105 protein-coding genes (2 of these 105 cut by a window edge) are annotated in these 110,611 nt (G+C 68.5%); 58 read left to right on the forward strand and 47 right to left on the reverse strand.

What is annotated here, in order from left to right:
• The 3 genes from ABL843_RS10870 to ABL843_RS10880 all read left to right on the forward strand — a co-directional run.
• Positions 1–1,600, forward strand: partial view of a molybdopterin cofactor-binding domain-containing protein gene (locus ABL843_RS10870; RefSeq protein WP_418119864.1) — the 3' portion only. It extends 668 nt beyond the left edge of the window; the window shows 1,600 of its 2,268 coding nt (coding positions 669–2,268); its start codon lies beyond the left edge, outside the window; it ends in the stop codon at positions 1,598–1,600.
• A gap of 37 nt (positions 1,601–1,637) precedes the next feature.
• Positions 1,638–2,099, forward strand: coding sequence for a (2Fe-2S)-binding protein (locus ABL843_RS10875; protein ID WP_418119865.1), 462 nt, complete (start codon positions 1,638–1,640; stop codon positions 2,097–2,099).
• Between the two features lie 252 nt (positions 2,100–2,351).
• Positions 2,352–3,047, forward strand: coding sequence for a GntR family transcriptional regulator (locus ABL843_RS10880; RefSeq protein ID WP_165909686.1), 696 nt, complete (start codon positions 2,352–2,354; stop codon positions 3,045–3,047).
• Between the two features lie 7 nt (positions 3,048–3,054).
• Here the strand turns inward: ABL843_RS10880 and ABL843_RS10885 are convergent, their stop codons facing one another.
• Positions 3,055–3,933 (reverse strand): MurR/RpiR family transcriptional regulator, encoded by an 879-nt coding sequence (locus tag ABL843_RS10885; RefSeq protein ID WP_418119866.1) that lies wholly within the window; start codon positions 3,931–3,933, stop codon positions 3,055–3,057.
• Between the two features lie 121 nt (positions 3,934–4,054).
• On the opposite strand from ABL843_RS10885, the gene ABL843_RS10890 reads away from it, so the two are divergent.
• The 3 genes from ABL843_RS10890 to ABL843_RS10900 are packed head-to-tail and all read left to right on the forward strand — an operon-like array spanning position 4,055 to position 7,040.
• Positions 4,055–5,401, forward strand: a complete 1,347-nt coding sequence (locus tag ABL843_RS10890; RefSeq protein WP_418119867.1) for an aspartate aminotransferase family protein — start codon at positions 4,055–4,057, stop codon at positions 5,399–5,401.
• Positions 5,402–5,459: 58 nt separating this feature from the next.
• Complete coding sequence (locus ABL843_RS10895; RefSeq protein ID WP_126024232.1) at positions 5,460–6,362, forward strand: amino acid ABC transporter substrate-binding protein; 903 nt, start codon at positions 5,460–5,462, stop codon at positions 6,360–6,362.
• Positions 6,363–6,380: 18 nt separating this feature from the next.
• Positions 6,381–7,040, forward strand: coding sequence for an aspartate/glutamate racemase family protein (locus ABL843_RS10900; RefSeq protein WP_418119868.1), 660 nt, complete (start codon positions 6,381–6,383; stop codon positions 7,038–7,040).
• Here the strand turns inward: ABL843_RS10900 and ABL843_RS10905 are convergent.
• A complete protein-coding gene (locus ABL843_RS10905; protein ID WP_418119869.1) occupies positions 7,032–7,913 on the reverse strand; it encodes a hypothetical protein in 882 nt (293 codons plus the stop codon). The genes ABL843_RS10900 and ABL843_RS10905 overlap by 9 nt on opposite strands.
• A 147-nt stretch (positions 7,914–8,060) precedes the next feature.
• On the opposite strand from ABL843_RS10905, the gene ABL843_RS10910 reads away from it, so the two are divergent.
• A complete protein-coding gene (locus tag ABL843_RS10910) occupies positions 8,061–8,888 on the forward strand; it encodes an undecaprenyl-diphosphate phosphatase (RefSeq protein ID WP_126024235.1) in 828 nt (275 codons plus the stop codon).
• 15 nt (positions 8,889–8,903) lie between these two features.
• Here ABL843_RS10910 and ABL843_RS10915 read toward each other — a convergent pair whose 3' ends face one another.
• On the reverse strand, positions 8,904–9,722 hold the full coding sequence (locus ABL843_RS10915) for an IclR family transcriptional regulator (RefSeq protein WP_126024236.1): 819 nt from the start codon (positions 9,720–9,722) through the stop codon (positions 8,904–8,906).
• A 114-nt stretch (positions 9,723–9,836) separates the two neighbouring features.
• Here ABL843_RS10915 and ABL843_RS10920 point away from each other — a divergent pair, with 114 nt between their 5' ends.
• Positions 9,837–10,811 (forward strand): Bug family tripartite tricarboxylate transporter substrate binding protein, encoded by a 975-nt coding sequence (locus ABL843_RS10920; protein WP_418119870.1) that lies wholly within the window; start codon positions 9,837–9,839, stop codon positions 10,809–10,811.
• Positions 10,812–10,822: 11 nt separating this feature from the next.
• Complete coding sequence (locus ABL843_RS10925) at positions 10,823–13,171, forward strand: cytochrome P450/oxidoreductase (protein ID WP_418119871.1); 2,349 nt, start codon at positions 10,823–10,825, stop codon at positions 13,169–13,171.
• A gap of 4 nt (positions 13,172–13,175) precedes the next feature.
• Here the strand turns inward: ABL843_RS10925 and ABL843_RS10930 are convergent, their stop codons facing one another.
• From ABL843_RS10930 to ABL843_RS10955, 6 genes are all read right to left on the reverse strand, one after another.
• A complete protein-coding gene (locus ABL843_RS10930) occupies positions 13,176–15,080 on the reverse strand; it encodes an ATP-binding protein (protein ID WP_418119872.1) in 1,905 nt (634 codons plus the stop codon).
• Complete coding sequence (locus ABL843_RS10935; RefSeq protein WP_418119873.1) at positions 14,990–15,697, reverse strand: response regulator; 708 nt, start codon at positions 15,695–15,697, stop codon at positions 14,990–14,992. Before ABL843_RS10935 ends, ABL843_RS10930 begins: the two co-directional genes overlap by 91 nt.
• A gap of 70 nt (positions 15,698–15,767) precedes the next feature.
• Entirely contained in the window at positions 15,768–16,364 is a 597-nt protein-coding gene (locus ABL843_RS10940) for a GNAT family N-acetyltransferase (protein WP_126024241.1), read from the reverse strand.
• 73 nt (positions 16,365–16,437) lie between these two features.
• Positions 16,438–17,241, reverse strand: a complete 804-nt coding sequence (locus ABL843_RS10945) for an SDR family NAD(P)-dependent oxidoreductase (RefSeq protein ID WP_418119874.1) — start codon at positions 17,239–17,241, stop codon at positions 16,438–16,440.
• A 98-nt stretch (positions 17,242–17,339) separates the two neighbouring features.
• Positions 17,340–17,720 (reverse strand): YciI family protein, encoded by a 381-nt coding sequence (locus tag ABL843_RS10950; protein WP_126024243.1) that lies wholly within the window; start codon positions 17,718–17,720, stop codon positions 17,340–17,342.
• Between the two features lie 53 nt (positions 17,721–17,773).
• Positions 17,774–19,027 carry an RNA polymerase sigma factor gene (locus ABL843_RS10955; protein ID WP_418119875.1) on the reverse strand — a complete coding sequence of 418 codons (1,254 nt, stop codon included), beginning with the start codon at positions 19,025–19,027 and terminating at the stop codon, positions 17,774–17,776.
• 120 nt (positions 19,028–19,147) lie between these two features.
• Here ABL843_RS10955 and ABL843_RS10960 point away from each other — a divergent pair, with 120 nt between their 5' ends.
• On the forward strand, positions 19,148–20,620 hold the full coding sequence (locus tag ABL843_RS10960) for an amidase (RefSeq protein ID WP_418119876.1): 1,473 nt from the start codon (positions 19,148–19,150) through the stop codon (positions 20,618–20,620).
• Positions 20,621–20,640: 20 nt separating this feature from the next.
• Here ABL843_RS10960 and ABL843_RS10965 read toward each other — a convergent pair whose 3' ends face one another.
• The 4 genes from ABL843_RS10965 to ABL843_RS10980 all read right to left on the reverse strand — a co-directional run bounded on the left by ABL843_RS10965 (position 20,641) and on the right by ABL843_RS10980 (position 25,353).
• Positions 20,641–21,441 carry an alpha/beta fold hydrolase gene (locus ABL843_RS10965; protein WP_418119877.1) on the reverse strand — a complete coding sequence of 267 codons (801 nt, stop codon included), beginning with the start codon at positions 21,439–21,441 and terminating at the stop codon, positions 20,641–20,643.
• 90 nt (positions 21,442–21,531) lie between these two features.
• The gene (locus ABL843_RS10970; RefSeq protein ID WP_126024247.1) at positions 21,532–22,371 is read right to left on the reverse strand and encodes a proteasome-type protease; all 840 of its coding nucleotides are present in this window, start codon (positions 22,369–22,371) and stop codon (positions 21,532–21,534) included.
• A gap of 34 nt (positions 22,372–22,405) precedes the next feature.
• On the reverse strand, positions 22,406–25,036 hold the full coding sequence (gene mutS / locus ABL843_RS10975; RefSeq protein ID WP_418119878.1) for a DNA mismatch repair protein MutS: 2,631 nt from the start codon (positions 25,034–25,036) through the stop codon (positions 22,406–22,408).
• A 65-nt stretch (positions 25,037–25,101) separates the two neighbouring features.
• Positions 25,102–25,353, reverse strand: coding sequence for an XRE family transcriptional regulator (locus ABL843_RS10980; protein ID WP_369658721.1), 252 nt, complete (start codon positions 25,351–25,353; stop codon positions 25,102–25,104).
• Positions 25,354–25,541: 188 nt separating this feature from the next.
• Here ABL843_RS10980 and ABL843_RS10985 point away from each other — a divergent pair, with 188 nt between their 5' ends.
• The 3 genes from ABL843_RS10985 to ABL843_RS10995 are packed head-to-tail and all read left to right on the forward strand — an operon-like array spanning position 25,542 to position 27,645.
• Positions 25,542–26,591, forward strand: a complete 1,050-nt coding sequence (locus ABL843_RS10985) for an SAM-dependent methyltransferase (protein WP_418119879.1) — start codon at positions 25,542–25,544, stop codon at positions 26,589–26,591.
• Positions 26,591–27,217 (forward strand): DUF6134 family protein, encoded by a 627-nt coding sequence (locus ABL843_RS10990; RefSeq protein ID WP_418119880.1) that lies wholly within the window; start codon positions 26,591–26,593, stop codon positions 27,215–27,217. The genes ABL843_RS10985 and ABL843_RS10990 overlap by 1 nt, the downstream gene beginning before the upstream one ends.
• On the forward strand, positions 27,214–27,645 hold the full coding sequence (locus ABL843_RS10995) for a DUF2177 family protein (RefSeq protein WP_418119881.1): 432 nt from the start codon (positions 27,214–27,216) through the stop codon (positions 27,643–27,645). Before ABL843_RS10990 ends, ABL843_RS10995 begins: the two co-directional genes overlap by 4 nt.
• Here ABL843_RS10995 and ABL843_RS11000 read toward each other — a convergent pair.
• Both ABL843_RS11000 and ABL843_RS11005 read right to left on the reverse strand, forming a co-directional pair.
• Entirely contained in the window at positions 27,608–28,267 is a 660-nt protein-coding gene (locus ABL843_RS11000; RefSeq protein ID WP_369658717.1) for a ChrR family anti-sigma-E factor, read from the reverse strand. The genes ABL843_RS10995 and ABL843_RS11000 overlap by 38 nt on opposite strands.
• Positions 28,267–28,839, reverse strand: a complete 573-nt coding sequence (locus tag ABL843_RS11005) for a sigma-70 family RNA polymerase sigma factor (RefSeq protein WP_240650761.1) — start codon at positions 28,837–28,839, stop codon at positions 28,267–28,269. The genes ABL843_RS11000 and ABL843_RS11005 overlap by 1 nt, the downstream gene beginning before the upstream one ends.
• 187 nt (positions 28,840–29,026) lie before the next feature.
• Between ABL843_RS11005 and ABL843_RS11010 the strand changes: the two genes are divergently transcribed.
• From ABL843_RS11010 to ABL843_RS11020, 3 genes are read left to right on the forward strand one after another with little or no spacing between them, the layout of a single operon-like run.
• Positions 29,027–30,439: an NAD(P)/FAD-dependent oxidoreductase gene (locus ABL843_RS11010; protein ID WP_418119882.1), complete on the forward strand. Its 1,413-nt coding sequence runs from the start codon at positions 29,027–29,029 to the stop codon at positions 30,437–30,439.
• Positions 30,436–31,224, forward strand: a complete 789-nt coding sequence (locus ABL843_RS11015; protein ID WP_418119883.1) for a DUF1365 domain-containing protein — start codon at positions 30,436–30,438, stop codon at positions 31,222–31,224. Before ABL843_RS11010 ends, ABL843_RS11015 begins: the two co-directional genes overlap by 4 nt.
• Positions 31,221–32,438: a class I SAM-dependent methyltransferase gene (locus tag ABL843_RS11020; RefSeq protein WP_418119884.1), complete on the forward strand. Its 1,218-nt coding sequence runs from the start codon at positions 31,221–31,223 to the stop codon at positions 32,436–32,438. Before ABL843_RS11015 ends, ABL843_RS11020 begins: the two co-directional genes overlap by 4 nt.
• 33 nt (positions 32,439–32,471) lie before the next feature.
• Here the strand turns inward: ABL843_RS11020 and ABL843_RS11025 are convergent, their stop codons facing one another.
• On the reverse strand, positions 32,472–34,058 hold the full coding sequence (locus ABL843_RS11025; protein WP_369658713.1) for a cryptochrome/photolyase family protein: 1,587 nt from the start codon (positions 34,056–34,058) through the stop codon (positions 32,472–32,474).
• Positions 34,059–34,219: 161 nt separating this feature from the next.
• Here ABL843_RS11025 and ABL843_RS11030 point away from each other — a divergent pair, with 161 nt between their 5' ends.
• Positions 34,220–34,774 (forward strand): DUF2878 domain-containing protein, encoded by a 555-nt coding sequence (locus tag ABL843_RS11030; RefSeq protein WP_369658712.1) that lies wholly within the window; start codon positions 34,220–34,222, stop codon positions 34,772–34,774.
• A 37-nt stretch (positions 34,775–34,811) separates the two neighbouring features.
• On the opposite strand, the gene ABL843_RS11035 is transcribed toward ABL843_RS11030, so the two are convergent.
• Positions 34,812–36,329 carry a sensor domain-containing diguanylate cyclase gene (locus ABL843_RS11035; protein WP_311736990.1) on the reverse strand — a complete coding sequence of 506 codons (1,518 nt, stop codon included), beginning with the start codon at positions 36,327–36,329 and terminating at the stop codon, positions 34,812–34,814.
• 232 nt (positions 36,330–36,561) lie between these two features.
• On the opposite strand from ABL843_RS11035, the gene ABL843_RS11040 reads away from it, so the two are divergent.
• From ABL843_RS11040 to ABL843_RS11050, 3 genes are all read left to right on the forward strand, one after another.
• The gene (locus tag ABL843_RS11040) at positions 36,562–37,539 is read left to right on the forward strand and encodes a magnesium and cobalt transport protein CorA (RefSeq protein ID WP_418119885.1); all 978 of its coding nucleotides are present in this window, start codon (positions 36,562–36,564) and stop codon (positions 37,537–37,539) included.
• Positions 37,540–37,611: 72 nt separating this feature from the next.
• Positions 37,612–38,085, forward strand: coding sequence for a MarR family winged helix-turn-helix transcriptional regulator (locus tag ABL843_RS11045; protein WP_369658709.1), 474 nt, complete (start codon positions 37,612–37,614; stop codon positions 38,083–38,085).
• Positions 38,082–39,614, forward strand: coding sequence for a DHA2 family efflux MFS transporter permease subunit (locus tag ABL843_RS11050; protein ID WP_184636389.1), 1,533 nt, complete (start codon positions 38,082–38,084; stop codon positions 39,612–39,614). Before ABL843_RS11045 ends, ABL843_RS11050 begins: the two co-directional genes overlap by 4 nt.
• Before the next feature lie 46 nt (positions 39,615–39,660).
• Here ABL843_RS11050 and ABL843_RS11055 read toward each other — a convergent pair whose 3' ends face one another.
• Positions 39,661–40,506 carry a siderophore-interacting protein gene (locus ABL843_RS11055; RefSeq protein WP_418119886.1) on the reverse strand — a complete coding sequence of 282 codons (846 nt, stop codon included), beginning with the start codon at positions 40,504–40,506 and terminating at the stop codon, positions 39,661–39,663.
• A 56-nt stretch (positions 40,507–40,562) separates the two neighbouring features.
• Complete coding sequence (locus ABL843_RS11060) at positions 40,563–41,144, reverse strand: PadR family transcriptional regulator (RefSeq protein WP_418119887.1); 582 nt, start codon at positions 41,142–41,144, stop codon at positions 40,563–40,565.
• A gap of 277 nt (positions 41,145–41,421) precedes the next feature.
• On the opposite strand from ABL843_RS11060, the gene ABL843_RS11065 reads away from it, so the two are divergent.
• On the forward strand, positions 41,422–42,222 hold the full coding sequence (locus ABL843_RS11065) for a DUF1266 domain-containing protein (protein WP_418119888.1): 801 nt from the start codon (positions 41,422–41,424) through the stop codon (positions 42,220–42,222).
• Here the strand turns inward: ABL843_RS11065 and ABL843_RS11070 are convergent.
• From ABL843_RS11070 to ABL843_RS11080, 3 genes are all read right to left on the reverse strand, one after another.
• Complete coding sequence (locus tag ABL843_RS11070; RefSeq protein ID WP_418119889.1) at positions 42,195–44,096, reverse strand: hypothetical protein; 1,902 nt, start codon at positions 44,094–44,096, stop codon at positions 42,195–42,197. The genes ABL843_RS11065 and ABL843_RS11070 overlap by 28 nt on opposite strands.
• Before the next feature lie 95 nt (positions 44,097–44,191).
• Positions 44,192–45,427, reverse strand: a complete 1,236-nt coding sequence (locus ABL843_RS11075; protein ID WP_418119890.1) for a PrsW family intramembrane metalloprotease — start codon at positions 45,425–45,427, stop codon at positions 44,192–44,194.
• Entirely contained in the window at positions 45,424–45,984 is a 561-nt protein-coding gene (locus ABL843_RS11080; protein WP_369658703.1) for a hypothetical protein, read from the reverse strand. The genes ABL843_RS11075 and ABL843_RS11080 overlap by 4 nt, the downstream gene beginning before the upstream one ends.
• A gap of 95 nt (positions 45,985–46,079) precedes the next feature.
• Between ABL843_RS11080 and ABL843_RS11085 the strand changes: the two genes are divergently transcribed.
• From ABL843_RS11085 to ABL843_RS11125, 9 genes are all read left to right on the forward strand, one after another.
• Positions 46,080–46,994: a hypothetical protein gene (locus ABL843_RS11085; protein WP_418119891.1), complete on the forward strand. Its 915-nt coding sequence runs from the start codon at positions 46,080–46,082 to the stop codon at positions 46,992–46,994.
• Between the two features lie 145 nt (positions 46,995–47,139).
• A complete protein-coding gene (locus ABL843_RS11090; protein WP_418119892.1) occupies positions 47,140–48,444 on the forward strand; it encodes a glycosyltransferase in 1,305 nt (434 codons plus the stop codon).
• 20 nt (positions 48,445–48,464) lie between these two features.
• On the forward strand, positions 48,465–49,418 hold the full coding sequence (locus ABL843_RS11095) for a hypothetical protein (RefSeq protein ID WP_418119893.1): 954 nt from the start codon (positions 48,465–48,467) through the stop codon (positions 49,416–49,418).
• A 397-nt stretch (positions 49,419–49,815) separates the two neighbouring features.
• Entirely contained in the window at positions 49,816–50,118 is a 303-nt protein-coding gene (locus ABL843_RS11100) for a hypothetical protein (RefSeq protein ID WP_418119894.1), read from the forward strand.
• Positions 50,119–50,407: 289 nt separating this feature from the next.
• A complete protein-coding gene (locus ABL843_RS11105) occupies positions 50,408–51,319 on the forward strand; it encodes a nucleotide pyrophosphohydrolase (protein WP_418119895.1) in 912 nt (303 codons plus the stop codon).
• Positions 51,316–52,023 (forward strand): hypothetical protein, encoded by a 708-nt coding sequence (locus ABL843_RS11110; protein ID WP_418119896.1) that lies wholly within the window; start codon positions 51,316–51,318, stop codon positions 52,021–52,023. Before ABL843_RS11105 ends, ABL843_RS11110 begins: the two co-directional genes overlap by 4 nt.
• A 3-nt stretch (positions 52,024–52,026) precedes the next feature.
• Entirely contained in the window at positions 52,027–53,133 is a 1,107-nt protein-coding gene (locus tag ABL843_RS11115) for a uracil-DNA glycosylase family protein (protein ID WP_418119897.1), read from the forward strand.
• Positions 53,134–53,647: 514 nt separating this feature from the next.
• A complete protein-coding gene (locus tag ABL843_RS11120) occupies positions 53,648–54,244 on the forward strand; it encodes a 2'-5' RNA ligase family protein (protein ID WP_418119898.1) in 597 nt (198 codons plus the stop codon).
• 139 nt (positions 54,245–54,383) lie between these two features.
• Positions 54,384–54,875, forward strand: coding sequence for a hypothetical protein (locus tag ABL843_RS11125; RefSeq protein ID WP_418119899.1), 492 nt, complete (start codon positions 54,384–54,386; stop codon positions 54,873–54,875).
• 73 nt (positions 54,876–54,948) lie between these two features.
• On the opposite strand, the gene ABL843_RS11130 is transcribed toward ABL843_RS11125, so the two are convergent.
• From ABL843_RS11130 to ABL843_RS11140, 3 genes are all read right to left on the reverse strand, one after another.
• Complete coding sequence (locus tag ABL843_RS11130) at positions 54,949–56,280, reverse strand: sulfatase (protein WP_418119900.1); 1,332 nt, start codon at positions 56,278–56,280, stop codon at positions 54,949–54,951.
• 55 nt (positions 56,281–56,335) lie between these two features.
• Complete coding sequence (locus ABL843_RS11135) at positions 56,336–57,331, reverse strand: Bug family tripartite tricarboxylate transporter substrate binding protein (protein WP_418119901.1); 996 nt, start codon at positions 57,329–57,331, stop codon at positions 56,336–56,338.
• 166 nt (positions 57,332–57,497) lie between these two features.
• Positions 57,498–58,514 (reverse strand): Bug family tripartite tricarboxylate transporter substrate binding protein, encoded by a 1,017-nt coding sequence (locus tag ABL843_RS11140; RefSeq protein WP_418119902.1) that lies wholly within the window; start codon positions 58,512–58,514, stop codon positions 57,498–57,500.
• 132 nt (positions 58,515–58,646) lie between these two features.
• Here ABL843_RS11140 and pcaQ point away from each other — a divergent pair, with 132 nt between their 5' ends.
• From pcaQ to ABL843_RS11155, 3 genes are read left to right on the forward strand one after another with little or no spacing between them, the layout of a single operon-like run.
• Positions 58,647–59,588: a pca operon transcription factor PcaQ gene (gene pcaQ / locus ABL843_RS11145; protein WP_184636757.1), complete on the forward strand. Its 942-nt coding sequence runs from the start codon at positions 58,647–58,649 to the stop codon at positions 59,586–59,588.
• The gene (locus ABL843_RS11150; protein ID WP_418119903.1) at positions 59,585–60,781 is read left to right on the forward strand and encodes a DUF418 domain-containing protein; all 1,197 of its coding nucleotides are present in this window, start codon (positions 59,585–59,587) and stop codon (positions 60,779–60,781) included. The genes pcaQ and ABL843_RS11150 overlap by 4 nt, the downstream gene beginning before the upstream one ends.
• On the forward strand, positions 60,778–61,551 hold the full coding sequence (locus ABL843_RS11155; protein WP_418119904.1) for a hypothetical protein: 774 nt from the start codon (positions 60,778–60,780) through the stop codon (positions 61,549–61,551). The genes ABL843_RS11150 and ABL843_RS11155 overlap by 4 nt, the downstream gene beginning before the upstream one ends.
• A 42-nt stretch (positions 61,552–61,593) precedes the next feature.
• On the opposite strand, the gene ABL843_RS11160 is transcribed toward ABL843_RS11155, so the two are convergent.
• Positions 61,594–62,226, reverse strand: coding sequence for a LysE/ArgO family amino acid transporter (locus tag ABL843_RS11160; RefSeq protein ID WP_418119905.1), 633 nt, complete (start codon positions 62,224–62,226; stop codon positions 61,594–61,596).
• 107 nt (positions 62,227–62,333) lie between these two features.
• On the opposite strand from ABL843_RS11160, the gene ABL843_RS11165 reads away from it, so the two are divergent.
• Positions 62,334–62,798 carry an Lrp/AsnC family transcriptional regulator gene (locus ABL843_RS11165; RefSeq protein WP_418119906.1) on the forward strand — a complete coding sequence of 155 codons (465 nt, stop codon included), beginning with the start codon at positions 62,334–62,336 and terminating at the stop codon, positions 62,796–62,798.
• 13 nt (positions 62,799–62,811) lie between these two features.
• On the opposite strand, the gene ABL843_RS11170 is transcribed toward ABL843_RS11165, so the two are convergent.
• From ABL843_RS11170 to ABL843_RS11185, 4 genes are read right to left on the reverse strand one after another with little or no spacing between them, the layout of a single operon-like run.
• Positions 62,812–63,222 (reverse strand): YbaN family protein, encoded by a 411-nt coding sequence (locus ABL843_RS11170; RefSeq protein WP_418119907.1) that lies wholly within the window; start codon positions 63,220–63,222, stop codon positions 62,812–62,814.
• 7 nt (positions 63,223–63,229) lie between these two features.
• On the reverse strand, positions 63,230–64,321 hold the full coding sequence (locus ABL843_RS11175; protein WP_418119908.1) for a mechanosensitive ion channel family protein: 1,092 nt from the start codon (positions 64,319–64,321) through the stop codon (positions 63,230–63,232).
• A complete protein-coding gene (locus ABL843_RS11180; RefSeq protein WP_418119909.1) occupies positions 64,321–66,573 on the reverse strand; it encodes an FUSC family membrane protein in 2,253 nt (750 codons plus the stop codon). The genes ABL843_RS11175 and ABL843_RS11180 overlap by 1 nt, the downstream gene beginning before the upstream one ends.
• A 2-nt stretch (positions 66,574–66,575) precedes the next feature.
• On the reverse strand, positions 66,576–67,640 hold the full coding sequence (locus tag ABL843_RS11185; RefSeq protein ID WP_126018166.1) for an inositol monophosphatase family protein: 1,065 nt from the start codon (positions 67,638–67,640) through the stop codon (positions 66,576–66,578).
• A gap of 110 nt (positions 67,641–67,750) precedes the next feature.
• Between ABL843_RS11185 and ABL843_RS11190 the strand changes: the two genes are divergently transcribed.
• Positions 67,751–68,518, forward strand: a complete 768-nt coding sequence (locus ABL843_RS11190) for an RNA methyltransferase (protein ID WP_184636435.1) — start codon at positions 67,751–67,753, stop codon at positions 68,516–68,518.
• Positions 68,519–68,608: 90 nt separating this feature from the next.
• Positions 68,609–69,379, forward strand: coding sequence for a serine O-acetyltransferase (gene cysE / locus ABL843_RS11195; RefSeq protein WP_126018171.1), 771 nt, complete (start codon positions 68,609–68,611; stop codon positions 69,377–69,379).
• Between the two features lie 39 nt (positions 69,380–69,418).
• Here cysE and ABL843_RS11200 read toward each other — a convergent pair whose 3' ends face one another.
• The 6 genes from ABL843_RS11200 to cadR all read right to left on the reverse strand — a co-directional run bounded on the left by ABL843_RS11200 (position 69,419) and on the right by cadR (position 76,732).
• Positions 69,419–69,784: a copper-binding protein gene (locus ABL843_RS11200; protein ID WP_184636438.1), complete on the reverse strand. Its 366-nt coding sequence runs from the start codon at positions 69,782–69,784 to the stop codon at positions 69,419–69,421.
• The gene (locus ABL843_RS11205) at positions 69,781–72,966 is read right to left on the reverse strand and encodes an efflux RND transporter permease subunit (protein ID WP_418119910.1); all 3,186 of its coding nucleotides are present in this window, start codon (positions 72,964–72,966) and stop codon (positions 69,781–69,783) included. The genes ABL843_RS11200 and ABL843_RS11205 overlap by 4 nt, the downstream gene beginning before the upstream one ends.
• On the reverse strand, positions 72,963–74,471 hold the full coding sequence (locus ABL843_RS11210) for an efflux RND transporter periplasmic adaptor subunit (RefSeq protein WP_418119911.1): 1,509 nt from the start codon (positions 74,469–74,471) through the stop codon (positions 72,963–72,965). The genes ABL843_RS11205 and ABL843_RS11210 overlap by 4 nt, the downstream gene beginning before the upstream one ends.
• Positions 74,468–75,709 (reverse strand): TolC family protein, encoded by a 1,242-nt coding sequence (locus ABL843_RS11215; protein WP_418119912.1) that lies wholly within the window; start codon positions 75,707–75,709, stop codon positions 74,468–74,470. Before ABL843_RS11215 ends, ABL843_RS11210 begins: the two co-directional genes overlap by 4 nt.
• A 76-nt stretch (positions 75,710–75,785) precedes the next feature.
• Positions 75,786–76,181 (reverse strand): hypothetical protein, encoded by a 396-nt coding sequence (locus ABL843_RS11220; RefSeq protein ID WP_369658681.1) that lies wholly within the window; start codon positions 76,179–76,181, stop codon positions 75,786–75,788.
• A gap of 80 nt (positions 76,182–76,261) precedes the next feature.
• Positions 76,262–76,732, reverse strand: a complete 471-nt coding sequence (cadR, locus tag ABL843_RS11225) for a Cd(II)/Pb(II)-responsive transcriptional regulator (protein ID WP_418119913.1) — start codon at positions 76,730–76,732, stop codon at positions 76,262–76,264.
• A gap of 70 nt (positions 76,733–76,802) precedes the next feature.
• Here cadR and ABL843_RS11230 point away from each other — a divergent pair, with 70 nt between their 5' ends.
• Positions 76,803–79,124: a heavy metal translocating P-type ATPase gene (locus tag ABL843_RS11230; protein WP_418119914.1), complete on the forward strand. Its 2,322-nt coding sequence runs from the start codon at positions 76,803–76,805 to the stop codon at positions 79,122–79,124.
• 36 nt (positions 79,125–79,160) lie between these two features.
• Here ABL843_RS11230 and ABL843_RS11235 read toward each other — a convergent pair whose 3' ends face one another.
• The 3 genes from ABL843_RS11235 to ABL843_RS11245 all read right to left on the reverse strand — a co-directional run bounded on the left by ABL843_RS11235 (position 79,161) and on the right by ABL843_RS11245 (position 80,757).
• A complete protein-coding gene (locus tag ABL843_RS11235) occupies positions 79,161–79,721 on the reverse strand; it encodes an exonuclease domain-containing protein (protein WP_418119915.1) in 561 nt (186 codons plus the stop codon).
• Positions 79,722–79,829: 108 nt separating this feature from the next.
• A complete protein-coding gene (locus ABL843_RS11240; protein WP_418119916.1) occupies positions 79,830–80,129 on the reverse strand; it encodes a DUF1330 domain-containing protein in 300 nt (99 codons plus the stop codon).
• 55 nt (positions 80,130–80,184) lie between these two features.
• Positions 80,185–80,757, reverse strand: a complete 573-nt coding sequence (locus ABL843_RS11245) for a carboxymuconolactone decarboxylase family protein (RefSeq protein WP_418119917.1) — start codon at positions 80,755–80,757, stop codon at positions 80,185–80,187.
• A gap of 129 nt (positions 80,758–80,886) precedes the next feature.
• Here ABL843_RS11245 and ABL843_RS11250 point away from each other — a divergent pair, with 129 nt between their 5' ends.
• Both ABL843_RS11250 and ABL843_RS11255 read left to right on the forward strand, forming a co-directional pair.
• On the forward strand, positions 80,887–81,204 hold the full coding sequence (locus ABL843_RS11250; protein ID WP_126018181.1) for a winged helix-turn-helix transcriptional regulator: 318 nt from the start codon (positions 80,887–80,889) through the stop codon (positions 81,202–81,204).
• Positions 81,205–81,235: 31 nt separating this feature from the next.
• The gene (locus ABL843_RS11255) at positions 81,236–82,489 is read left to right on the forward strand and encodes a cation:proton antiporter (RefSeq protein WP_184636454.1); all 1,254 of its coding nucleotides are present in this window, start codon (positions 81,236–81,238) and stop codon (positions 82,487–82,489) included.
• Between the two features lie 6 nt (positions 82,490–82,495).
• On the opposite strand, the gene ABL843_RS11260 is transcribed toward ABL843_RS11255, so the two are convergent.
• On the reverse strand, positions 82,496–83,818 hold the full coding sequence (locus ABL843_RS11260) for a heavy metal sensor histidine kinase (RefSeq protein ID WP_418119918.1): 1,323 nt from the start codon (positions 83,816–83,818) through the stop codon (positions 82,496–82,498).
• Entirely contained in the window at positions 83,815–84,492 is a 678-nt protein-coding gene (locus ABL843_RS11265; protein ID WP_126018189.1) for a heavy metal response regulator transcription factor, read from the reverse strand. The genes ABL843_RS11260 and ABL843_RS11265 overlap by 4 nt, the downstream gene beginning before the upstream one ends.
• Before the next feature lie 176 nt (positions 84,493–84,668).
• Here ABL843_RS11265 and czcI point away from each other — a divergent pair, with 176 nt between their 5' ends.
• The 7 genes from czcI (at position 84,669) to ABL843_RS11300 (ending at position 93,413) form a co-directional block, all read left to right on the forward strand.
• Positions 84,669–85,043 (forward strand): cation efflux protein, CzcI family, encoded by a 375-nt coding sequence (czcI, locus tag ABL843_RS11270; protein WP_126018192.1) that lies wholly within the window; start codon positions 84,669–84,671, stop codon positions 85,041–85,043.
• A 99-nt stretch (positions 85,044–85,142) separates the two neighbouring features.
• Positions 85,143–86,492, forward strand: a complete 1,350-nt coding sequence (locus tag ABL843_RS11275; protein WP_418119919.1) for a TolC family protein — start codon at positions 85,143–85,145, stop codon at positions 86,490–86,492.
• A 26-nt stretch (positions 86,493–86,518) separates the two neighbouring features.
• On the forward strand, positions 86,519–87,913 hold the full coding sequence (locus tag ABL843_RS11280; RefSeq protein WP_418119920.1) for an efflux RND transporter periplasmic adaptor subunit: 1,395 nt from the start codon (positions 86,519–86,521) through the stop codon (positions 87,911–87,913).
• A 10-nt stretch (positions 87,914–87,923) separates the two neighbouring features.
• Positions 87,924–91,136: a CusA/CzcA family heavy metal efflux RND transporter gene (locus ABL843_RS11285; protein WP_418119921.1), complete on the forward strand. Its 3,213-nt coding sequence runs from the start codon at positions 87,924–87,926 to the stop codon at positions 91,134–91,136.
• Positions 91,126–92,040 carry a cation diffusion facilitator family transporter gene (locus tag ABL843_RS11290; protein WP_418119922.1) on the forward strand — a complete coding sequence of 305 codons (915 nt, stop codon included), beginning with the start codon at positions 91,126–91,128 and terminating at the stop codon, positions 92,038–92,040. The genes ABL843_RS11285 and ABL843_RS11290 overlap by 11 nt, the downstream gene beginning before the upstream one ends.
• A gap of 150 nt (positions 92,041–92,190) precedes the next feature.
• Positions 92,191–92,943 carry an SDR family oxidoreductase gene (locus ABL843_RS11295; RefSeq protein ID WP_418119923.1) on the forward strand — a complete coding sequence of 251 codons (753 nt, stop codon included), beginning with the start codon at positions 92,191–92,193 and terminating at the stop codon, positions 92,941–92,943.
• Between the two features lie 92 nt (positions 92,944–93,035).
• Complete coding sequence (locus ABL843_RS11300; RefSeq protein ID WP_184636467.1) at positions 93,036–93,413, forward strand: hypothetical protein; 378 nt, start codon at positions 93,036–93,038, stop codon at positions 93,411–93,413.
• Positions 93,414–93,422: 9 nt separating this feature from the next.
• On the opposite strand, the gene mog is transcribed toward ABL843_RS11300, so the two are convergent.
• Both mog and yjgA read right to left on the reverse strand, forming a co-directional pair.
• Positions 93,423–93,992, reverse strand: coding sequence for a molybdopterin adenylyltransferase (gene mog / locus ABL843_RS11305; RefSeq protein ID WP_418120458.1), 570 nt, complete (start codon positions 93,990–93,992; stop codon positions 93,423–93,425).
• A gap of 20 nt (positions 93,993–94,012) precedes the next feature.
• The gene (gene yjgA, locus ABL843_RS11310; protein WP_418119924.1) at positions 94,013–94,669 is read right to left on the reverse strand and encodes a ribosome biogenesis factor YjgA; all 657 of its coding nucleotides are present in this window, start codon (positions 94,667–94,669) and stop codon (positions 94,013–94,015) included.
• A 104-nt stretch (positions 94,670–94,773) separates the two neighbouring features.
• Here yjgA and pmbA point away from each other — a divergent pair, with 104 nt between their 5' ends.
• Entirely contained in the window at positions 94,774–96,144 is a 1,371-nt protein-coding gene (gene pmbA, locus ABL843_RS11315; RefSeq protein WP_418119925.1) for a metalloprotease PmbA, read from the forward strand.
• A 40-nt stretch (positions 96,145–96,184) separates the two neighbouring features.
• Positions 96,185–97,132, forward strand: a complete 948-nt coding sequence (locus ABL843_RS11320; protein ID WP_418119926.1) for a helix-turn-helix domain-containing protein — start codon at positions 96,185–96,187, stop codon at positions 97,130–97,132.
• Positions 97,133–97,134: 2 nt separating this feature from the next.
• On the opposite strand, the gene ABL843_RS11325 is transcribed toward ABL843_RS11320, so the two are convergent.
• Positions 97,135–98,364 carry an MFS transporter gene (locus tag ABL843_RS11325; protein ID WP_184636474.1) on the reverse strand — a complete coding sequence of 410 codons (1,230 nt, stop codon included), beginning with the start codon at positions 98,362–98,364 and terminating at the stop codon, positions 97,135–97,137.
• A gap of 241 nt (positions 98,365–98,605) precedes the next feature.
• Here ABL843_RS11325 and ABL843_RS11330 point away from each other — a divergent pair, with 241 nt between their 5' ends.
• The 9 genes from ABL843_RS11330 (at position 98,606) to ABL843_RS11370 (ending at position 108,077) form a co-directional block, all read left to right on the forward strand.
• Positions 98,606–99,892 carry an ABC transporter substrate-binding protein gene (locus ABL843_RS11330; protein WP_418119927.1) on the forward strand — a complete coding sequence of 429 codons (1,287 nt, stop codon included), beginning with the start codon at positions 98,606–98,608 and terminating at the stop codon, positions 99,890–99,892.
• Complete coding sequence (locus tag ABL843_RS11335) at positions 99,892–100,785, forward strand: carbohydrate ABC transporter permease (protein WP_418119928.1); 894 nt, start codon at positions 99,892–99,894, stop codon at positions 100,783–100,785. Before ABL843_RS11330 ends, ABL843_RS11335 begins: the two co-directional genes overlap by 1 nt.
• Positions 100,782–101,633, forward strand: a complete 852-nt coding sequence (locus ABL843_RS11340) for a carbohydrate ABC transporter permease (protein WP_418119929.1) — start codon at positions 100,782–100,784, stop codon at positions 101,631–101,633. The genes ABL843_RS11335 and ABL843_RS11340 overlap by 4 nt, the downstream gene beginning before the upstream one ends.
• 47 nt (positions 101,634–101,680) lie before the next feature.
• Entirely contained in the window at positions 101,681–102,793 is a 1,113-nt protein-coding gene (locus ABL843_RS11345) for an ABC transporter ATP-binding protein (protein WP_418119930.1), read from the forward strand.
• A gap of 39 nt (positions 102,794–102,832) precedes the next feature.
• Positions 102,833–103,882 (forward strand): NAD(P)-dependent alcohol dehydrogenase, encoded by a 1,050-nt coding sequence (locus ABL843_RS11350; RefSeq protein ID WP_418119931.1) that lies wholly within the window; start codon positions 102,833–102,835, stop codon positions 103,880–103,882.
• A 114-nt stretch (positions 103,883–103,996) separates the two neighbouring features.
• Positions 103,997–104,818: an SDR family oxidoreductase gene (locus ABL843_RS11355; protein WP_418119932.1), complete on the forward strand. Its 822-nt coding sequence runs from the start codon at positions 103,997–103,999 to the stop codon at positions 104,816–104,818.
• Positions 104,815–106,152 (forward strand): flavin-containing monooxygenase, encoded by a 1,338-nt coding sequence (locus ABL843_RS11360; protein ID WP_418119933.1) that lies wholly within the window; start codon positions 104,815–104,817, stop codon positions 106,150–106,152. The genes ABL843_RS11355 and ABL843_RS11360 overlap by 4 nt, the downstream gene beginning before the upstream one ends.
• Positions 106,153–106,176: 24 nt before the next feature.
• Entirely contained in the window at positions 106,177–107,079 is a 903-nt protein-coding gene (locus ABL843_RS11365; protein WP_418119934.1) for a bile acid:sodium symporter family protein, read from the forward strand.
• Positions 107,076–108,077, forward strand: a complete 1,002-nt coding sequence (locus tag ABL843_RS11370; RefSeq protein WP_418119935.1) for an SDR family oxidoreductase — start codon at positions 107,076–107,078, stop codon at positions 108,075–108,077. Before ABL843_RS11365 ends, ABL843_RS11370 begins: the two co-directional genes overlap by 4 nt.
• Here the strand turns inward: ABL843_RS11370 and ABL843_RS11375 are convergent.
• Positions 108,061–108,972 carry a LysR family transcriptional regulator gene (locus ABL843_RS11375; protein ID WP_418119936.1) on the reverse strand — a complete coding sequence of 304 codons (912 nt, stop codon included), beginning with the start codon at positions 108,970–108,972 and terminating at the stop codon, positions 108,061–108,063. The two genes, ABL843_RS11370 and ABL843_RS11375, sit on opposite strands and share 17 nt — an antisense overlap.
• Positions 108,973–109,074: 102 nt before the next feature.
• Here ABL843_RS11375 and ABL843_RS11380 point away from each other — a divergent pair, with 102 nt between their 5' ends.
• Positions 109,075–109,830: a sulfite exporter TauE/SafE family protein gene (locus ABL843_RS11380; protein WP_418119937.1), complete on the forward strand. Its 756-nt coding sequence runs from the start codon at positions 109,075–109,077 to the stop codon at positions 109,828–109,830.
• A 17-nt stretch (positions 109,831–109,847) separates the two neighbouring features.
• Here the strand turns inward: ABL843_RS11380 and ABL843_RS11385 are convergent, their stop codons facing one another.
• Both ABL843_RS11385 and ABL843_RS11390 read right to left on the reverse strand, forming a co-directional pair.
• Entirely contained in the window at positions 109,848–110,318 is a 471-nt protein-coding gene (locus ABL843_RS11385) for an NUDIX domain-containing protein (protein WP_126018236.1), read from the reverse strand.
• 2 nt (positions 110,319–110,320) lie between these two features.
• Positions 110,321–110,611, reverse strand: the 3' portion of a protein-coding gene (locus tag ABL843_RS11390) for a GatB/YqeY domain-containing protein (protein WP_184636494.1). It continues 159 nt past the right edge of the window; 291 of the gene's 450 nt are visible here — the last part of the coding sequence; its start codon lies off the right edge, out of view; it ends in the stop codon at positions 110,321–110,323.

Raw genomic sequence — 110,611 nt, forward strand, 5'->3', positions numbered from 1 at the left:
TTTCAAGCTCATCGGCCAGCCCGCGCGGCGCGTGGACGGCGCGGCCAAGCTCGACGGCTCCGCCACCTTCGGCCTCGACGTGCTCCCGCCGGGCCTGCTGTACGCGAGCATCGCGATGTGCCCGACCACCGGCGGCCGCGTCGCGAGCTTCGACGCCACGGCGGCGCAGAAGCTGCCGGGCGTGCGCAAGGTGATGGCGCTGGAGCCGGTCGGTGCCACGCTCATCGGCACCGGCGCCACGCCGGGGGGCGTGGCCGTGATCGCCGACACGCCCTACCACGCGATGCGCGCCGTGAAGGCGCTCGCCATCGAATGGGACCACGGCCCGGCCGCCAGCCTTTCGAGCGCCGAGATGATCGAGCGGCTCTCGCAGACGCTGCGCACCAGGCCCGGCAACGCGCAATTGAACGACGGCGACGTGGCCGCCGCGTTCCGGTCATCCGCCAAGACCATCGAAGCCGAGTACCGCGTGCCCTTCCTGGCCCACGCGACCATGGAGCCGATGAACTGCACCGTGCAGTTCAAGGACGGCAAGGCGACCGTCTGGGCGCCGACGCAGGCGCCGGGCTTCACGCGCAACGCCGCGGCCAAGGCACTCGGCATCGACGCCGCCAAGGTCGAGCTGCACGTGACCTACCTCGGCGGCGGCTTCGGCCGGCGCTACAGCACCGACTTCGTCACCCAGGCCGCCACGCTGGCGCGCGAGACCGGCGGCGCGCCGGTGCAGCTCTTCTGGTCGCGCGAGGAGGACATGGCGCACGACTTCTACCGGCCGGCCTACGTCGCGCGATGCAAGGCGGGCTTCGATGCGGCTGGCGCGCTGGTTGCCTGGCAGACCACGACGGCCGGCTCGAGCATGGGCGCGCCTTCGTTCATGGACACCACCACCGATGGCGCGTGGAATACGGCCTACGCATTTCCCAATGCGCGTGTCGCCCACGAGCCGGTGGAATCGGCCATGCCCACGGGCGTGTGGCGCTCGGTCGCGCATTCGCAGAACGCCTTCTTCGTCGAGAGCTTCATCGACGAATGCGCCGCCGCAGCGGGCAAGGACCCGGTGGCGTTCCGCGCCGCGCTGCTCGCCAAGGACGAGCGCCACCTGCGCGTGCTCAGGCGCGTGGCCGAGCTGTCGAACTGGGGCCAGCCACCGGAGCCGGGGCCCGACGGCGCGAAGCGCGCGCGCGGGCTGGCGATCCACCGTTCCTTCGGCAGCATCGTCGCGCAGGTGGCGGAGGTGTCGGTCTCGGCGGACCGGCAGGTGCGGGTGCACCGTGTTGTCTGCGTCATCGACTGCGGCGTGGCCGTCAACCCGAACCTGATCCGCCAGCAGATGGAAGGCGCCATCGTCTACGGCCTCTCCGCCGCGCTGCGCGGCGAGATCACGGTCGAGAAGGGGCAGGTGCAGCAGAGCAACTTCCACGACTACATGCCGCTGCGCATGAACGAGTGCCCGGCCATCGAGGTCGAGATCGCCGCCAGCGGCGAGGCGCCCGGTGGCGTTGGCGAGCCCGGCACGCCGCCCATTGCGCCGGCGGTGGCGAATGCCGTGTTCGCGCTCACCGGGCAGCGGCTGCGCAGCCTGCCGCTGAAGCTCGCCTGAGCGGCAGGACACCGGACAAACAAGCAAGGAAAACGCGATGACCACCACGCTCACCGTCAACGGCAAGGCCGTCACCGTCAATGCCGAACCCGATACCCCCCTGCTGTGGGTGCTGCGCGGCGAGATGCGGCTCGTCGGCACCAAGTTCGGCTGCGGCAAGGCGCTTTGCGGCGCCTGCACCGTGCACCTCGACGGCGAGGCGGTGCGCTCCTGCGTCACCCCGCTGGAGGCAGTGGGCAGCCGGGAAGTGACCACCATCGAGGGACTGAATGGCAAGGAGGCCGACGCCCTGCGGCAGGCCTGGGCCGAAGTCGACGTGGTGCAGTGCGGCTACTGCCAGAGCGGTCAGCTGATGTCGGCCTGCGCGCTGCTGAAAAAGACGCCAAAGCCTGGCGATGACGACATTTCTTCCGCAATGAGCGGAAACATTTGTCGCTGCGGTACCTATCCACGCATCCGCGCCGCCATTCACATCGCCGCGCAGAAAGCCTCGCGCTGAGAAGAACTGGCCGGGTTTCGGGCGGCGCAACCGGGCGGGGGGCGGGTTAACGCTCGTGGTCAGAAAGCTGTTTACAAAAATTAAGAATTTTTCCGTAATCATCGAAAAAGCCCAGAAATGAAATTTTTACGGAAACAGGGGATATGAAGCTTTTGTACGCCGCCGTACCATCCGCGCGGCCCGCTTCCGGCCGCCCCCAGTTCCCGACTTTCGATGACCCCCCCAGATCCTTCACGGACGCGAGCGTTGTCCGTGGCCGAAACCCTGCGTGACCGCATCTTCGATGGCGAGATCGCGCCCGGTTCCCATTTGATGGAAATTACGCTGGCCAACGAGCTCGGCGTGTCGCGCACGCCTGTTCGCGGCGCCATGGCACGGCTGGCGGACGAGGGGCTGCTGGTCTATCTGCCCAACAAGGGCTTCCAGGTGCGCCGCTTCAACGCCAAGGACGTGCACGACGCCTTCAGCGTGCGCGCCACGCTGGAAGGCATGTGCTGCCGGCTGATCGGCGAGGTCGGGCTCGACGGCGCGGCCCTGTCGAAGCTGACCGCCATGCTCGACGAGCAGCACGAGCTGCTGCATCACACCGGCGAATGGTCCGAAGGCCGCGCCGCCCGCTGGCAGGACCTGGACCTGGCCTTCCACCAGAAACTGCTGGCGCTGGCGGACAACCGCTGGCTCGCCGAGGCGGTGCAGCGCGCCAGCCAGCTGCCGATCATCTTCGACAGCAAGCTGCGTCCCCACAACCGCGACGCCTCGATGCTGCTGCACAGGCACGAGCAGGCCCTGCAGGCGTTCGCGGACCACTGCCGCATCGTCGAGGCGCTGGGCCGGCAGGAAGCCGCCGCCGCCGAGGCCGCCATGCGCGAGCACATCAACTCCAACCGCGATCTGCTAGTGCTCTACCTGAGCCAGAAGAACCCGACCCGCACCCGGTCCCTGGTCTGAACCAGACTCAGGCCGGCCCCTGGCCGCCGCGCATGGCCGGCGCCGTGAGGTAGGCCCCCGACTCGAAGAGCTGCGCCTCGGCCTGGTCGATGCGCCGGATCACCGGTTTGCCGGCACGGCTGGCCAGCAGCTCGACCAGCGCCTCCGTCACCGCCACCCCGGCCGCGACCGAGGGGAAGAAGGAAGGACTGTTGATCGTGAAGAGCAGCGTCTCCTCCGCCAGCAGCGACAGCGGCGAGGCCACGCTGTCGGTGATGGCGACGATGCGGCAGCCCGCCGCCTTGGCCGCCCGCGTCACCTGCAGCGCCTCGCGCGAATAGGGCGCGAAGCTCGCCACCACCAGCGCGTCGCCCTTGGCGAAGGCGCGCTGCTGCATCTCCAGCGAGCCGCCCTGGCCGTCGACCAGGTGCACGCTGGCGCGGAAGAGCCGGTACACGTACACGAACGAAAAGGCGATCGGAAAGCAGGCCCTGAAGCCGGCGGCGTGCACGGCGGGTGCCTTCTCGATCAGCGCGCAGGCCTTCTGCAGCGCGTAGCCGCTTTGCTGGTGGGTGGCTTCGAGGTTGCGGCGCTGCACTTCGAACATCTCGCCGGTCAGCGTCTGGTCGCTGGCGCGGCCGACGAGCTGCTTGGCGCGGCCGCCGTAGGTCTCGGAGCCCAGGCCCATCCCGGCGGCGAAGGCTTCCTTGAGCTGTGGCCAGCCTCCGTAGCCCATGTGTTGCGCGAAACGCACGAGCGTCGCGGGCGTGCTCTGCGAGCGCATGCCGACGCTGCGCATCGAGCTGGTGACCACCGCGTTCGGGTGGTCGAGTACGTAGCGCGCCACCTGTTGCAGCGCGGGGCTCAGTTCGTTGAAACGCTGGCGTATCTGCTCTTTGGCGTCCATGACGGTGTGTCTCCTTGGCTGAGTTGGAACAAATGTACCGGAGCAGGGAAAACACGGCAGTTGACGGAACAAATGTTCCAAACAATAATTCGCCGGAAACGTTAGTTCCAAACACCGAGCCATGACGCACGTCTTCCACCGCCACCTCCGCCAGACCCCGCCCGTTGCCGTGGGCTCCCACGGCATGTTCATTCGCGACGCCGAGGGCCGCGAGTACCTCGACGCCTCCGGCGGCGCCGCCGTGTCCTCGCTGGGCCACGCGCATCCCGAGGTCATGGCCGCGATGCACGCGCAGATCGACAAGCTGGCCTACGCCCACACCAGCTTCTTCACGAGCGAGGTGGCCGAGCAGCTGGCGGACGAGCTGATCGGCTCCGCCCCCGAGGGCATGAGCCACGTCTACCTGGTGAGCGGCGGTTCAGAGGCGGTGGAGTCGGCACTGAAGATGGCGCGGCAGTACTTCGTGGAAATCGGCCAGCCGCAGCGCACGCACTTCATCGCGCGCCGACAGAGCTACCACGGCAACACGCTGGGCGCGCTCGCCGTGGGCGGCAACGCATGGCGCCGCGAACCCTTCGCGCCCATCCTGGTGCCGGCCACGCATGTCTCGCCCTGCTATCCGTATCGCGAGCAGCACGCGGACGAGAGCGCCGAGCAGTACGGCCTGCGCCTGGCGGCCGAGCTGGAAGCGGCCATCCTTGCGCAGGGCGCCGACCGCGTGATCGCCTTCGTCGCCGAAACGGTCGGCGGCGCCACGGCCGGCGTGCTCACGCCGGTGCCGGGCTACTTCAAGGCGGCGCGCGCGGTGTGCGACAGGTACGGCGTGCTGCTGATCCTCGACGAGGTGATGTGCGGCATGGGCCGCACCGGCTCGCTGCACGCCTGCGAGCAGGAGGGCGTGGTGCCGGACCTGATGACTGTCGCCAAGGGCCTGGGTGGCGGCTACCAGCCGGTGGGCGCCGTGCTGGCGCAGCGGCGCATCGTCGAGGCGATGTCGAAAGGCAGCGGCTTCTTCCAGCACGGCCACACCTACCTCGGCCACCCGATGGCCTGCGCCGCCGCTCTCGCGGTGCAGCGGGTGATCCGCCGCGACGGCCTGGTCGCCAAGGTGCGCGAGGACGGCGTCGCCTTCGGCCGCATGCTGGCCGACGCGCTGGGCGCGCATCCGCACGTCGGCGACATCCGCGGCCGCGGCTTCTTCTGGGGCATCGAGCTGGTGGCCGACCGCGCGAGCAAGGCGCCGTTCGATCCGGCGCTGAAGGTCAACGCCACCGTCAAGAAGGACGCCATGTCGCGCGGCCTGCTGTGCTACCCCTTCGGTGGCACGGTCGATGGCCGCCAGGGCGACCACGTGCTGCTCGCGCCGCCCTTCATCGCCACCCGGCAGGACCTGCAGGAGATCGCCGCGCGGCTCGCGGCCTCCATCGACGCGGTCACGCGCGCTGCGGCAGCGGCTGCGGCGCGCTGAGCGCCACCACTTTCCCGTCCGTTCGTCTTCCCCCCACCATCGCCTCGAGGAGCGTTCCATGCCCAAGCTTCGTCCGCTGTTTTCCTTCGCCGCCGTGCTTGCGGCCGCGCTGATGCCTTTCGCCGCCGCGCAGGCGCAGGAGAACGACACGCTCGCCAAGATCAAGGCCAGCGGCGCCATCACCTTCGGCTACCGGGAGTCGTCCTTCGGCTTCTCTTACCTCGACGGCAACCTCAGGCCGGTGGGCTACAGCCTCGACATCTGCAACCGCATCGTCGAGGCGGTAAAGAGCGAGCTGAAGATGCCGGCCGTCGAGGTCAGGTACCAGGCCGTCACTTCGGCCAACCGCATTCCGCTGGTGCAGAACGGCACGGTCGACATCGAATGCGGCTCCACCACCAACCTCGTCGAGCGGCAGAAGCTGGTGGCCTTCTCGCCGGACATCTTCCGCTACAACGTGCGCATGCTGGTGAAGGCCGATTCGGGTATCAAGGGCATCGCCGACCTGCAGGGCAAGACCGTGGCCACCACCAGCGGCACCACCTCGTTCCGCCTGCTGCGCGAGGCCGACCGGGGCCGCAACCTGGAGGTGACCAATCTCGCGGGCAAGGACCACAGCGACTCCTTCCTGCTGGTGGAAACCGGCCGCGCCCAGGCCTTCGTGCTCGACGACATCCTGCTGGCCGGCCAGATCGCGAACGCGCGCAACCCCAAGGACTTCCTCATCACCGGCGAGAGCCTGCGCACCGAGAACCAGTCGCTGATGTTCCGCAAGGACGACCCGGCCTTCAAGGCGCTGGTCGATCGCGTGGTCTCGGGCATGATGAAGTCGGGCGAGATGGAAAAGCTCTATGCGAAGTGGTTCATGTCGCCGATCCCGCCCAAGGGCATCAACATCAACTATCCGCTGAATGCCGAGACGAAGGACGCCTTCGCCAATCCTTCCTCCAAGGGCATCTGAGCGCCGTCGCCTGAACTCATGACCCGCATCGCCCTGATCCACGCGCTCTCGCACTCCGTCGCGCCCATCAACGAAGCCTTCGCGCGCGACTGGCCCGATGCCGTGCGCATGAACCTGCTCGACGACAGCCTCTCGGCCGACCTGGCGCGCGAGGGCAAGGGGCTCGACGCCGCCATGCACGAGCGCTTCCAGCGCCTCGCGCAGTACGCGGTCGATACCGGCGCGCAGGGCATTCTCTTCACCTGCTCGGCCTTCGGGCCGTGCATCGAGGCGGTGGCGCGGCGGCACGCGGGCATTCCGGTGCTCAAGCCCAACGAGGCCATGATCGACGAGGCAGTGCGAGGGCTGCAGGGCCGGCTCGGCCTGATCGCCACCTTCGCCCCCACGCTGGCGTCGATGCCGCCGGAGTTTCCTTCGGAGGTCGCGCTCGAAACCGCGCTGGCTGAAGGCGCGCTCGATGCATTGAACGCTGGCGATACGCAGCGCCACGACGCGCTCATCGCCGCCCAGGCCGCCGCACTGCGCGAACGGGGCTGCACGCGCATCGCGCTGGCGCAGTTCAGCATGGCACGGGCACGTTCTGCCTGCGAGGCGGCCAGCGGGCTGCCGGTGCTCACCACGGTCGACAGCGCGGTGCGCGCGCTGCGCCGGCGCACCGGTGGCGGCGCTTCAGCGTAGGCGAGAGAACTCGATCACCGAGAACAGCGCGGTCATCGCGATCTGCGCCGCGTCGCTGCGCCCGAGGTTGCGGGCGAGGCCGGTCTCCCGGTCGGTGGCTTCAAGCCCCTGCGACAGGCGGCGGTAGATGTCCGCCGAGGGCATGCTCGCCGAGGTGCCCAGCGCGTCGCAGTAGGTGTCGGCGAGCACGGCCGCGAGCTGCTCGCTCTGCTCGTTCGACAGCTTCATCGGGTCGCCGGTGAAAACCGACGCGATGCAGTGCATCAGGTAGGCCTGTGTTTCGAGCGAGAACGACTGTTGCCGCACGTAGCATTCGACCGCTGCCCAGAAGAGCGGCTCGGAGGTGCGGCGCCAGCTTTCGAGCACCTTGCGCGCCTTGGCGACCAGGTCGGCGTGCGTGTCGCCGGGCTCCGTGGGGCGCAGCGCCAGTCCCTGCAGGGTGAGCGCGGCTTCCGGGCCGGCCGCGCCGAGGATGAAGCTCCAGAACTTCCAGCGCGCATACCACTTCTTGTCGTGCGCGGGGTCCAGCGGTTCGAGCAGCCAGAAATCGATGCTCTGCACCGCGTCGCCGCGCTGTTCGGCCACGTTGCCGTCGCCCAGGTCGAGCGCGGCCATGCCCGACTGCATGCGGTCGGCCTCGATGTGGCCCTGCGCGACGATGCCCGCGCTGGAGCCCGAGAGGTCGATGTCGCGCAGCCGCTGCATGAGCTGCCGCAGTTCGTGGGCCGACGCGCCCGTGGCCTCGGTCACGCGGCGCATCGAGGCGCGCTGCTCGCGTTCCAGGTCGAGGGCGTTCTTGCGGCGGTCTTCGCCGTGATCGTCGAAAGTCGAGGCGTGCTCTTCGAGTCTGTCGCCGGGCGTGAACGTTCGCATTACCAATGGCTCCTTAGGCATCCCATGCCTTCGCACACCCTCGACTGTGTGTCAACGCGCCGTGCCTGAACATCACCGGAACAGGGGAGTCTGAGCCCTGGCTGACCAGCCCCCTCGCGATAATGGCCGCACTTGAAAGGAGTACGCGTGGATATTGTTTTGCTGGCCAAGGCCGCCATCATGGGCATCGTCGAGGGGCTCACCGAATTTCTTCCGATCTCTTCGACGGGCCACCTGATCCTTGCGGGCTCGCTGCTCGGCGGCTTCGGCGACAACCGGGGCAAGGTCTTCGAGATCGCCATCCAGACCGGCGCGATCTTCGCGGTGATCCTGGTGTACTGGCAGAAGATCCGCTCGACCGTCGTCGCGCTGCCGCGACAACCCAAGGCCCAGCGCCTGGCGCTGAACATCTTCATCGGCTTCCTGCCCGCAGTGGTGCTGGGCCTGCTGTTCGGCAAGGTCATCAAGGAGCACCTGTTCATCCCGACCGTGGTGGCGAGCACCTTCATCATCGGCGGCTTCATCATCCTGTGGGCCGAGAAGCGGCCGCCCGGATCGGTGCGCGTCGAGCATGTCGACGACATGACGCCGTGGGACGCGCTCAAGGTCGGCCTGGTGCAGTGCTTCGCGATGATCCCGGGCACCAGCCGCAGCGGCTCGACCATCATCGGCGGCATGCTGCTGGGCCTCTCGCGCCAGGCGGCGACCGACTTCTCGTTCTTCCTGGCCATTCCCACGCTGATCGGCGCGGGCCTCTACAGCATCTACAAGGAGCGCGCGGCGCTGTCGATGGCCGACGTGCCGCTCTTCGCGGTGGGGCTGGTGTTCTCGTTCATCAGCGCATGGCTTTGCGTGCGCTGGCTGCTGAAGTACATCAGCAGCCACAGCTTCATTCCCTTCGCCTGGTACCGCATCGCCTTCGGCATCCTGGTGCTGGCCACGGCGTGGACCGGCACGGTGGTCTGGGCCGACTGATCCTGGTTTGATTCTTCAGCCCGCGGCGCCCAGCAGGGCGCTCGCGGCCCTTGCTTCCTGCCGCACCGCCGCGGCGATGGGCCCGTCGATCGACGGGTCGAAGCCGCCCGTGGCGCCCAGCGCGGTGATCACGGCGCAGACCCGCCCCGCATAGTCGTACACCGGCGCCGCCACGGCGCTGATGCCACGCAGGTAGGTGTCCTTCACACTGGCGCAGCGCGCCTGGCGCACCTCGCGGCGCAGCTCGCCGATTGGGTCCTTGGCGTCGAGTTGCGAGCGCATCTCCGGCGTAGCCTCGCCCAGTTCCTGCTCGGCCAGAGCCAACACGCGCGACTCATCCAGCAGTCCCAGGAAGGCGCGGCCCGTGGCCGACCACAGCATCGACATCACCGAGCCGGCGCGCACGTTCACCGTGACCGGCAGGCCCGGCTCCTCGAAGCGCACGATGGTCGGGCCCTTGTTGCCCATCACCGCCACGAAGCAGGTCACCTCCAGCGATTCGCGCAGGCGGATCAGGCAGGGCTCGGCAGCGCGGATCGGGTCGGCCTGGCGCATGGCGGCCAGGCCGATCTGGATGGCTTCGGTACCCAGGTAGTAGTGCTGCGAGGCGGCGTCCTGCAGCACCAGGCCCGCTTCCATCAGGCTCGCGAGGTAGCGGTGCACCTTGGCAGGGCTCTCGGCGACGTGCGCCGACAGCGCGGTCAGGCTGCTGCGCCCGCCCAGGTGCGCCAGCCCCTTGAGCACGGACATGCCGGTCTCGGCGGACTGCACCCGCTGGCGGCGTTCGCGCGCTGGGGAGGAGAGAGAGGGATCGGATTCCGGAGGCTGCTTCATGACGGCTGGATGTTAGGTGCTCGACCGGCAGAGCCGGGTAAACCCGCGATCCGTGAATTACGCATTGCGTATGATAATTACGCAATACACAAAATTCCTCACGGAGACTCTCTCATGAAGAAGCACTTCGCCCGCTGCCTCGCGGTTCTTTCGCTGGCTGCCGTCGCCGCCGGTGCCGGCGCACAGCAGGCCTTTCCCGCCAAGCCGATCCGCTGGATCGTTCCCTACGCAGCCGGCGGCGGCTCCGACTTCCTGGCGCGCACGGTCGCGCAGACGCTCTCGACCCAGGTCGGGCAGCCGGTGCTGGTGGACAACAAGCCCGGCGGCAACACCGCGCTGGCCGCTTCCGAAACCGTGCGCGCCGCGGCGGACGGCTACACCGTGCTCTCGGCCGACAACGGCACGCTGGTGTTCAACCCCGCGCTCTACAAGTCGCTGAGCTACAACCCCACCAAGGACCTGGCGCCCGTCACGCTGATGGGCAAGTTCCCGATGATCCTGGTCGTCGGCGCCAACTCGGGCTTCAGCTCCGCCAAGGACTTCATCGCCCAGGCCCGCGCCAAGCCGGGCGGCATCAACTACGCCTCGGCCGGCGCGGGCAGCCCGCACCACCTCGCGATGGAGCTGCTGAAGGTGGAAGCCAAGCTCTTCATGGTGCACGTGCCGTACCGCGGCGCGGCGCCCGCGCTGTCCGACGTGGTCGGTGGGCAGCTGCCGGCCATGATGGTCGACCTGGCAGCGGGCTCCGGCTTCATCAAGGGCGGCAAGGTCAAGGCCCTGGCCGTGGCCAACCCCACGCGCCTGCCGCAGTTGCCCGACGTGCCCACCTTCGCCGAGCTCGGCTACAAGAACGTCGAGGCCGCCGCGTTGGTCGGCGTGGTGGTGCCCTCGGCCACGCCCGCCGATGTGGTGACCACGCTCAACCGTCAGCTCGTCGCCGCCATCAACGAGCCCTCGGTGCGTACGCGCATGGTCGACTTCGGCGTGGAGCCGGTCGGCAACACGCCCGCGCAGTACGCCGCGCTGCTCAGGAGCGAGACCGAGCGCTGGCACAAGCTGATCCGCGACCTGAAGATCACCCTCGACTGAAGCTGTCCGCCATGCCAGATACCGCCACGTCCTCGCGCACTTCCGGTTGCCCCGTCGCGCACGGCCCGCTGTCTTCCGAGCGAACGCCCACCGGCTGCCCGGTGAGCCAGCGCGCCGCCGGCTTCGACCCCTTCGAGGACGGCTACCAGCAGGATCCGCCCGAGTACGTGCGCTGGGCGCGCGAGCAGGAGCCCATCTTCTACAGCCCCAAGCTGGGCTACTGGGTGCTCACGCGCTACGAGGACATCAAGGCGGTGTTCCGCGACAACATCACCTTCAGTCCCTCCATCGCGCTCGAGAAGATCACGCCCACGGGCGAGGAAGCCAACGCGGTGCTCGCCTCCTACGGCTTCGCGCTCAACCGCACGCTGGTCAACGAGGACGAGCCCGCCCACATGCCGCGCCGCCGCGCGCTGATGGACCCCTTCACGCCCGAGGCGCTGAAGCACCACGAGCCCATGGTGCGCGAGCTGGCGCGCGAGTACGTCGACCGCTTCATCGACGACGGCCGCGCCGACCTGGTCGACCAGATGCTGTGGGAGATCCCGCTCACCGTGGCGCTGCACTTCCTCGGCGTGCCCGAGGAAGACATGGACACGCTGCGCAAGTACTCCATCGCGCACACCGTCAACACCTGGGGCCGTCCGAAGCCCGAGGAGCAGGTGGCGGTGGCGCATGCGGTGGGCAACTTCTGGCAGTACGCCGGCAAGGTGCTGGCCAAGATGCGGCAGGACCCGGACGCGCCCGGCTGGATGCAGTACGGCATCCGCAAGCAGATGCTGCACCCCGAGGTGGTGACCGACTCGTACCTGCACTCGATGATGATGGCCGGCATCGTCGCCGCGCACGAGACCACGGCCAACGCCACCGCCAACGCGGTGAAGCTGCTGCTGCAGCATCCGCAGGTGTGGCGCGAGCTGTGCGAGGACCCGGGGCTCATTCCCAACGCGGTGGAGGAGTGCCTGCGCCACAACGGCTCGGTGGCCGCATGGCGCCGCATGGTCACCAAAGACACGCAGGTCGGCGGCGTCGACCTGCCGGCGGGCTCGCGCCTGCTCATCGTCACCTCGTCGGCCAACCACGACGAGGGGCATTTCTCGGATGCCGACCTGTTCGACATCCGCCGCGACAACGCCAGCGACCATCTCACCTTCGGCTACGGCTCGCACCAGTGCATGGGCAAGAACCTGGCGCGCATGGAGATGCAGATCTTCCTGGAGGAGTTCACGCGCCGGCTGCCGCACATGCGGCTTTCCGAGCAGCGCTTCACCTACGTGCCGAACACCTCGTTCCGAGGGCCCGAGCACCTGTGGGTGGAATGGGACCCGGCCGCCAACCCCGAGCGCGCGAACCCCGGCCTGCGCGACGTGCGCGTGCCGGTGCGCATCGGCGAGCCCTCGGCGCATTCCATTGCGCGGCCCGTGGTGGTGCAGGGCGTGACGCCGGTGGCCGAGGGCGTCGTCAGGCTGCGCCTGGTGTCGCCCGATGGCAAGCCGCTGCCGCGCTGGACGGCCGGCGCGCACATCGACGTCGAATGCGGCACGCCTGAACTCTCGCGCCAGTATTCGCTGTGCGGTGACCCCGACGACGCGGGCGCCTTCGAGATCGCCGTGCTGCACGAGCCCGACGGCCGCGGCGGCTCCGCCTGGGTGCATGCGAACGTGAAGCCTGGCGACCGGCTGCGCATCCGCGGCCCGCGCAACCACTTCAGGCTCGACGAATCGCTGGAGAAGGCGATCTTCATCGCCGGCGGCATCGGCATCACGCCGGTGAGTGCGATGGCGCGGCGCGCCAAGGCGCTGGGCATGGACTACGAGCTGCACTACAGCGGCCGCAGCCGCCGCAGCATGGCCTTCGTCGATGAGCTGGCTGCGCTGCATGGCGACCGGCTGCATCTGCACGTTGCCGACGAAGGCCGGCGCAACGACCTGCAGGCGCTGCTCGCGCAGCCGGTGCAAGGCGCGCAGGTGTACGCCTGCGGCCCGCTGCGCATGCTGCAGGCGCTGGAGGCGTGCTGCGCCGCATGGCCCGAGGGCGCGCTGCGCGTGGAGCATTTCGAATCCACGCTGGCCACGCTCGACCCGTCGAAGGAACGGGCCTTCGAGGTCGAGCTGAAGGATTCGGGCCTCGTCCTCACCGTGCCGCCCGACCAGACCCTGCTGACCGCGCTGCGCGCCGCCAACGTCGACGTGCAGAGCGATTGCGAGGAGGGCCTGTGCGGCTCCTGCGAGGTGCGCGTGCTCTCCGGCAAGGTCGATCACCGCGACGTGGTGCTCACGCGGGTGGAGCGCGACGCCAACACGAAGATGATGGCCTGCTGCTCGCGCGCCTGCGAGGGGCGGCTGGTGCTCGAACTCTGAGCGCTCAGCCGGCGAGCGGCATCCGCAGCGCCACACGGGTCTCGCCGGGGCGCGACTGCAGGTGCAGCTCGGCGCCAAGGCGGCGGGCCCGCGTGCGCAGGCTGCGCAGCCCCGCGCCGGCCGTCCGGTCATCGACCGCGAAGCCGCGCCCGTCGTCGCGCACGCTGAGCTGAAGCTCGGCGCCCGCGCGCGCCACCGTCACGTCCACGCGGCGGCTCGCGCTGTGCTTGAGCACGTTGGTCAGCGCCTCCTGCAGGAAGCGCATCAGGTCCAGGCTCTGCGACGGCGGCAATTCCAGCGTTTCGATGCCCGACACCTGCCAGCGGCAGTCGATGCCATTGGCGTCGAGCAGCTCCGTGCTGCGGTGGCGCATCGGCACCAGCAGCTCGCCGAGCGCGCGCGCCCCGTCGTCGCGGCCGGTGGCGTCGATGATCAGCCGCAGGTCGTCGCGCAGGCGCTTGAGCATGGCGAGCAGCTCCGGCGCGCTGAGGTTCTCGGGCTTGCGCTCCAGCGTCGCGATGCTGCCCACCAGCATGCCGCCGAGCCCGTCGTGCAGGTCGCTCACCAGGTTCACGCGCTCGCCGATGCGTGCGTGCGCCAGTTCCAGCGCGTGCTGCTGGGCCAGCGTGGCGGCGAGCTCGGCCTTGGCTGCGTTCACCTCCTCGATCAGCTCGGTGTTGAAGTTCTCGATGCGCCGCAGGCTCTGCGCGAAGCGCGCGGCCTGCGTCAGCGCCATGCCCAGCAGCAGCACGTACGACGACATGTTGGTGTAGTAGACGTTGCTGTCGATCACCTGCGTGAACACCAGCAGGTCGTGCGCGCCCGTCACGGCCGAGATCGCCATGAAGGGCGCGATGGAGCGCACCGGGCTGCCGCGATGGCGCCAGCCGTACACCAGGGCGCAGCTGTTCACCACGATGACCGTGAGGCCCCCCACCAGCGTCCAGATGGCCCTGTGCGCCGCCAGCGACGGCTCGGGTGCCAGCCACAGGTCGAGCACGCCGGCCGCCGCCACCAGCGCGGCCGCGCCTTCGAGCCGTGGCAGGCGGCGCCCGCAGTAGCGCAGCACGAACAACAGATAGGAGACGCTGAACACCAGCAGCAGCGAGGTGTTGAGCGCCTGCCAGTGATGGTTGGAGCCGAAAGGCCAGGGGCTGGTCGCGATCTGGTTGTAGGCGAACAGCAGCCACAGCACCGACATCGCCGCGAACCAGCCATAGGCCGTCTCGCGCCGGCGCAGCCACCACCAGGCGGCGAAGAAGGCCGAGACCGCCGCGCTGACCGCGAGGCCCAGCACCTGCAGGTCGTGCCGCACCAGCCGTTCGCGCTCGAAGCGCGACTGCATCGCCGCCGGTTCGCCGATCTCGACCGGCCCCAGTCCCGCCTGGTAGGGCGCCAGCCCCGAGACGCGCACCAGCAGGGTGTTGGTGCCTGGCTTCAGCAGCGGCGGCGCCAGCAGCCAGTAGCGCGGCGTGTTCCAGGCGCGCGTGAGCGGCTCGACCAGGCTTTGGTCGCGCGAGATCGTCGTGCCGTTGAGCGAGACCTCGCCGGCCATGTTCAGGTAGTGCAGCAGCAGGCCGGCTTCACGCGCCTGCTCGGGCTGCTCCCACGTCAGGCGGTACCAGACGACGCCGTCGAAGCCGGGCCAGCGGTTGGCCCAGCTGTCGGGCAGGGCGACGGGCGTCCAGCCTTCGGCGGGCGGGGCGGTGTCGTTCCAGCCGGTGCCGCGCACGGCCTCCACGCGCAGCGCGGGAGCGGCGGTTTCTCCGGCAGCGAAGGCCGGGCAGGCCGCGAGAAGAAGCAGGACGAACGCGCCGCTCAGCGCAGCAAGCCATGCCGTCGCGCTTCGAAGACGGCTTCGGTGCGCGAACTGACGGCCAGCTTGCGGTAGATGTTCTTGGTGTGGCATTCCACGGTCAGTCTGGAGATCGAGAGCGATTCGGCCATGTCGCGGTTGCTCAGGCCCTGCGAGACGAGCTCGAGTATCTTGAGCTCCCGGCGCGTGAGCGCCGCCGGTGCCTCTGCGCAGGCCTGCGCCTGCGCGGGCGCGTCGGCCGGTGGCTGGTGCGATGCGAGCCAGGCGAGGATGTGGCGCGCGATGCTCGGGTCGATGGGCGCGCCGCCCTGTTCGATGCTGCGCAGCGCGATGCCCAGCTCGACGTCGTCGCGCTCTTTCAGCAGGTAGCCGATGGCGCCCGCGCGCAGGGCCGCGAAGATGATTTCCTCGGTGCGCCAGGCCGAGATCACCACCGCCGGTACGCCCGGGTGTTGCGCCTGCAGCCAGCCGATGAGCTCCACCCCGCTGCCGTCGGGCAGGCCGATGTCCACCAGCACCACGCCGTAGCCTTGTTCGCCCAGCAGCTGCCGGGCGCCTGCGACGCTGTCGGTCACCGAGATGCGGCTCTCGTCGCAGCCGAGGGAAGACAGCACATGGCGCAGGCGCTCCTGCGTGGCCGGATCGTCCTCGACGATCAGCGTGGGGCTCAGCGAGACGGGTTCGGCGGCTTCAGCGGGAAGAGAGGACATGCGGCGGAATCTTCGGCCGGCCTGGCGCGGCGGGTGGAACGTATCTGCCTATTTTCCCGTTTGCTGCCGACTACTGCCGAGCCGGCCTGCACATGATCAGGTACGCCGAGTTCGTGACCGGCTCCAGGTGCTCGGCCTCGCCGCGGAAGCCCAGCCGCTCGTAGAAGGCCACGCTGCGCGGCGTGAAGGTTTCCAGGAAGCAGGGCACACCCGCCGCGTCGGCCTCGGCCAGGGTCGGCGCCAGCAGTTGCGCGCCCAGCCCGCGTCCCTGCGCCGAGGGCGAGATGCCGAGGATCGACAGGTACCAGGCATGCGCCGGCACCACGGCCGGCGAGCGCGCGGCCATGAAATCGACGATGCGGCGGTAGTTGCCGTGGCCGCGCGGGCCCAGCGTGGCGGCGAGGTATTCGCCCTTTGCCGCCGACTCGGCCGCGTCGAGCGCATCGGCGCGCGGCAGCAGCCAGGCCGCTGCGCCGAGCCGGGCATCTTCGGCGGCGAGGTAGCGGCCGGTGCGCGCGGCCTCGCCCAGCGAATAGGCGAAGTAGTCGGCGAGCACCGCCTTGCGCGCCGGCATGTCGTCCTCGAAATCGACGGAGATCGCCAGGTAGAACGGATCGACGATCAGGGCGTCGGCCAGCGCGGGCGCTGGCGGGAAGTCGGGCTGCATGCGGAATCGGCTCGGTTCGGGAATGACCCGGGCGATTCTAGGGAGCCCGGTCGGGCCCGGCCTCAGTCCAGCCTCAGTCCAGCGTGATGCCCCCGCTCAGGTTGAGCACCGCGCCGGTCATCGCGCCGGCGCCTTCCGAGGCCGCGAACAGCGCGGTGGCGGCCATCTGGTCGAGCGAGGGCAGCCGCTCCACCAGCAGCCCGGGCGGCTTGGCCGCGAGCATCTGCTCGACCGTGAGCCCCATGCTTTCCGCCGCCGGGCGGAACACCTCGCGGGCGTGCGAGCCGGCGGTCACCGCCTCGGGAATGGCATGCGAGCGGATGCACACGGTACGGATGTTGAAGGCCGCCATCTCGCCCGCCATGTGGCGCGACAGCGCCTCCACGCCCGCGCAGGCCACCGCATGGCCCAGGTAGCCCGGCCCCGGCATGCGCGAGGCCGGCGTCGACACCGACAGGATCACGCCGCCGCCGCGCTTGGCCATGTGCGGCGCCACGGCCTTCGCCGTGAGGAAGCAGCTCCGGATGTAGGCCTGCACGGGCAGGAAGAAGTCTTCCAGCGGCAGCTCCGCCAACGGCGTGCCCTGCACGTGCACGATGCCGATGGCATTGAGCGCGATGTCGATGCCGCCGGCGCGCCCGGCCACTTCGGCGGCGTGGCGGGGCATGGCCTGTTCGTCGAGCGCGTCGACCACGGCAGCCTCGGCATGTCCGCCGCCGGCCTCGATGGAGCGCACCGCCGCGTCGAGCCTGGCGCGGTCGCGCCCCGTGATGAACACCCTGGCGCCTTCACGCGCGAAGGCACGGGCCACTGCCGCACCGATGGCTCCGCTGCCACCGTGAACCACCACGCATTTGTCCTCGAATGTCTGCGACATCGTCTTTTCCTTGGTTTGCCGCCCGCGAAATGCGTGCGTTCCAGCCAAGGACGGGCGGCGGTGGCCCGATCCGACAACGCCGGCAGATTTTTTTAGCCTCAGACCTGCGGAATGCGCGCAGCAATCACACCTGGGTCGTACCAGGTGATCGGCCTGATCTCGAACACGCCGCCCTCGAAGGCCAGCCGGTGCGCTGCGTGGGTGGCTTCCTCGACCGACTCGCACTCCACGATGTAGATGCCCATGAGCTGCTCCTTCGTCTCGGCGAAGGGGCCGTCGGTGACCAGCGGATGCATGTCGCCCGCGCGGCGCACCGTGGTCGCCACATTGGGCATCAGCCGCAGCACGGTGCCGAGCCGGCCCTGGCCTTGGAGGTCCTCGCGCAGGTCGGTGTGGCGTTCGAGCATTTCCTCTTCGACACCGGGCTCCCAGGCGGCCACCGCGGATTCGGAGCCGTAGATGAGGATGGAATAGAGCATGGTCTTCCTTTTCTTTTCCGTGTTTCGTGGGTGGCGGGCGGGGTGGAATCGGGTCAGCCGGGCCTGCCCAGGCGGTCGAGCATCGCCCGGATGTGCGCGGCCTCCGCGGCGGTGCGGGCCATGCCCAGGGCGCGAGCGAAGGCGGCGCGGGCCTCGTCGGGGCGCTGCAACTCCATCAGCAGTGCGCCCCGCAGGCCGTGGAAGTGAAAGTAGCCGTCCAGAGCGCCGGCCAGCGGTTCGGTCAGGGCCAGCGCGACCTGCGGCCCGCGCAGCTTGTGCACTGCCACCGCGCGATTCAGCGTGACGACGGGAGAGGGCTGCAGTGTTTCGAGCGCTGCGTAGAGGCGGTCGATCTCGGCCCAGTCGGTGTCCCGGGCGCGCGGCGCCTGCGCGTGGGTGGCGGCGATGGCGGCCTGCAACTGGTAAGGGCCGGGCCTGCGCTGCCGCAGTGCGCCTTCGACCAGCGCCAGCCCTTCGTCGATGAGCGCGCGGTTCCAGCGTGCGCGGTCCTGGTCCTCGAGCAGTACGACCATGCCGCCCGCATCGAGCCGCGCATCGGTGCGCGCGTGCTGCAGCAGGAGCAGGGCGAGCAGGCCCATCAGCTCGGGTTCGCCGGGGAACAGGCCGAGCAGCAGCCGCGCAAGGCGTATCGCTTCCTCGCACAGTGCGGTGCGCACATGCTCCTCGCCGCCGCTGGCCGAATAGCCTTCGTTGAAGAGCAGGTAGACGGTGGTGCACACGGCCGCCAGCCGCTCGTCGCGCTCGCGCCGGCCCGGCGTGTCGAAGGGAATGCCGGCCGAGGCCACGCGCTTCTTGGCGCGGGTGATGCGCTGCTCCATCGCGGCCTCGCCGACCAGGAAGGCGCGCGCGATCTCGCGCACCGACAGGCCCGAGACGACGCGCAGCGCCAGAGCGATCTGCTGCGTCAGCGGCAGCTCGGGGTGGCAGCAGACGAAGAGCAGGCGCAGCACGTCGTCGCGGTAGTGCGCCTGGTCGAGCTGTTCGACGAGGGCGGCCTCGGTGTCGTCCAGGTCTGAAACGAGCGCGTCGTCCTCCGGCAGCGGCTCGTGCTGGCCGCGCCGGCGCACTTCGTCGAGCGCCGCGTTGCGCCCGACGAAGACCAGCCAGGCCAGCGGGTCGCGCGGCGGGCCGCTTTCGGGCCAGTGGCGCAGGGCGCGCAGGCTGGCTTCCTGGAAGGCTTCCTCGGCCATGTCGAGCTCGCGGAAGTAGCGCAGCAGCGCGGCCACCGCGCGCGGGCGCGAGGCGGTCAGCGTGGTGGCGATCCAGGCGGTGTCGGCGTCGGTCATGCGGTCGCTTGTTTGTCCTTCGTTCCTGCTCATCCAAGGACGCGCCAGTATGCGTCGCGCCGACACGCTCGGCAAAATCGGACGCACTTTCCTCGACGAACAAGAAATGGAGCAATGCGAATGACGCTGGCAATGAGCTGGAGCGAATGGGCCGACCACGACGGAGTCGGCCTGGCCGAACGGGTCCGCAAGGGTGACGTGACGGCGGCGGAACTGGCCGCGCAGGCGGCCGCGGGCATCGCGAGGCTCGATCCTCAGCTCGACGCGGTCGTCGAAGTCTTCGACGACGTGGTGGCCGATCCGCTGAAGGACGGCATGAACCCCGAGGGCGTCTTCGCGGGCCTGCCCTATCTGATGAAGGACCTCGGCCCCACGCTGAAGGGTCGCCTGCAGGAGTTCGGCTCGATGATGATGCAGGGCCACCGCCCGGCGGCCGACAGCTTCCTCACGCTGCAGTTGCGCAAGGCGGGCCTCAACATCATGGGCCGCAGCACCACGCCGGAGTTCGGCGTGTGCAGCTCGGCGGAGAACGCCTTCCACGTCACGCGCAACCCCTGGGACCTCGAATACACCACCTGCGGCTCGTCGGCCGGCACGGCGGCGATCGTGGCTGCCGGCGTGCTGCCGCTGTCGCACGCCACCGACGGCGGCGGCTCCATCCGCATTCCGGCGGGCGTGAACGGCAACATCGGCCTGAAGGTGTCGCGCGGCGTGTTCTCGCTGGCGCCGGGGCTGTCGGATCTTTCGGGGCTGGTGTCGATCCAGGGCTGCCACAGCCGCACCGTGCGCGACACGGCCGCCTTCGTCGATTATTGCCGTGGCGGCGCACCCGGCGAGTTCATGCCCTTCTGGTCGCCGGCCGAGCCGTACAGCGAGCTCATCCAGCGCGATCCGGGGCGGCTGCGCATCGCGCTGTCGCACGAGTGGGGCGACTTCCGCGCCACGCCGCATTTCGTGGCCGAGCTGGAGCGGGTGGGCAAGTTCCTCGAGGGGCTGGGCCATCACGTCGAATGGGTGCTGCCCGAGATCGACTTCAAGGCCGCCTTCGACGCCCAGACCACCTGCTACATCAGCAACTTCGCGCAGGTCATCGACGGCCACCTGCACCGGCTGGGCCTGGAGCGTCCGCCGGCCGAGCTGCTGGAGCCGATCAACATCAAGATCTGGGAAGCCGGGCTGCACACCTCTTACACCGAGCGCGCGAAGATGCAGGCGGTGTTCAACACCACCTCGCGCGCCTTCGGCGAATTCTTCCAGCGCTGGGACATCATCCTCACGCCCATCACCGCACTGCCCACGCCCAAGGTGGGCACCAGCGAGTACCTCACGACCAGCACGAACCCCTCGGTATACGACTGGTTCGCCAACCTCTGGCAGAACTTCGCGTACACGCCGCTGGCCAACCTGTGCGGCATGCCGGGCATCTCGCTGCCGATGGCGGCGCAGGAAAACGGCCTGCCGCTGGGCATCCAGGCACAGGCGGCGCAGGCCAACGACGGGCTGCTGCTGCAGCTGGCCGCGCAGATCGAGCGGGCGCTGGGCGGCAAGTGGAATGCGGGGCGCCGGCCGGGAGTGCACGTCACGCAGGCGTGACGGGGCCGCCGGCTGCCGGCTCAGAGCAGGTTGCGCAGCGCGGCCTCGATGGCCGCCGCGGTGGCCAGCGGCTTTTCCATCGGGAACAGGTGCGTGCCGTCCAGCATGGCGATGCGGCCGCGGGTGACCTTCTGCGTCATCGCCATGCCCACGCGCTTCATCTCGGCCGACTGGCGCCCGCCGATGAAGGCTGCCTTGCACTTGAGCGGGTGCGCCCGCAGCAGCGCGCCGAGGTTGTGGGGCAGGGTGTTGTAGATGGCGGTCTCGACGTCGCGGTCGAAGCTCAGCGCGCGTGCGTCATCCGCATCGAAGGTGCCGTGGTCGATGTAGTCGTGCAGCACCTGCTCGTCCCACTTCGCGAAGGCCTTCTTGCTGCGGAAGTGCTCGAACACCGCCTCGCGGTGCTCCCAGCTGTTCTTGCGCTTGCGGCTGATGGCGCCGGGCGACACGCTCTTCATGAGCGGCGTGCGCTTGACCACGTTGAGCGTGTTCGCGCGCCAGCCGCCGAGGATGGGCGAGTCGATCAGCAGCACGCCGCGCGCCAGCTCGGGGTGCTGGGCGGCGCACATCAGGCTCAGGAAGCCGCCGAGCGAATGGCCGATAAGGAACACCGGCGCGCCCGCGCGGTCGGCGCGCGCCTTGGCGAAGTCGGCCAGCTGCTGCACCAGGTGCGGCCAGTTGTCGGTGACGGGGTACTTCGGGTCGTGCCCGAATTTCTCGATGGCGTCGACCTCGAAGCCGCGGTTGCGCAGGCTGTCGAGGACGACGCGGTAGGTGCTCGCGGGAAAGCTGTTGCCGTGCGAGAAGACGACGGGGGGCATCACGGCCGTCGCTGGGCCGCCCCAAGGCGGCCGAGCCTCCCCCTCGGGGGGTGGAGAAGCACACGAAGTGGCAAGCCGGGGGGCATCATTTCAGATGAGCTTTTCGTCGGGGGTCGAGATCTTGCGCAGCGGGCTGTGGCGCGTCGCGGGCATCTTCAGCGGGTGCTCGGTATGGCTGTCGTCCCACACCGGGTCCTCGATGCTGTCGAACACCTCGCGCAGCTTCTGGCCCCAGCTGTTGTGCACCATGCGGTAGTAGGGGTTGTCGGCGTCGATGCAGATCACGCGGTCGGTCTCGAGCTTGTTGGCCTCGTAGACCACCATGTCCAGCGGCAGGCCGACCGACAGGTTCGACTTCATGGTCGAATCCATCGACACCAGCGCGCACTTGGCCGCCTCGTCCAGCGGGGTCTCGGGCGTGAGGACGCGGTCGAGCACCGGCTTGCCGTATTTCGACTCGCCGACCTGGAAGTAGGGCGTCTCGGTGGTGGCCTCGATGAAGTTGCCGGCCGCGTAGACCAGGAAGAGGCGCATGCCCTCGCCCTTGACCTGCCCGCCGAAGATGAAGGACACGTTGAAGTCCAGCCCCGCGTGCTTCAGCGCCTCGGCGTCGCGGTCGTACACATGGCGCACCGCCGAGCCCAGCACGCGTGCGGCATCGAACATGCTCCTGGCGTTCCAGATGGTGATGGGGGCGCCCTGGCTGCCGTCCTCGCGGGTTTCGCGCAGTTCCTCGATCTGGAGGATCTCGCGCACCGACTGAGAGATGCTCAGGTTGCCCGACGACAGCAGCACCATGACGCGGTCGCCCGGCTGCTCGTAGACGATCATCTTGCGGAATGTGCTGATGTGGTCCACGCCCGCGTTGGTGCGGGAGTCGGAGAGAAACACCAGGCCGGCGTTGAGTTTGATGCCTACGCAGTAAGTCATGGGTTCAGGTTCATCTGGCATGAACTGTGCCGGGTCATGCGGCGCCGAGTTCACGTTTGTTCAGTTTCTGAAGGGCATACAAGGCATCGAGGGCCTCGCGCGGGCTCATCGTGTCGGGGTCGAGCGCGGCCAGCGCGGATTCTACGGCGCTGGCCATGGGTGTTTCGGTCACCGGAGGCGGAGCGAACAGGTCGACCTGTGCACGAGTTTGCGCATGCTGCGATTCAAGTGCCTCCAGCGCCTGCCGCGCGTGGTTGACCACCGCCGCGGGCATGCCCGCCAGCCGCGCCACCTGGATGCCGTAGCTCTTGCTGGCCGGGCCGGGCTGCATTTCGTGCAGGAAGACGATGTCGCGGCCCGCCTCGGTGGCGCTCACGTGCATGTTCACCGCGCCGTGGTGCGTGGCCGGGAACTCGGTCAGCTCGAAATAGTGCGTGGCGAACAGCGTGAAGGCCTTGCTGCGGTCGTGCAGCTGGGCCGCGATGCCGGCGGCCAGCGCCAGCCCGTCGAAAGTGCTGGTGCCGCGGCCGATCTCGTCCATGAGCACCAGCGACTGGGCGGTGGCGCTGTGCAATATCTGCGCGGCCTCGGTCATCTCCAGCATGAAGGTCGACTGCGCGTTGGCCAGGTCGTCCGCCGCGCCGATGCGGGTGTGGATCGCGTCGATCGGCCCGAGCCGGCAGGCTGCCGCCGGCACGTGCGAGCCGATGGAGGCCAGCAGCACGATGATCGCCACCTGCCGCATGTACGTCGACTTACCGCCCATGTTGGGGCCGGTGATGACCTGCATGCGCTGCTGCGGCCCCAGCTGCGTGTCGTTGGCGATGAAGCCGCCCGACGACTTTTCGGCCAGCCGCGCCTCCACCACCGGGTGGCGGCCCTGCTGGATCTCGATGCAGGGATGCGACACGAAGCTGGGCGCGCGCCAGTGCAGCGTGTGCGAGCGCTCGGCCAGCGCGCACAGCGCGTCGAGCGTGGCGAGGCCGCCCGCCAGCTGCGTGAGCGCGGGCACCGAGGGCTGCAGCGCGTCGAGCAGTTGCTCGTAGAGCCACTTCTCGCGGGCCAGCGCGCGGTCCTGCGCGCTCAGGGCCTTGTCCTCGAAGGCCTTCAGCTCGGGCGTGATGAAGCGCTCGGCGTTCTTCAGCGTCTGGCGGCGGCGGTAGTTGTCGGGCACCTTGGAGAGCGCGCTCTGCGTCACCTCGATGTAGAAGCCGTGCACGCGGTTGAACTGCACCCGCAGGTTGCCGATGCCGGTGCGCTCGCGCTCGCTGATCTCCAGCTTCAGCAGGAAGTCGTCGCAGTTCTCGCTGATGGCGCGCAGCTCGTCGAGCTCGGCGTCGTGGCCGGTGGCGATCACGCCGCCGTCGCGCACCAGCGCGGATGGGTCGGGCTTGATGGCGCTGGTCAGCAAGGCGGCGCAGCCCGGCGGCGGGGCGAGCCGCTCGGCGATCTGGCCGAGCAGGGCGGACGCCGCGGGCAGCATCGGTGCGAGCTGCTCCGCCTTCGCGAGCGCCAGCTGCAGCGCCAGCAGTTCGCGCGGGCGCACCTGTCGCAGCGCGATGCGCGCGGCGATGCGTTCCACGTCGCTGGTGTTCTTGAGCTGCTCGCGCAGCGTGCGCCAGGGGGCGGCCGTGGCACCGGGGGCCGTGGCCTGCAGCGTGCCGATGGCTTCGAGGCGGCCTTGCGCCTCGGAGCGGTCGCGCCGGGGCGAGAGCAGCCAGCGCTTGAGCAGGCGGCTGCCCATGCCGGTCATGCAGGTGTCGAGCAGCGAGAACATGGTGGGCGAGTCTTCGCCGCGCAGTGTCTGCACCAGCTCGAGGTTGCGCCGCGTGGTGGGCGGCAGCTCGATCAGGTCGCCGTCGCGCTCCACCGAGAGGCGCTGCACGTGCGAGAGCGCCCGGCCCTGCGTGTGCTCGGCGTAGCCCAGCAGCGCGGCCGCCGCGGCGTGCGCGTTGGCGAGCGATTCGGCGTTCCAGGCCGCGAGGCTGTTGCTGCCCATCTGCTCGGCCAGCTTGCGCTCGCCGAGGCCGCCGTCGAACTGCCACGCCGGGCGCAGCGAAAGCGTGAAGGGCGTGGCGGCGCGCGCGGCCTTCAGGCGCTGCTCGAAGGCGGGCGTGACTTCGGCGCTGTAGAGCAGCTCGCTGGGGCCGATGCGCGCGATCCAGGCTTCGAGCGCGTCGGAGGGGCACTCGGCCAGCCGCAGCTCGGCGCCGGTCACGCTGAGCCAGGCCAGGCCGCAGACGTTGCGCGTGCCCGCGTGCACCGAGAGCAGCAGCGAATCGGCCTTGTCGTTGAGAAGCTCGGAGTCGGTCAGCGTGCCGGGCGTGACCACGCGCACCACCTTGCGCTCGACCGGCCCCTTGGCGGCGCCCACTTCGCCCACCTGCTCGCAGATGGCGACCGATTCGCCCAGCTTGATGAGGCGGGCCAGGTAGGTGTCGACCGAGTGGAAGGGCACGCCGCACATCACCACCGGCTGGCCGGCGGACTGGCCGCGCTGGGTGAGCGTGATGTCGAGCAGGCGCGCGGCCTTCTCGGCGTCGGCCCAGAAGAGTTCGTAGAAATCGCCCATCCGGTAGAACAGAAGGGTGTCCGGATGGTCGGCTTTCAGGCCCAGGTACTGGGCCATCATCGGCGTGTGCCCAGAGAGGTCTGTCTTGGTCATTTCAATCAGTTGCTTGCGATCCATGCCGCCGGCGCGCGGGGCAGGGGGGCAGGTGGGGGACGTTCCTAGGCATTTTCCGCGCGGCTCTCCGTTCGGCCGGCCCCATGGCCGCCCTCGAGCGGCCACTGCCTCGTCTTGAGCATGAACAGCTCGAAGAGGCCCGGCGCCATCGAGCGGTCGCCGGCCTCCCACTGCTGCCATCCGCGCAGCGAGGCCTGCACCGTCTGCGCGGCCTCGGTCTGCGTGAGGCCCGCGGCAATGCGGGCGTCGCGGACGGCGGCGGGCGAGGGGCTGGAGTGCTTGTTCGGGGAGGGCATGGGAGGCATGGCGCATGACGCCTGCGCGCACGGGTGAAAGTGCCGCGGGCATTCTACGTTCAATGCGCGTATCGCCGGCCTGCGCCCGGCGCCGTGTTCGCCGCCGGCCTGAAGCGGAATTCGTCGCGCGGTGATCCGGCGCGCCCGGCCTTGCGTACCACGGGACCAACCACTGCCGACGTCCCGCCATGCCCCGAGCCTCCAGCGCATCCGCCGCCATCCACTGGGTCGAACAGGGTCTGGTGCCCGACGGCGCCGTCCGCATCGGCGTGCGGCGGCTGCTGCGCCAGCGCCTGGCCGAACTGGACAGCGGCAACCCCGAGGCCGTCGCGCGGCACTCGCAGGCATTCTTCGACGAACTGCGCAACGCCCCGCTGGCCCTGCTGCCCGAGAAGGCCAACGAGCAGCATTACGAGTTGCCGGCTGATTTCTTCGCCGCAGTGCTCGGGCCGCACCGCAAGTACAGCTGCTGCTGGTGGCCCGAAGGGGTCGACACGCTGGAGCAGGCCGAGGCGGCCGCGCTGGCCGAGACCTGCGCGCGTGCGGGCCTTGCAGATGGGCAGCGCATCCTCGAACTCGGCTGCGGCTGGGGGTCGCTGAGCCTGTGGATGGCCGAGCGCTTTCCGGGCTCGCGCATCACGGCGGTGTCCAACTCGCATTCGCAACGGATGTTCATCACCGCCGAGGCCGCGGCCCGCGGCCTGGGCAACCTCGAGGTGATCACCTGCGACTTCAACGACTTCGAGACGGCCGGGCGCTTCGACCGCGTGGTGTCGGTGGAAATGTTCGAGCACCTGCGCAACTGGCCGCGCGCCTTCTCGAACGTTGCGCGCTGGCTGAATCCGCAGGGGCGCTTCTTCATGCACGTGTTCGTGCACCGCGAGGCGCCGTATCCCTTCGAGGTGCGCGACGCGAGCGACTGGATGAGCCGCTACTTCTTCTCGGGCGGCATGATGCCCGGCGACGACCTCGCCCTGCGCTGCCAGGACGACCTGCGCCTGCTGAGCCAATGGCGCTGGAACGGCCGCCACTATGCGAAGACCTCCGCCGCCTGGCTGGCGCGCATGGACGCCCGGCGCGACGAGCTCATGCCGCTCTTGGCTTCCGTCTACGGCGAGAGCGAGGCGCCCATCTGGTGGACGCGCTGGCGCCTTTTCTTCATCTCGGTGGAAGAGTTGTTCGGCTACGCCGAAGGCGGCCAGTGGTGGGTCGCCCACTACCTGTTCGAGAAGCGCTGATGCCGGCGCGCGCCCTGGCTCTCGCCCTGGCGATGGCCGCCTGCATGGCCTTCACGGCCTCGGCGCAGGAGGGCGCGACCGAGGAAGGCGAGTGGAACTTCACCGCCACGCTCGACGGCAAGCCCATCGGCACGCATCGCTTCGTGGTCGGCGGCAGCGCGGCAGCGCGCAGCGTCGACAGCCGCGCCGACTTCGTCGTGCGCATGCTCGGCGTGCCCGTCTACCGCTATCGCCATCACGCCGGGGAGCGCTGGGCCGGCGACTGCCTGCGCGAACTGCGCGCCGACACCGACGACGACGGCACGCGGCAGCAGGTCGCGCGCCGCTTCGAGGACGAGTGCGTGATGACTTTCGCCTACTGGAACCCCCGCCTGCCGAAGCAGCAGCGCCTGGTCGATCCGCAGACCGGCAAGCTGGAGCCGGCGCGCTTCGAGCCGCTGCCCGACACCAACATCGAGGTCCGCGGCCAGCCCGTGCGGGCGCGGGGCTGGCGCCTGCAGGCCGCGCAGCAGCGCATCCGCATCTGGTATGCGGCCGACAGCGGGCGCTGGATCGGGCTGGACGCCGAGACCAAGGGCGACCGGCAGCTGAGTTACCGATTGACTTCTCCTACTGGCGCACCATGAAACCTTCCGCCCGCACCTTGTCCATCGCCTACCTGTGGGCGCTCGTGAGTTTTCTCGCGCTGGACGCCGTATGGCTGTCGCTCATGGGCCCGCGCCTGTACAAGCCGGCGCTCGGCGACCTGATGGCGTCCGACGTCGACTGGCTCGCGGCGGTGCTTTTCTATGCCATCTACCTGGCGGGCCTGCTGGTCTTCGCGATCGCGCCGGCCTTGGCAGAAGGCTCGGCCGGCGTGGCGCTGCGGCGCGGCGCCTTCTTCGGGCTGGTGGCCTACGCCACCTACGACCTCACCAACCAGGCGACGCTGCGCGACTGGCCCTGGGCCATCACCATCGCGGACCTGGTGTGGGGCAGCTTCGTGAGCGGCGTGGCGGCCTGGGTGTCTGCCCGCCTCACATCCCGACGAGCGAACCCAGCACGCGCGCGATAGCGCTTTCGAAGCGCAGGCGGCCGTCCAGTGAGGCGAGGCAGATGCACTCGCTGCCGTCCTGGACCACGGGCTGGTGGTGGATTTCTCCATCCGCCGCGTCGAAATCCCCGGGGCCGAACAGGGCCCGCCCGTCGTGGAAGCGGCCGTGCAGCACCTGGGTCAGCTCCAGCCCCTGGTGCGTGTGCTGCGGCAGGTACTTGCCGGCGGCGATGCGCAGCAGGAAGACGTTCGCATCCGGCGCCTCGGGCACGCTCACGCGGCTCCAGCGCATGCCGGGGCCGATCCAGCGCCATGGCGTGGCGCTGCAGTGGGCGAGGGCGCGTGGCCAGCGCGCGCCGGGCGGCAGCGGCGGCGGCGCGCTCACCCGCACGGTCCCGGCAGGCGCGTTCTCGAGCGCGTCGATCGCTGCCCAGGTGCGCGCCAGCGCATCGTCGGCCATCGGCACGGGCTCAAGTTCGTCGAGCAGGATGCCGCCCAGGGCATCGAGCGTGCGCGCGCGCTCGCGGCACAGCGGGCACAGTTCGAGGTGGCTGGCCAGTACCAGCCGCGTTCCGGCCGGCAACTGGCCGGAGGCCCGGGCCAGCAGCAGGTCGTCGTCGGGGTGGTGTCGGATGTCCATCATCAGCGTTCCAGCAGGCGGCGCAGCTGAGCGACCGCCAGGCGCACGCGCGACTTCACGGTGCCCAGCGGAATGCTCAGCTGGGCCGCGATGCGGGCATGCGGTTCGTCTTCGAAATAGGAAAGGTGCAGCACCTGCTGCTGCTCGGGCGGCAGCTGCCGGAAGGCGCTGCGCAGGCGTTCGTTCAGGCGCGAGGCATGCAGCCCGTCGTCGAGCGAGGCGCCGTCCGCCTGGAGCAGGTCGAAATCGAACTCTTCCTCGGCCGACTCCACGCCCTGGCGCCGCCGCAGCGCGTCCACGCGCAGGTTGCGCGCGATGGTGAAGATCCAGGTCGAGACGGCGGCCTGCGCCGGGTCGAACAGCGCGGCCTTGCGCCACACGCTCACCAGCGCTTCCTGGGCCAGTTCCTCGGCCTGCAGTTCCGGGCAGCCGATGTGCATCAGGTAGTGCTTGACGCGCGGCGCGAAGTGCGAGAAAAGCCGCGCGAACGCCTCCCTGTCCTGCCGTTCGGCCACGGCCGCCAGGGCCTGCGCCCAGAGGTCGTCGGAGCGGCGCGGCTGCTTGAAATCGGTCACAACAACAGTCAAGTTGGGCGCTCGGCGGCCGCGGGGCACCGGAATGCCCGCAGGTTGGGTGGATGGGTCGGGAACGGCGGCCATGCTAACCCTTACGCAATCCGGCCGCGATCGGATCATCGCCGCAATGCGCCATGGTCCAAATGGTGGTTTCCTGCGTACAAGCTCCAACACTTGGATACGCACCATGCCGCCCTTCGACCCCCAGCCCGCCCAGCCCACAGTCCTCGCGACACCTACCTCGCCGGGGCAGGGCCAGCGCATCGCCGTCGTCGGCACCGGCATCTCGGGGCTTTCCTGCGCCTGGCTCCTGTCCCAGCGGCACGAAGTGACGGTGTTCGAGAGCGAATCGCGCCTCGGCGGGCACAGCAACACGGTGGACGCGCCCGGCCGCGAAGGCACGGTGCCGGTGGATACCGGCTTCATCGTCTACAACGAGCCCGCCTATCCGAACCTGAGCGCCTTGTTCCGGCATCTGGGCGTGCCGACCGCGGCCTCCGACATGTCCTTCGCCGTCAGCCTCGATGCCGGCCGCCTCGAATACGCCGGGACCGACCTGCGCGGCCTGTTCGCGCAGAAGCGCAACCTGGCGAGCCCGAGGTTCTGGTCGATGCTGCGCGAGCTGCTGCGGTTCTACCGCGAGGCGCCGCGCGATGCCCAGGCCGCCGGCGACCAGGCGCTGGACGACTACCTGGACGCCCGCGGCTACGGCCGCGCGTTTCGCGACGACCATCTCTATCCCATGGCGGCCGCCATCTGGTCGGCGCCCGCCGCGCGGGTGGGGCGCTATCCGGTGGCGGCCTTCGTGCGCTTCTGCGAGAACCACGGCCTGCTGCAGATCAGCGACCGGCCGGTCTGGCGCACCGTGGCAGGCGGCAGCCGCGAGTACGTGCAGCGCCTGAGCCGGCCTTTTGCCGACCGGGTCCACCTCGACGAGGCCGTGCTCGAACTGCATCGCGAGCCCGACGGCGTGCGCATCCGCACCACCGGCGGCTGGTGGCCCGAGCGCTTCGATCACGTCGTGCTGGCGACCCACGCCGACCGGTCGCTGGCGCTGCTGCCCGACGCCTCCAGCGCCGAGCGAGCCCTGCTGGGCGCATTTCCCTACAGCCGCAACCTGGCCGTGCTGCACCGCGACCCGGCACTGATGCCGGCGCGCCGCGCCGTGTGGTCGAGCTGGAACTACCTCGGAACGCGCGGCAGCAGCGCCGCCCCGACGGTGACCTACTGGATGAACCGGCTGCAACCCCACCTGCCGCAGGGCCCGCGGGCCGAGCCGATCTTCCTGACGCTGAACCCTGTCGCCGGCCCGCGGCCCGAGCACCTGATCCGCACGGAGGTCTACGACCATCCGCTGTTCGATGCCGCCGCCATGGCCGCGCAGCGCCATCTCTGGAACCTGCAGGGCCAGCGCCGCACCTGGTTCTGCGGCGCCTACTTCGGCTCCGGCTTCCACGAGGACGGGCTGCAGTCCGGCCTGGCGGTCGCCGAGGCACTGGGTGGCGTTCGCCGGCCCTGGAGCGTGCCGCAGGAGTCCGGGCGCATCCACCTGCCTCAGGCCGCGCAGGCAGCGCAGGCGGCGAGGGCGGTCGCCCCATGAGCGGGCAGGGCGGCTCGGCGCTCTATGTCGGGCGCGTCATGCACCAGCGGCTGCGGCCCCGGCGCCATCGGCTCGCCTACCGCATCTACAACGTGCTGGTCGACATCGACGAGCTGCCGCAGCTGAACGCCCGGCTGCGCCTGTTCTCGGTGGACCGCTTCAACCTGTTCAGCTTCCACGCCGGCGACTACGGCGACGGCTCGGGCCGCGACCTGCGCGCCCAGGTCGAGGCGCGGCTGCGCGAGGCCGGCCTGCCCACGGGCGGCGCGATCCGGCTGCTGACCATGCCGCGCCTGCTTGGCCACGTCTTCAACCCGCTCAGCGTGTGGTTCTGCCACGCCCCGGGAGGCGAGCTGCAGGCGATGGTCTACGAGGTCAACAACACCTTCGGGCAGCGCCACAGCTACCTGATCCCGGTGGCCGACGCCGCCGCCCCGGTCATCGACCAGCGCTGCGACAAGCAGATGTACGTCTCGCCCTTCAACGGCATGGACCTGCGCTACCGCTTCCGCATCGCGCCGCCGGGCGAGTCGGTGTCGATCGGCGTGAGCGTGCACGATGCCGACGGCGCCGTGCTCAACGCGCGCCAGGACGGCCGGCGCACCGCGCTGAGCGACCTCGCGCTGCTGCGCGTCTTCCTGACCCATCCGCTGCTGACCCTCAAGGTCGTCGCGGCCATCCACTGGCAGGCGCTGCGCCTGTGGATCAAGCGCGTGCCCCTGCATCCGCGTCCGGCAGCCCCGGAGCGCGACATCACCATCGTTTCCACGAGCGAGACTCCATGAGCCTGACCACGCCCTCCGCCCCCGTTCTCGACGCCGTGCCGTCCTTCTCGCCGCTGCGGCGCCTGCTCGCGCGCACGCGCTTCGGCCGGCTGGCGCTGACGCTGCCCGGCGGGCGCAGCATCGAGGTGGCCGGCCGCGAGCCGGGCCCGCATGCCAGCCTGCGCCTTTCGAGCTGGCGGCCGATCGTGCGGCTGCTCATGCAGGGCGACCTCGGCCTGGCCCTGAGCTTCCGCGACGGCGAATGGGACAGCCCCGACCTGCTGGCCCTCTTCGAATTCGGCCTGGCCAACGAGGCCGCCTGGGGCTCGCTGCTCAAGGGCCGCGGCCCTTCGCGCTGGCTGGCGCGGCTGCTGCACCTGGCGCGCAGGAACAGCCGCAGCGGCAGCCGGCACAACATCTCCTTCCACTACGACCTGGGCAACGAGTTCTACCGGCACTGGCTCGACGACAGCATGCTGTATTCGAGCGCGATCTTCAGCGACGAGCCCGACGACACTCTCGAGGCCGCCCAGGCGCGCCGCCTCGATGCCATCCACCGCATGCTCGACACCCCGCAAGGCGCGAACGTGCTCGAAATCGGCTGCGGCTGGGGAACGCTGGCGGCGAGCCTGGCCCGCCGGCACGAGGCGCGCGTGACGGGGCTCACGCTGTCGGCCGAGCAACTGGCCTTCGCGCGCGAGCGCGGCCAGGCATGGGACGTGGCCGAGCGGCTCGACCTGAGGCTGCAGGACTACCGCGACGTGCAGGGCCGGTTCGACCGCATCGTGTCCATCGAGATGATCGAAGCCGTCGGCGAGGCCTACTGGCCCGCCTACTTCGCGACCCTGCGCGACCGCCTCCAGCCCGGTGGCGTGGCGGTGCTGCAGGCGATCACCATCGCCGACGAGCACTTCGACGGCTACCGGCAGAGGGCCGACTTCATCCAGCACTGCATCTTCCCGGGCGGCATGCTGCCCAGCCCGCGCGTGCTGCAAGAGCAGGCACGGCGCGCGGGGTTCGTCATCGAGACTTCGCACTGCTTCGGAATGGACTATGCGCGAACGCTCGCCGAGTGGCGCCGGCGGTTCCTGGCGGCCTGGCCGCAGATCGAGCCGCTGGGCTTCGATGCCGCGTTCAAGCGGCTGTGGACTTACTACCTGTCGTACTGCGAGGCCGGCTTTCGCTGCGGGCGCATCGATGTGGGACTGTACCGGCTGCGTGCGGCCGATGCCTGAGGAAGGCGCCGGCGGCAGATGGCGAGCGCGGTGTCAGGGCGTGTAGCCGCCCGCCTTTTCGAGCGCGTCGCGAAGCGCGGCGGCCTGCGCCCTGATCGCCTCGGCCTGCTGCCCGGACAGCCGCGAGAGGTTGCGCACCTGCGCGCCGATGCGCTGGTGCTTCGCGAAGCGCTCGCGGTGCCTGAGCAGGAAGTCCCAGTAGAGCGTCGTGAAGGGGCAGGCCTCGGGCCCCTGGCTGACGCCGGGCCGGTAGCGGCACTGGGCGCAGTACTGCCCGCCGCTCATGCGCTCGATGTACTTGCCGCTGGCGATGTAGGGCTTGCTCGTCATCACGCCGCCGTCCGCGTACTGGCTCATGCCCGCGGTGTTGGGCAGCTCCACCCATTCCACCGCATCGACGTAGATGGCGAGATACCACTCGTGGACCTCGCGCGGCCGCACGCCGAGCAGCAGCGCGAACAGGCCAGTGATCATCAGGCGCTGGATGTGATGGGCGTAGCCCAGGCGCAGCGTCTGCCGGATCGCGTCCGACAGGCAGGCCATCGGCGTATCGCCGGTCCAGTAGAAGGCCGGCAGCGGCGCCCGCGCATCCAGCGCGTTCGACTCCACGAGGCCGGGCATGGAAGTCCAGTAGACGCCGCGCACATATTCGCGCCAGCCCAGCACCTGGCGGATGAACCCTTCGGCGCTCGGCAGCGGAATGCGGCCCTCCTGCCAGGCGCGTTCCACCCGCGCGACCACTTCGCGCGGCTCGATCAGCTTGAGGTTCATCGCGGCCGAGAGGTGGGCGTGCCACAGCCAGGGCTGGCCGGGCCAGATCGCGTCCTGCCAGGGGCCGAAGCCGGGCAGCCGCTCGTCGACGAAGCGCTCCAGCGCCAGCAGCGCCTGCTCGCGCGTCACCGGCCAGGCGAAGCCATCGAGCTCGCCCGGATGGCGTTCGAACTCCCGGGCCACCAGCGCCAGCACCTCCTGCGTGATCGCGTCGGGCTCGAAGCGGGCGGGCTCGGGCACGATGCCCGGACCCTCGGCGCCGAAGGGCTGGCGGTTGTCGGCATCGAAATTCCAGCGCCCTCCGGCGGGCCCGTAGCTTTGCGTTCCTTCCTCGCCTTCCATCAGCACGCGGTGCTGGCGGCGCATCTGCCGGTAGAAGTTTTCCATGCGCAGGGTGCGGCGGCTGCGGGCATGGTCGGCGAACTCGCGCACGGTACAGAAGAAGTGGCGGTCGTCGCGCAGCTCCAGCGCGAGCCCGGCCTCTGCGGCGGCGCGACGCAGCGCGCGCAGCACGCGCCAGTCGCCCGGCGCGGTCATCACCAGCCGCTCGGGCCGCAGCAGCCGGATCGCACGCGCCAGTTCGCCGGCCAGGCTGCCGGTGTTCGCGGGATCGTCCAGGCTCACGTAGTGCAGCGGCCAGCCGCGCTCGCGCAGCAGCCGCGCGTGATGGCGCATGGCGGACAGGAACAGGGCGATGCGGATGCGGCTGGAGGCGACGTGCGTGGACTCCTCGCGCACCTCGGCCATCCAGATGCCGTCCTGCGCGGGATCGAAGCCGTCGAAGGCCGAGGCCTTGCTGTCCAACTGGTCGCCCAGCACCAGCACCAGGTGACGGATCGGCGGCGTCATGAACGGCTCGCCCGCACCGGGGCTGGCGTGATCGAAGCTGGCATCGTGACTCCCGGAAATGCGGCGGCCCGGGCCGAACGTCGCCGGCCCCGCAACTTCCCTACGCCGCAGGGCCGTGCCCGGATCACCGCCGCAGCTTTCGCCGAACAGGCCCGGTCCGCATGAAGACACTGCTGCGCCAGTACGGCCCCACCGTTCTCAACCTCGTGGTCTTCCAGGCCGCCTGGTTCGCGTGCGTGCTGGGCGCCGCGCGCGGCGCCCCCGGTTGGGGCGTGGCGGCCTGCATCGGCGCCGTGCTGCTGAACCTGTGGTTCAGCGATGCGCGCCGCGACGAACTGCTGCTGGCGCTGTGCGCGGTGCTGCTGGGCCTGGCATGGGACACCGGCATGGCGCGCGGCGGCGTGCTGGTCTATGCCTCGCCGGGGCCCTGGCCGGGCGTGGCGCCCGCGTGGATCCTGGGGCTGTGGGCGCTGTTCTCGACCACGCTGCGCGGGCCGCTGCGCTGGCTGCACGGGCGCTGGCTGCTCTCGGCCGTGATCGGCGGCGTGGGCGGTGCCTTGTCTTACGCGGCCGCGGTGCGGATGGGGGCCGGCCACTTTCCCGACCCCAGCCGGGCGATGCTGGTGCTGGGGGCCGGCTGGGCGGTGATCACGCCGCTGCTCGTGGAGCTGGCGCGCTGGCTGGGGCAGCGCGCCACCCGCCGCATGCTGCGCTGATTCCGCCGGGCCCGCCTGCTTCAGAGCCGCATGAGGCTCAGCCCGCCACCCATTCCTCCTGGCTGACCCAGCAGTTGCGTCCACCCTGCTTGGCCTTGTAGAGCGCGGCGTCCGCCGCCTCGACGAGCCGCTGCTCCGGCGCGTGCGACTGCGGGTCCTGCAGGGTCGCCACGCCGATGCTGACGGTGACCTGCCCATGCGGGCTCTCGCTGTGGGTGATGCCGAGCGCGCGCACCTGTTCGAGCATGAGTTCCGCGACCTTGCGGGCGCCCTGCAGGCCGGTGCTGGGCAGCACGATCGCCAGCTCCTCTCCGCCGTAGCGCGCGACCAGGTCGCCCGGGCGCCTGATGCTGCGCCTGAGCGCCATTGCGACGGCCCTCAGGCACTGGTCGCCGGCGACGTGGCCATAGGCATCGTTGAAGCTCTTGAAGTAGTCCAGGTCCAGCAGCAGCAGCGACAGGGCCGTGCCTTCCCTGGCCGCGCGGCGGGATTCCTGCGCCAGCACTTCGTCGAAGCTGCGGCGGTTGGCCAGGCCGGTGAGCGGGTCCTGCGTTGCCAAGATCTCCAGCCGGCGGTTGGCCTGCAGCAGGTCCTCGCGCGCGGCCATCAGCGAAGCCTCGGCCCTGATCCGCCGCCCGATGTTGATGATCAGCTTCCAGCCCACTGCGGCCACCGCGGTCAGCAGGGCGCCGACGACGGCGAGCGTCAGCAGCGCCTGGTGCCTCCAGGCCTGCAGCGCCTGGTCGCGGCCCACCGCCACGGTGGTCAGCACCGGGTAGCGGTCGCTCTTGCGGAAGGCGTAGAGCCGCTTCGTTCCATCCACGCTGGAGCGGAACGATGCGGTACCCGAAGTGCCCGAGAAGTGGCGCTGGAAATTGACCGACTTCGAGAAGTCGAGGCCGACGTACTTCTCGCGGTAGGGATAGAGCACCAGCATCTGCCCCGTGTTGGTGCTCAGGCCGATGGTGCCGGTGTCGGGCAGGGCGATGGTTCCGAATGCGCGCAGGAAGTTCTGCAGGCCCAGGCCGATGACGACGACGCCTGCGAACTGGCCCTTGTCGTCCTCGAGGCGTCGGCTGACCGTGATACCCCATTCGCCGGTGAACGGGTTGCGAAGCGGCGGGCTGATGAGGACATCGTTGGAGCGCGTGTCGCGGTGATGCACGAAGTAGGGCCGATGGGCGCTGTTGGTGCCCGGCGGAACCTGTCCCTTGGAGTAGATCAGCCAGTCGCCCCTGGCATCGAGGACGGCGACGCCGTCGAGCGGGTCGAGCAGGCGCTTCTGCCGCTCGACCAGCGACTGCACGCGCTGCAGGTGCGCGTGCGGGTGACCGTCGGCCTTCAGCGTCTCGGTCACGCCCTGCAGCAGCATGTCGCTCTGGGTGAAGATGCCTTCGGCGTAGATGTTCAGCGCCTGGGCAAGGTTGAGGTTGTTGGTGTCGGCTGCGGCCAGCGTCTGTTCGCGCGATGTCCAGAGCTGCCAGCCGGTGGCTGCCGACACCGAGATCATGACGGCCGCGAGCAGGGTCTTCGCAAGGCGAACGTCCCGCTTCACTTGAGCGACTCCTCGAGCAAGCTTTTTCTCATCGACTTCCTCCCTTTTCCCCATCTTGTGCGTTGCGGCGTCTGTGCTGCGCCGCTGGACTGCGTTCACCGGTCTCGCGCCGGCCGGACCATGGCGAACTCTAGCCGAGCCGGCCGAAGCCCCGGCGACAGCCCCACCGGCGGCAGCGGGAGGCCCGTGGCACCATCGAAGGCTTCCACCAACGTGAACTGCGAGGGCATCGATGCTGATCAACTGCGTCGCCTACGAAAACGGCTCCAAGCTCGCCGACATATCGGTCGAGGACATCAGCGAATACATCAGCCGGCCCGGCTGCTTCGTCTGGGTGGCGCTGAGCGATGCCTCCGACGAGGAACTGCGCGAGATGCAGAAGGAGTTCGGCCTGCATCCGCTGGCGGTGGAAGACGCCCACCACGGTCACCAGCGCCCGAAGATGGAGGAATACGGCGACTCGCTCTTCGTCGTCATGCACCTGGTGGAGCCCTCGGCCGAGGGCGAGCACTGCATGAACGTGGGCGAGGTCGACGTCTTCGTCGGCGCCAACTACGTGCTGTCGGTGCGCAACCGCAGCAAGCAGGGCTTCCTGGGCGTGCGCGAGCGCTGCGAGCGCGAGCCGGAGTTGCTGCGCCACGGCGCCGGCTTCGTGCTGTACGCGCTGATGGACGCGGTGGTCGACCGCTACTTCCCGGTGATCGACGCGCTGGAAGTGGAGCTGGAGTCCATCGAGCAGCAGATCTTCGGCCAGGGCGGCGCGGCGCGCGACAAGATCAAGCAGCTCTATGACCTGAAGCGGCGCAGCATGGTCCTCAAGCGCGCGGTGGCGCCGCTGGTGGAGGCGGCCGGCAAGATGCACGGCGGGCGCGTGCCGCAGATCTGCATGAGCTCGCAGGAATACTTCCGCGACGTGGGCGACCACCTGGCGCGCATCAACGCGTCGATCGACGCGATGCGCGACACCATCGCCACGGCGATCCAGGTGAACCTGTCGATGGTCACCATCGAGGAGAGCGAGGTCACCAAGCGCCTCGCGGCCTGGGCCAGCATCTTCGCGGTGTGCACCGCCTTCGCCGGCATCTGGGGCATGAACTTCGAGAACATGCCGGAGCTGAAATTCCGCTACGGCTACGGCATTGCGCTGGGGCTGATCGTGAGCACCTGTGGCTATCTCTATTACCGGTTCAGGCGAGCAGGTTGGCTCTAGAGACTCCAAAGAGCCTCGGATGCCCTCGTTGCTAATGCTCAACTAATAAACATGTAGACAATCAAGTCCCTTATGAAAAGGGACTTCACGCAGCGCTTCGGCTTCCTCGTCAAGAGCGTGGGCAAGCTCTACAGCGAGGAGTTCGACCGCCTCGCGCGTGAGCGCATCGGGCTCACCAGCGCGCAGTGCCGCCTGCTGGGCGCGCTGGCGATGCACGGCGACGAAGAAGAGCCGCTCTCGCAGGCCGAACTGGCGCAGCGGCTCGACCTCACCCCCATGGCCGTGGCCGGCCTGTGCGACCGCATGGCCGCCGCCGGCTGGATACGCCGCGAGCCCAGCCCCACCGACCGCCGCGTCAACAGGATCCACCTGGAGCCCAGCGCCGAGAAGGCGCTCGACAGCGCCCTGAGCATCAGCGACGGGCTCAACGCCCGCGTGATGTCGGTGCTCTCGCAGGCCGAGCGCGCCCAGCTGCTGAGCCTGCTCGCACGGGTGCACGGCAGCCTCGTGGAGATCACCTCGCCGGCCGGCCGCAAGCCGTCATGAGCGTCGCGCCCGGAACCACCGTGCCGCACCGCGGCATGATCACCATCTCGATCATGCTGGCGACCATCATGCAGGCGCTGGACACCACCATCGCCAACGTGGCGCTGCCGCACATGCAGGGCAGCCTGCAGGCCTCGCAGGACCAGATCACCTGGGTGCTCACCTCGTACATCGTGGCCTCGGCCATCGCACTGCCGCTCACGGGCTGGCTTTGCGGGCACTGGGGGCGCCGGCGCGTGTTCATCATCTCGGTGATCGGCTTCACCGTGGCTTCGGCGCTGTGCGGGCTGGCGACCTCGCTGGTGGGTATCGTGGCCGCGCGGCTGCTGCAGGGCATCTTCGGCGCGGCGCTGGTGCCGCTGTCGCAGGCGGTGCTGCTGGACATCAACCCGCGCGAGAAGGTCGGCCAGGCCATGGCCATCTGGGGCGCGGGCATCATGGTCGGGCCCATCCTCGGGCCGCTGCTGGGCGGCTGGCTCACCGAGAACTTCGACTGGCGCTGGGTGTTCTTCATCAACCTGCCGGTGGGCGTGTTCGCCTTCTGGGGCATCGCGCGCTACCTGCCCGAGAGCCGGCCGCAGGGCGAGCGGCTGGACATCTTCGGCTTCGTCACGCTGAGCATCGCCATCGGCATGCTGCAGCTCTTCCTCGATCGCGGCGAGCAGCTCGACTGGTTCGAGTCGTGGGAGATCAAGCTCGAGGCCGCGGCCGCGCTGGTGGCCTTCTGCTTCTTCGTGGTCCACACCTGGACGGTGCAGGGCGTCTCCTTCTTCGACCGCGACCTGCTGAAGGACCGCAACTTCGTCACCGGCCTGCTGTTCGCGTTCATCGTCGGCATGATCCTGTTCGCGACCATGGCCTTGCTGCCCAACTTCCTGCAGGGGCTGATGGGCTACCCGGTGATCTACACCGGCGAGGTGACCGCGCCGCGCGGCGTGGGAACGATGATCGCGATGATCATCGTCGGGCGGCTGGTGCAGCGCATCGACGTGCGCGCGATCATGGCGCTGGGCTTCGGCCTCACGGCCTTCTCGCTTTACCAGATGACGCGGCTCACGCTGCAGATGGACAGCACGCTCATCGTGGTCTCGGGCTTCATCCAGGGGCTGGGCATCGGCTTCACCTTCGTGCCGCTTTCCACCGCCACCTTCGCCACGCTGGCGCCGAGGCTGCGCAACCAGGGCACGCCCATCTTCAGCCTGCTGCGCAACATCGGCAGCAGCGTGGGCATCTCGATCGTGCAGGCGCTGCTGACCGAAGGCTCGAGCAGGGCGCATGCGCAGATCGCCTCGACCGTGGCGCCGGGCAACGCGGCGCTCGCGACCCTGCCGCAGACGATGTCGCCCGACACCGCCACCGGGCTCGCGTTGCTCAACGCCGAGGTGACGCGGCAGGGCGCGCTGATCGGCTATCTCGACGACTTCGCCATCATGATGATCATCACGGTGCTGGCGATTCCGCTGCTGTTGCTGATACGCAGCCCGAGGCGCAGCGCGGCGGCTTCAGGCCCGGCTGAAGTGCCGCACTGACCCCGGCATTTCTCCCTCCCCAGCGGGGTAAGGAGCAAACCCCGGCTCACTCGTCGTGCGAATCGTGCGTGGCCACCGCACCGCGGCGCCAGTAGCCCGAGGCCCGCGTCCATTTCGGGTTCGCGCCGCGCTCGCCCACCAGGTGCGCGCGCAGCGCCTTGGCGATGGCCGATTCGCAGCCCACCCACGCGTGGAAGTCGCCGGCAGGCAGCTGCATGGCCTTCAGCGTGTCGACAAGCACGGGGCTCAGGCCGGGCTCGGTGCCTCGGCGGTGCGCCCATTTCAGGGTGAGCTCGGCCTGCGTGTCGAACGCGATCTCGTCGGCTTCGCTGTCGACTTCCGCCAGCACCACCGCGCGCGAGCCGGCGGGCAGTTCGGCCAGGCGCCGCGAGATCGCGGGCAGGGCGGTGTCGTCGCCGATCAGCAGGTGCCAGTCGAATTCGGTCGGCAAGATGAACGAGCCGCGCGGGCCGCCCACGCCGAGGATGTCGCCGGGTTTCGCCTGCTCGGCCCATTGCGTGGCCGGACCGGCCTCGTGCAGCGCGAAGTCGATCTCGAGCGTGCCGGCCTTCGCGTCGTGGTTGCGCGGCGTGTAGTCGCGCATGGTGGGGCGGCCTTCGGGCCACACCGGGCCTTCGGGGCCCATGGTGGGCAGGCTCAGCTTGCCGGTGGCGGCGTCGGGAAAGAACAGCTTCACGTGGTCGTCGAAGCCCGGGCTGTAGAAGCCCGCGAGGTCGTCGCCGGCGAGCGTGACGCGGATCAGGTGCGGCGTCACGCGCTGCACGGTCTTCACCGCGAGCTTGCGGAAGCGCAGCTCGTGGCGCACCCGGCGGGGCGTGCGGTCCGGCACGATGGGTGCCGTGGACGCTGGTGATGTACTGAAGTCAGTCATTGCGGAAATCCTGTTGCGAGACAGGGTTGGTTGGGATTCGGGTTGCCCTCGGCCCCTCAGATCCTTTCGATCTGCTGGGCCGCGGCGTCGAGCACCGCGGCAAATTCGTGCGCCTGTTGATCGGTCAGCGGCGCGCCCGTCAGGCGCATGCGCATCGCGAGCTTGAGGTTCTCGATGGCGCGCGTGACCTGCGGCGGGCGTCCGCCGCGCGGGCCGGTGCCGTCTACGCCGCCGCTCATGCGGGCCATCATGGCGTCGGCCATCTCGCGGTTGGCCGCGAGGAATTCGCGGCCGCTGTCGGTGATGCTGTAGCTCTTGCGGCCGCTGCCGTCGGCGGTGTCTACGCTGAGATAGCCCATCTCCTCGAGCAGCGTGAGCGTGGGGTAGACCACGCCGGGGCTGGGCGCGTAGCTGCCGCCGAGGCGCTCTTCGATGGCCTTGATGAGTTCGTAGCCGTGCGAGGGCTTGTCGGCGATGAGCTGCAGCAGCACGAAGCGCAGGCCGCCATGGCCGAACACGCGCCCGCCGCCGCCACGTCCGCCGCGATGACCGCGGCCCCCGCCGGAAAGGCCGTCTTCATGCTCGCCGCGGGCGACGCTGCAGTGGTGATGGCCGTGGCCGAAGTGGAAATGTCTCATGGTGGGAATCCTTCTTGAAGTATGTCTGAATTATTTTAGATATATCTAAAATTTAGTCAAATCGATACCCGGAACGAAGGGCGTGCCTCTTGTTGGCCAAGGCCCGAATTCATCGGATGTCCGGACGTCCGTTCTGGTTAACATCTGCCCTTCCTCGGGGCTGCGGCGTGCCTGCCACGCCAATCCGGCGCCAGTTCGCCGCGCGTGCGGCCCCACCATTTGTCAACCTGCCTGGCATCCGCCGGATGCATGGGCGCTTCGAACACAGGGAGTTTCAATGGGGATGATGGACACGCTCGGCCACGCGATGATGGACAACGACAAGCTTCACTTCGATGCGGCTGAGGCGCTCTCGGGCCAGGAGCAATGGCTGGTCACGCTCAGCGCGCCTTTGTCCGCCTTCAACGGCGACTTCGTGAACGCGGTGGCCACCGGCAAGGACAACGACGTGCTGCGCGAAGGCATCGCCGACGTGTGGAGCGTGCACGACCGCGCCAGCTTCGAGCAGACCGCCCGATGGCTCGTCGAGGAAGGGCAGCGATCGGCCTACCGGTCCCTGTGGAACGCCATTGCCGCGATCGACACGGCAACGCAGGAAACGCCAGCGGTGCTGCGCATGGCGATGGACGCCTTCTTCCCCTCGTTCTTCCAGATCAAGGCGCGCAAGAGCCTGGACTACCGCGAGCTCTCGGCGCAGAGCGGCAAGCCGATGGCGGACCTGGCCCAGTTGATGGCGGGCAGCCGCAGCTGGGTGGACGAGCTGCGCAAGCACTTCAAGGTCTCGCCCGCCGACATATCCAGCCTGGTCGCGTGGGACGCCGTGCGCCTGGCCAGCCTGTCGCGCTGGGCGGTGCAGCTCGGCTACATCGAGCGCGCGGAGTTCGCGGGCTTTGCCGGCGGGCTCGCCAGTCAGGTGCGCGAGGCGTACGGCAGCTGGCCGCAGGTGAGCGCTGCCTACATCGCCGGCGGCCTGATCTGGAAGTATTCCGATGCGCGCGAAGAGCACCTGCTGCGCACCAACCGCCTGCTGCTGAGCGACGCGCGCAGTCCCTATCGCAGCGTGCCGTTCGCCGGCTGAAGCGGCGGCCGGCCCGTTTCCCGCCCGGGCTCGCCCGGCGTCGTCGATGCCGCCGGTACCGGCAGGCGCAGCAGCAGGCTGGTTTCGCCGGGCTGCGAGCGCACGGTGAGCGTGCCTCCCAGCGCAGCGGCGCGCGTGCGCATGTTCGCGAGGCCCTTGCCGGCGAACGCCGCTTGCGTGTCGAAGCCGCGGCCGTTGTCCTGCAGCTCGATCTTGATGGCGCGTTCCCCGGAGCCTTCCAGCAGCCTCGCGCCAAGGCCGGCCTGCGTCGCCTGCGCATGCGCCATCAGGTTTCCGAAGGCTTCGAACAGCAGCATCTGCAACTGGTGCGATTCGCGTGCGGTCCAGCCCGTCATCGTGGGCAGGGAACCGACGTCCCATCGCAGCTCGATGCCGGCAGCCTGCAGGCGAGGGCCGAGGCGGTAGCGCACGCTGCCGAGTGCGGAGGCCACGTCGCCTTCGCAGCCGTGCATGGCGTCCACCGTGAGCTTGAGCTGGTCGACTGCGTCGCGCAGGTGCAGCGCCACGTCGTTCATGGCGGTGCCGGGCTGCTGCGCCATCTGCAGCAGGCCGACGAGCTGGCCGCCGAGGCCATCGTGCAGGTCCTGCGTGAGGCGCTGGCGCTCTTCCAGCGCGCCGCGTGCCTTCTCGCCTTCGCGTTCGCGCGCGAAGACGGCTTCGAGCGCCGCGTTGCGCTCGGCCAGCTCGGCCTCGAGCGATGCGTTCATCTGCGCCACGGCGCGCACGTCCTTGCGCATGCGCTCGGCGATCACCCAGGCCAGCGAGATCGCGAAGCCCACCCACGCGAAGCGGATCCACGGCACCACCGCATAGGCCTCGGGCGAGGTGCGCATCACCCAGTTGTCGCGCGCGGCGCTCAGCACCACCAGCACCACCGCCACGCCCAGCACGCGGTGCTCCAGCACCGGGCTGCGTACCGCCACCCGCAGCACGACCACCACCATCGCCAGGCCGGACAGGAAGAAGAGGATCTGCCACGCCGGCATCAGCCACAGCAGCGGCACCGTGATGCCCAGCGTGGCCGTCACCGGAGACAGCAGCGCGAGCAGGCCGAGAAAGCGCGCGAGCCGCGAGTCTCCCTTGCCCACCACCGACAGCGCGAAGCGGCACAGCAGCGGCACCGCCGCCTGGAAGGCCGCCAACGGCACCACGCCCCACCAGGGCCACGGCAGCGGCGCATGGGTGAAGAGCACCCGCGCCGTCTGCACCGACCAGAGCAGCTCGCCCAGGCCGTAGTAGAGATACAGCGACTCGCGTTGCCGCAGCCACACCAGCAGCGACAGCGCCCCGAGCACGCCGCTCACGATGGCGATGAAGCGCCCGCCGCTGATCTGCCAGAAGAGCGCGTCTTCGTACAGCGGCCGGATCTCCGCCTCGGTGCCCGCCACCACTGGCGAGAGCCCGCCCTGGCGTGCGGCCTGCGCGGCGACGACGATCTCCACGCGCCGCACCGGGGCCGATGAATCCGGCAGCGCGAAGTACTGCGGCGTGAACGAGGCATCGTCGTACGGCCCCGGCGGAAAGGTGCCGAATCGCGCCAACTCCCGTCCATCGACCAGCACCCTGAAGCTGTTGCCGATGCGCGGCACGAACAGCGCGTGCGGCACGCTCGGATCGGTAACGGGAATGTCGAACGCGAAAGCCGCCTCGCCATCGACCGCGCCCTGCCGCTGGTCCCAGTTGTAGGGCAGCTGCACCGCGTGCGGCTGCGGCGGCTGGTCCGTGGGGTGTTTGCCATGCAGCGTCAGCGTGAGCTGAGCCTGTTCGACGAGCGTGACGGCCCTGGCGGGGAAGCTCCAGCCGGTGCCCAGCAAGAGGAGCACCAGCAGCGCCAACAGGCGCAGTCCAAGCATTTCTTGTTGTTGTCGTCGCATGACGCGTACGACTTTAGCAATCTTTTTTAACAATTCGGGGCAGGAATTGCCCGTCATCGCGAGAAACCAACGCCTCAGGTCTTCGCCGTGATTCCTGCCGCGATGATCGGGTCGAGCTTGGCCCGCAGCCGCCTCACCGCCGTCTCGTGCTTCAGCGTCTGCGGCCCGCGCCCGTAGGTGGCGGCCTTGCGGATCAGCCGCAACTGCTCGCGCTGCAGGTGCGTCTTCAGGCGTCTTGCGCGCCAGCCGTAGGTCCAGCCCATTTCGCGGCGCACCCTGTAGCGCTGCATGGGCGCGCCCAGCCGCACCCATTCGTCGTCGCGGATCAGGTCGCGCTCGGGCACGAACCAGGCCGCCAGCGCATGCAGGTAGGTGCCGTTCTCGCGCGCGGCAACATGCCAGAAGAGGGCGGCAACGATGATCGCGGGCAGGCCCTTGATGACCAGCATTACCGCCATCTGGCCATAGCCGCCGTCGAACAGGTCTTCGAGGAAGGGCGAATTCCAGATGAAGTGCATCGCCCACGCGAGCACGAAGCACAGCACCGCGACCGCGACGCGCGCCACCATCGGCCGCTGCGGATGCAGCAGGAACCAGGCGACGCCGAAAGACGCGATCGCCGTGTAGGCCGCGTGGCTCCACAGCCCGCTCAGCAGCCCGCGCGTGAACAGGTTCAGAAGCACCGGATAGACCTGGTTCTCCAGCGGAAAGTGCACCGCCGACTTGACCGTGTAGCTCAGGTTCTCGACCACCTGGAAGCCCAGCCCCACCATCGCGCCGACGATCAGTACCGACAGATATGTCTGGAACTGGTTGCGCGCCACCAGCACCAGCAGGACGACGCCTGCGAGCTTCAAAAACTCTTCCGTCACCGGCCCCGCAATGGCCGGCCCCCAGGTGGCGACGAACTCCGGCGAAATCAGCTTGGCGCACAGGCTCTGGATCGCGACGTTGGCCGGCGCCGCGAAGTACACGGCGCCCATGCCGCCCCATGCGAAGGCCAGCACGTAGGCCTCCGTCGGGTGCTGCTCCAGCAGGTCGAGCGTGCGGAAGGCCTGCACGAAGAGCATCGTGTAGATGCCCCACACCGTCAGCCCCAGGAAGGCGGTAACGGGCACCACCCGCACCCCCAGCGAGAACATGTAGACCGTGTAGAACAGCCCGTTCAATATCAGCGCCGCCAGCACCCAGAAGGCCACGCGCCGGGGCTGGAAGAAGGAGTCGGTGCCGACGGGCCAGCCGGCCACCTCGGTCACCTGCTGGCTGCCCTGGCCGCTTTGGTCGCCCTGGTCGAACACCGGCATGTTCATTGCGGCGCCTCCAGGTCCATCGAGTCGAGCATCGAGCGCGCCTCCTGCAGCGCGTCGTCCATGCCGTCGCTGGAGCCCCAGAAGTCGATCTGCACCAGCGACTTGCGCCGCACGTCGACCACCTGCCAGAACCGGCCCGCCAGCTTCGAACCGTAGTACGCGAAAGTCTTGCCCTGCAGGCCCCAGGAGGTGATGAAGTCAGACACGTCGCCGTCGATCTGCAGGCGCTGGCCGCGCTCCATCAGCCGCTGCTGGCGCACGAGAGGGCCATCGGGCCCGCCCGCCCATGGGAAGGTCGTCACCAGGAACTTGTGGCCGCCCTTGAAGAGCATCAGCGACTGGCCCGCCTTGGAGCGCGCAACGTCCATCTCCCAACCCTCGGCCGGCACGAACCTGGCCTGGCCCGCCTCGACCGTTTCGCCCGGCTGCAGCGGCCGGTTGCCCGGCGTGTGGCGGTCCCACCAGGTGAGGCCGCCCACGTAGGCGGCAATGGCGAGGAGCACCGCCAGCGCCCCAGGCCAGGTGCGATACGGTATGCGGCGTGAGGGCTCGTTCATCCTTTGATCGTGCCATACGATTGCCTGCGCACGGTGTCGGCGCCGGGCGATGCGGCATACTCCCCACCCCCTCAAACTCAGCAGAATTCCACTGAATGGACAAGGAAGTCGACCCCCGCGTACTCACTGTGATCGACGAGATGCGGCTCAAGGGCCCACGGCTCACGCCGGTCGAGATCGTCGCCAAGATGGGTGTGTTCGACGCGCGCGACAAACCATTCGAGCACGCGTGGCTGGCCACCGGCGACAACGTCATCGCCACCATCTGGGCCGAATGGGTCAACGTGTCGGCCAGTGGGCGCTGGTTCTACCTTGAATCGCTCGACGCCCACCACCGCGCCGGCGGCGGCGAGCGCAACGCCCAGCAGCTGCAGCGCGCAAAAGACAGACTCGCGCTGCTCAAGCGGAGCTACGACGCCGGCAACGGCTTTCGCGCCGTGGTGCAGACCAACCGCATCGCCATTCTCGAAGTCGAGAGCAACAAGGACGCCAAGGTGTCCACCCGCGTGCGCGACGACGACGAATGGCATGTGGCCAGCTGGGAGCCCGAACAGAAACTCGCCGTGCTCGTGCGCGGCCCGCGCGGCTGGGCGCCGAGCGAAGCCGAAGTGCAGGCCGCCAGGGAGCGCGGCAACATTCCGCAGAAACTCTCCGCCGCCGCCAAGGCCGCCGACGACGAAAAGGCCACGCCCGAAGCCGTGCAGGCCGCCGCCCTCGAATACGTTGTCAAGCATTTCACCGGCTACGGCTACAAGGCCGAGAACATGACCGGCAAGGGTTTCGACCTCGAAGTGTCGAACGCCAAGGGCCAGACCCTGCTGCGCGTGACCGTCAAGGGCACCGCGCCCGGCGTGCCCAGCTTCAAGCTCGGCAAGGAAGAAAGCGACTGCTCCGTGCGCGAGCCGCTGTGGCGCCTGCTGGTGGTAACAGATGCCGGCACCGGCATGGCGCAGCACAAGATCTACAAGCCGAACGAAATCAGTTCTGCGCCGGGCTACGACCCCTCGTAATAGCTCTCGCGCACACCGATGCGCGACTGTTGCAAAAATGGCGTGACGGGGTAACGAGACTATTCATCGCCTCCGCGGAAGATTACATTTCGCGGAATTGTCACAAGGCGATATGACCGACAGCAGCCAAAAGACGCCTCATTCCATGATCTACCTGCCCGTATCGGGCAAGTTCTTCATCGCATTGATCGGCTCGGTTGCGTGGGTTGCCTTTTCGATCTGGGCCGCACAGGCCTGGCTGACCGAGCTGACCACCCATGTCGGCATCGTGCTGGCCGTTTTCCTGGTTTATGGCATTGCCATCGTTCCGGGGTTCATGAATGCATTTCTGGCCATCAGCCTGCTTCTGGACAAAAGGCCGCCGCGTACCGCGCTCTCTGTCTATCCCCCGATATCCATCCTGATCGCCGCGTACAACGAGGAAGCCTCCATTGAAGAGACCCTCGTCAGCATCGAGCGGCAAAACTACCCCGGCGAATTGCAGGTCCTCGTGATCAACGACGGCTCCAAGGACGGCACCGCCACCGTGGTCGAGGGCGCCTGCGCCCGGTATCCGTGGATCACTTTTGTCGACCTCAAGCAGAACGGCGGCAAGGCGCGCGCCCTGAATATCGGCTTCAAACAGGTGCTGCACGACATCGTCATCACGGTCGATGCCGATTCATTCCTCTACAAAGGCGCGCTCACCAGCATCGTCGAGCGCTACCACTCCGACCCGCCCAATACGCGCGCCGTTGCCGGAAAGATCCTGGTGCGCAACTCGCGCTACAACTGGATCACCCGCTGCCAGGAGTGGGACTACTTCCACGGCATCGCGGCCATCAAGCGCGTGCAGTCGCTCTTCCAGGGCACGCTGGTGGCGCAGGGCGCCTTCTCCCTCTACGACCGCGACGCGCTCGAAGAGGTCGGCGGCTGGCCCGAATGCGTGGGTGAAGACATCGTGCTCACCTGGGCCCTGCTGAAGGCCGGCTACCGCATCGGCCACTGCGAGGACGCCTGCCTCTTCACCAACGTGCCCACCAGCATCCGCCAACTGGTGAAGCAGCGCCAGCGCTGGGCGCGCGGCATGACCGAGGCCTTCGCCAAGCACCCGGGCATTCTTCTGCAGCCGCGGCTTTCGACCTTCTTCATTTACTGGAACCTGCTTTTTCCGTGGCTCGACCTGGCCTACACCATCGGATTCATTCCGGGGCTGGTACTCGCGCTCTTCGGCTATTTCTGGATCGTCGGCCCGATGACCCTTGCGCTCATACCGGCCGCATTCGCATTGAGCCTGCTGATGTTTTCCATCGAGCGCCGGATGTTCAAGCAAACCGGGCTCGTCGTGCGAAAGAATTTCCAGGGCTTCTTCATCTACGTGCTGCTCTACAGCCTGATTCTTCAGCCGGCCAGCGTTCTCGGATATCTGGACGAACTCTTCAAAAGGCCCAAGTCCTGGGGCACCAAATGACCCAGGCATCGATGAAACCGATGAGACGAAATTCGGCCACCGCTTCTTTTCTTTTTATTCCGGCGCTCGCGCTGCTTGCCGCCGCTTCCTGCCAGGCGCAGGAAGAAGAGAAGCCCAAGACCATGGCCTTCGGCCCCGAGTTCTACCTGACCAACGACAGCGACCATTTCCAGTCGCGCCGCGTGTCCGTCGAATTCTTTCCCGCCTTTGAAAATGCCGACCGTTTTCTCGGCTTCAGGCTCGGCGACTACCGATACAAGCAAGACAGCTGGAAAAGAAGCGGCCAGAAGCTCACCTTCCTCGCGCGCGACATCGAAACCCGAACCGCCGACGGCGGCTCCATGGAAGCCGGCGTGTTCGAGCAGGGCGGCCACACGCTGCTCACGCTCGACGGCAGCTACCGCATATCGCCCACCAAGAGCACGGCGGTCGAATTCCTCATCACGCGCGACTGGGTCGAAACCCCGAAGTCGCTCGACCGGGGCATCGACTTCACCTTCGTCGGCGTCGCGGCCGACCAGCGCCTGGGCGACCACGTCACCCTGGTGGGCCTCGTCGCACAGCAGTACTTTTCAGACGGCAACCGGCGAGACCACGGCCGCCTGCGGCTCATCTACCAGCCCTCGCTCGACCTCGGGCTCACGCTGCAGGCGCGCTACCGCACATACCGAAGCACCCACGACGACGTCGACAGGGCCTACTTCAACCCCACGAGCTACAGCGAGTCGATGTTCGCCATCGGCTGGCGCCACCGCTTCCAGGGATGGACCGCCTCCGTGACCGCAGGCCTCGGCAACGAGACCATCAACCACGACATGAGCCAGCCCACGAGGCTGCTCGACGTGAGCCTGCAAAGCCCGGTGAGGGGCGCGCATGTGTTCCGCTTCGGCGCCGGCTACAGCCGCAGCACCACCTTCGCGGGGCCGAGCTACCAGTATCGGTATCTGCGTGGGGAGTGGATCATCCGGTTCTGATCGCAGGCACGAACCAGCCACCAAAGACACGAGCCGGCAGAGGGCGACAGGCCCTCAAACGTCATAGCTTTGTGTCCCGCCTCAGCGCCCCGGCAGATATCCCGCTGATTCGAGAAATCCTCGACGAAATCTTTTCTCTTGCGCGGCTTTGCTTCTCTAAAGTGAATGCCCCTGTCGCAAGACGCCCCTCCTAGTGGGCGACGACCACCGATCGTGAAAGGAGCTCCCCCAACAGCTGACCCACTGACCTGATGAACCGCCCACCTCACGGCGGGTTGCCGGTGCTCCTCGGTGCACTGGTGCGAACGTGAGGCACAAAAGGCGACGGCCAGGGCGCGCAAACACCCTGACCGTCTGACCACATGACGTGCATTACCTTGGAAGGAGAGCACACCAAATGGCTGAGCGAATTATGGCCGGGCGTCCCACGCCCAAATCTTCCCGCCGCAGCGGCAACAGCAACAGCAACACGCGCGGCACCACCGCCAAGCCCACGGCGCCCACCCCGACGCCCGACGAGGCAAGGGAACTACTCGAAATCAAACTGGCGCAGCTGAACTCGCTGCTGTGGTGCTGTTATGGCGACGGCAACGGGTGGTTCGAGGAGGCGGGGGAGAAGCATCGGGACAACATGCTCTGGATTGCCGCTGATTTGGCTCGGGAGGCGGAGATGTTGTTGGAGGTGAGTGGGAGGGGGTAGAAGAGACCGGGCCGGGCCAGGATCGGCTGACGGCCCGGTATCCCACAAAAACGGGATGCTCTAGAACTTTTCTCTCCGCTAATGTCGCGCTGAGGAGGGTTCCCATGCCGATCCCAAATTGTTCTACGGGCACAAAGATGCCTGATGAGAGGAGCATCGCGCTCAACCCTTGTTATTGGCGATTCTTGGTTGTCCGAGGCTCGTCGCGGGGGCGGGAAAATCCTCCCCTTCGGTATTACTGAATGTGCAAAATGCCAGCTAAACGCGTTTAAGCGTGGGGGGAGTTCGGATGTCAATCACATCGGGCCGCAAAGACTACGGCCAGAAGCCGATCCGTACGTTCGCCGAATACCAGGCCATGGTCGAGCGAACCGATGAGCGAAAAAAGGTCATCGTGTCCTTGCTCGGATTGGCTGGTGAGCTCGGGGACCTCAATTCGACCTTTAAGAAGCTGGTGCTTCAGCGTGATAGTCGAACGCTTCGGGGAGACCTTCGCGAAGACATTGGTGACATCCTTTGGTATCTGACAAGCCTCGCCGTTTTGTACAAGATTCCACTGCAAGAGGCTGCGCGGGAAAGCGCGCGTAAAGCTGAGCGTCTGTATTCCCAGGGTGAGGTAAACAACTTCGATGAGGGCTTCGATGAAGAGGAGCGCTTGCCGCGGCAGTTCAGCGTCACATTCTCGGAGAAACGTAACGGCAAACAAGTGCTGGTTCGCATCATGGTCAGCGGCGTCATTGTTGGTGACACCCTGACAGATAACGCTCACAAAGGGGATGGCTACAGGTATCACGATGTCTTTCATCTGGCCTATGCCGCAGTGCTCGGATGGTCTCCGGTGATCCGGAGCCTTTTGCGGCGCAAGCGAAAGAGCAACCTGCGTATCGACGAAATCGAGGATGGAGGCCGCGCTGCGGTGGTCGAAGAGGCAATCTCTGTGCTCGTATTCAACGAGGCGCCGCAACGGGCTTGGTACAGCGAAGAGAGCGCAGTTGACATCGGCCTGCTTAAGACCATCATCCGACTAACCGCAGGGCTGGAGGTACACAGTTGTACCGCGAAGCAGTGGAAGGCCGCGATTCTCCAAGGCTACGTTGCGTTCAAGCATTTGAAGGATCATTGTGGTGGCCGCGTCGATGTAGACCTTGACCGCCAGACACTGACCTTTCACGCACCTCCCGCCCCAGAGGCCACACTGTGACCGCCCGTAATGTGGCCGGTACTAGGGCGCTGGACGCTTGGCGTCAGGGCGTTCAAACCATACTCGCCGAGGGCGAAACCTTCAACCTGTTCACGACTGTCGAGCAGCCCGCCGTTTTTGACCTTGAGTGGCTTCAGACTCATTCGCCGCGACGAAGGGGGTTTGGCGGCGATGATCTGCGTGAAGTCATCAAGACCATTTTCCCGTATGACCTTGCGCAGCGTGTGGCGGAACGGCCAGATCTATACAGCGAATACTTGCGACGCCACGACCGTGCCATGAGGTTTGTTCGCAATCGTGGAACGTGGGGAACCTACTTCGAGCGGCTCGTGCGCTTTCCTGGCCATCCAGACACTAACCAACTCGAGACCGTCATCAGCAAGCTTCGCACTTGGCAGAAACGGAGCGGGACGAGTCTAGTTTTTCATTTATCGACGCCGGCCCGCGACACTCCTCGTACTCGCGGAGGCCCGTGCTGGCAGTTCGGCGAAATCGTTTGGCACCCAGGCGACAGGCTTGATTTGGTGGTGGTCTATCGGAATCACGATTTCTTCAACAAAGCGCTGGGCAATTTCATTGGGCTGGGGCACCTACTGAATTTCATTTGTGCCGCTTCGGGAAAGACGCCCGGCCGCTTGCTGTGCCATTCGGTGCACGCCTACAACGGCGGCACTGTAGAAGCTTTGCGTGCCCTGGCGGCTTGAACTGTGATCGCTGACAAGGAACAGCAGTTTGTCGACCTTGTGCGCCGCGTAAAGGCGTGCAAGCGCTGCCCTCGCATGGCGGATAGCGCGCGGGTGCTTGGCGCGGGCTGTGGCTCGCTAAGTGCCAAGGTGATGTTCATCGGAGAAGCGCCGGGGAGACTTGGCGCCGACGCCTCAGAACTGCCGTTCCACGGCGACAAATCCGGCCACAACTTCGAGTCGCTGTTGGAGCAGGTCGGGCTGAGCCGCTACGACGCTTTCGTGACCAATGCTGTGCTGTGCAATCCGAAGGACGAAAACGGTAACAACGCCACGCCTTCATCATCCGAGGTGGCCAATTGCGCGTCGTTCCTGAAGGAACAGCTGGAGCTCGTGGACGCCCCCGTCGTCGTGACGCTGGGTGCCGTCGCTTTACGCGCCACCGCACTGGTTAACGCGCATACGCTTACGCTCAAAGACAGTGTGCGCAGGGCACACCTATGGGCAGGGCGTCAGCTCATCCCCGCCTACCACCCTGGCCAGCGCGCGATGGTGCATCGCAGCTTTGCCAATCAGCTAGCGGATTACCAGTTCGTCGCTGAGGTCGTGCGTCGCGGCGGTAGCACTTCGCGGCGCAAGCCATCGGCCAAGGTGAGTCGAGCGTCGCAGACGGTCGGCGCCGCAGCGCGGGTGCTACTCGAGGAAAGTGGAGAGCTGAGCTACTTCGCGCTACACAAGCTGCTATTCATGGCCGAAGTCCGGCACCTCGAGGCCACCTCACAGCGACTTACGGAGGGCTACTACGTACGTCAAAAGGATGGGCCCTACTGCGTCGAGTTGCATGCAAGCCGCTTAGCTGCGCTCATCCCGGGCTGCTTTACGCGCACAGTCGGCAAGCACTTGCTGGTTTCGCTTGGTCAGGAGGACCTCTTGGGGGGAGCTTCGCACGTTGGAGCACTCGGTGAAGTCGCCAGACGTACGCTGTCGGAGGTGGCAGCCAAATATGGTCGACTGCCCGCCGGGAAGCTGAAGACGGCGGTTTATCTGACGGTCCCGATGCGCAAGTTGCTGCGCAAGGAGAGAGCTTTGAGGATGAACCTGTTCAATAGCGCGGTGCTGCCGGCTCCTTGAACCTCTCGGCGCGCAGTGCAAAGGCGGTGCTGAGAGAGGCGCGGCGAGGACTGTCATCAGCCTTGAGCAGCTACCCAAGAGGCTGAGCTGACGCATAGCCAAAAAACCGCGCATTGGGAAAATGAAGATCGAACGCGCTCGCCGTTATGAGCGGGATGGTCCTTTATTTGAGGTGTCTGCATGCACTCGCTCGCTGCCATCCCTCTCCTCTGCGGCATATCCTTGTCCGAGTCCCCAGGCTAACAGTCGCATCCTTCTGAATAGCCGGCATGGTTGCATTTCGAGCCTTCCAATCCGCTCGCATAGGAACCTGCCTCTATGGCTCCTAGTTAGCTAGTTTTGTCCGCTCGCGTTCATCGCAGGGGATGTTGAACAGGTACTCGTTCCGCCCTCCGCCCTCCGCCCTCCGCCCTCCGCCCTCCGCCTTCAGTACTTCCAGTTCCCATCGTGCATGGCTGCCTGCCAACAATGGTTTGTGCATAGCGCCACTGCCTAGTGTCCAATAGCACGCACCATGGACATCGAGCCCTTCACACCCGCCGATGCCGCCCGCCGCAGCCGCCTGGAAATGCCCATGCTCTACGCCTGGCTCAAGCCCGATGAGGCGGTACAGGCCGTCATCGCCGAGCACCGCGCGCAGTGGGTCTGGCGCACGCAGCCCAAGCCCAGCCTGCCAAAGCCGAACCGGTTGCACATGACGCTATGCCACATCTCGCCGCAGGGCGATGCCGCTGTCGAAGGCATCCGGCAGGCATTGGGCGAGCTGCGCATAGAAGAGGGCTTCGATCTGCTGCTGGACTGGTCCGGCGTCTGGCCGCACAACGGCATCGCCGTCGTGCGCCCGCAGCCGAACGCCGCGCTCGATCGGTTGCAGCAAGCCGTGGTGCGTCAGCTCGCGCCGTGGCTGTCGGGCCGCCACGATGACTGGGCGCCGCACATCACCATCGCCCGCAAGGCATCGGGGGCCACCGCGCCGACCATGCCGCCGGTTCGCTGGCCGGTGCGCGAGCTTCTGTTCGTGCGTTCGTGGCTGAAGACGCGGCCTGTGTGGCACGAGGTGCTGGCGTCCTATCCGCTTCAGTCCTCCGGCAGTGGTCCCGTGCCGCAGTGACGCTGTTTCGAGTCCTTCACCACAGGCATCAGCAAGATGCCGTCCAGCGGATAGTCGGAGTGCGCGGCCACGCGGGCTGCGTCGAGCGTGGTGGCCGCGCAGGCGCCATTTGCGCAAGCGCGTGCCTGAGAATGGCCTCATGACGCTTGACCGCAATACATCGCTCGTTGAGTTTGAGGACGTACCGCGATGGGTGTCCAATTCGCTGTATCAATACCTCTCGCAGGAATCCGCTTTGCTCAGCTTGGCCTGCCACGCTGATCTGTCTCCTGCAACTGTGGAAGGTATTCGCGTGTTGAACGCCGAGACGGGTCCGAGCGTCCGAATCGACTTCCTGCACACCGCCGCGGTCCGCATGCAGATGTGGAACGGAGATGCGCGGGATGGTCACCCACTGGTCTCTCTGGGCCTGCGGGCGAATCGCCTCTACGAAGTTGAGGATTCCCCCTGGCTACCGGCGCTCGCGCGCGAATCCGTGTGGAAAGAGGCGGCCCGGCTACGGCATTTTGTGTGTGCGTTTCGCGCCCACGTCTATGAAATCGCGGCAGAGCAGTTGCGTTGGCAGGTGTTCGACGACGCACCGCCTATCGCCTTGTCCCGACTCGGTGGCCCACCTCCGAGCTGGCGCTGACGTTCGCAAGTGTCAGGCGCGCAGGGCCTGCAGCTTGGGGAGCTGCTGACCTTTTCTGCGCGCTTCGGCCAACTCACCTCTGCGGCATGTCCTTGACCGAATACCCAAGGCTCACAGTCGCATCCTCCGGAATCGCCGGCATCGTCGCATTCCAAGCCTGCCAATCCGCCCGCATCGCAGCCAGCCGCTCCGGCTCCTTCTTCGCCAGGTTCGCCCGCTCGCGTTCGTCGCCAGGGATGTTGAACAGGTACTCGTTGCCATCGACCTTCAGGTACTTCCAGTCGCCGTCGCGCAGCGCTTCCTGCCCGCGATGGTTCATGCGCCAGTGCAGCGGCCGGCGGAAGCTCTTCGATGCGTCCTTGAGCACGGGCATCAGCGAGACGCCGTCCAGCGGGTAGTCGGGGTGCGCGGCCACTCCGGCTGCGTCGAGCATGGTGGCGGACCAGTCCATGGTCATGCACAGCTGGGTGCTCTCGCCGCCCTTGGCGATCACTGCGGGCCAGTGGGCGATCCATGGCACGCGGATGCCGCCTTCGGTCAGGTCCATCTTGCCGCCGACCAGCGGCCAGTTGTCGGAGAAGCGTTCGCCGCCGTTGTCGCTGGTGAACACCACCAGGGTGTTGTCGGCCATGCCGTGCTTTTTCAGCGCGTCCATGATCCAGCCGATGCCTTCGTCCATGTGATGGATCATGCGGCGGTACACGTGGATGTTGCCGCCGGCCAGGTCGAACAGGTTGTCCTTGATGTTCGGCGCCTTGGCCGCGTCGTCGCGGGTTTCCCAGGGCCAGTGGGGGGCGGTGTAGTGCAGGCTCAGGAAGAAGGGGGCGTCGTCCTCTTTCTTCTGAAGCTCCGCCATGCGCTCGACGTAGTCGACGGCGCGCTTCGAGAGGATGTCGGTGAGGTAGCCCTCTTCCTGCTTGTCTTCCTCGCCGAACCACAGGTCGTGGCGGCCGGTGGAGTCGCAATGCGTGAAGTAGTCGACGCCGCCCGACATGGGGCCGAAGAACTCGTCGTACCCCGAGCGCAGCGGGCCGAAGGTGGGCGGGTAGCCCAGGTGCCACTTGCCGATGAGGGCGGTCTGGTAGCCGCTGGCCTTCAGCAGCGAGGGCAGGGTGGGGTGGTCGGTGGGCAGGCCCAGGGTGGTGCTGCCACGGCTCTTGCTGTTGATGGGCTCCTCGGCCGCGCCGCGCAGGCGGTACTGGTAGCGGCCGGTGATCATGCCGAAGCGCGTGGGCGAGCACACGGGCGAGTTGGCGTAGCCCTGCGTGAGCTTCAGGCCGTTGGCGGCCAGGCCGTCGAGCACGGGCGAGACGGGGCCGAACACCGCGTCGCGGCCGCCGTAGCAGCCGAGGTCGGCATAGCCGAGGTCGTCGGCGACGATGAAGATGATGTTGGGTCTTGCCATGTCTCTCTGGGGCTCTCTCTCGCTTGCTTGGTTCTTTGCTTCTGCCTGTCGGGAGTCAGGGCTGGTAGCCCGACTTTTGCACCACCGGGGCCCATTGCGCACGGTAGGCCTTGAGCATCGCAGCGGTCTGCGCCTGGGTGCTCACCACGGGCGTCATGCCCGAGTCCTTGAACTTGCGCTGCGTGTCCGGGTCCTGCATGACTTCGCGGATGACGACGGCGAGGCGCTCGACCTTTTCCTTCGGCATGGTGGCCGGCGCGAAGAAGGTGTTCCAGCCGGTGGCCGCGAGGTCGAGGCCGGCTTCCTTGAAGGTGGGCACGTCGGGCGCGAAGGGCGAGCGCTTGGCGCCCGAAATGGCGAGGATGCGCAGCTTGCCCGCGGTGTGCTGCGGCACGGCCACGTCTTCGGTGTCGACGGCCACGGGCACCTGCCCGCCGATCACGTCGTTCAGCAGGGGCGCCGAGCCGCGGTAGCCGATCACCTGGGTCTGCACCTTGGCCTTCTCGCCGACCATGAGGCCGAAGAAGTGCGGCAGGCTGCCGGTGGCCGGCACGCCCACGTTGGCCTGCGCGGGGTTGGCGCGCATCCAGGCGAGCAGGTGGTTCAGTTCGCGCACGGGCAGGGTGGGCGACACGGCGAGCGCGAAGTTGTAGTCGTTGACGTACGACACGGGCACGAAGTCGCGGTCGGGGTCGTAGTTGTTGTCCTTGAAGACCAGCGGCGCCACGATCATCACGGCGGGGTTGGCGAGCATCAGCACGTTCTGGCTGGCGGGCGTGGCCTTCACCTGCTGCGCCGCGAGGCGGCCGCCGGCGCCTGGCTTGTTGTCGACCACCACGGGCACGCCCAGGCGGGTGGTGAGCTTGTCGCCCACGATGCGCGCCACGCGGTCGGTGGCGCCGCCGGGGGCGTAGCCGACGACGATGCGCAGGGGCGTGTCGAACTTGACCTCGGCGGCCGTCGCGCTGGTGGCGAAAGCCGTTGCAATGCCGGCAATGGCCAGCATGCCGGCAAGGCGGCGGGTGATGGAGCGGGATGGGGTCGGCAGCATGGTGAGCAGGTCCTTGTCTTCGTCGTTCAGGCGATGGCTATCGATGGCAATCGAGTATGGCCGCGGGATCCGCAGTTGCGGACGATTCTGAAGAGGCCGCGCTCGATTGATCAAATCAACCATTCACCGGACTTACCCTTCCTTCATTGCCGTTCTGCCTGCTGTCTCAATCCACCTTCATGCCGGTGGCCTTCACGATGCGGCCATAGCGCGCCTGGCTGGCGGCCAGGTGCTCGCTGGCCACGGTGCCGGTTTCTCCCAGCGGCACCATGTCGAGCGAGGCAAGGCGCGACTTGATCTCGGGCAGCGCCATCGCCTTCTGCAGCGCGGCGCGCAGCGTCTGCGCCACAGGCTCGGGCGTGCCGGCCGGCAGCATCGAGACGTAGAGCACTTCGAATTCGAGGCCCTTCAGGCCGAGTTCGCCCACGGTGGGCACCTGGGGCAGCAGCGGCGAGCGTTGCTTGCCGGTCACGGCCAGGGCGCGCAGCTTGCCCGCCTGCACCTGCGGTAGCAGACCGGGCGTGGCGAGGATGCCGGCCTGCACTTCGTCGCCCATGAGCGCCAGCACGGCGGGGGCGTTGCCCTTGTAGGGCACGTGGGTGATCTTGGCGCCGGTGTCGCTGGCGAAGATCTCGGCGGCGATGTGGCCCGGACTGCCGTTGCCGGCCGAGCTGAAGGTGGCGGGCTCGGCCTTGGCCTGGGCGATGAACTCGGGCAGCGTCTTCGCCTTCACGCCCTGCGCCACGCCGAAGGCCAGGCCCGAGGAGCTGAAGATCATCAGCGGCTTCAGGTCCTTTGCCGCGAAGGGCATCGAGGCGTACAGGTGCGGGTTGATGGTGAAGGTGCTGTCGATGCCCAGCAGCACGGTGTAGCCGTCGGCAGGGCTCTTGGCGACCAGGTCGGCGCCGATGTTGCCGCCCGCGCCGGGCCGGTTGTCGACGATGAAGGGCTGCTTCAGGTCTTTTTGCAGCGCGTCGGCCAGCGCGCGGGCGAGGATGTCGATGGGCCCGCCCGCCGGAAAGTTGACGAGCAGCCGCACTGCCTTGGCGGGGTAGGGCGCGTCGGCGGCCAGGGCCTTCGTGGTGGCGGTGGCGCCGAAGGCGAGGGCTGCGCAGGCCGCAAGGGCAGCGGCGAGGCGGCGGCGCGTGCCGCGAAAGGTGTTGCTGGGCGAACCGGTGGTCATGTCGTCTTGTCTCCGTTATCCAGGGCAACTCTAGGTGGCCGGCGGGGGCGGCACAACTGAAAGCTCTTCTGCCAGCTATTCCGGCTGGTTATATTGAGGCGGCCACTCTCCCAAGGAAACACCGTGTCAGCCATGAACTTTGGGCGCCTGAAGATGCGCCACCTGCAGTGCCTCGTGATGGTGGCGCAGGAGCGCAACCTGGTGCGCGCGGCCAAGGCGCTGTCGCTCACGCAGCCGGCGGTGTCCAAGACGGTCGCCGAGCTGGAGGAGATCGTCGGCCGCCAGCTGCTGCTGCGCCGCCGGCGCGGCGTGGAGCTCACTCCCGCCGCCGAGGTGCTGGTGCGCCACGCCGTCTCGGCCCTGCGCGGCCTGCGCGAAGGCCTGGGCCTGGCCATGGACCAGCCCGAGGCCGACCAGCTGCGCGTGGCCGTCGGCGCGTTGCCGAACATGGTGGCCAACCTCCTGCCCGAGGCCGTGGCCATGCTGCACGCCTCGCAGCCGGCGCTGCGGGTGCGCGTGGTGAGCGGCACCAACGCGCAGCTGATGACGCAGCTGCGCCAGGGCGAGATCGACCTCGTGCTCGGCCGCCTCGCGCAGGCCTCGGCCATGGCCGACCTGGCCTTCGAGCAGCTCTACAGCGAGCCGCTACTGCTGGTCGCGCGGCCCGGGCATCCGCTGGCGGCACGCCGCAAGCCCCCGCTCGACGCGCTGGCGGGCCATCCGCTGGTGCTGCCGGTGTCGGGCACGCTGATCCGGCACACGGCGGACGCCTTTCTCATCGCGCAGGGCATGGCGCTGCCCGGGCGGATGGTGGAGGCGACCGACACCAGCTTCGTGCTGGGGCTGCTGCGGCGCTCCGACGCGGTGTGGTTCGCGCCGCAGGGAGCCGTCGAAGGGCTGGTCGAGCGCGGTGAACTCAAAAGGCTGGCCATCGACACTTCCAGCACCGAGGGGCCGGTGGGGCTCACCATGCGGCGCGGCGATGAGCCCGGCGAGGGCGCGCGGCTGCTGGTCGATGCCATCCGCGAGATCGTGGCTGCACGGCCCCGCGAGCCTGAGCGGGTGCCGGCATGAGCGGCAGCGAGAAGACCGCCCCCGGCGAGCGCCAGTCGCTGGTCGACGCCCTGCGCGGCTTCGCACTGCTGGGCATCCTCGTCGTGAACATCGCGAGCTTTTCTTCCACGTATTACGGCGCGGGCATTCCGGACCCGATGGCGCAGTCGGTGCTCGAACGCGCGGCGCTGCTGGTGCGCACGCTGGTGTTCGAGACCAAGTTCTACCTGCTGTTCTCCTTCCTCTTCGGCTACAGCTTCACGCTGCAGATGCAGTCGGCCGAGCGCAATGGAAAGTCCTTCGTGCCGCGCATGGGGCGGCGGCTGGTGGGGCTGTGGGTGCTGGGGCTGCTGCATGCGGTGGTGCTGTACCACGGCGACATCCTCACCACCTACGCGGTGCTGGGCGCGGTGCTGCTTCTGCTGCGGCGGCGCGGCGACTTGTTCATGGCGCGCGCCGCGGTGTTCCTGGTGCTGGCCACCTCGCTGCTGTGGGCGGGCATCGGCTACCTGCTGGTGAAGGCGGGCGTGCCGAACGATACGCGCACGGCCTATGCGGATGCCGCCAGGGCGCTGGCCGCGTATCGCGGAACGCCGTTCACGGTAATCGTGCAGCACTTGCGCGAGCTCTCGCAGATCTGGTGGATCACCGGGCTGGTGCAGGCGCCGACGGCGCTGGCGATGTTCTTCGCGGGCTTCATCGCGGGGCGGCGAGAGCTGTTCGCCAATGCCGATGCGTACCGGCCGCTGTTCGAGCGCCTGCTGCGCTGGGGGCTGGTCATCGGGCTGCCGGGCGCGGCGGTGTACGCCTTTCCTTCGATCCGGCTGGACAACCCGGTGCGCGAGCTCTACGGCCTCGCGGCCACGCTGCTCACCGCGCCTTTTCTCACTGCTGCCTACGCGGCCGGCCTGGTGCTGCTCATGCTGTCGCCGCGCGGCCGGGTGCTCGAAGCCATGCTCGCACCGGCAGGCCGCATGGCGCTGACCAACTACCTGATGCAGTCGCTGGTCTGCGCATGGCTCTTCCTGGCCTACGGGCTGCGCTGGATCGGCACCATGGGGCCGCTGGCCGCCACCGGCATCGCCTTCGCGATCTTCGCGGCGCAGCTGGTGCTGAGCCGCTGGTGGCTGGGGCGCTTCGTCTACGGGCCGGTCGAGTGGGTGCTGCGTGCGTTCACGAACCTGGAGCTTCCGCCGATGCGGCGCAAGCGTTGACGCCGCTGGCAGGCGGCGACGGGTATGCGATCCTCTTGGCCAAGCGTGTGCGGGAGTTCCCGCCGCCATTCATGACGGAGGAGTCCATGGGTATTGAATACAGGCACTTTCTTGTCGTCGACGATGCCAATTGGCGGCCCAGCGCCGACACGACCTCGCGGGTCGCGAAGCTTCTGGCCGAATGGTCAATCGGTACGGAGCTTGTCGAGGCGGTTGATTTGTCTCGGCGGGAGAACGTGTCTTTCGAGGAGGCGGGCGCGCTCGCTGCCTCTGGGCCGGGAGTCGCGCTGCGATATCGCGGCGTCAAAGCGGCACCTGTGGCGGCGCTCGCGGGGCCTTCCAACTACGCGAGCGTGAGACCCTCCGATCGTTACACGACGGAGACCGTGCTGATATTGGGTAATGACTACCGTATCCAACACAGTTCCGAAAGCATTTTTTTCGATCTTGTTTCACCGCCGCTGGCCGTGAATGGACAGCAACTCGCGCCGGATGAGGCGGAGCCCTACCGCTACATCTACAGCGAGAGTTTCTCGTCGGACTACGTCCTGAAGCCGCCTGTTGTACGCGCGCAAGTCGAGGGGTTCGCCCGTAAGAACATCGACTGGACCGAGTGCCTGGGTTTCTGGAGAGGTGGACTGGTGATCGATTTCGGCAAGGACCTGCCGGGTTTTGTCGAGTCGGTCCACCGACTTCCGGCGCGGGCGTTCGTGGAGGCGCTGCAGGATGTGTTCAGAGGGCCGGTGGTGGAGATTGGCGAGTTCTATTGAGGGTTTGATCGCCGAGTCGGGGCAGCGGCCGCGATCAGATGCTCAGCGCGGCAGCAGCGTCGACAGCTGATAGACCGCGAAGCCCAGCAGGATCGCGCCCGACAGCCGGTTGATCGACTGCATGGTCTTGGCACTGAGCTTGTGCCGCACCGACGACACCATCGTCGACAGCCCTAGCCACCACAGCGCGGAGCCCAGGAACACGCCGAGCACCATGGTCGCGGCCTGGGAGGCGCCGAGGGTGTGGCCTGCAACGTGGCCCGTCGAAATGGACGCGAATACCGCGACGAAGGACAGGATCGTCATCGGGTTCGCCAGCGTGAGCACGAAGACCGAGAGCGTGGCCTTCAGCGGCGTGGTGGCGTCCGCCGCCTGCCGGGCCTCGGTCGCCACCGGCGCGCGAAGCAGCTGAACGCCCATCCAAGCGAGGAAGGCGGCGCCGCCCAGCGCAAGCGGCACGCGGGCCGCCACCATCGAGGCGATGGCGGCCGACACGCCCAGTGCGCCGATGGCGCCATAGAAGGCATCGGCCAGCGCGGCGCCGAGCCCGCTGAGAAAGCCGATGCCGCGGCCATGCGCGAGGGTGCGCTGGATGCACAGGAGGCCGATGGGGCCTACGGGTGCCGCGATGGAGAGCCCGATGACGAGGGCCTTGAGGAAGAGGGTGGAGTCCATGCTGTAAATTGTGTTTACAGCTTCGCCTGAGGAGAATGGCGAAGCTCAGGCGGAATGCGCTTCCTGCCTGAAATTCAAGACGAATCGACCGCCGAAGCCTGAAATCCATGGAAATCGACAGCAAGAACTGGCAGATCCTCGAAGTGCTGCAGGCCGATGCGCGCACTTCGCTCACGGCGCTGGCGCGGCAGGTGGGGCTTTCGGTGCCGTCGACCTCCGAGCGCGTGAAGCGGCTGGAAGAAGCCGGCGTGCTGGCCGGCTACCGGGCGGTGGTGCCGCCGCGCAAGGTAGGCTATGGGGTGATGGCGCTCGTCGGGATCACCACGCCGCAGCCCGACAAGGCGCGGCTGCTGAAATTGCTGGAGGGTCGAAACGAGGTGCTCGAGTGCTTCCACGTCACGGGGCAGGACTCTTACGTGCTGAAGGTGGCCGCGCGCGACATCGAGCACCTGGAAGCCTTCGTGAGCGCCATCAACCACCTGGGCGAGACGCGCACGTCGATCGTGATGTCGGTGCCGATTCCGCCGCGCGCCGTTACCGCCCCGAACATGGAAAAGCAGCCGCGCCGCTAGGGGCGCCAGGGTGCTAGGTTGGAGGCAGTGGCCGCGACCACAGCCAGGCCAGCACGCAGGCCATGCACCCGATGGCCAGTGCGGCGAGCCACGCACGGTGCGCGGTGAACGACACGATCACCGCGCACACCGCCATCGTCACGGTCGCGCTCCATTTGGCGCGCCGGCTCACGGTGCGGCCGTTGGCCCAGTTGTGCAGCAGCGGGCCGAAGAGGCGGTGGTTCAGCAGCCAGGCATGCAGCCGTGGCGAGCTGCGCGCCGCGGCCCATGCGGCCATCAGGATGAACACCGTGGTCGGCATGCCGGGCACGATCACGCCGATGAGGCCCAGCACCAGGCACAGCACCGCGAAGGCGTAGAGCAGCGCTCGCGTGAGCGCGGACTTGCGTTCGGGAGCGGGCGTTGGCGCTGGCTCGGGCTTCAAGATCGGATCAGGCCGGGGCCTGTCCTTGTGGCTGCGGCAGCTGCTGCTCGCGCTCGGGCAGCCCGTCGGCCGAGATGCGCATCTTCGGCAGGAACTGCGGGTACTCGCGCTGCATGAAGTCGATGAGGCCCTCTCGCACGCTGCAGCGCAGGTCGAAGGTCAGGCCCGAGGTGGCGGCCGTGCACAGCACGCGGATCTGCATGGTGCGCTCCGTGGCGTCGGTCACGCGCACGTTGAAGAAGCGGCCGTCCCACTCGGGCGCGGCCTTCACGATGCGCTCGACCTCGGCGCGCAGCGGCGCGAGCGGCATGCCGTAGTCGACGTAGACGAACACCGCGCCCAGCAGTTGCGACGAATGCCGCGTCCAGTTCTGGAAGGGCTTCTCGATGAAGTAGGTCAGCGGCAGGATCAGCCGGCGCTCGTCCCAGATCTTCACGACCACGAAGGTGCCGGTGATCTCCTCGACGCGGCCCCACTCGCCTTCGACCACCAGCACGTCGTCGATGCGGATCGGCTGCGCCAGCGCGATCTGCAGGCCGGCGATGAGGTTGCTGAACACGGGCTTGGCGGCAAGACCGGCCACGATGCCGATCACGCCGGCCGAGGCCAGCAGGCTCGCGCCCACCTGGCGCGCGCCGGGGAAGGTCATGAGCATCATCGCGCCGCCGGCCACGATGACCACCGACATGGCGGTGCGCGCCAGCACACGGGTTTGCGTGAGCACGCGGCGGGCCTGCAGGTTGTCGGCGATGTCGGAGGGGTTCTGCGCCAGCACGCCTTCGGCGAAGCCGCTGATGGCCTTCACCGTGAGCCAGGTGGCGGCGGCGATGAGCAGCAGGCCGGTGAGATGGCGGACGTTGCCGATGAAGCGCAGGTCGTCCGGCGCGCCCTGCCAGACCATGGTGAGCGCCACCAGCGGGAACACGAGCCGGGCGGGAGCCCTGCAATTGACCACCATCGCATGGATGGCCGGCGCGGGGCGGGTGATCCGCCTGAGCACTAGGCCGACGATGCGGTGGGCGAGAAGAGAGAGGGGAACTGCGATCAGTGCGGCAAGCCAGGTGCCGAACCAGGGATGGGCGAGTATCTCTTGGGTCATCAGGCTGTGGTCGTCTTCGCTTGTGCTGTTGTCTCGTTCAGAGGTTGAAGAATGCGCGCCGCGTCGTCGCGCAGCTGCGTGGCGAGTGCCGTGGCCAGGTCGAGGCGGCGAAGCAGCCAGGGGCTGATGTCGTTGTCGAACGGGTCGGGCAGGGGGATCGGGCCGCCGACGGCGGTCGAACCCGAACTCTCGGGGTGGGAGGGGCCGGTGGTCGGAATGGTTCCGATGGCCGCCTCGATTCGTTGCGCGGTGCGGCCGATGGGGCCTTCCACCTCCGCCGGCGTGAGGCGGTCGCGCCGCAGCACCAGCATCGACTTCACCGCGCTCAGCTGCGCGAGCAGCTGGTAGCTGTGGGCCTGCAGGTGCTCCAGCGGTTCCAGCGGCGGCTGCACGGCGCGCGGCTCGGAAAGCGAACGCTGCGTGGCCTGCACCAGCGCCGAGAGGCTGTCGTAGGCCTCGCGGCGCGCAAGGCGCCATTCGAGCTCGGGGCTGCTGTCGATGGCCTTGAGCTGGCCCAGGCCCAGCGCGAGGCGCGCATGGCGGGCCTGCGCGGTGAGCACGCGCGAGACCAGCGCCGGGATCTGCGTGCGCTCCCACGAGGGCAGCACGTAGCAGAAGCCCCAGGCCAGCGCGGCGCCGATGAGCGTGTCGGCGATGCGTTCGAACAGCGCGAAGATCGGCGCGATGCCCACGTTCAGCATGTGGGCCTGCACCAGGCCCAGCACGGTGGCGGCCACCGCCGTGATGAGGTAGCGCCGCACCGCGAAGCTGTGCGCGATGGCCTGCGCGACCGTGACGATGACCAGCAGCATCAGCGCCGAGGGGTGCGCCGACAGCAGCCCCACCGCCAGCACGCAGCCCAGCAGCGTGCCGGCCACGCGGGCGTTGCGCCGCTCCAGCGTCTGCGAGAGGCTGCCGCGCAGCACCACCACGATGGTCAGGAGGATCCAGTAGTCGTGCGAGCCCCAGGGCATCGACACCGCGATGGCGTAGCCGGCCGCGATGGCCAGCGCGGCGCGGATGGCGTGGCGCAGCGGCGGCTGGTCCCAGCTCCACAGCGTGAAGAAGGGGCGCAGCGACCAGTCGGTGGGGCTCACGAAGAGTTGCCAGTTGGCGCGCACCACGGCCAGGTTGGGCTCGGCGTCGCCGCGCGCCATGGCCGACAGGCGCAGCACCTCGTCGTTGATGTGGCCGATGCGGCTGGCCAGCCCGCGCGCGAGCATGGCGGCCGTGGGCCCGATGTGGCCGCCGCCGCTGCCATCGGCGCTGTCGTCGGCCGAGACGTGGATGGCCGCCAGGCGCGGGCGGCGGTCGACCGCGGCGTCGGGGTGGCGGCCGAAGAGCAGGGCGTCGGCCAGCGCTATGGTCTCGTCGGCGAGCTCTTCGAGCACGCGGCGCATCTCGATGAGCGCGTCGGCATGCGCGGGGTGCGCGCGCAAGGTGTCCAGGTCGAGCTCGCTGGCCAGCAGCTGGTCGCGCATCTCGAGCACGATCACCAGCATGGCGGCCAGCCGCTGGCGGCGCGGGGTGCGCGGCGATTCGAGCACGATGTCGCGCGTGGCCTGCAGCTGGTCGGCCAGCGCGGCCTGCTCGCGCAGCAGCCGGCCCAGCATGGGGGCGGGAACGTCGCGCACGTCGCGGGTCTCGTCCTGCGGCAGGAACTGGCTGGCCTCGGTGCGCATGAGCGCGGCCAGCGAATACAGCACGTCGGCGATCGACTGCGTGCGGAAGCGCCCGTTGAGCGCCAGGTTGGCCAGCGTGGCCCAGATCACGTACAGCCCCGCACCCAGCCCGAAGTGCCAGGTGCGCTCGATGACGTCGGCCATGCCGGAAGGCGCGGGCGTGGCCATGGAGAAGATCATCGAGAACATCACCGCGATGGCGATCGGGATGCCGCGCTTGCCCCAGGCCATTGCCAGGAACGCCATGAAGGTGGCGGGCACCAGCACCAGCCCGAGGCGGATGGGGGCGCTGTGCAGCATCTGCACCGCGAAGAAGAGCGGCAGCCCGATGAGCGGCGCCGGCAGCATCTGCAGGAACTTGCCGCGGCGCGGGCCGGGCAGGTCGGGCGGCGCGGTGACGATCACGCCGGTGGCGGCGGCCGAGGCCGCGATGGTGCCCAGCCAGAGATGGACCCCGCCGGAGATGAAGAGCAGGCCCAGCGCGACGGTGAGCCCGCTCGCGACGTAGTGGCTCAGCGCGATGCGCAGAGCGGCACGGACCCGGGGCGCGGCGCTGCTGGGCCCCTGCATCGTCACTTGGCGGAGGAGTTGCCTTCGGAAGGCGCGCCGTTGGCGGGTGCCTCGCGGCGCACGCGCGTGAGCTTGCGCGGAGCGGGAGCCGCCGCCGGCGCGGCCGGGGTTTCGGCTTCGGCTGCCTCGTCGGCGAAGCCCGGCACCGTACTGCGGGCGTAGAGGTCGGTCGAGTCGTTGGAGTTGCCGGCGCTCGCCTTGGCGGAGGCAGACACGGCGCGCACGCGGTCGCTGGCGCGCAGCTTGTCGTCCACGGTGGCGAATTTGGAGTACTTGGCGAGCAGCGGCACCAGCTGGCCGTACACGCGCGGGGCACCGGCCAGGCATTCGCGCTGGTCCATGAACTCGGGCTCGCCCGTGAAGTTGCCGATCAGGCCGCCGGCCTCGGTGACCAGCAGCGAGCCTGCCGCCACGTCCCAGGGGTTCAGGCCGGTCTCGAAGAAGGCATCGGTGAAGCCGGCCGCCACGTAGGCGAGGTCGAGCGCGGCGGCGCCGGGGCGGCGCAGGCCGGCGGCGCGGGGCATCATGTCCGCCATGATGGCCAGGTACTGCTTGAAGTTGTCGCCGGTACGAAAGGGGAAGCCGGTGGAGATCAGGCACTCGTTGAGGCGGGTGCGCTTCGAGACGCGGATGCGGCGCTCGTTCATGTAGGCGCCGCGGCCCTTGGTGGCGGTGAACAGGTCGTTGCGGGTGGGGTCGTAGACCACGGCCTGCTCGATCTTGCCGCGCACCGACAGCGCGATCGACACGCAGTAGACCGGGAAGCCGTGGATGAAATTGGTGGTGCCGTCCAGCGGATCGATGATCCAGACGTAGTCGGAGTCCTTGGCGCCGTACTGGCTGCCGGATTCTTCCGCCAGGATGCCGTGCCCCGGGTACGCGCCGAGCAGCGTCTCGATGATCGCTTGCTCGCTGGCGTGATCGACTTCGGTGACGAAGTCGTTGACCTGCTTCTGGGAGATGCGCACGGCTTCGACGTCGAGGGCGGCGCGATTGATGATGGCGCCGGCGGCGCGTGCGGCCTTGACGGCCACGTTGAGCATGGGATGCAGGTTGGGGGACGACATTGGATTGTGGGAAGAACGGTGGGGAGGGCCCCCGGAGACGGCCCGGCGATGCGGGCGGCGAGAATCGGGGGATTTTACCGGCTCCGCCCGTTAGTGTCCGCCAACCCTCCATGCGCACCCGTTTCATCCTGATCCAGACCAGCCACGCCGGCAACGTGGGCGCCGCCGCCCGCGCCATGAAGACCATGGGTTTTTCCGACCTGGTGCTGGTGGCCCCGCGCTGGGCCAACGTGCTGCGGCGCGAGGAAACCATCCAGCGCGCGAGCGGCGCGCTCGACGTGCTGGCCAACGCCCGCATCGTCGAGACGCTCGACGAGGCCCTCGACGGCGTCACACACCTGTGTGCCACGGCAATGATCCCGCGCGACTTCGGCCCGCCCACGCGCACGCCCCGCGAGCACCTGGAGCCGCTCGCCAAGCAGGGCGACCAGCACGTGGCCTTCCTGTTCGGCTCCGAGCGTTTCGGCATGCGCAACGAGGACGTCTACCGCTGCAACGTGGCCCTGAGCATTCCCACCGACCCGAAGTTCGGCTCGCTCAACCTGGGTGCGGCCATCCAGGTGATCGCCTACGAATGGCGGCTGGCGCTGGGCGGCTACGAGGTGCGCGAGGCCATCCAGCCCGTGCAGGCGGCAGACGCCCAGGCCGTGGCCGGCATGCTCGACCACTGGGAGCGCTCGCTGGTGGAGATCGGCTTCCTCGACCCCGGGGCGCCCAAGAAGCTCATGCCCAGGCTGCAGCAGCTCTTCAACCGGGCCCAGCCCACGCCGGAGGAGATCCACATCCTGCGCGGCATCGCCAAGGCGATGAGCGACGCCACCCGGCCGCCGAGGGGAGACAAGGCAGACAAGGGCGGCAAGGCCCCCGGGAACGACTAAAACCTTATCGTTCGTACGCGAAGACGCCCGGCCTTAGACTGCGCGGCCCCTATCGATATAACGACAACAGACAGAAGGCACAAGGCAGCGATGTTCTCCAGACTGCGCGCCGACATCCGGTGCATCCTCGAACGCGACCCGGCCGCCCGAAGCGCCTGGGAAGTGATCACGGTCTACCCCGGCTTCCACGCCGTGGTGCTGCATCGCTGGGCGCACGCCTGTTGGACCCATGGCTTCAAGTGGCCCGCGCGCGCCATCGCGCACTGGGCCCGCTGGCTGACCGGCATCGAGATCCACCCCGCCGCCAAGATCGGCGAGCGCGTGTTCTTCGACCACGCCATGGGCGTCGTCGTCGGCGAGACGGCCGAGATCGGCGACGGCTGCACCATCTACCAGGGCGTGACCCTGGGCGGCACCTCGCTCTACAAGGGCACCAAGCGGCATCCGACGCTCGGGCGCGACGTGGTCGTGAGCGCCGGGGCCAAGGTGCTGGGCGGCTTCGTGGTGGGCGACGGCGCCAAAATCGGCAGCAACGCGGTGGTCATCAAGCCGGTGCCGGCCGGCGCGACGGCGGTGGGCATCCCGGCGCGGATCATCCCCTCGAAGGCCGGCGAGAGCGCCGACGTGGCCACGCCGCAGAAGTTCTCCGCCTACGGCATCACGCAGGACGACGATCCTCTGAGCCAGGCCATGCGCAGCCTGATCGAAAACGCATCGAGCCAGGAACACCAGATCGCGCTGCTGTGGCAGGCCATCGAGAAGCTCTCGGCGCAACCCGGCAGCAAGGACTGCGTGCCTGGCGACGCGGCGCGCGACGAGAGCTTCGAGGCCGACAAGCTCTCGCAGCTCATCGGCAAGTAGCTGGCTGAAGGGGCCGCGTCCGCGCGGCCCTTCCGGTGCTCAGCGCGCAGCTTCGAGCTGCGTCACCGTCGGCTTGCCTTTCACGACCTCCACATGGAACCGGACCTTGTCGCCGGGCTTGAGCGGGTCGAGCATCTTTCGGTCGGCCACGTCGAAGCCCATGGTCATCGCCGGCATCGCGAGGTTGGGGATGTCGCCGTGCTTCAGCACGATTAGCCCCTTGGCAGCATCGATCTTCTGAACGACAGCGTCGGTCATCATGGCGCCAGCCTGCTGCCCGGCCGCCGGCATCTTCATGGGCGACATGTCGTCCTTCGACATTTGGGCCTGGGACTGGGCCTGGGCCTGGGCGACGGCCGCAGATGCGGCGAGCAGCGCGAATGCGAGAGGGTGCAAGACTTTCATTGAGTGACTCCTTGGTCGGGTTGGTTGGAAACGAAGGGAAGCGAAACGGAAGATGAATGGCTGCGAGCCGAACGCCGGCGCAGCAGGTACCAGGCGGCCGGAACGACCAGCATGCTCAGCAGCGGCGCCGTGACCATGCCGCCCACCATCGGCGCAGCGATGCGGGTCATGACCTCCGAGCCGGTGCCGCTGCCCCAAAGGATGGGCAGCAGGCCCGCCATCACGACGGCCACGGTCATGGCCTTGGGCCGCACGCGCAGCACGGCGCCTTCGCGGATCGCGGCGAGCAGGGTCCGGTCGTTCATCGGCTCCCCGGCCTCGAGGCGGCGCGCCAGCGCGTTCTTCAGGTAGACCAGCATCACCACGCCGAACTCGGCCGCCACGCCGGCCAGTGCGATGAAGCCCACGGCCGTGGCCACCGAGATCGAATGGCCCAGCGCCCAGATCAGCCAGAAGCCGCCGACCAGCGAGAACGGCACGGCCGCCATGACCAGGGCCGCGTCGACGAAGGACCTGAAGAGCACATACAGCAGCACGAAGATGACCGCCAGCGTGACCGGCACCACCAGCTTCAGCCGCTCGGTCGCGCGCTCCAGGTACTCGAACTGGCCGGACCACGACACCGCGTAGCCGGCCGGCATCTGCACGGCCTTGCCGACCGCGGCCTGCATGTCGTTGACGGCGGAGCGCAGGTCGCGGCCGCGCACGTCGACGTAGACCCAGCCCGACAGCCGCGCGTTCTCGCTGCGCAGCATCGGCGGGCCGTCCTCGACAGTGATCCGCGCGACATCGCCCAGCAGCAGCTGCGCGCCCCTTGCTGTCACGAAGGGCAGCTGCCGCAGCCGCTCCAGCGAGTCGCGGATCTCGCGCGGGTAGCGCACGTTGATGGGGTAGCGCTCGCGGCCCTGGATGACCTCGCCCACGTTCTCGCCGCCGATGGCGGTGGACACCACCGCCTGCACCTCGGCCACCGAGAGCCCGTAGCGCGCGGCCGCGATCCGGTCGACGTCGACATCGATGTAGCGCCCGCCCGTGAGCCGCTCCGCCAGCGCCGAGGACACACCCGGCACGCCCTTGACCGCCGCCTCGATCCGCGTGGTCAGCGCGTCGATGGTGGCCAGGTCGGCCCCTGCCACCTTGATGCCAACCGGGCTCTTGATGCCCGTGGCCAGCATGTCGATGCGGTTGCGGATGGGCGGTACCCACACATTGCTCAGGCCCGGCACCTTGACCGCGCGGTCCAGCTCCTCGACCAGCCTGTCGGGCGTCATGCCGGTGCGCCATTGCGAGCGGGGCTTGAACTGGATGGTGGTCTCGAACATCTCCAGTGGCGCGGGGTCGGTCGCCGTGTCCGCGCGGCCGGCCTTGCCGAACACGCTGGCGACCTCGGGCACCGTCTTGATCATGCGGTCTGTCTGCTGCAGCAGCTCGGAGGCCTTCGACACCGACAGCCCCGGCAGCGCGGAGGGCATGTACAGCAGGTCACCCTCGTCCAGCGGCGGCATGAACTCGCCGCCCAGCCGAGCCAGCGGCACGGCGCTCAGCGCCAGCACCACCGCGGCAACGGCGAGCGTGCCCTTGGGAAAGCGCAGCACCAGTTCCAGCGCGGGCCGGTACGCAGCCATCAGGAAGCGGTTCACCGGATTGGCGTCTTCATGCGGGATGCGTCCGCGCACCAGATAGCCCATGAGCACCGGAATCAGCGTCACCGAAAGGCCGGCAGCGGCCGCCATCGCGTAGGTCTTGGTGAAGGCCAGCGGCGAGAAGAGTCGCCCCTCCTGCGCCTCCAGCGAGAACACCGGCACGAAGGACAGCGTGATCACCAGCAGCGAGAAGAAGAGGGCGGGCCCGACCTCCACGGAGGCGTCGGCCACCAGCCGCCAGCGCTCCGCCGTCGTGGGCTGGCGGCCCTGCGCCGTCTCGAAGGCCTCGATGTGCTTGTGCACGTTCTCGACCATCACGATGGCCGCGTCCACCATCGCGCCGATGGCGATCGCGATGCCGCCCAGCGACATGATGTTGGCGTTGACCCCCTGCCAGTGCATGACGATGAAGGCCGCCAGCACGCCGACCGGCAAGGCCACCACCGCCACGAGCGCGGAGCGCAGGTGGAACAGGAACACCGCGCAGACCAGCGCCACCACGACGAATTCCTCGATCAGCTTGCCGCGCAGGTTCTCCACCGCGCGGTCGATCAGCAGCGACCGGTCGTAGGTCGGCACGATCTCCACGCCCGGCGGCAGGCTGGGCTTGAGCGTGGCCAGCTTCGCCTTCACGGCCTCGATGGTCGAGCGGGCGTTCTTGCCCGAGCGCATGACGATCACACCGCCGGCCACTTCGCCTTCGCCGTCGAGTTCGGCGATGCCACGGCGCATCTCCGGACCGACCTGCACGGTCGCCACGTCCCGCAGCAGCACCGGCGTCGCTCCCGTCACCGAGAGCGGAATCGAGCGGAAGTCGTCCAGCGAGCGGAGGTAGCCGCGCGAACGCACCATGTACTCGGCCTCGGCGAACTCGACCACCGAGCCGCCCGATGCCTGGTTGGCCTTCTGCAGCGCCTCCACCACCGTCGGCTGCGTGATGCCGAGCGCACGCATGCGGTCGGGGTCGAGCACCACCTGGTACTGGCGCACCATGCCGCCGACGCTCGCGACTTCGGCCACGTCGGGCACGGTCTTGAGCTCGAACTTCAGGAACCAGTCGTTCAGCGCGCGCAGCTGCCCGATGTCGCGCTTGCCCGTGCGGTCGACCAGCGCGTACTCGTAGACCCAGCCCACGCCCGTGGCGTCGGGCCCCAGCGAGGCGTTGGCGCCCGCCGGTAGCCTGCTCTGCACCTGGTTGAGGTACTCGACGACGCGCGAGCGGGCCCAATACGGGTCGGTCTTGTCGTCGAACAGCACGTAGACGAAGGAATCGCCGAAGAAGGAGTAGCCGCGCACCGTTCTTGCACCGGGCACGCTGAGCATGGTGGTGGTCAGCGGGTAGGTGACGAGGTCTTCCACCACCTGGGGCGACTTGCCGGGAAAGGGCGTGCGGATGATGACCTGCGTGTCCGACAGGTCGGGCAGCGCATCGAGCGGCGTGCGGGCCACGGACCACCAGCCCGCGGCCACGAGGAACAGGGTGGCGATCAGCACCAGGAAGCGGTTGCCGACCGACCAGCGGATGACGGCGGCGATCATTGTTTGGCGCCTCTTTCCACGCGCTGGACCGTGACCAGCTCATAGCCCGTCGGCCCGCCTTCCCTGAACTCGAAGCTGACCTGGTCGCCCGGCCTGATCTCCGCGAAGGCGCCCGGCGAGGCCTTGGCGAAGCCCATCGTCATCGACGGCCACTTGAGCGTCGCGACGGGGCCGTGCGAGATCGTGATGCCGTCGGGGTCCACGCTCTCGACCTTGCCTTCGGCCTTGTGGACGGCCGGAGTTGGTGCTGCTGCCGCTTCGGGCGTCGGCACCGGCGCGGACGCAGCCATGTTGCCGAGCACGGAGCGCAGCCGCGCCTCCGAGTCGATCAGGAACTGGCCGCTGGCGACCACCTGCTCGCCTTCGCTCAGGCCCGACAGCACTTCGGTGTCCTCGCCCTGGTCCGCGCCCGGCGACACCTCGCGCGGCTCGAAGGCGCCGTCGGCCTTGCGCACGATGACGACGGCGCGCTTGCCGGTGCGGATGACGGCCTCGGAGGGCACGACCAGCCGTGTGTCCGTCGACGCGGGGCCGGCCACCTGCAGGCGCAGCAGCATGCCGGGCGTCAGCGCTCCGTTTCTGTTGTCGACTTCGAAGCGGGCCTTCAGCGTGCGGGTCGAGCCGTCGATTTCGGGAAGGATCTCGTCGAGCGTTCCGTCGAATGTCCGGGCGGCGTCGGCCTGGAGCACCGCCTTGACCTTCTGGCCGCGCGCGAGGCGCACCGCCTGCGCTTCCGGAATTTCGGCGACCGCCCAGATCTTCTCGAGGCCCGCGATGCGAAACAGCGTCATGCCGGGCGTGACGGCCACGCCTTCGCGCACGCCCAGTTCGGCCACCACGCCGTCGGACGGCGCGGAGAGTACGTAGCGCGCCTGCGCCGTGCCGGTCTGCTCGCTGCGGCGGACGAGCTCGTCGGGGATGGACATGGCCCGCATGCGCTCGCGTGCGGCGGCGACCAGATCGGGCGCGACGCCCGATCTCTTGAGGGCGAGGAACTCGTTCTGCGGCCCGAGCCATTCCGGTGCGAAGACGGTCGCCAGCGCCTGCCCCTTGCGGACGCGCTCCATCGGCGCGCGCACCGACAGGCGCTCGACGTAGCCGGCCACGCGCGTCTGCACGGCGACGTTGAGGCGCTCGTCGAATCGGACGGTGCCGAGCGCATCGAAGGAGGTGGAGCCTTGCGTCTTCCGCACGCTGGCGTAGCGGATGCCGAGGTTCTGCTGAACCCCGGGGCTCACCTGCACGCCGCTGCTGGCCGGGCCCGTCGAACTGTCTTCGTACATGGGGACCAGCTGCATGTCCATGAACGGCGACTTGCCGGGCTTGTCGAAGCGCGGGCCGGGCACCATGGGGTCGTGCCAGTAGAGGACCTTGCGGCCGTCCGTCGTGGATGTGGCGGCCGGTGTGTTCGCGGGCTGGGCCGTGTTGCGGCCCAGGAGAAAGGCGCCTGTTGCGAGCAGCAAGGCTGCCAGCAGCGACGCGACGATCATGCGGGTTCTGTTCATTGCGTCACCTCTGCCGTGAGTGGCCGGTAGGCCAGTTGGATCTGTGTCTTTGCAAGGTCGCGCTGAAGCGCCAGCAGCTTGCGCTGTGCCTCGACTTCGGCATGCCGCGCCTCGAACAGCGCAACGAGGCTGCCCTGGCCCGACCGGTAGGACGCTGTCGCAGCAGCCGTTCTCTGGCTGGCGGGAGCGACGACGGCGCTGCGGTAGCGGTCGATGCGCTGCTCCAGGCGCTGCGCGTCGCTGCGCAGCGAGCGGTATTCGGCGGTCGCGGCCCGGGAGGCTTCGGCCAGGTCGGCTTCGGCCTTCTCGGCCAGCGCGAGCTTGGCGGCGGTGTCGCGGTCCTGTCGTTCGCCGGGAGCCACCGGCAGGGGGATGCTCACGCCCACCGAGACCATGTCGGAGTAGCCGGTGCGCTGGCCGTAGGAAACTTCCCAGGTCCAGTTGGGCTTGCGTTCGGATGCGGTGACGGCGGCTGCTCGCCGCGCCACCTCGGCCTCACGCTGCATCGCCGCGACCGTGGGGTGAGAGGCGACGTAGCTTTCTTCGGAGGGCTGCGCGATGGTTCCGGGAGGCAGCAATTCCTCAGGCGGCACGCCTACCCATCGCTGGAAAGCGGCGGCTGCGCTGCCTTGCTGCTGGAGGATCTCGGCTGACTCGTCTTCCGAGACGCCCTTGGCACCTGCGAGCGCGAGCACTTCCTGGCTGCTGGCCGTGGCGGAGGACAGGCGGGCGCGAGCGGCCTCCAGCTCCTCGTGCGCATGGTGCTCCATGAGCCTTGCGAGCTTCAGGCTCTCGCCCGCGTAGAAGGCATCGACATAGGCGAGCGCGGTCTGGCGCCGGGTATCGGCGGCGGCAGCCTGGACCAGCACGGTTTCTCGCTCGACCGAGGCATCGGCGGCGGCCTGGCGCGCGGCGCGCTTCTCGGCGGAAAGCCACTCCTGGCTGATGCCGATGCGCTTCATCGTCATCGAGTCGCGGGTGGTGCGCAAGCGATCGGGGCCGGTTGCGGGCAGGTTGTCGACGCCGATGCGCAGCGTGGGGTCCGGAAGCTGGGAGGCGGAATGCGCCGCCTCCGTCGCGCTCAGTGCGCCGGCGCGGGCAGCGCGGATGGTTTCGGAGCGCCGGGCCGCGAGCTGCAGCGCCGCCTCCAGGGACATGGGAGATATGGGAGCCGCCGTCGCAAGGTACGGCAGCAACGCAACGGCCAGCACGGCCGCGCGCGAAAAGGGAATGGACATGAAAACTCCGCGGACGAACGAGGTGATCGCTGGCAGGCGGACGAGCCGCGCCAGCACCGGTCAGTCGACGGAGATTTCAGACGCGCAGTCTGAGCGTGGAGAGAAAGACGGGATCGGGCGGCGGATGCTGCCGCTCGGGAACGGCCTGCCGCGGAAGCTCAAGGCCTTCGGACGCCAGCACCACGGGCATGACCACGAGCTGCACGATGGCGGGCAGCGACGGGGTGGCGAGCTTGACGGGCTCGAACGAGAGCGACATGTCGGCCGCGTGCTGGAAGCACAGAACCGGCTGCGCCATGTCCATGCCCTCGCAGGGGGCGCCGGTGGCCATCATCTCGGCCATCGAGTCGGTGTCAGGGGTGCCGGGGCACACATAGCTCGCCAGTGCCAGCTGCGAGAAAAGCAGCGACAGGACCACGAGGAACGCGGTCAGGCAGCGATGGAGGGAGTGCCGGCGGGACATGTCGGGCATGTATTTCGGGCGTGGAGTGTAGCGCCGCGGAATTGCCCCGGGGGAGCGAGGGTGGTGGCCCGGGGGCTCCAGCCCGAACTTCAGCCCGAACGCTTGGCCGTGCCGTGCAGCGAACCGTGCACGTGGCCCGCGTGCTGCCCGAAGCTCTCGGGTGCCAGCGCGGTGGTGTCCAGCTCCTGCAGGATGCCGCAGGCGTTCGCCGATTCGGGGCCGCAGCACTGCTGGCGCAGCGCCTTCAGCTGCTTCTCGAGCGTCTTCAGCTCGGCGATGCGCGCGGCCACGTGGCCGATGTGGTCGTCCAGCAGCTGGTTGACCTCGCCGCAGTCTTCCTGCGGCGCATCGCGGAATTTGAGCAGGCTGCGGATCTCGTCCAGCGTCATGTCCAGCGAGCGGCAGCGGCGGATGAAGCCCAGGCGCTGGGCGTGGTCTTCGTCGTAGATGCGGTAGTTGCCCTCGGTGCGCGCGGGCTCGGGCAGCAGTTGCTCGCGCTCGTAGTACCGGATGGTTTCGACCGGCGTGTTCGCGACCTTGGCCAGTTCACCGATTTTCATGATGCGGCAAATGAACGAGTGGGAATGAGTGATTGACTCTACACCTGCTTCAGGGTTTCCAATCGATTCCATGACGAACCAGAACGCCCTGAACCCGCCCGTGCCGCGCGCGCATGCGCACTCTCATCCGCATCCGCATGCCCATGAAGAGGGGCATGGTCACACGCACGAGCATACGCAGCCGAAGGCGGCCGATGCGTGCTGCGGCTGCAGCGCAAGCAGCCACTCGGCGATCCCCCTGGCGCCCGATGTGAGCGATGTCTCCACCGGCGCCTTGCTCTTTCGCATTCCCACCATGGACTGCGCGGTGGAAGAGTCCGAAATCCGCCGCGCGCTGGAGCCCATCGCGGGCGTCAAGGCGCTGCGCTTCCGCCTCGGCGAGCGCACCATGGCCATCACCACCGACGACGGCGTGCTGCCCGAGGCGCTTGCCGCCATCCGCAAGGCGGGTTTCAAGCCCGAGCCGCTGAATGCACCGGGCGCGCAGGCAGCCCCGGCAGCGCCCGCGAAGATCGCCGGCATGAGCGCCGGGCTCGCGCGGCTGGTCGCGGCGCTGGTGCTGGCGATCGCGGCCGAGTCGGTCTCGTTCATGGGGCTGGAGGGCCGGGGCTTCATGGTGTTCGAGATGGCGCTGGCGCTGGGTGCCATCGGCCTCGCGGGCCTCGACACCTACAAGAAGGGCTTCGCGGCGCTGGTGCGCGGGCGCCTGAACATCAACGCGCTGATGGCGGTGGCCGTCACCGGCGCATTCATCATCGGCCAGTGGCCCGAGGCCGCGATGGTGATGGCGCTCTACGCCATTGCCGAGCTCATCGAGGCCCGCGCCGTGGACCGCGCGCGCAACGCCATCCAGAGCCTGCTGGCGCTCGCACCCGAGCAGGCGGAGGTGAAGCAGGCCGATGGCAGCTGGAAGACGGTGATGGCGAGCGAGGTGCCGCTGCAGGCCATCGCGCGCATCCGCCCCGGCGGTCGCGTGCCGCTGGACGGCATCGTCACCGAAGGCTCCAGCGCGATCGATCAGGCGCCGGTCACCGGCGAGAGCATTCCGGTCGACAAGACCATCGGCGACCAGGTGTTCGCCGGCACCATCAACCAGACGGCCGCGCTGGAGTTCCGCGTGACTGCCGTGGCGGCCAATACCACGCTCGCGCGCATCATCCACGCGGTCGAGGAGGCGCAGGGCTCGCGCGCGCCCACGCAGCGCTTCGTCGACAGGTTCGCCGCCATCTACACGCCCACCGTTTTCGTGCTGGCGCTGGCCGTCGCGGTGCTCACGCCCTTCTTCATGGACTGGACCTGGCTGCAGGCCATCTACAAGGCGCTGGTGCTGCTGGTCATCGCCTGCCCGTGCGCGCTGGTGATCTCCACGCCGGTGACGGTGGTGAGCGCGCTGGCTTCGGCCGCGCGGCGCGGCATTCTCATCAAGGGCGGCACCTACCTCGAAGAGGCGCGCAAGCTCAAGGCCGTGGCGCTGGACAAGACAGGCACCATCACCGAAGGCAAGCCGAAGCTGGTGGAGTCGTCGCTGATCGGCGAATCCTCGGGCAACGAGGCGGCCGTGTTCGCCGTGGCTGCGAGCATTGCCGGCCGGTCCGATCACCCGGTGTCGAAGGCCATCGCCGAGGGGCTGAAGGGACCGCAGGGCGAAGTCGCCGACTTCACCGCGCTGGCCGGCCGCGGCGTGCAGGCCGCGCATGCGGGGCAGGTCTACGTGCTGGGCAACCACCGGCTCATCGAGGAGCGCGGCCTTTGCACACCCTCGCTCGAAGCCAAGCTCGAGCGCCACGAGGAAGCCGGCCGCACCGTCACGCTGCTGGCTTCGGACAAGGCCGTGCTCGCGCTCTTCGCGGTGGCCGACACCATCAAGGAGTCGTCGCAGGCGGCGGTGGCCGAGCTGCGCGCGCTGGGCGTCGTGCCCGTGATGCTCACCGGCGACAACACCGCCACCGCCAGGACCATCGGCGCCCATGCCGGCATCGAGGACGTGCGCGGCAACCTGCTGCCCGAGGAGAAGCTCGACGCCGTCAAGGCCATGCAGCAGCGCTACGGCGCCGCAGCGATGACCGGCGACGGCATCAACGACGCCCCCGCGCTCGCGCAGGCCGACATCGGCTTCGCGATGGGCGGCGCCGGCACCGACACCGCGATGGAGGCGGCCGACGTGGTCATCATGAACGACGACCTGCGCCGCATCCCCGAAACCATCCGTCTTTCGCGCCGCGCCCACTCGGTGCTCTGGCAGAACATCACGCTGGCGCTGGGTATCAAGGCCGTGTTCTTCGTGCTCGCCGTGTTCGGCAGCGCGACCATGTGGATGGCGGTGTTCGCGGACATGGGCGCCAGCCTGCTGGTGGTGGCGAACGGGCTGCGGTTGATGCGCGCGCAGAAGTGAGCACGGCGATGGCCGTCCGGCTGAGGCGGCTACGCGTCAGTCGGCCAGCCTTGCCTGTCCGAACACATACGGCAGCAGTCTGGCGATGTTGCGTGCATCGTCGATGCCTCGATGGTGCACACCAGAGAACTCCAGCCCCGCCAGTTGTACCGCGTCACCCAGCCCTGGCTTCTTGGTCAGGTTCTGGCGTTCGGCGAACAAGCGCTTGACGTTGAGGTGCGGCGCGCTGATGGGGTATGGCACCCTGTGGAAATCGCAGTCCTGCCGCAACTGCTTCAGGTCGTAGTCGCCCCAGGAGCAGAAGGCGAAGCCGCTGTAGCGGTAGAGCCAGTTCTTGAACAGGCCCACAGCGTCCTTGAACAGAGGCGCGCTGTCGACATCGCCTTGGTGGATGGACGTCAGCTTCGTGCAGAAGGGCGTGAGCCTGGGATGCCGCTGGGGTCTGACGAAACTCTGAAACTCATCGACCGACTTGAATGTCGAGCCATCGACCATGACGGCGCCGAACTCGATGATTTCCATTTGCTCGCGCGGCACCGTTCCATGGTCGCAGCATGTGGCTTCGAAATCGATCACCAGATAGCGCTCTGCCTGCATTGGCGGATTCCTCGGTAGGTTCGGCTCTGCCTATCTCGCATGCCGAATCGGTGTCTTGTAGTGAGCCGATCAAGCGTCGGAGGCCGCTGGTGACAGGCATCCCAAAGTTTACGGGCGTCCCGGGAAGCCCTCGACCAACAGCACCACGGCTTCGGCCCCGGCCTTCCTGTCCTGTGCGATCGCGCTGTACTCGGGCGAATCCTGGAAGGCCCGGGCTGCTTCCTTGTTCTCGAAGGCCATCATCACCAGCTTGTCGCGCGGCCATTCGCCTTCGAGGACTTCAGGTGCCTCGTCGGCGGCGAGCAGCTTCGCGTCGAAGCGGCTGAACACCGCCGGAAAGGCGCGCTGATAGCGGCGGTAGGCCTCTACTTTGGTGAACTTGAGCTGGGCGACGATGTAGGCGGTCATGGCTGCTGTCCTGTTGTTGCCCGTGTATTCCAGCAGGCTCTGGCGCGGCTTGCAGTCACCAACGCGCGGCCCACTTCTCCAGCGGCACGCGCGCCGCGTTGCAGACATAGCTCACAGAGTGATACCAGCCCGCGAGCATCATCAGTTCGATGAGCTGTGCGTGGCTCCAGTGGGCGCGCAGGGCTTCCCACAGCGCGTCGTCGACGTCGCTGGTGTGGTGGAGCTGATCGACCATCGACACCAGCAGACGGTCGCGTGGGGCGAGCAGCGAGAGATCGCCGTCGGGCGATGCCATCACGCGGCGGTCGGTGTCGTCGAAGCCGGCGGCGTCGGCGAATCCGGTCCAGTGAACGCCCCATTCGTATTCGGCGCCGCAGCGGGCGCAGACCCGCAGGATGACGATCTCGCGTTCCCGCAGGCTGATGGCCGCCTTGCGGCCCAGCAGGTAGCGGCCGAGTTCCATCGTGCGCTCGGCAAGCGCGGGGTTGACGGCCAGCACGCGGAACAGCGCGAGTATTTCGGGCGCCTGCGGCGGCGTCATGCGTGTGAGCAGCTCGCCGATGGGCTCGGGGTAGGGGGCTTCGAGCGGGGGGATGCGCGGGGTGCGCTGTGTGGTGGTGTCGGTCAAGAGGTTGTCTCCTTCGTTGCAACCGGGTTGAAATCGCTACGAAATACGTAGCGGTCGATCGAAGTCTATCGCTACGAATTGCGTAGCGCAAGCGCGTACACTCGCACGATCGATCAATGAAGGCTTCGCATGGAAGACGCACAACCCGCCGCATCGCGCCGCCCCGTCATGCGGCTGCTGGAGCAGCTCGGCCGCAAGGGCACGCTGCGCATCCTCTGGGAGCTGCGCGACGGGCAGCCGCAGAGCTTCAGGGCGTTGCGCACGAGCACGGACCAGATGTCGCCCTCGGTGCTGAACGACCGGCTCAAGGAGCTGCGCGCGGCCGGTGTGGTCGAGCTCGCCGTGGCGGGCTATGTGCTGACCGAGGCCGGCGCGGAGCTGGTCAGGCGCCTGCTGCCGCTGAACCAGTGGGCCAACCGCTGGCTCGACGACGCGGCTTCGAACTAACATCGGCCGAAATCCAACTCCCGGCTACCCGATGTCCGTCACTTCGCTCCTGCTGCAGCTCATCGTCATCCTGGTCACTGCGCGTCTTTGCGGCTGGATCCTTCGCCATGTGGGCCAGCCCGGCGTGGTCGGCGAGATGGCCGCGGGCCTGATGCTCGGGCCGGTCGTGATGGGCGCGCTCTTTCCCTCGCTGCACGCGCAGCTGTTCTCGAAGGAGTCGCTGCAGGGGCTCTCCTCGCTTTCCACGCTGGGGCTGGTGCTCTTCATGTTCGTGGTCGGCCTCGAGCTGCGTGCCTCGAAGGGCGTGCGCGAGCAGCTGCGCTCGGCGGGCTACGTGGGCGTGCTGAGCGTGGTCGTGCCGATGGCGCTGGGCATCGCGATCGCACCGGCGCTGCATCCCACGCTCGCGCCGGCAGGTGTCGGCTTCTGGCCCTTTGCTCTTTTCATCGCGGCGGCGCTGTCGATCACCGCCTTTCCGGTGATGGCGCGCATCCTGAAAGACCGCGGCATGACGCGCACGCCCTTCGGCCAGCTCTCGCTGGGCGCGGCTGCCGTGGTCGACGTGTTCGCCTGGATCCTGCTGGCCGTGGTGGTCGCGCTGGTCGGCGCGGGCGAGGGCTACCAGGGGCTGCTGAAGACCACGCTGGGCATGGCGGTGGTGCTTGCGGCGCTGTTCCTCGGGCTCAAGCCGGCCTTCGCGTGGCTGCTGCGCGTCAAGGCGCCCGAAGGCGAGCCCTCGACCACGGTGATGGCGGCGCTGATGATCGGCCTGCTGGCAACTTCGCTGGTCACCGAGTGGCTGCACCTGCATGCGGTGTTCGGCGCCTTCCTGTTCGGCGCCTGCCTGCCGCGCGACGACCGGCTGCTGAAGTCGCTCACCGAGCGCATCGAGCCGATCTCCATCGTGGTGCTAATGCCGCTCTTCTTCGCCCTTGCCGGACTTGGCACCACGGCCAACGCCTTCTCGGGCGCGAGCCTGGGCGCGATGCTGCTGATCGTGGGCGTTGCCACCGTGGGCAAGATCGCCGGCGGCGCGGCCGGCGCGCGCATGGCGGGCTACGGCTGGCGCGACAGCCTGGCCACCGGTTCGCTGATGAACGCGCGCGGGCTGATGGAACTCATCGTGATGAAGATCGGCCTCGACGCGGGGCTGATCGGCCCGGAGCTCTTCACCATGCTGCTGGTGATGGCGCTCGCGACCACCGCGATGACGGGTCCGCTGATCAACCTGTTCATCGGTCGCAAGCAGGCGGTTGCAGCGGACGCCGCGCACGCGAAGCCCTGACTTCGATCAGCGCTTCGCCACGGTGAAGCCGATACGCGTCTCGCCGCCCCGGCTGGCCGCGAACACCCGCCCGCCGTGCATGCGGGCAATGGCTTCCACGATCGACAGGCCCAGCCCGTGGTGCCGCGTGGAGCCGTCGCGGGCCTGTGCGGCGCGATAGAAGCGCTCGAACAGGCGGGGCAGGGCGGCGGGGTCGATGGGCTCGCCCTTGTTGACCACGGCCACGGCGAACTCGGTGGTGCTTTCCTCGCCGATCTCGATGCGTATCGTCGAAGCCGGCGCCGCGAAGCGTATGGCGTTGCCCAGCAGGTTGAAGAGCGCGCGACGCAGCAGCGCCGCGTCCACATCGGCCATGGCCTCCCCGCGCACCTCGGCGCGCAGGCCGGCCTCCTCCAGCATGGCGTCGTAGAAGTCGATCACGTCGGTTGCCTGTGCCGCAAGGCTCGCCACCGCCCGGGTGCGCATCGGCGCGCCGCGCTCGGCCTGCGAGAGAAAAAGCATGTCGGTGACGATGCCCGAGAGCCGGCCGACCTCTTCCAGGTTGGAGGCGAGCACGGTCTGCAGCTCCTCGTTGCTGCGCGGGCGGGTGAGAGCGAGTTCGGTGGAGCCGATCAGGTTGGCCAGGGGCGTGCGCAGTTCGTGCGCCACGTCGGCGTTGAAGGATTCGAGCTGCACATAGGCCCGCTGCACCCGCAGCAGCAGGGCGTTGAACTGGGTGATCCAGGGGCGCAGCTCTTCGGCGAAGTCGCTGGCGTCGATGGGCTGGTTGGCCTTGTCGGGCGCCATCGCGGCGGTGCGCTCGGTCAGCGTCTTGAGCGGCTTCAGGCCCCGGCGCACCAGCCACATGCCGGTGAGCGAGACCAGCGCGGTGCCCAGCACCACGGCGCCCAGCAGCGTCCACGCCAGGCGGCGCAGGAGCTGTGCCTCCTGCGCGGTGTTCACGCCGAGGCGCACCGACAGCTGCGTGGTGGCGCCGGCCTGCGTCCACGGCACCTGCAGGTCGCGCAGCATCCATTTGCCGCCGGTGGCGGGCCTCGATTCGAAGAGCCGCCTGCCGCCGGCGGAGATCGACAGCGTCACGTCGTCCTGCATCGAGAAGAAGTCGTCGAGCTTGTGGCGCAGGAAGACGAGGTCGCCGCCTTTCTCGGCCTCCAGCAGCAGGTGCTCCACCAGCACCGCCTTGTTGGCGAGTTCCTCTTCCTGCTTCTGGCCGAAGTTCCAGGCGGTGACGAGGTAGATGGCGAAGCAGATCACGCTCAGCCCGAACAGGGTCTGTGCGGCGAGCCAGAGGGACAGCCGGCTCTGCAGGGATTGCGGCCGGGCGCTCAAGTCCAGGAGCGGTCTTCCAGCACGTAGCCCATGCCACGCACCGTGTGCAGCAGCTTCACCTCGAAGGGGTCGTCGAGCTTGCTGCGCAGGCGGCGGATGGCCACTTCCACCACATTGGTGTCGCTGTCGAAGTTCATGTCCCACACCTGCTCGGCAAGCGTGGTGCGCGAAAGAATCTGGCCGCGTCGGCGCAGCAGCACCAGCAGCAACGTGAACTCCTTGGCCGTGAGATCCAGCCGCGTGCGGTTGCGCATGCATTTGCGGCTGACCAGGTCGACCTCCAGGTCGGCCAGCCGCAGCACCGTGGAGTCCTGCGGCTTGCCGCGGCGCAGCAGGGCCTGCACGCGCGCCAGCAGCTCGGAGAAGGAGAAGGGCTTGACCAGATAGTCGTCGGCGCCCTGCTGCAGCCCCTGAACGCGGTCTTCGACCTTGTCGCGCGCCGTGAGCACGAGCACCGGCACGTTCTTCGTGCGGCGGATGGCCTGCAGCACGGCAAAGCCGTCGATGCCGGGGAGCATCACGTCGAGCAGGATCAGTGCGTAGTCACCCTCGGTGGCGAGGTACTTTCCCTCGATGCCGTCGCGGGCTATGTCTACGACGTAACCGTTCTCCTCGAGCCCCTTCTTGAGGTAGTCGCCCAGCTTGGGCTCGTCTTCGATGACAAGGATTCGCATCTGCGGATGGTATCGAAGCACTTCCGGTACGGGGGTTACGTTTCGGTAATCCTGCTGACAGACAAAGCCTCGCCCCCCGGTCGTACATTGCGCCGGCCCGCTTCGTTCAGGGCCTGCGCCTTGCAGGGCCATTGCCGAAATGCCCGATGCAGCCCGCCGATATACTTTTTGCCTCCATGCGCCGCTGGTTTCTCATCTTCATGCTCGCCCTGCTGCCGTTCCAGTTCAGCTGGGCGTCGGCATCGGCGTACTGCCAGCATGAGCGCGACACCAGGCCCGACCACTGGGGCCACCACGAAAGCGAAACCCGCGGCACCGACCGCAGCCACAGCGGCGAAGGGGCGCAGAAGAACTCCAGCACCCAGCCCAATGCGGTGGTCGGCGATTGCGCCGTCTGCCACTTCGGCCATGCCCAGCATGCCGATGCGCTGGACGAACCGGCAGCCTCCGTGGCGCGCGTGGCCCAGCCGCTGCGCGCGACGCCCGACGAGCGTTTCGCCTCGCATGTCTCCGACGTTCCGGTCCGCCCCGACTGGTCTCTCGCCTCCTGATTCGGCGAGAGCACACCACCCCCTTCTGATACCCACCATCAGCTAGCCGAGCTCTCGCCGAATTCGTCCGTCCGTTGTTTCGCAACCCAGGAGAATTCGATGCGCACGCTCTTCGTGCCGCTGGCCGTGCTGGCCATGGCGGCGCCCCCGGCTTTTTCGCAGGTCGCTCAGGCCTCCGCCGGAGTCCCCCATTCACAACCCGCGCCGTCCGGTGCGGCCAACACCCGTGTGCAGGAGCCCGCGGGTCCGCTGACCCTTCGCAGCGCCGTCGCTATGGCGATGCGGGCCAACCCCGGCCTGTCCTCCGCATTGCGCGAGCAGGAGGCCACCGAGGGCGCCGTCGTCCAGGCCGGCGCCTGGCCCAACCCCACGCTCGACGTGCAGTTGGAAGACATGCGTCGCGACAACCGCACCACCACGCTGCAGCTGAGCCAGCCCATCGAGCTGGGCGGCAAGCGCTCGGCCCGCGTCACGGCGGCCGAGCGGGCGCGCGACCAGGCGGCCTCGGCGCTGGCTGGGCGCCGCGCCGAGATCCGCGCGGCCACTGTCACAGCCTTCTTCGACGTGCTGACCGCGCAGGAGCGCCTGAGGCTCGCGCAGGATTCGGTAGGCCTCGCGCAGACCGCCACCCGCGCTGCCGCCAACCGCGTGGCTGCCGGCAAGGTCTCGCCGCTGGAGGAAACCAAGGCGCGCGTGGCCGAGGCCGGCATCCGCGTCGAGCTGATGCAGGCCGAGGGCACGCTGCGCTCGGCACGCCAGCAGCTCGCAGCGCTGTGGGGTAATCCCGCTCCCCGCTTCACGCAGGTGGATGGCGCGGTCGACCAGCTGCCGGCGATAGCTTCGGCGCAGGACATCGCCGGCAGGCTCGCCGATGCACCGGTGGTGCGGCAGGCGCGGCTCGAGGTCGATCGGCGCAAGGCGCTGGCCGACCTGGAGCGCGCCAGGCGCATTCCCGACGTGACCGTCTCGCTGGGCGCCAAGCGCGTGCCGGCTTCCGAGGGCGAGACCGGCAGCAGCCGGCGCAACCAGGTGGTGCTGGGGCTGTCGGTGCCGCTGCCGATCTTCGATACCAACCGAGGCAACGTCGCCGAGGCGCTGAGCCGCGAGGAAAAGGCGCGCGACGACCTCGCCGTTGCCGAGCTGCAGCTGGGCACCGAGGTGGCACAGGCCACCGAGCGCCTGCGCTCCGCGCACGCCACCGCAGAGACACTGCAGCGCGACGCGCTGCCCGGCGCCGAGAGCGCCTACAAGGCCGCCACCAAGGGCTTCGAGCTGGGCAAGTTCAGCTTTCTCGAAGCGCTGGATGCGCAGCGCACGCTGTTCCAGGTGCGCGCGCAGTACCTGCTCGCCCTGGCCGACGCGCACCGCGCCGCGGGAGAGCTCGACCGGCTGCTGGGCAATGAAGGCGACGCGACCACTCCCGCGATGACCACGCCCGTCGCGCGCTGACAGGCAAACAAGGAATTCCAAAGATCATGACCACAGAAGAACGCAAGACTTTCTCCGAGCGTGTCGGCAAGAAGCAGCTGATCGCCATCGCGGCGGTGCTCGTGCTGGGCGCGGGTGCCGGGGCGCTGATATTGCGCAGCGCGCCCGCCAAGCCCGAGGCGGCCGGCCATTCGGAAGCCGCCGGCCATGGCGACGGCGAGCACCACGAGGAGGGCGGCCACAAGGAAGAGGGCCACAAGGAGGCCAAGGCCGGCGAAGACCATGACCACAACCACGGCGAGGCCAAGGGCCACGGCGACAAGGAGCATCACGCCGAGGAAGGCAAGGGCGAGACCAAGGCAGCCTCCGGCGAAACCAGAGGCGAAGAGAGGTCCGCCGCCCACGAGGACGACGAGGAAAAGATCGCCTTCACCGACGAGCAGATCAAGGCCGCCGACATCGCCATCGAGAGCGCCGGCCCCGCGCGCATCAAGCTGTCGCTGCAGCTGCCGGGCGAGATCAAGTTCAACGAAGACCGCACGGCGCACGTGGTGCCGCGCGTGGCGGGCGTGGTCGACAGCGTACCGGCCAACCTGGGCCAGGAGGTCAAGCGCGGCGAGGTGCTCGCGGTGCTGTCGAGCCCGGGGCTCTCTGAGCAGCGCAGCGAGCTGCAGTCGGCGCAGCGCCGGCTGGAGCTGGCCCGCACGACGTATGAGCGCGAGAAGAAGCTGTGGGAGGAGAAGATCTCGCCGCAGCAGGACTACCTGCAGGCCGAGCAGGCCATGCAGGAGGCGCGCATCGCCGTGGCCAACGCCAACCAGAAGCTGCTGGCGCTGGGCGCCACGCCCGGCTCGTCGGCGCTGGGCCGCTACGAGCTGCGCGCGCCCTTCGACGGCATGGTGGTCGAGAAGCACATCTCGCTCGGCGAATCGGTGGGCGAGGCGGTCAACGTCTTCACCATCTCCGACCTGTCGACCGTGTGGGCCGAGATCAGCGTGGCAGCCAACAACCTGAACCTGGTGCGCATCGGCGAGCCGGTGAAGATCCGATCCACCGCCTTCGACCAGACCGCGACCGGCAAGGTCTCGTACGTGGGCTCGCTGATCGGCGCGCAGACGCGCACTGCCACCGCGCGCGTGACGCTGACCAACCCCGATCGCATCTGGCGCCCGGGCCTGTTCGTAAACGTCGAGCTGGTGGCCTCGGAGACCGAGGCGCCGGTGACCGTCGCGGCTGATGCGGTGCAGACCGTGGAAGACAAGCCCACCGTGTTCCTGCGCGTGCCCGGCGGCTTCATGCCGCAGCACGTGAAGACCGGGCGCAGCGACGGCAGGCGCGTCGAGATCGTCGGCGGGCTGAAGCCCGGCGCGGCCTACGCGGCCAGCGGCAGCTTCGTCGTGAAGTCGCAGCAGGGCAAGAGCTCAGCCACGCACACCCACTGAGGAAGCCCGCATGTTCGAACGAATCATCCGCTTCTCCATCGAGCAGCGCTGGCTGGTGCTGCTCGCCGTGTTCGGCATGGCGGCGCTTGGCATCTTCAGCTACCAGAAGCTGCCCATCGACGCCGTGCCCGACATCACCAACGTGCAGGTGCAGATCAACACCGCCGCGCCCGGCTACTCCCCGCTGGAGACCGAGCAGCGCGTGACCTATCCGATAGAGACCGTCATGGCCGGCCTGCCGGGGCTGCAGCAGACGCGCTCGCTCTCGCGCTACGGCCTCTCGCAGGTGACGGTGATCTTCAGGGACGGCACCGACATCTACTTCGCGCGGCAACTCGTCAACGAGCGCATCCAGTCCGCGCGCGAGAGCATGCCGCGCGGCATCTCGCCGGTGATCGGGCCGATCTCCACCGGACTCGGCGAAATCTACCTCTGGACCGTCGAGGCCGAGGAGGGCGCCAGGAACGCCGAAGGCAAGCCCTATTCGCCCACCGACCTGCGCGAGATACAGGACTGGATCATCAAGCCGCAGCTGCGCAACGTGGCGGGCGTGACCGAGATCAACTCCATCGGCGGCTTCGCCAAGGAGTTCCAGATCGCGCCTGACCCGGCCAAGCTGCTGGCCCACGGCCTGACCATGGGCGACATCGTGCTGGCGCTGGAGCGCAACAACGCCAACGTGGGCGCGGGCTACATCGAGAAGCGCGGCGAGCAGTACCTGATCCGCGCGCCGGGGCAGGTGAAGTCGGCCGAGGACATCGGCAACGTGATCCTGGGCAACGCCAACGGGATTCCGCTGCGCGTGCAGGACGTGGCCGAGGTCGGCATCGGCCGGGAGCTGCGCACGGGTGCGGCCACCGACAACGGCCGCGAGGTGGTGCTGGGCACGGTGTTCATGCTGATCGGCGAGAACAGCCGCACCGTGTCGCAGGCCGTGGACAGGAAGATGCAGGAGATCAACCGCACGCTGCCAGCCGGCGTGAAGGCGGTGACGGTGTACGACCGCACGGTGCTGGTCGACAAGGCCATCGCCACGGTGAAGAAGAACCTGTTCGAGGGCGCGGTGCTGGTCATCGCGATCCTGTTCCTGTTCCTCGGCAACATCCGTGCGGCCTTGATCACCGCGCTGGTGATTCCGCTGTCGATGCTCTTCACCTTCACCGGCATGGTGAACCAGAAGGTCAGCGCCAACCTCATGAGCTTGGGGGCGCTGGACTTCGGCATCATCATCGACGGGGCGGTGGTGATCGTGGAGAACTGCGTGCGAAGGCTGGCCCACGCGCAGGCCCACAAGGGCCGGCCGCTCACGCGCAGCGAGCGCTTCCACGAAGTGTTCGCGGCCTCGCAGGAGGCACGCCGGCCGCTGCTGTTCGGCCAGCTGATCATCATGATCGTGTACCTGCCGATCTTTGCGCTCACGGGTGTCGAGGGCAAGCTGTTCCACCCGATGGCTTTCACCGTGGTGATCGCGCTGCTGGGCGCGATGATCCTGTCGATCACCTTCATCCCTGCCGCCGTGGCGCTGTTCATCGGCAACAAGGTCAGCGAAAAGGAGAACCGCCTGATGCTGTGGGCCAGGCGCGCCTACGAGCCGCTGCTGGCGCGCGTGATGTCGGCCAAGCCGCTGGTCATCACCTTCGCGGTGGTGGCGGTGGTGCTCTCGGGCCTGTTGGCCACGCGGCTGGGCACCGAGTTCGTGCCCAGCCTGAGCGAGGGCGACTTCGCCATCCAGGCGCTGCGCATTCCGGGCACCAGCCTCACGCAGTCGGTGGAGATGCAGAAGCAGCTCGAACGCACGCTGAAGCAGAAGTTTCCGGAGATCGAGCGGGTGTTCGCGCGCACCGGCACGGCGGAGATCGCGTCCGACCCGATGCCGCCGAACATCTCCGACGGCTACATCATGCTCAAGCCCGAGAGCGAGTGGCCCTCGCCGAAGCGTTCTCGCGCTGAAGTGCTCGCGGCGGTGCAGGAAGAAGTGGAGAAGCTGCCGGGCAACAACTACGAGTTCTCGCAGCCCATCCAGCTTCGCTTCAACGAGCTGATCTCGGGCGTGCGCAGCGACGTGGCAGTGAAGATCTTCGGCGACGACATGGACGTGCTGAACAAGACCGCGGCAGAGGTCTCGGGCGTGCTCAACGGCATTGCCGGCGCGGCGGAGGTGAAGATCGAGCAGACCACCGGCTTGCCGATGCTCACGGTGAATATCGACCGCACCAAGACCGCGCGCTACGGCCTCAACGTGGGCGACGTGCAGGACGCCATCTCCGCCGCCGTGGGCGGGCGCGAGGCGGGCACGCTGTTCGACGGCGACAGGCGCTTCGACATCATCGTGCGCCTGCCCGAGGAACTGCGCACCGACCTTGAGGCCATCAAGCGCCTGCCCGTGGCCCTGCCCAAGGGCGCGGGCGCCGAGGGCCTGCGCACCAGCTTCATTCCGCTGGGCGAGGTGGCCACGCTGGATATCGCGCCCGGCCCCAACCAGGTGAGCCGCGAGGACGGCAAGCGCCGCATCGTGGTCAGCGCCAACGTGCGCGGGCGCGACCTCGGCTCCTTCGTGGCCGAAGCCGAGGAGGCGATGGGCAAGGTGAAGATCCCCACCGGCTACTGGACCGTGTGGGGCGGCCAGTACGAGAACCTCGCCTCGGCCACGCAGCGGCTGCAGATCGTGGTGCCGGTGTCGCTGCTCCTGGTGTTCACGCTGCTGTTCGCGATGTTCGGCAACATCAAGGACGGCCTGCTGGTGTTCACCGGCATCCCGTTCGCGCTCACGGGCGGCATCGTGGCGCTGTGGATGCGCGGCATTCCGCTGTCGATCTCGGCGGCGGTGGGCTTCATCGCGCTGTCGGGCGTGGCGGTGCTCAACGGGCTGGTGATGATCTCCTTCATCCGCAACCTGCGCGAGAGCGGCCTGCCGCTGGACGCCGCCATCCGCGAAGGCGCGCTCACTCGGCTGCGGCCGGTGCTGATGACGGCGCTGGTCGCCTCGCTGGGCTTCGTGCCGATGGCCATCGCCACAGGCACCGGCGCCGAGGTGCAGCGGCCGCTGGCCACGGTGGTGATCGGCGGTATCCTGTCGTCGACCGCGCTGACGCTGCTGGTGCTGCCGCTGCTCTACCGCATCGCCCACCGGCGCGACGAGGAAGAGGAGAAGGCGCAGCAACAGGCGATCGGCGCGCCGCCCGATCCTTCGGACCCTTCACTGCGAGGCTCCCATGGCACATGAGCATGCCCACGCCACCGGCGGCAACGAGAAGGCACTGCGCTGGGCGCTGCTGCTGACCTCGGCCTACCTCGTCGCCGAGGTGGTGGGCGGGCTGGTGTCGGGCAGCCTCGCGCTGCTGTCCGATGCCGCGCACATGTTCACCGACACGGTGGCGCTGGCGATCTCGCTGGCCGCCATCTGGATCGGCAAGCGGCCGGCCGACCGGCGGCGCACCTTCGGCTACTACCGCTTCGAGATCCTGGCGGCGGTGCTCAACGCGGTGCTGCTGTTCTTCGTGGCGATCTACGTGCTGTACGAGGCGTACCGGCGCATCTCGGCGCCGGCCGAGATCCAGTCGACCACGATGCTGCTGGTGGCCGCCGGCGGGCTGGTGGTCAACCTCATCGGCATGCGGCTGCTGGCCTCCGGCAAGGACCGGAGCCTCAACGTGAAGGGCGCGTACCTGGAGGTGTGGGCCGACATGCTGGGCTCCATCGGCGTGATCGTCGGCGCCATCGTCATTCGCTACACGGGCTGGGGCTGGGTCGACTCGGTGATCGCCGTGGCCATCGGCCTCTGGGTGCTGCCGCGCACCTGGCGCCTGCTGCGCGAAAGTCTCAACGTGCTGCTCGAAGGCGTGCCCGACGAGGTGGACCTGCCCGCGGTCGAGAGCGCGCTGCGGGGCGGCGAGGGTGTCGCGAGCCTGCACGACCTGCACGTGTGGGCGCTGTCCAGCGGCAAGGTGAGCCTTAGCGTGCACGTGGTGTGCACGCCGGAGGTAGGCGACCTGGCGCCGCTCACGCAGCGGCTGCGCGCGATGCTGGCCGAGCGCTTCGACATCCACCATTCGACCGTGCAGGCTGAACGGGTGCCCTGCGAGCAGGCGGCCGACACGCACGGTTTCGGGGCGGTGAAGGGGCGGTGAGGGCCCAGAGCGGGGTTCGGGCCGATTTTTTGGAAGAAAGAGCGATCCGGCTGTCACAAGCGCGTGCGGCCGGACGTCTTGCAGGCGAGGGCGGCCATCGGGGGCGCCCCTTCGCACTCCTCGCACTCTTTCTTGACCAAGGAATCGACCATGAAGATCGTCATCATCGGAGGCTCCGGCCTCATCGGCTCCAGGCTTGCCGCCCGCCTGCGCGAGGCCGGCCATGAAGTCGTCGCCGCATCGCCCTCCACGGGCGTCAACACCCTCACCGGCGAGGGCCTGGACGAGGCGCTCGCGGGCGCCCGCGTCGTCGTCGACGTGGCGAATTCGCCCTCGTTCGAGGACCAGGCGGCGCTCGACTTCTTCGCGACAGCGGGGCGCAACCTGCTCGCGGCCGAGGTGAAGGCCGGCGTGGCGCATCACATCGCGCTGTCGGTGGTCGGCACCGCGCGCCTGCTCGACAGCGGCTACTTCCGCGCCAAGCAGCTCCAGGAAGACCTGATCGAGGCCTCGCCCGTGCCCTACACCATCGTGCAGGCCACGCAGTTCTTCGAGTTCGTGGGCGCCATCGCGGCGTCGGGCGTGCAGGACGGCGTGGCTCGGCTTTCGGACGCGCTCATCCAGCCGATGGCGGCCGACGACGTGGCGGCGGCGCTGGCCGAGGTCGTGACCGAGCTGCCGGCGCGCGGCCGGATCGAGATCGCCGGGCCCGAGGCCTTGCCGCTCGACGCGCTGGTGCGCCGCTTCTTCGCGGCGACGGGCGATGCCCGGGAGGTCGTGACCGACCCCGGCGCACGCTACTTCGGCGTGCAGCTCGACGACCGTTCGCTGACGCCCGGATCGAACCCGCGCCTGGGCGCGATCCGCTTCGACGAGTGGCTGGCGCGGCGCGCGGCGGCCTGAGCGAGGAGGAACACAGCCACCGGCCGTTTCAGCCTGCGGGGGACGGCTGTTGGACAATCGCGTCCGGACTACCTTCCCATGCACGCAGATCGATGAGCAGCCGCTACGACAACAAGTCTTTCACCCAGGCGAAGGCCGAGCCGCGCGCGCCGCAGCGCCGCAGGGTCCACGGCGGCTCGCCGGCGCAGCCGCCGATGGCCTTCGACGTGGGTTACGGCTCGGCACCTCCCGCCGCGCCGGCGCGGACCTGGCGCTCGACGGTGGTCGGCATCGCTATAGGCTTCGGCATCGTGCTCGCCTTCGCCATGAAGTGGCTCATGAGCTACCAGATCGATAGCGCCGAGGAACGGCGCGTTCAGCAGAAGGCCGTGCGCGCGGCCGCTGCGCGCTGCTACGGGCTGGTGTCGAACGCCGCCATCAACGCCTGCCTGAAGGACGTCGAGGCGAAGAGCGCGCAGGCGGCGCAATGAGCAACAGGCTCAGCGGGCTCGAATGGCCGACTTGGGCCTGAGGGCCTTGCAGACGGAATCGTCGGTCTCGAGATAGGGCCCACCGATCAGGTCGATGCAGTAGGGCACGGCCGCGAAGATGCCCGGCACCACCTGCACGCCCTCGGTGTCCTTCAGCCCTTCGAGCGTTTCCGCGATCGACTTGGGCTGGCCGGGCAGGTTGATGATCAGGCTCTTGTCACGGATCACCGCCACCTGCCGCGAGAGGATCGCGGTGGGTACGAAGCGCAGGCTGATCTGGCGCATCTGCTCGCCGAAGCCCGGCATTTCCTTGTGCGCCACGGCCAGCGTGGCCTCGGGCGTCACGTCGCGCAAGGCAGGGCCGGTGCCGCCGGTGGTCAGCACCAGGGAGCAGCCGGCGTCGACCAGCTCGATCAGCGTGGCGCTGATGCGTTCCGCCTCGTCGGGAATCAGCCGGGGTTCGAACTCGATGGGGTTCTTCAGCGCCCGGCCCAGCCATTCCTTCAGCGAGGGCAGGCCCTTGTCCTCGTAGGTGCCGCTGGAGGCGCGGTCGCTGACGGAGACGATGCCGATGCGCACCGGATCGAATGCAGCCTCGCTCATGCGTCTTCTTCCCGGTCCTGGGCTGCCGCTGCGGCGGCATGGTCGGCGCCGCCGTGCACGGCCAGCTGGGCGCGCACCACCTGGAACACCTCGCGATAGGCCTTGCCCTGGCGCGGCGCCTCGCCGGCGGGGCCGGCCTTCATGTCCTTGCGGGCCTGGCGCACCAGGGCGCGAAGCTGCTGGGCGTCGGTGGCGGGGTGGGTCTCGATCCAGCCGCCGAGGGCGTCGTCGTCGGCAATCAGCCTGTCGCGCCAGCGCTCGGCCTCGTGCAGGGCGGCGACTTCGGCGGCCGGCACGGTGTTCTGCTCGAGCAGGGCCCGCTTCACGGCCTCCAGCGCCTCGGGCTCCAGCTTGCGCATGAGCTTTCCGACGTACTGCATCTGGCGGCGCTTGCCCTCGAAATTGGTGATCCGCTTGGCTTCGGCGATGGCCTCGACCAGCTTCTCGTCGAGCTGGAGCGCGTCGAACAGGCCGGCGCGCAGGGTGAGCAGCTCGGCGCCCAGCTTCTGCAGCTCTTCGCTTTCGCGCTTCAGGTCGGTGCGGCTGGCGTCGTCGGAGCCCTTGAGCTCGCGCTTGAGCTCGAGGTCGAGCTCGCTGCCTTCGGCCACGAAATGGCCGCGGACGTAATAGCCTTTTTTGGGTTTGCGGGACATGGGATGGATTCTGGGCCGCGCCGCGAGGCGTTGCAACGCGTGCAATGCGCGGTGGGAAGCTGCTGAAAACGGGAAATGGGGGGCGCAAGTATCATAGCCACCACATGACGACATCCTCCTCGCGCGCCGATTCCGGCTTCGCCTACAGCCGCTCCTTCTTCGAAAACCTGGTCGACACCGCCCTGGCGCACGCCAAGCGGCTGGGTGCCACCGACGCCGGGGCCGAGGCCTCCGAGGGCTGCGGCCTGAGCGTCTCGGTGCGCAAGGGCGAGCTGGAGAACGTCGAGCGCAACCGCGACAAGTCGCTGGGCGTCACGGTCTACGTGGGCCACCGCCGCGGCAACGCCAGCACCTCCGATTTCTCCGAGGCGGCCATCGCCCAGACCGTGCAGGCGGCCTACGACATCGCCCGCTTCACCGCCGAAGACCCCGTGAGCGGCCTGCCGGACGAGGCCGACATCGCCAAGGAATATCCCGAGCTCGACCTGTTCCACCCCTGGGACGTGACCAGCGAGCAGGCCGCCAAGCTGGCCCTCGAATGCGAGGAAGCGGCCCTTTCGACCGACAAGCGCATCACCAACAGCGAGGGCGCGGGCGTCTCGGCCCAGCAGAGCCACTTCTTCAGCGCCCACACGCATGGCTTTCGCGGCGGCTACGCCAGCTCGCGGCACTCCATCTCGGTGGCGCCCATCGCCGGCAAGGGCGACGACATGCAGCGCGACGCCTGGTACAGCTCCATGCGCTCGGCGGAAGAACTGGCCAGCCCGCAGGCCGTAGGCCGCTACGCCGCCGAACGCGCGCTGAGCCGCCTGAAGTCGCGCAAGATCAAGACCGTCGAATGCCCGGTGCTCTTCGAGTCGCCGCTGGCCGTGGGGCTGCTGGGCTCGCTGGTGCAGGCCGTGAGCGGCGGATCGCTGTATCGCAAGAGCACATTCCTGCTCGACTCGCTGGGCAAGCCCGTGCTGCCCGCGCACGTCGACGTGGCCGAAGACCCGCACCTGTTGCGCGGCAAGGGCAGCGCCCCCTTCGACGACGAAGGCGTGACCACCCGGGCGCGCAAGGTGGTCGATGCAGGCCGCCTCGAGGGCTACTTCCTCTCGACCTACTCGGCGCGCAAGCTGGGCATGAAGACCACCGGCAACGCCGGCGGCTCGCACAACCTGACGCTGAGCTCGCGCCTGACGAAGCACACCGACGACCTCGACGCCATGCTCGCCAAGCTGGGCACCGGGCTCTTCGTGATCGAGCTGATGGGGCAGGGCGTGAACTACGTGACCGGCGACTACTCGCGCGGCGCCAGCGGCTTCTGGGTGGAGAAGGGCAAGATCGCCTTCCCGGTGCAGGAGATCACGATCGCCGGCAACCTGAAGGACATGCTGCTGGGTATTGAAGCCATCGGGGCCGATGCCTACACTTTCGGCGCCAAGACCACGGGGTCGGTCCTGGTGAACCGCATGAAGGTCGCCGGCGCCTGAAGGCTGCGCCGCCGGCCTGCGCGCGAAGGCTAGTTGAACCATGAGGCACAACGCAGCGCGAAAACCCGAACTCGAGCACGAACTGATGCGCGACCCGAGGCTCGGCTTCGAGCCGGCGGGCGGCAGTTCGGTGCGCTGCCTGCAGCACGGCGTGCCCTGGCCGTTCGACTGCTGGCACTACCACGACGAATACGAGCTGCAGTGCATCAACCGCAGCAGCGGCGATGCCTTCGTCGGCGACCACATCGGGCGCTTCGAGCCCGGCTACGTGGCGCTGGTGGGCGCCCGGCTGCCCCATACCTGGATCTCGCACGACGTGCCACCCGAGGGCATCGCCGAGCGCAGCATGGTCATCCACTTCCGCGACGAGCCGCTGCGCAAGGGCACGGACCTGTTCCCCGAGCTGAAGGCGGTGCTGCCGATGCTCGACCGGGCGAAGCTGGGCATCGAGTTCTTCGGCATCGGCGACCTCGTGCGCGAGCGCTTCCAGCGCGTGCAGGGGCAGGAGGGCATGGCGCGGCTGTCGGCCTTCATCGGACTGCTGCACGAGCTGGCCCGCTGGCCCGACTGGCGGCAGATTTCCAGCACGGCCGAGCCGGTGGCCGAGGATCCGAGCGTCAACACGCGCATGCGCCGCGTGCTCGACCACCTCGACCGGCACCTTACGGAGGAACTCTCTCTGCCGGCAGTGTGCGCCGTGGCCAACATGGCCGAGAGCAGCTTCTCGCGCTGGTTCCACAAGCACATGGGCGCCACCTTCACCGACTTCGTCACGCGGCTGCGCGTGGCCAAGGCCTGCGAGATGCTGCAGAAGTCGGACAGGCTGGTGAGCGACATCTGCTACGAGGTGGGCTTCGCGAACCTTGCGAACTTCAACCGCCGCTTCCTGCAGCTCAAGGGCATGACGCCCTCGGTCTACCGGCAGCAGGCGCAGGACTGCTTCGGGCTGCGCACCGCGCAGAATACGCCGCTGGCCACCACGGACTGAACTCAGGCGGCCGTGTCCCGCGGCGTCAGGTGCCGGGTCAGCGCCCAGAACAGCAGCGCCGCGCCGCTGACAAGGGCTCCGGCCAGGCAGACGCCGTTCCAGCCCGCATGGGCGTACACCATCGTCGAAGCCATCGATCCAGTGGCGGAGCCGATGGAGTAGAAGATCATGTACCCGGCTGTCAGCCGGCTCTGCGCCTCGGGGCGCACGCGGTAGATCAGGCTCTGGTTGGCCACGTGCACCGACTGCAGGCCGAAGTCGATGACGATCACGCCGATCACCATCGCCCAGATGGACCACGGCAGCATCGCGATGAGCCCCCACGACAACAGCATCGCGCTCAGGCCGATGCAGGTGGTGCGCTGCGCGCGGCCTCGGTCCGACTGGCGGCCCGCTCGCGCGGCACCTAGCGCCCCGGCCGCGCCCGCCAGCCCGAACATGCCCACCTGCGTGTGCGAGAGCGAGAAGGGCGGTGCCGTGAGCGGCAGCACCATCGGCGTCAGCAGCATGGTGACGGACATGAAGATCAGCATCGCGAGCACGGCGCGGATGCGCAGCACTGGCTCCTGCGCGAAGAGCGCGAACACCGAGCGGATCAGCCGGGGGTACGAGATGCCCGGCGCGGGCCGCGTGCGCGCGGGCAGCACCATCCACAGCAGCCCGGCGACCACCAGCGTGGCCGCAGCCGAGGCCAGGTACACCGAGCGCCAGCCGAAGAGATCCGACAGCGTGCCCGAGACCGCCCGCGCCAGCAGGATGCCGATGATGATGCCGCTGGTGACGGTACCCACCACGCGGCCGCGCTCGCCCGGCGCGGCCATGCTCGCGGCGTAGGCGACCAGCACCTGCGTCACCACGGCCAGCACGCCCACGGCGGCCATCGCCGGCAGCAGCACCGACGCGCTGGGCGCCAGCGCCACGGCCAGCAGCGCGGCCACCGACAGCACCGACTGCCCGACGATCAGCCGGCGGCGGTCGACGAGGTCGCCCAGCGGAACCACCAGCAGCAGCCCCAGCCCGTAGCCGATCTGCGTGATGGTGATGACGACGCCGACAGTGGCGGGCCGGATGCCGAAGGTGTGCGCCAGCGTGTCCAGCAGCGGCTGCGCGTAGTAGACGTTGGCCACAGCCAGACCGCAGGCGATGGCGAAGAGGAGCGCCAGTGCGCCCGATATCGACGGCGTGGCGCATGGGCGCGCGAAGGTGGCCTGGCATGGAGGCGTGGTGCTCATGATTGCCCTATTTGGTTTCAAATAAAAACTGAAATCGATTCTATCGATGGAGTTTTGAAATGCAACCAGGCAGGGCCGAAAGCCCTCGACTCCGGCAAAACCCCAAGCAGGCTGGTCATGAAAATACCAGTGCCCCGGCTCGCGTGTACGCGGCGCCGCGCCGCCGCTGCCTACGCTTCGTTCCACCTGTTTCCGCCGCGATCCGCCGGCAATTCGCGACAGGTTCAAAGGAGACAAAACGATGGCTGTTCAAGAAAACCGGCACCGGCTCAAGGGCTGCGCGATGCTGCTGGCGGCGCTGGCCGCATGGGGCGGCGCGGCCCAGGCCCAGCAGGTCTGCAAGGAGGACCTGCGCGTCCTGTCCCAGCCCCGCGACGGGCTGACCCTGCTCGAAAAGTACAAGGACGAGTTCAAGGCCCTGAGCGGCGCCTCGTTCAACATCGACAACCTCAACGAGAACGACCGCCGCACCAAGACCCGCGCAGACGCCTCGACCGTGGGCAAGTACAACGTGTACTACGTCGACGAGGCCAATGTGCCGCTGTTCGCCCAGTCGAAGTGGATCGTGCCGCTGGCGAAGTACTACCCCGCCGACTACGACTACGCCGACTTCGACCCCGGCCGCCAGAAGGTCGCGACCTTCGACGGCCAGGTCTGGTTCGCGCCGCTCACCGGTGGCGGCGACCTGCTGGTCTACCGCAAGGACCTGCTGGAGAAGGCCGGCATCAAGCCCCCGACCACGCTGGAGGAATTCGCCGAGGCCGCGAAGAAGCTCAACGATCCGGCCAACGGCGTCTACGGCGTGGCGCTGCGCGGCCAGCGCGGCTCCGGCGCCAATGTGTGGCGGTGGATGCCTTTCTTCCGCGGCTACGGCGGCCAGTGGTTCGACGGCGACAAGCCCGTGTTCGACTCGCCCGCGGCCGTGAAGGCCACGCAGACCTATCTCGATCTCTTCAAGTACTCCGCGCCCGGCACCAAGACCGGCGGCTGGGACGAATCCACCGGCGCCTTCCTCGCAGGCAAGGTGGCGATGCTGATCGAGTCGACTCCGCTGGCCGGCAACGCGCTCGACCCGAAGATGTCGACCGTGATCGGCAAGATCGCCTACCTGCCGCCACCCGCACCGCTCACCGGCGGCGGCTACGGCCACGGCCTGGCCATCGGCGCCAAGGCCAACAAGACCGAGGAGGCCAAGAAGTGCGCCGGCCTCTTCGTCGCCTGGGCCACCTCGAAGAAGCAGGAGCAGCGCCGCCTCGCCGAAGGCCAGTTCGGCGAACTCAACCGCACCAGCGTGCTGGCCAGCCCCGAGTTCGCCAAGCGCTACGGCGCCGACCTCGGCAAGGCGCTGGCCGACACTGGCAAGGTCACGGCCGTGAACTTCTGGCAGGACCCGGCCTGGCCCGACCTCGGCGACCGCTGGGGGATCATCCTCGAAGAGCTGATCACCGGCTCGCGCACCGACATCAAGGCCGGGCTCGACGAACTCGACGCCTACGCGAAGCAACTGGTCGCGCGGCGCAAGAAGTAATGACGATCAGGGAGAAGAAAAAGAAGACGGCGACGGCAACCCGGCTGCCGCTCGTCTTCATAGGGCCCGGCCTGCTGGTGCTTGCAGTGCTGGCGCTGGTGCCCACCCTTTTCGCGATAGGCATCTCGCTGCAGGACCGCGAGTTGGGCCAGGCCGACACGGCCTGGGTCTGGCTGTCGAACTACATCCTGCTCTTTTCCGACCGGCGCTTCCTCAATTCGGTACACGTGTCTCTGGTGTGGGAAGTGCTGACCGTCAGTGCCACCATGGGCCTCGCGGTGCTGCTGGGCGTGCTGATGTTCCAGTGCACCACAGCGCGCTGGCGCAACGTGCTGTCGATGCTGTTCATCGTGCCCGTGCTGCTGCCGCGCGTGTCGGCGGCCTTCGTGTGGAAGTTCGCCTTCCACCCGCTGTTCGGACTGCTGACCTGGCCGTACAAGGCCGTCACCGGAGAACCGCTGGACCTGCTCGCCAGCCCGGTGACCGCGCTGCTGACCGTGGCCTTCGTCGACGTGTGGCAGTGGGGCCTGTTCTTCGCGGTCATCGTGCTGAAGCTGCTCGAAACCCTGCCACCGCAGCCCTTCGAGGCCGCGCGCATGGACCACGCGAAGACCTGGGAGGTGTACGCCTACGTGGCGCTGCCGATGCTGAAGGCGCCGCTGGTCAGCCTGTGCTTCGTGAAGATGGTGGAGTCGCTGCGCGCCTTCGACCTGATCTACGTGATGACCCGCGGCGGCCCCGGCATCTCGACCGAAACGCTGGACATGTACGCCTTCTCGCAGGGCTTCATCGAGTCGGGCCGCATCTCGTACGCCTCGGGCATGGCGGTGCTGATGATGGTCGCCTCGACCGTGGCCTTCACCTACATCTGGAAATGGACGCGGCCGAAATGAGCGCATCTCCCAACAGGAAAACGAAGAAGCTGTCCCTCGGAACGCTGCTCGCGCGGCTGGTGCTGGTCCTGGCCGGGCTCTCGGCGCTGGTGCCGGTGCTGTGGACCTTTCTCAACTCGTTCAAGAACCGGGTCGACATCGTCTCGGCCGTGCCCAAGTTCTTCTTCACGCCCACCCTGGAGAACTACGTCTACGTGCTGAGTCGCGAGGCGGTGGCGCAGGGGCTGCTCAACTCCGTCGCGGTGGTGGGCGCGGCGGTGATCGCGGGCGCGGTGCTCGGGCTGCCTGCGGCCTACGCGCTCGCGCGCTATCCGCTGCGCTGGGCGAACGACATCCAGTTCTTCGTGCTCTCGATGCGCTTCCTGCCGCCGGTAGCGGTGGCCATTCCGCTGATGGTGATCTGGCTGCAACTGGAGCTGTACGACACGCGCATCGCGCTCGTCGTCACCTACACGCTGCTCACGCTCTCCACCGTGATCTGGCTCGCCATTCCCGCCTTCAAGGCGGTACCGAAGGAAGTGGAGGAGGCCGGCCGCGTCGACGGCTACGGCCCCTACGCGATCTTCTTCAAGGTGGCGCTGCCGATCGCCGCGCGCTCGCTGATCGGCGCCATTGCCTTCGGCTTCGTGCTGGTGTGGAACGAGTTCCTCATCGCGCTGATGCTCACCACTTCGGATGCGAAGACGCTGCCCATCGTGGCCTCCGAGCTGAGCCAGCTCGGGCGCGACGTGCCCTGGGGCATCCTGAATGCCTCCGTCATCCTGCTGTCGCTGCCGCCGCTGCTCATGGTCGGCGTGCTCAGCGGCTTCCTCAACGCGGCGTTCAAGCGCAAGCGCGACGCGGCATGAGCCCCGGCGTGCATCACGGCGCACAACCCATTTCCCTGAAGAACGACATGTCCGCAATCAGCTGTCACAACATCATCAAGCGCTACGGCGACACGCAGGTCGTCCACCAGTTCGACCTCGACGTTTCCGACAACGAGTTCGTCGTGTTCCTCGGCCCCTCGGGCTGCGGCAAGTCGACCATCCTGCGCATGCTCGCGGGCCTGGAAGACATCTCCGGCGGCGACCTCATGATCGGCGGCCAGCGGGTGAACGACCTGCCGCCGCAGGAGCGCGGCATCGCGATGGTGTTCCAGAACTACGCGCTCTATCCGCACATGAGCGTGCGCGACAACATCGCCTTCGGCCTCAAGCGGCTGAAGGTGCCCAAGGCCGAGATCGACACGCGCATCAAGGAGGTGTCGGACACGCTGGGGCTGGAGCGCTACCTGCAGCGCAAGCCCACCGAGCTCTCGGGCGGTCAGCAGCAGCGCGTGGCGATCGCGCGGGCGATGATCAAGACGCCGAAGGTGTTCCTCTTCGACGAGCCGCTGTCGAACCTCGACGCCAAGCTGCGCAACCACATGCGCATCGAGATCGCCCGCCTGCACCAGGCGCTGAAGACCACCACCGTCTACGTGACCCACGACCAGCACGAGGCGATGACGCTGGCCGACCGCATCGTGCTGCTGCGCGACGGGCGCATCGAGCAGGTCGGTTCGCCGCGCGAGATCTTCGAGCGGCCGCGCTCGGCCTTCGTGGCGGGTTTCATCGGCACGCCGCCGATGAATCTGGTGGAGATGGAGGTGCGCGACGACGGGGTGGCTACCGGAACCATCGAACTCGCCGGCCGCGAAGGCACCGTGCGGGTGGACGCGCACCGCTTCGCGCTCGAAGGCCGCAAGCGCGTCACGCTCGGCGTGCGGCCCGCGCACCTGCACCCCGACGCCAGCGAAGGGCAGGGTGGCGGCTTCCACGGCGAGGTGCAGCTCATCGAGTACCTCGGCAACGAGGTGCTGGTGAGCTTCGGACAGGGCGACGGCGAGATCGCCGCGCTCATGCCCTCCGCGCAGTGCCCGGGGCTGCGCGAGCGCGTGCGCTTCGTGGCCGACCCGGCGCAGGTGCACCTCTTCGACATCGACTCCGGCGCCTCGCTGCTGCGCGCCGGCACCTCATTGCATTGACCGACGACACAGACAACACCCATTCAAGGACTCGAATACATGAAAGCACTGGTTCTGGAAAAGGCGCACGATCTCAGCCTGCGCGACGTCGAACTGCCCCTGGACATGGGGCCGCGAGACGTGAAGATCCGCATGCACACCGTGGGTGTGTGCGGCAGCGACGTGCACTACTACCAGCACGGCGGCATCGGCCCCTACGTGGTGGAAGATCCGATGGTCCTCGGCCACGAAGCCTCGGGCACGGTGGTCGAGGTGGGCGCCGAGGTCACGAACCTCAAGCCCGGCGACCGCGTGTGCATGGAGCCCGGCATCCCGGCGGCCGATTCGCGCGCCACGCTGGAAGGCATTTACAACCTCGACCCGGCCGTGCGCTTCTGGGCCACGCCGCCCATCCACGGCTGCCTCACGCCCTACGTGGTGCACCCGGCGGCCTTCACCTTCCGGCTGCCCGACAACGTGAGCTTCGGCGAGGGCGCCATCGTCGAGCCGCTGTCGATCGGCCTGCAGGCCGCGAAGAAGGCGGCGCTGAAGCCGGGCGACGTGGCCGTGGTCGTCGGCGCCGGCACCATCGGCGCGATGACGGCGCTGGCGGCGCTCGCGGGCGGCGCGGCGCGTGTGATCCTCGCGGACCTCGTGCCCGAGAAGCTGGCGCTCTTCGACAGCAACCCGGCGGTGACGACCGTCGACGTGCGCGGCACCGACCTCGCCGAGGCCGTGAAGTCGCTCACCGACGGCTGGGGCGCCAACGTGGTCTTCGAGGCCAGCGGCAGCGCGCGCGCCTTCGAGGGCATCGTCGACCTGCTGTGCCCCGGCGGATGCCTGGTGCTGGTGGGCATGCCCGGCGGCAAGGTGCCGATGGACATCGTCGCGATCCAGTCGAAGGAAGTTCGCATCGAGTCGGTGTTCCGCTACGCCAACATCTTCCCGCGCGCGCTGGCGCTGATCGCCTCGGGGCAGGTCGACGTCAAGCCCTTCATCTCGCGCACCTTCGCGTTCACCGATGGCGTGCGGGCCTTCGAGGAAGCGGCGGCGGGGCGCGCGGGCGACGTGAAGATACAGATCGAGTTTCCGCAGGGCGCAGAAGCCTGACGCATTCCTGAAGCCCCGTTCCGGCAGCCGCCGGGGCAAGGGGAAATGCCGGGGGGCGGGGCGCGCATGCGCGGCTACAGTGGCCGGGTTTTGCCACCCGGAGACCGCGAGCCGATGCCCCTGCAGTTTCGCAACGTAGTCCTCACAGGCGCCTGCGGCGGCCTGGGCCAGGCGCTTGCACGCGAGCTGATCGAAGAAGGAGCGCAGGTTGCGCTGGCAGGGCTCGATGCCGAAAAGCTGGAAGCACTGGCCGCGCTGGCACCCGGGCGCTGCGCGGTCTACACGCCCGACGTGTCGAACGGGCCGCAGATGCAGGCCCTGGCCGCCGACTGGATGGCCAGGGCCGGCGTGCCAGACCTGGTGATCGCCAATGCCGGCGTCGCCGGCGGCTACGACACCGCCCAGGCCGACGACCTGGCCGTGTTCCGCCGCATGCTCGAAATCAACCTGCTGGGCGCGGCCACCACCTTCCAGCCTTTCGTCGCCGCGATGCGCGCGCAGCGGCGCGGCGCGCTCGTCGGCATGGCCAGCATCGCCGGCTGGCGCGGCATGCCGGGCAACGGCGCGTACTGCGCGAGCAAGGCCGGCCTGATCCGCTACCTTGAAAGCCTGCGCGCCGAGTTGCGAGAGACGGGGCTCACGGTGCACACGGTCAGCCCGGGCTACATCCGCACCGCGCTCACCGCCGGCAACCGCTTCGCGATGCCGGGGCTGCTCGAAGCCGACGATGCCGCGCACCGGCTGCTCGTTGCGGTGGGGGCGGGGCGCGAGAAGATCGTGCTGCCGCGCCGCATCGGCTGGCTGTCGAAGGCGCTCGACCTGCTGCCGGAGAAACTGCACGACCGCCTGCTGCGCGGCCAGCCGCGCAAGCCGCGCGTGGGCGAGGCGGGCGCCACTGCAATTCCCGGACTTCCCAAGGAGCCTCCGACCCGATGACGACGCCGAACGACGCCGTACCCACCCACGAACAGATCGCGCTGATCGGCGCCGGCCCCTCCGGCCTTGCCGGCGCACGCAACCTGCAGAAGCACGGCGTGCCGTTTCAGGGCTTCGAGGCGCATGGCGACGTGGGCGGGCTGTGGGACATCTCCAACCCGCGCTCCACGGTCTATCACTCCGCGCACCTGATCTCGAGCAAGCGCACCACCGAGTTCAGCGAGTTCCCGATGGCCGACACGGTGGCCGACTACCCGAGCCACCGCGAACTGCGCCGCTATTTCAGCGACTTCGCCGACCGCTTCGGGCTGCGCGAGCACTTCCGCTTCAACACGCGCGTGCTGCGCGTCGAGCCGGTGAGCGATTCGCCCGGCACGCACTGGCTCGTGACCACCGAGGATGCCGAAGGCACCATCGAGACGGCCGAGTACAGGGGCGTGGTCATCGCCAACGGCACGCTCGCCGAGCCCAAGCGGCCCAGCTTCGACGGCCACTTCGACGGCGAGCTGCTGCACACCAGCGACTACAAGCACCCGGAGCTCTTCAAGGACAAGCGCGTGCTGATCGTCGGTGCGGGCAACTCGGGCTGCGACATCGCGGTCGATGCCGTGCACTACGCGAGGAGCGTCGACATCTCTGTGCGGCGCGGCTACTACTTCGTGCCCAAGTACGTGTTCGGCAGGCCGGCCGACACGCTGGGCGGCAAGCGCCCGCTGCCGCCATGGCTCAAGCAGCGCATCGACTCGACGGTGCTCAAGTGGTTCACCGGCGATCCGGTGCGCTTCGGCTTCCCGAAGCCCGATTACCGGATGTACGAGTCGCACCCCATCGTGAACTCGCTGGTGCTGCACCACGTGGGCCACGGCGACATCGGCGTGCGCGCCGACATCGCGCGGCTCGACGGGCATACGGTGCACTTCAAGGACGGCGGCGCGCGCGACTACGACCTGATCCTCGCTGCCACCGGCTACGCGCTGCACTACCCGTTCATCGACCGCGAGCTGCTGAACTGGCAGGGCATGGCGCCGCGGCTGTACCTGAACATCTTCTCGCCGCGCTTCGAGAACATCGCGGTGCTCGGGATGATCGAGGCCAGCGGCATCGGCTGGCAGGGCCGCTACGAGCAGGCCGAACTGGTGGCGCGCTACTTCCGCGCGCAGGCTGCCGGCTCGGCGAAGGCATCGGCGCTGCGCACGGCGGCGCAGGGGCCGGCGCCCGACCTGTCGGGCGGCTTCAAGTACCTGCAGCTGGAGCGCATGGCGTACTACGTGCACAAGGACACCTATCGCGCGGCCGTGCGCAACGCCGCCGCGGCGCTGGCCGATCCCACCTGAAGAAAAACGAAGGAGGCCCTCCGCATGCTGCCTGTCGACGAGATACGCCTGCATTTCAATCCGGCCTCGCTGGTGCTGCTCAACGTGGTGCTGGGCTTCCTGATGTTCGGCATCGCGCTGGACACGCGCATCGAGGACTTCAAGCGCGTGGCGCGCATGCCCGGCGCGATGGCGGTGGGCATCGGCGCGCAGTTCATCGTGCTGCCGGCCGTGACCTATGTGCTTACGCTGATCCTCAAGCCCGGCCCGAGCATCGCGCTGGGCATGATCCTGGTGGCCTGCTGCCCGCCGGGGAACATTTCGCAGATCCTCACGCACCGCGCGGGCGGCAACGTGGCGCTGTCGGTGTCGATGACGGCGATCTCCAACGCGATCTCCATCGTGGTGATGCCGCTGAACTTCGCCTTCTGGGGCGGGCTGCATCCGACGGCCTCGGCGCTGTTGAAGACCATCGCGCTCGATCCGCTGGACATGCTGGGGCACATCGTGGCGATCATCGGCATTCCCTTCGCGCTGGGCGTGGCCTGCGCGCACAGGCTGCCGGCGCTCACGGCGCGCATCAAGAAGCCGGTGGGCGTGCTGAGCTTCGTCGCGCTGATCGTGTTCATCATCGGCGCCATCGCGGGCAACTGGCGCTTCTTCCTCGACTACGTGGGGCTGGTGCTGCTGGCGGTGGTGATCCACGACGCGCTGGCCTTCGGAACGGGATACCTCTGCGCGCGGCTTTCGGGGCTGGGCGACTACGACCGGCGCGCGGTGTCCATCGAGGTGGGCATCCGCAACTCGGGGCTCGGGCTGGTGCTGATCTTCAGCTTCTTCGGCGGGCTCGGCGGCATGGCCGTGGTGGCGAGCGTATGGGGCTTCTGGGACATCATCGCGGGCCTCGCACTGGCGAACTGGTGGGGGCGCAAGCCCGCGAAGCCATGAGCGGCGGCGAAGGCATCGTGGCGCGTCGCGTGCTGGTGACCGGGGCCGACGGCTTCCTGGGGCGCAGCCTGCTCGCCACCCTGGCGCAGCAGGGCACGCTGGAGGCGCTGGTCGCGGTCGACGTGCGCGAAGTGCCGCCGGACCGGCAGCTCATGGGCGTCACCTACCGGCAGCTGGACGTACGCGATTCGCGCATCGCCGAGACCATCGCCGACCACGCCATCGACACGGTGGTGCACCTCGCTTCCATCGTCACGCCCGGCAAGGATTCGAACCGCGCCTTCGAGCATTCGGTGGACGTGGGCGGCACGCGCAACGTGCTCGAAGCCTGCGTGGCGAACGGTGTGCGGCACATCGTGGTGTCGTCCAGCGGCGCGGCCTACGGCTACCACGCGGACAACCCGGCGTGGATCACCGAGTCGCAGCCGCTGCGCGGCAACACGGTGTTTGCCTACGCCGACCACAAGCGGCAGGTGGAGGAGATGCTGGCCGACTACCGCCAGCGGCATCCCTCGCTGGCGCAGACGGTGCTGCGCATCGGCACCATCCTCGGGGAGCGGGTGGACAACCAGATCACGTCGCTGTTCGAGAAGAAGCGGCTCATCGCGATACGCGGCAGCGCGAGCCCCTTCGTCTTCATCTGGGACGAGGACGTGACCGGCGCCATCGCGCATGCGCTCGGCGGCGCGCCGCCCGGTTGCTACAACCTCGCGGGCGACGGCGCGCTGGGCATCCACGAGATCGCCTCCCGCCTCGGCAAGAGCGCGGTCGACTGGCCGGCCGGCGTGCTGAAGACCGCGCTGGCGGTGGGCTCGGCGCTGGGCGTGAGCCGCTACGGGCCCGAACAGCTCGACTTCCTGCGCTACCGGCCGGTGCTGCTCAACACCGCGCTGAAGGAGCGCTTCGGCTACGTGCCGAGCAAGACCAGCAGCGAGGCCTTCGACGCCTTCGTGGCGGCGCGGGCGCGGCTGGGGCGGCCGGTCACTGCAGCTTCCTGACCTCGTCGGGAGGCGGCGCGACCAGGTAATCGAGCATGCGCCGCGCGTTGAGCGGCAGGTCTTCCGGCGAGCGCACGCAGGCCATCAGCGTGCGCTCGGCCCACGCGTCGGCGAGCGAGGCGCGCGCGATCTTCATCGAGCGGGCGCAGCGCTCGGCGGCAGTCTGCGGAACGATGCCGACGCCGATGCCGTACTCGACCATCCGGCAGACCGCCTCGAAGTTGCGCACGCGCACGCGGTAGGCCAGGTGCTTGCCCAGGGCGCGCACGTGCTGGGTGATCAGCTGCTGCAGCGCGCTGTCGGCGGGCAGGCCGACGAATTCGCTGTCGACCACCTCGGCCAGCTTCAGGCGCCGCCGGGTGGCCAGTGCGTGGCCGCGCGGCATCACCAGCACGAGGTCGTCGCGGCGGAAGGGATGGCATTCGAGGCCCTCGCTGTCGATGGCGTCGGAGACGATGCCGATGTCGCACAGGCCGGCGCGCAAGGCTTCCACCGTGTCGGGGCTGGGGCGCTCTTCCAGGTCGACCGAGATGCGTGGATGCTCGGCGAGGAAGCGGCTCAGCACCTCTGGCAGGTGCTCGGTCAGCGCCGAGGTGCCGCACATGAAGCGCACGTGGCCCTTGAGGCCCTGGCCGTATTCGCCGAGTTCGCCGCGCAGGCGCTCCATCTGCTGCAGCACGACGCGCGCATGGTGCAGCAGCGTGCGGCCGGCTTCGGTGGGCTTCACGCCCTGTGCGTGGCGCGTGAGCAGGGGGCTGCCGAGGGCGTCTTCCATGCCGCGCACCCGCTGGCTGGCGGAGGCCAGCGTCATGTGCGAGCGGCCGGCGCCGGCGGTGAGGCTGCCGGCCTCGACGACGTGGATGAAAAGCCGCAGGTCGGTGAGGTCGAATCGCATGGTTGGGCGGAGTGTGCACCAGGAGCCTCAGCCTGAGGCTGAGGCCCGCTTCGCGAATCCCGCATTTGCGGCGGCGGGCTTCGTTGGCAGAGTCGACGTCCGATGACGCATCCGATCGACGCAACCGCTTTCTGGGCCGCCGCCACGGCCGTGTACCTGCTGGCCGGAGTGATCAAGGGCGTGGTCGGCCTCGGGCTGCCGACGGTGTCGATGGCGCTGCTCGCGCTGTGGATGTCGCCGGCGCAGGCGGCTGCGCTGCTGATCGTGCCCTCGCTGGTCACCAACATCTGGCAGACCGGGCCCCGCGCGACCTTCATGCCGGTGCTTCGGCGCATCGGCGGCATGCAGGTGGGCGTGGTGATCGGCACGCTGGCCGGGGCGCTGTGGCTGGGCGTGCCGGCGGGTGCCTGGGCTTCTTTCGCGCTTGGGGTGGCGCTGGTCGTCTATGCGCTCTGGGGGCTGTCCGGGCGGCAGCTGCATGTGAGCGATTCGCAGGCGCGCTGGATCGGGCCGCTGGTGGGTGTGGTCACCGGGCTGGTGACGGCGGTGACGGGGGTGTTCGCGGTGCCGGCGGTGCCGTACCTGCAGGCGCTGGGGTTCCAGCGCGATTCGCTGATACAGGCGATGGGGATCTCGTTCACCACCTCGACGGTGGTGCTGGCCATCGGGCTGGCCGGGAACGGCGGGTATCCGGTGTCGGCGATCGGAGGCTCGATCGCGATGCTGGCGCCGGCCATCGGCGGCATGGTGTTCGGGACCTGGCTGCGCAAGCGGCTGTCGGTGGCGGTGTTCAAGCGCTGCTTCCTGATCGGGCTGGCGCTGCTGGGGCTCTACATGGCCGTGCGGGGCGCGACCTGATGAGGCGCTTCTTCCAGTCAGGCCGCGAGCACCAGGGCGGCGCGCACGCGCTCGATGGTCTGGCGATAGGGCAGGGCGAAGTCGTCTAGCGCGTCGCCGGCATCGAGCCAGCTGAAGAGGAACACCAGGCCCTCTTCCTCGGGGCTGCCCGTGGCCGTGTGGGTGAAGCTCTCGGGCAGGGCGCTCTCGGCGCGCATCAGGAACAGGTGCCACAGCTGCGGGTGGCGATGCGTGTTGCCTTCGACACCGGCTTCGCATTCGCGCTCCAGCGTGCCCAGCGACTGCAGCTCGCCGGCGTAGTCGATGCCGGATTCCTCGAGCAGTTCGCGGCGAACCGCCACTTCGGGCGATTCGCCGGGCTCGATGGTGCCCTTGGGAAGCTGCATGTTGCCATCCTCGGGATGGCGGAAGACCAGTAGCCGGCCCCGTGCGTCGATCAGGCAGGCGCAGGCCTTGGGGATGGTGACGCTCGGGCTGCCGGCGTTCATGCTCAGGCGCCCGTCAGAGCGGCCTTGACCGCTGCGCTGACCTGGCCCATGTCGGCCTTGCCGGCCAGGCGGGTCTTGACCACGCCCATCACCTTGCCCATGTCGCCCGGGCCCTTGGCGCCCAGTTCGGCCACGATGGCCTTCACCTCGGCGGCGACCTCGTCGGCGCCCATGCGCTGGGGCAGGTAGACCTCCAGCACCTTGATCTCGGCGGCTTCCTTGTCGGCGAGGTCGGTGCGGCCGCCCGTGGTGAAGGCGGCGATGGAGTCCTTGCGCTGCTTGACCATCTTGTC

It is taken from the genome of Variovorax sp. 350MFTsu5.1 (genome assembly GCF_048302515.1).
GTDB classification, from domain to species: Bacteria; Pseudomonadota; Gammaproteobacteria; order Burkholderiales; family Burkholderiaceae_C; genus Variovorax; species Variovorax guangxiensis.

What these genes read in the sequence shown, in the direction of transcription:
- ABL843_RS10875 (WP_418119865.1), top strand. Translation starts at nt 1,638, where the DNA reads ATGACCACCACGCTCACCGTCAACGGCAAGGCCGTCACCGTCAATGCC.
- ABL843_RS10885 (WP_418119866.1), bottom strand. Translation starts at nt 3,933, where the DNA reads ATGGACGCCAAAGAGCAGATACGCCAGCGTTTCAACGAACTGAGCCCC.
- ABL843_RS10890 (WP_418119867.1), top strand. Translation starts at nt 4,055, where the DNA reads ATGACGCACGTCTTCCACCGCCACCTCCGCCAGACCCCGCCCGTTGCC.
- ABL843_RS10895 (WP_126024232.1), top strand. Translation starts at nt 5,460, where the DNA reads ATGCCCAAGCTTCGTCCGCTGTTTTCCTTCGCCGCCGTGCTTGCGGCC.
- ABL843_RS10900 (WP_418119868.1), top strand. Translation starts at nt 6,381, where the DNA reads ATGACCCGCATCGCCCTGATCCACGCGCTCTCGCACTCCGTCGCGCCC.
- ABL843_RS10905 (WP_418119869.1), bottom strand. Translation starts at nt 7,913, where the DNA reads ATGCGAACGTTCACGCCCGGCGACAGACTCGAAGAGCACGCCTCGACT.
- ABL843_RS10915 (WP_126024236.1), bottom strand. Translation starts at nt 9,722, where the DNA reads ATGAAGCAGCCTCCGGAATCCGATCCCTCTCTCTCCTCCCCAGCGCGC.
- ABL843_RS10920 (WP_418119870.1), top strand. Translation starts at nt 9,837, where the DNA reads ATGAAGAAGCACTTCGCCCGCTGCCTCGCGGTTCTTTCGCTGGCTGCC.
- ABL843_RS10925 (WP_418119871.1), top strand. Translation starts at nt 10,823, where the DNA reads ATGCCAGATACCGCCACGTCCTCGCGCACTTCCGGTTGCCCCGTCGCG.
- ABL843_RS10930 (WP_418119872.1), bottom strand. Translation starts at nt 15,080, where the DNA reads ATGCCACACCAAGAACATCTACCGCAAGCTGGCCGTCAGTTCGCGCAC.
- ABL843_RS10935 (WP_418119873.1), bottom strand. Translation starts at nt 15,697, where the DNA reads ATGTCCTCTCTTCCCGCTGAAGCCGCCGAACCCGTCTCGCTGAGCCCC.
- ABL843_RS10940 (WP_126024241.1), bottom strand. Translation starts at nt 16,364, where the DNA reads ATGCAGCCCGACTTCCCGCCAGCGCCCGCGCTGGCCGACGCCCTGATC.
- ABL843_RS10945 (WP_418119874.1), bottom strand. Translation starts at nt 17,241, where the DNA reads ATGTCGCAGACATTCGAGGACAAATGCGTGGTGGTTCACGGTGGCAGC.
- ABL843_RS10950 (WP_126024243.1), bottom strand. Translation starts at nt 17,720, where the DNA reads ATGCTCTATTCCATCCTCATCTACGGCTCCGAATCCGCGGTGGCCGCC.
- ABL843_RS10955 (WP_418119875.1), bottom strand. Translation starts at nt 19,027, where the DNA reads ATGACCGACGCCGACACCGCCTGGATCGCCACCACGCTGACCGCCTCG.
- ABL843_RS10960 (WP_418119876.1), top strand. Translation starts at nt 19,148, where the DNA reads ATGACGCTGGCAATGAGCTGGAGCGAATGGGCCGACCACGACGGAGTC.
- ABL843_RS10965 (WP_418119877.1), bottom strand. Translation starts at nt 21,441, where the DNA reads ATGCCCCCCGTCGTCTTCTCGCACGGCAACAGCTTTCCCGCGAGCACC.
- ABL843_RS10970 (WP_126024247.1), bottom strand. Translation starts at nt 22,371, where the DNA reads ATGACTTACTGCGTAGGCATCAAACTCAACGCCGGCCTGGTGTTTCTC.
- mutS (WP_418119878.1), bottom strand. Translation starts at nt 25,036, where the DNA reads ATGACCAAGACAGACCTCTCTGGGCACACGCCGATGATGGCCCAGTAC.
- ABL843_RS10980 (WP_369658721.1), bottom strand. Translation starts at nt 25,353, where the DNA reads ATGCCCTCCCCGAACAAGCACTCCAGCCCCTCGCCCGCCGCCGTCCGC.
- ABL843_RS10985 (WP_418119879.1), top strand. Translation starts at nt 25,542, where the DNA reads ATGCCCCGAGCCTCCAGCGCATCCGCCGCCATCCACTGGGTCGAACAG.
- ABL843_RS10990 (WP_418119880.1), top strand. Translation starts at nt 26,591, where the DNA reads ATGCCGGCGCGCGCCCTGGCTCTCGCCCTGGCGATGGCCGCCTGCATG.
- ABL843_RS10995 (WP_418119881.1), top strand. Translation starts at nt 27,214, where the DNA reads ATGAAACCTTCCGCCCGCACCTTGTCCATCGCCTACCTGTGGGCGCTC.
- ABL843_RS11000 (WP_369658717.1), bottom strand. Translation starts at nt 28,267, where the DNA reads ATGATGGACATCCGACACCACCCCGACGACGACCTGCTGCTGGCCCGG.
- ABL843_RS11010 (WP_418119882.1), top strand. Translation starts at nt 29,027, where the DNA reads ATGCCGCCCTTCGACCCCCAGCCCGCCCAGCCCACAGTCCTCGCGACA.
- ABL843_RS11015 (WP_418119883.1), top strand. Translation starts at nt 30,436, where the DNA reads ATGAGCGGGCAGGGCGGCTCGGCGCTCTATGTCGGGCGCGTCATGCAC.
- ABL843_RS11020 (WP_418119884.1), top strand. Translation starts at nt 31,221, where the DNA reads ATGAGCCTGACCACGCCCTCCGCCCCCGTTCTCGACGCCGTGCCGTCC.
- ABL843_RS11025 (WP_369658713.1), bottom strand. Translation starts at nt 34,058, where the DNA reads ATGACGCCGCCGATCCGTCACCTGGTGCTGGTGCTGGGCGACCAGTTG.
- ABL843_RS11030 (WP_369658712.1), top strand. Translation starts at nt 34,220, where the DNA reads ATGAAGACACTGCTGCGCCAGTACGGCCCCACCGTTCTCAACCTCGTG.
- ABL843_RS11040 (WP_418119885.1), top strand. Translation starts at nt 36,562, where the DNA reads ATGCTGATCAACTGCGTCGCCTACGAAAACGGCTCCAAGCTCGCCGAC.
- ABL843_RS11045 (WP_369658709.1), top strand. Translation starts at nt 37,612, where the DNA reads ATGAAAAGGGACTTCACGCAGCGCTTCGGCTTCCTCGTCAAGAGCGTG.
- ABL843_RS11050 (WP_184636389.1), top strand. Translation starts at nt 38,082, where the DNA reads ATGAGCGTCGCGCCCGGAACCACCGTGCCGCACCGCGGCATGATCACC.
- ABL843_RS11055 (WP_418119886.1), bottom strand. Translation starts at nt 40,506, where the DNA reads ATGACTGACTTCAGTACATCACCAGCGTCCACGGCACCCATCGTGCCG.
- ABL843_RS11060 (WP_418119887.1), bottom strand. Translation starts at nt 41,144, where the DNA reads ATGAGACATTTCCACTTCGGCCACGGCCATCACCACTGCAGCGTCGCC.
- ABL843_RS11065 (WP_418119888.1), top strand. Translation starts at nt 41,422, where the DNA reads ATGGGGATGATGGACACGCTCGGCCACGCGATGATGGACAACGACAAG.
- ABL843_RS11070 (WP_418119889.1), bottom strand. Translation starts at nt 44,096, where the DNA reads ATGCTTGGACTGCGCCTGTTGGCGCTGCTGGTGCTCCTCTTGCTGGGC.
- ABL843_RS11075 (WP_418119890.1), bottom strand. Translation starts at nt 45,427, where the DNA reads ATGAACATGCCGGTGTTCGACCAGGGCGACCAAAGCGGCCAGGGCAGC.
- ABL843_RS11080 (WP_369658703.1), bottom strand. Translation starts at nt 45,984, where the DNA reads ATGAACGAGCCCTCACGCCGCATACCGTATCGCACCTGGCCTGGGGCG.
- ABL843_RS11085 (WP_418119891.1), top strand. Translation starts at nt 46,080, where the DNA reads ATGGACAAGGAAGTCGACCCCCGCGTACTCACTGTGATCGACGAGATG.
- ABL843_RS11090 (WP_418119892.1), top strand. Translation starts at nt 47,140, where the DNA reads ATGATCTACCTGCCCGTATCGGGCAAGTTCTTCATCGCATTGATCGGC.
- ABL843_RS11095 (WP_418119893.1), top strand. Translation starts at nt 48,465, where the DNA reads ATGAGACGAAATTCGGCCACCGCTTCTTTTCTTTTTATTCCGGCGCTC.
- ABL843_RS11100 (WP_418119894.1), top strand. Translation starts at nt 49,816, where the DNA reads ATGGCTGAGCGAATTATGGCCGGGCGTCCCACGCCCAAATCTTCCCGC.
- ABL843_RS11105 (WP_418119895.1), top strand. Translation starts at nt 50,408, where the DNA reads ATGTCAATCACATCGGGCCGCAAAGACTACGGCCAGAAGCCGATCCGT.
- ABL843_RS11120 (WP_418119898.1), top strand. Translation starts at nt 53,648, where the DNA reads ATGGACATCGAGCCCTTCACACCCGCCGATGCCGCCCGCCGCAGCCGC.
- ABL843_RS11125 (WP_418119899.1), top strand. Translation starts at nt 54,384, where the DNA reads ATGACGCTTGACCGCAATACATCGCTCGTTGAGTTTGAGGACGTACCG.
- ABL843_RS11130 (WP_418119900.1), bottom strand. Translation starts at nt 56,280, where the DNA reads ATGGCAAGACCCAACATCATCTTCATCGTCGCCGACGACCTCGGCTAT.
- ABL843_RS11135 (WP_418119901.1), bottom strand. Translation starts at nt 57,331, where the DNA reads ATGCTGCCGACCCCATCCCGCTCCATCACCCGCCGCCTTGCCGGCATG.
- ABL843_RS11140 (WP_418119902.1), bottom strand. Translation starts at nt 58,514, where the DNA reads ATGACCACCGGTTCGCCCAGCAACACCTTTCGCGGCACGCGCCGCCGC.
- pcaQ (WP_184636757.1), top strand. Translation starts at nt 58,647, where the DNA reads ATGAACTTTGGGCGCCTGAAGATGCGCCACCTGCAGTGCCTCGTGATG.
- ABL843_RS11150 (WP_418119903.1), top strand. Translation starts at nt 59,585, where the DNA reads ATGAGCGGCAGCGAGAAGACCGCCCCCGGCGAGCGCCAGTCGCTGGTC.
- ABL843_RS11160 (WP_418119905.1), bottom strand. Translation starts at nt 62,226, where the DNA reads ATGGACTCCACCCTCTTCCTCAAGGCCCTCGTCATCGGGCTCTCCATC.
- ABL843_RS11165 (WP_418119906.1), top strand. Translation starts at nt 62,334, where the DNA reads ATGGAAATCGACAGCAAGAACTGGCAGATCCTCGAAGTGCTGCAGGCC.
- ABL843_RS11175 (WP_418119908.1), bottom strand. Translation starts at nt 64,321, where the DNA reads ATGACCCAAGAGATACTCGCCCATCCCTGGTTCGGCACCTGGCTTGCC.
- ABL843_RS11180 (WP_418119909.1), bottom strand. Translation starts at nt 66,573, where the DNA reads ATGCAGGGGCCCAGCAGCGCCGCGCCCCGGGTCCGTGCCGCTCTGCGC.
- ABL843_RS11185 (WP_126018166.1), bottom strand. Translation starts at nt 67,640, where the DNA reads ATGTCGTCCCCCAACCTGCATCCCATGCTCAACGTGGCCGTCAAGGCC.
- ABL843_RS11190 (WP_184636435.1), top strand. Translation starts at nt 67,751, where the DNA reads ATGCGCACCCGTTTCATCCTGATCCAGACCAGCCACGCCGGCAACGTG.
- cysE (WP_126018171.1), top strand. Translation starts at nt 68,609, where the DNA reads ATGTTCTCCAGACTGCGCGCCGACATCCGGTGCATCCTCGAACGCGAC.
- ABL843_RS11200 (WP_184636438.1), bottom strand. Translation starts at nt 69,784, where the DNA reads ATGAAAGTCTTGCACCCTCTCGCATTCGCGCTGCTCGCCGCATCTGCG.
- ABL843_RS11205 (WP_418119910.1), bottom strand. Translation starts at nt 72,966, where the DNA reads ATGATCGCCGCCGTCATCCGCTGGTCGGTCGGCAACCGCTTCCTGGTG.
- ABL843_RS11210 (WP_418119911.1), bottom strand. Translation starts at nt 74,471, where the DNA reads ATGAACAGAACCCGCATGATCGTCGCGTCGCTGCTGGCAGCCTTGCTG.
- ABL843_RS11215 (WP_418119912.1), bottom strand. Translation starts at nt 75,709, where the DNA reads ATGTCCATTCCCTTTTCGCGCGCGGCCGTGCTGGCCGTTGCGTTGCTG.
- ABL843_RS11220 (WP_369658681.1), bottom strand. Translation starts at nt 76,181, where the DNA reads ATGCCCGACATGTCCCGCCGGCACTCCCTCCATCGCTGCCTGACCGCG.
- cadR (WP_418119913.1), bottom strand. Translation starts at nt 76,732, where the DNA reads ATGAAAATCGGTGAACTGGCCAAGGTCGCGAACACGCCGGTCGAAACC.
- ABL843_RS11230 (WP_418119914.1), top strand. Translation starts at nt 76,803, where the DNA reads ATGACGAACCAGAACGCCCTGAACCCGCCCGTGCCGCGCGCGCATGCG.
- ABL843_RS11235 (WP_418119915.1), bottom strand. Translation starts at nt 79,721, where the DNA reads ATGCAGGCAGAGCGCTATCTGGTGATCGATTTCGAAGCCACATGCTGC.
- ABL843_RS11240 (WP_418119916.1), bottom strand. Translation starts at nt 80,129, where the DNA reads ATGACCGCCTACATCGTCGCCCAGCTCAAGTTCACCAAAGTAGAGGCC.
- ABL843_RS11250 (WP_126018181.1), top strand. Translation starts at nt 80,887, where the DNA reads ATGGAAGACGCACAACCCGCCGCATCGCGCCGCCCCGTCATGCGGCTG.
- ABL843_RS11255 (WP_184636454.1), top strand. Translation starts at nt 81,236, where the DNA reads ATGTCCGTCACTTCGCTCCTGCTGCAGCTCATCGTCATCCTGGTCACT.
- ABL843_RS11265 (WP_126018189.1), bottom strand. Translation starts at nt 84,492, where the DNA reads ATGCGAATCCTTGTCATCGAAGACGAGCCCAAGCTGGGCGACTACCTC.
- czcI (WP_126018192.1), top strand. Translation starts at nt 84,669, where the DNA reads ATGCGCCGCTGGTTTCTCATCTTCATGCTCGCCCTGCTGCCGTTCCAG.
- ABL843_RS11275 (WP_418119919.1), top strand. Translation starts at nt 85,143, where the DNA reads ATGCGCACGCTCTTCGTGCCGCTGGCCGTGCTGGCCATGGCGGCGCCC.
- ABL843_RS11280 (WP_418119920.1), top strand. Translation starts at nt 86,519, where the DNA reads ATGACCACAGAAGAACGCAAGACTTTCTCCGAGCGTGTCGGCAAGAAG.
- ABL843_RS11285 (WP_418119921.1), top strand. Translation starts at nt 87,924, where the DNA reads ATGTTCGAACGAATCATCCGCTTCTCCATCGAGCAGCGCTGGCTGGTG.
- ABL843_RS11290 (WP_418119922.1), top strand. Translation starts at nt 91,126, where the DNA reads ATGGCACATGAGCATGCCCACGCCACCGGCGGCAACGAGAAGGCACTG.
- ABL843_RS11295 (WP_418119923.1), top strand. Translation starts at nt 92,191, where the DNA reads ATGAAGATCGTCATCATCGGAGGCTCCGGCCTCATCGGCTCCAGGCTT.
- ABL843_RS11300 (WP_184636467.1), top strand. Translation starts at nt 93,036, where the DNA reads ATGAGCAGCCGCTACGACAACAAGTCTTTCACCCAGGCGAAGGCCGAG.
- yjgA (WP_418119924.1), bottom strand. Translation starts at nt 94,669, where the DNA reads ATGTCCCGCAAACCCAAAAAAGGCTATTACGTCCGCGGCCATTTCGTG.
- pmbA (WP_418119925.1), top strand. Translation starts at nt 94,774, where the DNA reads ATGACGACATCCTCCTCGCGCGCCGATTCCGGCTTCGCCTACAGCCGC.
- ABL843_RS11320 (WP_418119926.1), top strand. Translation starts at nt 96,185, where the DNA reads ATGAGGCACAACGCAGCGCGAAAACCCGAACTCGAGCACGAACTGATG.
- ABL843_RS11325 (WP_184636474.1), bottom strand. Translation starts at nt 98,364, where the DNA reads ATGAGCACCACGCCTCCATGCCAGGCCACCTTCGCGCGCCCATGCGCC.
- ABL843_RS11330 (WP_418119927.1), top strand. Translation starts at nt 98,606, where the DNA reads ATGGCTGTTCAAGAAAACCGGCACCGGCTCAAGGGCTGCGCGATGCTG.
- ABL843_RS11335 (WP_418119928.1), top strand. Translation starts at nt 99,892, where the DNA reads ATGACGATCAGGGAGAAGAAAAAGAAGACGGCGACGGCAACCCGGCTG.
- ABL843_RS11340 (WP_418119929.1), top strand. Translation starts at nt 100,782, where the DNA reads ATGAGCGCATCTCCCAACAGGAAAACGAAGAAGCTGTCCCTCGGAACG.
- ABL843_RS11345 (WP_418119930.1), top strand. Translation starts at nt 101,681, where the DNA reads ATGTCCGCAATCAGCTGTCACAACATCATCAAGCGCTACGGCGACACG.
- ABL843_RS11350 (WP_418119931.1), top strand. Translation starts at nt 102,833, where the DNA reads ATGAAAGCACTGGTTCTGGAAAAGGCGCACGATCTCAGCCTGCGCGAC.
- ABL843_RS11355 (WP_418119932.1), top strand. Translation starts at nt 103,997, where the DNA reads ATGCCCCTGCAGTTTCGCAACGTAGTCCTCACAGGCGCCTGCGGCGGC.
- ABL843_RS11360 (WP_418119933.1), top strand. Translation starts at nt 104,815, where the DNA reads ATGACGACGCCGAACGACGCCGTACCCACCCACGAACAGATCGCGCTG.
- ABL843_RS11365 (WP_418119934.1), top strand. Translation starts at nt 106,177, where the DNA reads ATGCTGCCTGTCGACGAGATACGCCTGCATTTCAATCCGGCCTCGCTG.
- ABL843_RS11370 (WP_418119935.1), top strand. Translation starts at nt 107,076, where the DNA reads ATGAGCGGCGGCGAAGGCATCGTGGCGCGTCGCGTGCTGGTGACCGGG.
- ABL843_RS11375 (WP_418119936.1), bottom strand. Translation starts at nt 108,972, where the DNA reads ATGCGATTCGACCTCACCGACCTGCGGCTTTTCATCCACGTCGTCGAG.
- ABL843_RS11380 (WP_418119937.1), top strand. Translation starts at nt 109,075, where the DNA reads ATGACGCATCCGATCGACGCAACCGCTTTCTGGGCCGCCGCCACGGCC.
- ABL843_RS11385 (WP_126018236.1), bottom strand. Translation starts at nt 110,318, where the DNA reads ATGAACGCCGGCAGCCCGAGCGTCACCATCCCCAAGGCCTGCGCCTGC.